The sequence below is a fragment of the Microbacterium sp. Z6_144 genome (genome assembly GCF_057197625.1).
In genome coordinates this window covers 2078942-2192314 of record NZ_JBXVPT010000001.1, presented here as the reverse complement: position 1 = coordinate 2192314, position 113373 = coordinate 2078942, and the positions used below count along the sequence as shown (strand labels likewise).

Here is a 113373-nt window from a genome sequence, read left to right as displayed (position 1 = left end):
CCTCGAGGCTGCGCAGTCCGGCACCGAGGCCTCCGGTCGCGACCGGGGCCTCATCAACTACCTCATGCGCGACCGGCACGGCTCGCCCTTCGAACACAACTCGATGACCTTCTACGTGCAGGCGCCGATCTTCGTCTTCCGCGAGTTCATGCGCCACCGCATCGCCTCGTACAACGAGGAATCCGGCCGCTACCGCGAGCTGCGACCGGTCTTCTACGTTCCCGCTCCCGAGCGCAATCTCGTTCAGGTCGGCAAGCCCGGCGCCTACGAGTTCCTCCCCGGCACCCCCGAGCAGCACGCGATCGTCGACACCGCGACGAAGGATGCCGCGGAATTCGCCTTCTCGGCGTACCAGCGGATGCTGGCCGCCGGCGTCGCCCGCGAGGTCGCGCGCATCGTGCTGCCGCTGAACATCTACTCGTCGATGTACGTGACGATGAACGCGCGCTCGCTGATGAACTTCCTGTCGCTGCGCACGAAAGTCGAGGGCACTCACTTCCCGTCCTTCCCGCAGCGGGAGATCGAGATGTGTGCAGAGAAGATGGAAACCCTGTGGACCGAGCTCATGCCGCTCACCCACTCCGCGTTCAACGCGAACGGCCGCGTGGCTCCCTGAGTGACGCCGGCGGCATGACGCGCTTCCTCCGATTGGGTCTTTAGTCTCTGGTCATTCGTTCCCGCCGCGGCGAGAGTGAGCAGCGGCGAGGCCCTCGCCCGGAGGGAGTGGACATGGCCGATTCATGCTCACTCCGCGCCCGAACCGTGACGGTGCTGAAGGTGGTGTGAGCCGTGCGCGTCCACCTGGACGGCGTCGGCAAGGACGAACGCGCTCATGCACTCCCGCCCATGACGGTGGAGTTCGAAACCGGGCGGACGACGTTCGGGCTGGCCGAGACGGAGCAGCGACCCACGGTCCTGGGACTGCTGGCGGCGGGCCGGATGCGACCGGACACCGGCGCGGTGCTCCTCGACGGCCGACCCGATGCGCGTGCGTTGCGCCGGATGGTGGCCCTCGTCGACGCCCCGGACGTCTCGGCGCCCGAACCCAACGTGGCCGTCGCGGCTGTCGTTGCGGAGGAGCTGATGTTCGCCGGTCAGCGTTCGGGGCCGGTCGCGGCGCGACGCTGGCTGCGCGAACAGGGGATGAGCGACGCCGCCCGCCGTCCGGTCAGCAACCTCGAACCGGTACGGCGTCTGCGCATACTGTGTGAGCTGGCGGTGCTGCGCAAGAACGTCAGCGGACTGGTGCTGGTGTCACCCGATCGCCACGGTGCAGATCCTCGCGACTGGTGGTCGCTCGTGGCCGAGTTGGCCGCCCGCCGGTTCGCCGTGCTCGTGATCGCCGGGGAGGCCTCGCGCCTCGTCCTGGGTGCGCGCATCGGCGTGCCCGACGACCCGGCGCCGCGGGCGATCGCGGCGGGCCAGACCGGTGCGTCATGAAGATCTCCCATATGGTGGCCGCCGAGTTGCGGCGGTTGGTGTCGAGACCGATGTCGGCCCTCGCCCTCGTCGCACTGCTGTGTGTGCCCATCCTCTACGGGGGCTTTTATCTGTGGGCGAACCAGGATCCGTACCAGCGGCTCGGGAGCATTCCCGCCGGAATCGTCGTCCTGGACGCGGGCGCTCAGATCCAGGGCGAGCAGCGCAATCTCGGCGACGAGATCTCCGAGGAACTGCGCAAGAGCAAGACGTTTCAGTGGAGCGTCGTCGGCGAGCGCGCCGGGGAGACTGGCCTTCGGGACGGCAGATACGAGTTTCTCATCGTCGTGCCCCGCGATTTCTCGGAGGCCGTCGCCTCGATCACAGGATCCGCGCCTGAGCGCGCGGCGATCGAACTGCGCACGAACGACGCCAACAATTACTTGGCCTCCTCGATCGGCACGCAGGCCGTCCAGCGGGTGCAGAACGTCATCGCCCGGAAGGTGATCGATGAGGCGGCGTTGGCTGTGCTGGGCGGCCTCGCCGAGATCCGCGCCAAACTGCTGGAGGCCGCGTCCGGAGCCGGGCAACTCTCTGAGGGACTGTCGACGGCCGGGGCCGGCGCCGAGCAGCTGCGCTCAGGATCGCAGCAACTCCTCGATGGGACCGCGCAGTTGCGCGAGGGAAGCGAGAGCCTGGCGGTGGGAGCGCAGGAGGTCGCCGCCGGCGTGCGAGAACTGGACGGCGTCGCCGACGACGCGGGCGCGCTGGCCGCGCGGGCCACTGCCGACCTTCCGCAGGTGCAGGCCGATCTCGTCCAGGTCCTGACCGACGCGGGTCTCCCTCCGGATCAGATCGACCAGGCCCTCGCCCGTCTCCAGCCGGTGGGTGACCGGCTCCGCAGCCTGAACGACCGCGTGCAGGGTGCGGTGTCGCGAATCGACCGCCTCTCGGCCGGGGCGGGGGAGGTCGCTGCCGGGGCGTCGAGCCTGGCCGGGGGACTGGGGTCAGCGGAATCGGGGGCGACCGAGCTGCGCGGCGGCATCGACCAGCTGGCCGCCGGAATCACCGAGTTGTCGGCCGGTGCGGGCGAGCTCACCACCGGGCTGCAGGACGGCGCCGGACAGGTGCCCGACGCCGATGAGGCGACGCGCGAAAAGCAGAGCGCCACGTTGGCCGAGCCGGTCCGCATCGAGACCACATCGCTCGCCACCGCGCAGAATTACGGCGCGGGGCTGGCGCCGTTCTTCGCCGCGCTGGCGGCGTGGATCGGGATCTACGCGCTGTTCCTCATCGTCAAGCCGGTCTCGCGTCGGGCGGTGAGCGCCATGGAGGTGCCGGTGCGCGTGACGATCGCCGGATGGGCCACCCCGGCCCTGCTCGGAGCGGTGCAGATGGTCGGGCTATTCGCCGTGCTTGCGCTGGCCCTGCAGTTCAGATTCGCCAACCCGGCGGCGGTGCTGGGCTTGCTCGTGTTCGCCTCGGCTTCGTACACCTGGATCATCCTCGCCCTGAACATCTGGTTGGGAGCGGTGGGTCAGTTCCTCGGGCTCGTCCTCATGGTCCTCCAGCTGGTGACGGCGGGGGGCACCTTCCCCTGGCAAACCCTGCCTGCGCCGTTGGCGGCGCTGCACCACGTGCTGCCGATGGGGTTCGTCGTGGACGCGCTGCGTCAGGTCATGTACGGCGGCGACCTCTCCCGCGTCTGGACCGACATAGGGGTGGTCCTGTGCTGGGCGTTGGTGGCGGCCATCGTGGCCACGGCGGGCGTCACGCGGATGACCCGCTTCTTCACCCTGGGCGACCTCCAACCCAGCATCATCCAGTAGCGGTTCGGCCCATCGATGGCCGAGAAGGACGGGGGATGGATGCGCGGCTTTTACCCCCTCGCAGCTCCCTCGCCACACCCACCGGCTGTTGCGAGCCAGCCGGGCATCGCCGTGGTATGCCGGCCCCCCTCAGCGTCGTCGTGCCCGGGGTGGCGGCCGCCTTCGCGGGCGTGCTGTCGTCGGTGTGGCGTTCGGAAGCCGGGCGCACCCAGCATGCCTCCGCTGAGGATCGAGAGCCACGGCGCCTCCAGCACCGACGAATCACCCTGCCCGCTGCTCTCAAGCGGTCCGCGTCGTGAACCGGGGCTCGTCACGCGGGCGTGCGCAGCGGGTAACCCTGGGGCGCCTTCGTGACGACCACGACGGGCTCGCTGGCTCTGGGTTTTCTAATCCGGCGTCCGGCTCGACTTGTTCGTACCCCGCGCGGATCCCGTCGTCGGGGGGCGCGCCGCCGAGGCGGTGGGTCCTGACTCCGAGTTGCCTTGGGCGTCATCCTCGTCGTGGGTGCCGTGCTTGGTCTTGTCGGCTTCGCTGCGGCGGTCCCATCCAGGTCGGCGGAGGGCGTAGAAGACGAGCGGCGGAGCGCCGAGCACCACGATGACCACACCCACGATCCACGGGTACACCGCGGGTGGGAACGCCGTGAATCCATCAGGGGGGATGAAGGCGAGCAGGAACGCGGCGAGGCACCCGACGAATCCGACACCGGCCACGAGGTTCATCGCCGGTACGCGGTAGGTGCGCTTCACGTCAGGTTCCTTGCGGCGCAGGACGATCGCGGCGGCGAACATCAGCATGTACATGATGAGGTAGATCGCCGCGGCCATGTCGACGAGAGCGACGAACGCGGCGCTGACGTTGGGCACGACGACGAAGATCGCCGCCAGGATCGTCACGATGGTGCCCTGCAGCATGAGGATGCCGGACTGGACCCCCGCCTTATTGCGCTTTTGCAGGGCCGGCGGGAGCAGCCCGGTCTCGGCCGCTGCGAGCAGACCCTTCGACGGACCGGCGATCCACGTGATGACAGATGCGAGCGCGCCGGCCGCGATGAGCGCGGAGACCACCGCGGTTCCCCATCCGAGATCCCACTTGTCGAAGTAGGCCTGGAAGGCGAGCATGATGCCGTTGGTGAGCCCCAGCTCCTTCTCCGGCACGGCGATCGAGATGGCGATCGTCGGCAGGATGAACACCAGAAGGATCAGGATCGAGGCCAGCAGCACCGACCGCGGGTACCCCTTGCCGGGATCCTTCATCTGGTTGACGTGGACGGCGTTCACCTCCATGCCCGCGTACGCCAGCACGTTGGAGACGATCAGCACGATGGAGGCGATGCCGGTGAACGGCGGGATGATCGCCGAGGCGTCCAGCGGCACCTCGCTCTTCTGGCCGGTGCCGAGCCAGATGAAGCCGAACACGATGAGCAGCACGGCCGGCAGGAGCGTGCCGAGGATGCCGCCCCACGAGCCGAGCTTGGCGAAGAGGTTGCCGCCGCGCAGCGTGATGAGCGTCGACCCCCAGTACAGCACCAGGATCACGATCGCGGTGAACAGCCCAGAGTTCGCCAGCGACGGGTCGACGAACACGAACGCCAGCGCCGCGGCGATGAACGCGATCTGCGTCGGGTACCAGACGACATTCTGGATCCACTGGAGCCAGACCGCCGTGAACCCCCAGCGGTTGCCGAAGGCCTCGCGAACCCAGACGTAGACACCGCCTTTCCACCCTGTGGCCAGCTCGGCGGCCACGAGCGCGGTCGGGATGAGGAAGAGGACGGCGGGGATGATGTAGAGGGTGACGCTCCCGAGCCCGTACACGGCCATCGCGGGGAGTGAACGCAGGCTCGCCACGACCACGAGCGTCAGCAGTGCGAGCTGGCCGACTCCCAGGAAGCTCGTGACGACTTTGCGGGACGTGAGCGGATGATTGGACGCGGCCTTCGCGGCAGCATCCGCTGTCTGATTCGATGCGTTGGTCGACATCTCCGCCGCCTAGTGGTGGAAACCGGAGTGTTGAGCTTCGACGGGCATGGGCGATTCGAGTGCATCGAGGTAGGCGGTCTCGGTCTCGATGCTCTCGAGCAGTTCGGCGGCCAAGTCCATGCTCAGACCATTGCGGACCACGATGCGCTGCACCGTCAGATCGCTCAGGTCATCGGGCATGGGATACGCCGGCACGAGCCAGCCCTTCATCCGCAGTCGATCCTGCAGATGGTAGAGATTCCAGTTCTTGGTGTGCCCGTCTTTCAGGTACCACGCGAAGACGGGGATGTCGCTGCCGTCGTTCCACAACTCGAAGGCGCCGATCTTGGCGATACCTTTGGCGAGGTACTTCGCGACGTCCTGCGACGCTTGCTGCACGGCGCGGTACCCCTCGAAGCCGAGGCGGAGGAACATGTAGTACTGCAGCAGCACCTGTGCGCCGGGGCGGGAGAAGTTCAGGGCGAACGTCGGCATCTGCCCGCCGAGGTAACTCACCTGGAACACCAGGTCCTCGGGCAGCCACTGCGTGTTGCGCCAGACCACCCAGCCCAGGCCCGGGTACACCAACCCGTACTTGTGGCCCGAGGTGCTGATCGAGTGCACGCGTTCGAGGCGGAAGTCCCAGACGAGGTCGGGCTGGAGGAACGGCGCGATCATCGCCCCGGATGCCCCGTCCACGTGGATCGGGATGTCGAGGCCGGTGGTGGCCTCGATGTCATCCAGCGCCTTGGCGATCTCGGCGACCGGCTCGTACATGCCGGTGTAGGTGACCCCCATGATCGCCACGACGCCGATCGTGTTCTCGTCCACGTACTTCTCGAGCCCGTACCCGTCGAGGGTCTTGTGGTCCATGCTGATCGGCACGAACCGGGGTTCGACGTCGAAGTAGTTGCAGAACTTCTCCCAGCACACCTGCACCGCGGATGACATCACCAGGTTCGGCTTGGACGTGTCCTTCCCGGCGACGCGGCGAGACTGCTGCCAGCGCCGCTTGAAGGCGAGGCCGCCGAGCATGCAGGCCTCCGACGAACCGATCGTCGACGTGCCGATGCTCTGGGAGGCGTCGGGCGCGTTCCAGAGGTTCGCCAGCATGTGCCAGCAGTTGTCCTCGATAGCCGCGGTCTGCGGGTATTCGTCCTTGTCGATCATGTTCTTGTCGAACGACGCCTCGTACACCTGCTTGGCGTCTTCGTCCATCCAGGTCCCCACGAAGGTGGCGAGGTTGAGGCGGGAGTTGCCGTCGAGCATCGTCTCGTCGTCGACGATCTGCTTTGCGGTGTCGGGGAGGGACTCCTCCTGGGGGATGACGTGGCGGGCGGCGATGGTCGCCTCACCGGGCCGCGCGAACCTCGGAGTCAGATCACCGCTGGCCTGGAATGCGTTCATGACATCTCCTGTCTAGCTCCCGAGCGGCCACAAGTAGGTGGTCGTCACAGGTGCGACGGCCGACGAGGAGTCCGCGGCCGTGCACCCGTGGCGAGCGTACGTCGGGGGCACGCGGCCGGACCAGGGTCGTTCGTCCCCCCGGACGGATGGCCCGTCGGAGCGGCGGCGCGCGTGGAGAATGCGGCGCAGAGCGGCGGAACCAGCGGCGGGTCGCGCCGAGCAGCAGCGATTGTTGTGGGTCGTTCGCCCCTGGCGATGCGGTCTGGGCCGGACGTACCGAGGCCTCCAACGTGAGACGAACGAGCACCCATCGGAGACGGTCCCATGTGCGCAGGCGCGAGGGACGCCACCCGCGACCACTACTCGGTCGAAACCTCGACCTGGAGTTCTCGTACAACGAGACGGTGACCGAAGGGATCGGGTGACGGTCGGCCGCTGCCCGGTCACGCGCGGTCAGCCTCGAGGTCGACGAGCCATCCGGCCGTCGATCGCAGACGGCGCTCCGGGGACGGGTCCGGCAGAGGGTCCCTGGTGGGTATGACGGCTCCGCCCTCTGGTTCGGCCAGACGCACCCCCTCGACCGGATGAAGGGTCGCGCTGTCCGGAACGGGTTCGCAGACGACCACGTACCGCGACGGGCGCGTACCGATGAAGATCCCGTCGCCGACCTGTCGCCGAGCTTCCGGCCACTCCTCGCCCGGTCGTGGAGCGACGGCATCCGGGGGCGCGCCGTGCCCCGGACGGCGCAGCTCGCGGCGTTCCACGTATCCGATCGCGACCGCGTGCACGGCCGTGACGACCCCGCGCACCCGGTCGGGGAACTCCTTCTCGTGGTGCGACTCGACCGCGTCGACGGTTGCGGCGAGGTCGGATCCGAGGAGCTCGTGAAGCCACGCATCGCCCGTGCGGGAGGCGATGCCGAAGTCGACGGCGTCGCCCACGCGGAAGGGCTCCCCGCAGCATCCCCATTCCCATCCGGTCAGCCACACGCGCGTCATGGCGCCAGGCTAACGGCGGTCCTAGGCTGGCCGTGATGGCACGCACGGCACTGATCACGGGAGCCAGCTCCGGCCTGGGCGCCGAGTACGCGCGACAGCTGGCCGCGCGGGGGATGGATCTCGTGCTGGTCGCCCGCGACCGCAACGCGCTGGAGGCACTCGCCACCTCCGTCCGCGACGCGCACGGGGTTTCGGCCCGGGTGCTGGTCGCCGACCTTCTCGACGCCGAGCAGCGCGACACGGTGGTCGCGCGCCTGTCCGATGGGCAGCATCCGATCGACCTGCTCGTGAACAACGCCGGCTACGGCCTGCCGCTGGCGTTCGAGCGGAACCCGATTGAGGACGAGGTGAGGCATCTTCAGTTGCACGTCGAGGTGCCGATGCGGCTCATGCACGCGGCGCTGCCCGGCATGCTCGCGCGGGGGAGCGGCAAGATCCTCAACGTCGCGTCCGTCGCGGGGCTGATCCCGCGGGGCACCTACGGCGCCGTGAAGCGGTGGCTCGTCAGCTTCAGCCGGTGGGCGAACGTGCAGTACCGCGACCGGGGTGTCACCGTGACGGCCATCTGCCCCGGCTTCGTGCACACCAACTTCCACGAGCGGCTCGGACTGCCGCCGGGCGAGGAGGGGATCGCGGCCTGGATGTGGCTGGACGCGCCGGACGTCGTCCGCGAGTCGCTCCGAGACCTCGGCCGGGGCAGGTCGGTCTCCATCCCGTCCCGCAGATACAAGGCGCTCGTCACCGCCTCCCGTCTCCTGCCCGACGCCGTGGTGGTCAAGGCCGCCGGTCGCGGCCGCTGACGCGGCCTCCCCCTCCGAACCTCCCGATACCTGTGCGCTGGCGGAGGAGATGTCGCTTGGGGAGGGGGTGAGTGCCGGATTCGGCCCTCCCGAGTGCACTTCTCCTCCCGACGTGCACGCCCACCCCCGCGCCGGCGCCCGCTGCGCCCGCCCGCCCCGCCCGCCAGCCTCGGGCGACAGAACCCCCTGCGAACGCCTGGGCGCCAGGATGCGGCGGCGACGCCGCGCCGACCGATACCCTGAGAACATGACGCATTCGGGCAATCCCTTCGGGCAGGTGCTCGTCGCGCTCGTCACCCCGATGACGGCCGACGGCGAGGTCGACTGGCCCGCCGTCGAGAAGCACATGGACGACGTGATCGTGGCGGGCGCCGACGGCATCGTCGTGACCGGCACCACCGGTGAGACCAGCACCCTGACCGACCCCGAGAAGCTCCGTCTGGTCGAGGTGGGCAAGGACGTCGCCGCCGGCCGCGCGAAGATCATCACCGGCGGCGGATCGAACGAGACCGCGCACGCCATCGAGCTGTACAAGGCCAGCGAGAAGGCCGGCGCCGACGGCATCATGATCGTCACGCCGTACTACAACAAGCCCACTCAGGCGGGCATCCTCACGCACTTCCGGCTCGTCGCCGACGCGACCGACCTGCCGGTGATCCTCTACGACATCCCCGGCCGCACGGGCGTTCCCATCCGCTACGAGACGATCCTCCGGATCGCGAAGCACCCGAACGTGCTGGCCATCAAGGATGCCAAGGGCGACTTCAGCGAGGTCAGCCGGGTGCTGAACCAGACCGATCTCATGTACTTCTCCGGCGACGACGCGAACGTCCTCCCGCACCTGTCGATCGGTGCCGTCGGACTCATCGGAGTGACCGCCAACGTCGCGGCAGCCCCCTACCGCGCGATCGTGGATGCGGTGAACCGCGGCGATCTCGCAGCGGCCACCGCCGAGCACAAGCGGCTGGAACCGCTCGTGCGCGCGGTCATGACGCACGTGCCGGGTACCGTCGCGGCGAAGTACATCCTTCATGGCCTGGGACGCATCACCAGTCCCCGGGTCCGGCTTCCCCTCGTCGGCCCCGAAGAGTGGGAGGCCGCGGTCATCGAGGACGAACTCGCTCTCGTCCGCGACGTCCCCGGCGCCGACTTCTCGAACTTCCGTCCCGATCGCAACGCGGCCGCCGGTGGCGCGCTGCCGAAGGTGCACGGCACCACACGATGACAACGGGCTCGCGTTGAGCGAGCCCCACGAAGGGATGCTTCGCCGTCCCGAGGAGGCTACAGATGCCCACGACCGTCTATGAACCGCCCGCGCTGGCCCCCCAGACGCTCCGAGTGACGCCCCTGGGCGGACTCGGCGAGGTCGGCCGCAACATGACCGTGTTCGAGTACGAGGGCAAGCTCCTCGTCGTCGACTGCGGTGTGCTGTTCCCCGAGGAGCACCAGCCCGGCGTCGACCTGATCCTGCCCGACTTCGAGCCGATCAAGAACCGGCTCGACGACATCGTGGGCGTCGTGCTCACCCACGGGCACGAAGACCACATCGGGGCGGTGCCCTACCTCCTCCGGCTCAAGAGCGACATCCCGCTCCTGGGGTCGGGGCTGACCCTCGCCCTCGTCGAGGCGAAGCTGAAAGAGCACCGGATCAAGCCGTACACGCTCACCGTCGCCGAGGGGCAGCGCGAGCGCCTCGGACCGTTCGATCTCGAGTTCGTCGCCGTCAACCACTCCATCCCCGATGCGCTGGCCGTCGCCATCCGCACGCCCGCCGGGATGGCATTGGCCACCGGCGACTTCAAGATGGACCAGCTGCCGCTGGACGGCCGCATCACCGACCTCCGCGCCTTCGCGCGCCTGGGCGAGGAGGGCGTCGACCTGTTCCTCGTCGACTCCACCAACGCCGACGTGCCCGGCTTCACGCCGACCGAGCGCAGCATCGGCCCGGTGCTCGAGCAGGTCATCGGCCAGGCGCCGCGCCGCGTGATCGTCGCGAGCTTCTCCAGCCACGTGCACCGCGTGCAGCAGGTTCTGGATGCCGCAGCCGCGCACGGACGGCGGGTCGCGCTGCTCGGCCGCAGCATGGTGCGCAATATGACGATCGCCGAAGAGCTCGGCTACCTGCATGTTCCCGCCGGCGTCCTCATCGACTACAAGAAGGCGCGCGACCTCCCCGAGAACCGCATCGTCTACATGTCGACCGGATCCCAGGGTGAGCCGATGGCGGTGCTCTCGCGCATGGCCAACAACGACCATGAGATCGAGCCCGGACCCGGCGACACGGTCATCCTCGCCTCGAGCCTCATTCCCGGCAACGAGAATGCGGTGTACCGCGTCATCGACGGGTTGACCAAGCTCGGCGCCACCGTCGTGCACAAGGGCAACGCGAAGGTGCACGTGTCCGGTCACGCCGCCGCGGGCGAGCTGATCTACTGCTACAACATCATCAAGCCGGCCAACGTCCTGCCCGTGCACGGCGAATACCGCCACCTGATGGCCAACGCCCGCCTCGCCCAGGACACCGGCATCCCGGCCGAGCGCACGATCCTCGGAGAGAACGGCACCGTCGTGGATCTGCGCAACGGTCTCGCGGAGGTCGTCGGCCAGCTCGACCTCGGGTTCGTCTACGTCGACGGCTCCTCCGTGGGAGAGATCACCGAGGCCGATCTGAAGGACCGCCGCATCCTGGGTGAAGAGGGCTTCATCTCCGTCATCGTCGTGATCGACTCGGCGACGGGGAAGATCATCAGCGGGCCGGAGATCCACGCCCGCGGCATCGCCGAGGACGCGGGCGTCTTCGAGAGCGTGAAGCCGAAGATCGCCGCTGCGCTGGCCGAGGCCGCGCAGTCCGGTACCCGCGACAGTCATGCGATGTCGCAGGTCGTCCGTCGCACGATCGGTCGCTGGGTGAACCAGACGCTGCGCCGGCGTCCGATGATCGTTCCCCTGGTGATCGAGGCGTAACCATGCCCGCCCCCCGTGTCCGCGCGGCCCGTCAGTCGGATGGGACCTTCCTCGCGGACATGGTGGTGGAGGCCGCCAATTGGCGGCCGGGGGCGGCGCGGCCGCGCCACGAGGTGCTCGCCGGCACGGACTATCAGCGCTACCTCGCCGGGTGGATGCGGCCGGGAGACGCCGGCGTCGTGGCCGAGTCGCCCGCCGGCGAGCCGGTGGGGGCGGCCTGGTACCGGATGTTGCCGCGGAGCGAGCCCGGATTCGCCTACGTGGGCACCGGGGTTCCCGAGCTCATCATCGGCGTGCGCCCCATCTGGCGCTCCCACGGGGTCGGCCGCCTGCTCCTGCAGGGCCTCTGCGAGCATGCGCGCGCTGAGGGGTTCGCTCGGATCAGTCTCAGTGTCGAGCGCGGCAACTTCGCCTCGACGCTGTACCGCTCGGAGGGATTCGCGATCACCCGTGCGGGCATCGGCCGCGACACGATGGTGAAGCGCCTCCGCTGAGCCGTCCGGGCGGCCCCGTCCACACGGTGTCCCGCCCCGGCGGGGCACGATGGTGAAGCGGCTCCGCTGAGCCGTCCGGGCGGCCCCGTCCAGCCCCTCAGGTCCCCGGTTGGTCGAGCGGCTCCGCTGAGACTCCCGCGTCAATCCGGCCAAACGTCGGCTCGGCGGCCTACCGTGGGAGTATGCCCCGCACCACCACGACGACCGGCGCCCGCGCGTCCGCAAAGGGTGGCGCGCGCAAACCGGCCCCCGCCCCCAAGCGCTACGTCGGAGAACCGGAGAAGCCGCCGGTCATCGTCCGCGCCTGGCTGGGCCTGGCCCACGCGGTGGGCGGAGCCTTCCGCGCGTTCGGGCCCGAGACCCTCGAGAAGGATCAGCGCCGCGACGGCTTCCCGTTGCTGCTGGTCCTGCTGGCCGCCGCCGGTGCCGTGGTGGAGTGGTTCCTCATCGGCACCGAGGTCGCCGCGATCATCAGCGCGTACAGCGTCGGAGGCCTGATCGGGCGCGAGGCGTTCGTGTTCCCCGTGCTGCTGCTCCTGCTGGCGGGATGGCTCTTCCGTCATCCGTCCTCCGTGCACGACAACGGCCGCATCGGCATCGGTTTCGCGCTCTTCCTGATCACCGTGGCCGGCTTCTGCCATGTCCTGGGCGGCCGCCCGCAGCCCAGCGCCGGCCTGCCTGTCCTCAGCACGGCGGGAGGGCTCTTCGGATGGATGGTGGGCGAGCCGCTGGCGTTGCTCCTCACTCCCGTCGGCGCATCCGTGGTGCTCGCACTCGTCGCGGTGCTGAGCATCCTGATCCTCACCAAGACGCCACCCAACCGCATCGGTCGCCGCCTCGGCGACCTGTACGACTGGCTGTTCGGCGCCGACCCCGACGAACGCGCCCAGCGCGCCGAGATGCGCGCCGAGACGAAGCAGCTGGATGCGGCGTCCCCCGACGAGGGCGAAGACGCCGACCCGTCCCTGCCATGGTGGCGCCGCAATCGCTCAGGGCGGGAGCAGGACGCCGACGGCGGCCTCGGCTCGCAGGATCTCACCGAGCTGCTCACGCCGGGCGTGCCCGAGGGCGGATTCGAACAGGTCTTCCCCACACCGACCCCGCCGCCTCCGCCGCTGCCTCCGACCCCCGACGCACTCACCGAGGTTCTCGACCACCGGGCCCTCGCGGGGGCGATCCCCGGAGACACGACGCTGCGCGACGACGCTCCCGCCCACACCGCCGAAGAGCTGCCGAGCATCTCCGGACTCGGCGGCGACAATCAGGGTCTCCCGCCTGCCGCGAACTACCGGCTGCCCTCCGTGGCGCACCTCTCGGCCGGCACGCCGCACAAGGAACGCTCGGCGGCCAACGACGCCGTGGTCGCGGCCATCGAGAGCGTCCTGTCGCAGTTCAACGTCGACGCACGCGTCACCGGGTTCTCCCGGGGGCCCACCGTGACGCAGTACGAGATCTCGCTCGGACCGGGCGTGAAGGTCGAGCGCATCACGGCGCTGACCAACAACATCGCCTACGCCGTCGCCTCCAATGAGGTGCGCATCCTCGCCCCCATCCCCGGCAAGAGCGCGATCGGCGTGGAGATCCCCAACACCGACCGTGAGATCGTGACCCTCGGAGACGTCCTGCGCTCGCAGAACGCGGCCGCCTCGACGCATCCCATGACCATCGGGGTGGGCAAGGACGTCGGTGGGGGCTACGTCGTGGCCAACCTCGCGAAGATGCCCCACCTGCTGGTGGCCGGCTCCACCGGTTCGGGTAAGTCGAGCTTCGTCAACTCCATGATCACGAGCCTGCTGATGCGCGCCAAGCCGTCCGAGGTGCGCATGGTGCTCGTCGACCCCAAGCGCGTCGAGCTCACCGCGTACGCCGGCGTGCCGCACCTGATCACGCCCATCATCACGAACCCGAAGAAGGCCGCCGAGGCCCTGCAGTGGGTCGTGAAAGAGATGGACATGCGGTACGACGACCTCGCGTCGTTCGGGTTCCGCCACATCGACGACTTCAACAAGGCCGTCGTCGCCGGCGAACTGAAGCTGCCGGCCGGGAGCGAACGGGTGCTCAAGCCCTACCCGTATCTGCTCGTGGTCGTCGACGAGCTCGCCGACCTCATGATGGTGGCCCCGCGCGATGTCGAGGATTCGATCGTGCGCATCACCCAGCTGGCCCGCGCGAGCGGCATCCACCTGGTGCTCGCCACCCAGCGGCCCTCGGTCGACGTGGTCACCGGACTCATCAAGGCCAACGTGCCGTCCCGCCTGGCGTTCGCCGTGACCAGCGTCACCGACTCCCGCGTCATCCTCGACCAGCCGGGTGCTGATCGTCTCATCGGACAGGGCGACGCCCTCTTCCTCCCCATGGGCACGTCGAAGTCGCTGCGTGTGCAGGGCGCGTGGGTGAGCGAGTCGGAGATCGAGAAGGTCGTCGCGCACGTCACGCAGCAGGCCCGCCCGGAGTACCGCTCCGATGTGGCGGCGACGGCCGAGAAGAAGGAGATCGACGCCGACATCGGCGACGATCTGGAGTTGTTGCTGGCGGCGGCCGAACTGGTCGTGTCGACGCAGTTCGGTTCGACCTCGATGCTGCAGCGGAAGCTCCGCGTCGGCTTCGCGAAGGCGGGGCGCCTCATGGATCTGCTCGAGTCGCGAGAGATCGTGGGGGCGTCCGAGGGCTCCAAGGCCCGTGATGTGCTGGTCACGGCCGAGCAACTGCCCTCGGTGCTGGCACGCCTTCGCGGGGATGACGCACCCCAGGCCGTCGCGTCCGACGGGTACGGCCCCGACCCGGTCGAGGCGCAGTTCGCCGGCCTCCCCGTCGTCGACGCGGACGACGACGACGGCGACGCCTGGCAGCTCACGGGCCGCGACTGATGGCTGTTCCCCGGCAGCTGCCGAACGTCATCACGGTCGTCCGCATCCTCTGCGCGCCCGTCTTCCTGTGGATGCTGCTGGCCGACGATGGCGCCGACGGTGCGCTGCGGTGGTGGGCGGCGGTGCTGTTCATCGTCGCGATCGCCTCAGACGGCATCGACGGGTACCTCGCGCGCCGCTATGAGATCGTCACCGATCTCGGGAAGCTCCTCGACCCGATCGCGGACAAGGTGCTCACCGGCGCCGCGTTCGTCGGCCTGTCGATCCTCGGCGAGCTGCCGTGGTGGGTCACGATCGTCGTGCTGGTGCGCGAGATCGGCATCACCGTGTACCGCTTCGTCGTGGTGAGCGACCACGTCCTCGCCGCGGCGTGGATGGGCAAACTCAAGACCGTCGCGCAGGCCGTGGCGCTCTCTCTCGCGCTCCTTCCCCTGGCCGCCCTCGTCGACCAGCCCGTCTGGGACGCCACGGTGTGGTGGGCCAATGTCCTCACGATGACCGTCGCCGTCGCCCTCACGATCGCCAGCGGCATCGACTATCTCGTCAGCGAGCTCCGCGCCGCCCGGTCGCGGAGGGCCGCGTCGTGATGGACGACCTCCCCGCGGAGCTCGAGGAGACCCTCGTCAGCAACCCCCGTGAGAGCGCCGCCGGCCTCGTCGCGCGTCTCGCCGAACTGGGGTGGACCGTCGCCGTGGCGGAATCCCTCACGGGCGGGCTCGTGGTCTCGTCGCTGGTCGCCGTGCCGGGGGCCTCGCGCGTCGTGCGCGGGGGAGTGGTGGCCTACGCCACCGACCTCAAGCGCAGCGTCCTCGGCGTGGATGCCTCCCTCCTGGAGGCGCACGGGGCGGTTCATCCCCGGGTGGCCCGCCAGATGGCTCGCGGCGTGCGCGACGTGCTCGGGCAGGACGGTGCTGCAGCGGAAGTGGGAATCGCCACGACGGGGATCGCCGGACCGGAGTCTCCCGACGGGCAGCCCGTCGGAACGGTCCACATCGCGGTGTCGACGCCCCTGGGCACCCGCGTGGACTCGCTGGTGCTCGGAGGAGACCGGAACGCCATCCGCGTGGAGGCGGCGCGCATCGCTGTCCGCCGGGCTCTCCTGGCCCTGTGAGCGCCGGTGCCGCACACGGGAATAGCGGCTGTTTCTGCCCCGTTACATTCGGCGATTCCCATCCATTCCCCAGCGCGAGGGATTAGATTGCCATCATGGGGTGTTGTACCGTTGTGCACCCGGCAGAATGCGGAGTCAACGTGAGGAGGGGCTTGAAATGATCCTGGTACGACAAGAGATCGGCGAAGTCCTGCGTGAGCTCCGTCAGCAGAAGGGCCGCACCCTTCGGCAGGTCGCCGGCCGCGCGAGCGTCGCCCTGGGCTACCTGAGCGAAGTGGAGCGCGGTCAGAAGGAGGCCTCGAGCGAGATCCTCGCCTCGGTGGCCGAAGCACTCGACGTGCCGATCTCCACCATCATGCGTGAGGTCGGTGACCGCATCTCGGTCCTCGAGGGCGTGCACAGCTTCCCCGACGTGGTTCCCGACGACCTGGTCGCCTCGGTCGAGCCCGAGCTTTCGCTGCGCTGAGACGTGCGCCGGTCGGAATTCGACCGCGCGGTATCGGATGAGTTCGGTGCGCGCGGATCCTCGCTGGTGACGGATCTCGTGCTGTCCGCCGTGGGCGGCCGCACGGCCGCCGCCGCGCTGGAGGCGGGGGTCGCGCCGCGCGACGTGTGGCTGGCGCTGTGCGAGGAGACGGATGTCCCGCCCTCGCGCCGGTACGGCGCCGGGCGGCTGGAACCCCGCCGGCGCTGACGCGCGTTCGCGGCGTGTCATCGAAGTTCTGTTCGACTGGCGCGTAGGCTCCTGCACAGCAGGTGTCGAGGTTTCGTTGTCCACGCCACGACGGGGATCCTCCGCGATGTCGGAGGCCCCGCCTAGCGTGAACAACGTCGAACGACACCACACGCCTTGTCGCAGCATCCCGTCCGCCGGATGGAAGCGCGACAGCCTACAGGCGACGGACACGCGCAGCAGAAGGAGCAGGCCATGCCATCACCCGCCGACCGCGAGAAGGCCCTGGAATCGGCCCTCGCACAGATCGACCGGCAGTTCGGGAAAGGCTCGGTCATGCGGCTGGGCAGCGACGAGCGCGCGCCCGTCGCGGTCATCCCGACCGGATCGATCGCCCTGGATGTGGCCCTCGGCGTGGGTGGCCTCCCGCGTGGCCGCATCATCGAGATCTACGGTCCGGAGTCCTCGGGTAAGACGACCCTGACCCTTCACGCGATCGCGAACGTCCAGCGTCAGGGCGGAATCGCCGCCTTCATCGACGCCGAGCACGCGCTCGACCCGGAGTACGCCAAGAAGCTCGGCGTCGACATCGATTCGCTGCTGGTGTCGCAGCCCGACACCGGCGAGCAGGCGCTGGAGATCGCCGACATGCTGATCCGCTCCGGCGCGATCGACCTGGTCGTGATCGACTCCGTTGCCGCGCTCGTGCCGCGCGCGGAGATCGAGGGCGAGATGGGCGACACCCACGTCGGTCTCCAGGCCCGTCTGATGTCGCAGGCGCTCCGCAAGCTCACCGGTGGGCTGAACACCACCAACACGACGATGATCTTCATCAACCAGCTGCGCGAGAAGATCGGCGTGTTCTTCGGTTCGCCCGAGACCACCGCGGGTGGAAAGGCGCTGAAGTTCTACGCCTCCGTGCGGCTGGACATCCGCCGCATCGAAACGCTGAAGGACGGGGCCGACGCGGTCGGAAACCGCACGCGCGTCAAGGTCGTGAAGAACAAGATGGCTCCGCCGTTCAAGCAGGCCGAGTTCGACATCCTGTACGGCACGGGTATCTCCCGCGAGGGCAGCCTGATCGACTTCGGTGTCGAGCACACCATCGTCAAGAAGTCCGGCGCCTGGTACACCTATGACGGGGAACAGCTCGGCCAGGGCAAGGAGAACGCGCGCAACTTCCTCCTCAAGAACCCTGACATCGCCGCGGACATCGAGACCAAGATCAAGGACAAGCTCGGTATCGGTGCGCCGCGCGCGACCTCGGTCGAGGACGAGCTCGCCGCTCGCCGTCCGGCCTGATGTCGACGTCGCTCGACAACCGTGTTTCGACGTCGCTCAACAACCGGGGTGAGCTATGAGTGACGGGGGCGAGGACGAGCGCCTCGCCCCCGTCATCCCTCTGTTCGGCTCCGAGCCGCAGGCAGGCGGGTGGCACCCCGCCTGGACGGGTGAGGCCGACCCCTCCGCGGAGGACGACGTCGCTCCACCGGAGATCTCTTCCTCCGACGCTGCCGCCGAAGCCGAACGCGCCCTCCTCCGCCGCCTGCGGACGCGGCAGCTGTCGATCTCGGAGGCGCGGTCCTTCCTGGTCGAGAGGCTTGCGGGTCCGGGTGAGGCGGAGGCTCTGCTCGCCGATTTCGTCCGACGGGGGTACCTCGACGACGCGATGCTGGCCGAGCAGCTCATCCACGCCGCCACGGAGCGAAAAGGACAGGGCCGGCGCGCGATCGCGCAGACGCTGGCCGCCCGGGGCATCCCGCGCGCCGTCACGGAGCAGGTGCTGGACGGGCTCCCCGACGATGACGCCGAGCGCGCGCTCGATTTCGCCCGCGGGAAGGCTCGCCAGCTGAGCCGCTACGACGACGACACGGCACTGCGGCGGCTGATGGGGCAACTGGCCCGGCGCGGTTACCCCGGGTCGGTGGCCGCCACGGCGGCGCGCACGGCCCTCGCCGAGAACCGATCCAGTGGAGGGGTCCGCTTCCGCTGACCGGCGCGGGCTCGCGTGGACGACGGATCGCGCCGGTCGCCTCCGTTCCGCACGCCGCCGAACCTAGAATGGGGCACCATGACCATCCTGTCCGCCGCCCCCACGCTCATCGCGCCGTCGACCGCCGCGTACAGCGCGGACGGGCGCCCCCGCACGTACGAAGTGCGCACCTTCGGCTGCCAGATGAACGTGCACGATTCCGAACGCCTGTCCGGCTCGCTGGAGAGCGCGGGATACATCCGCGCCGCGTCGGGCGAGGAGGCGGACGTCGTGGTCATCAACACGTGCGCGGTGCGCGACAACGCCGCGGGCAAGCTGTACGGCACGCTGGGCCACCTGAAGTCACGCAAAGACGTCCGCGCCGGCATGCAGATCGCCGTCGGCGGATGCATGGCGCAGATGGACAAGCAGGCGGTCCTGGACAGGGCGCCCTGGGTCGATGTCGTCTTCGGCACGCACAACATGGGATCCCTCCCGAGTCTTCTCGAGCGCGCCCGTCACAACGGCGAAGCGGAACTGGAGATCCTCGAGTCCCTCGAGGTGTTCCCCTCGACGCTGCCCACCAAGCGTGACTCCGCGGCCAGCGGCTGGGTCTCGATCTCCGTGGGATGCAACAACACGTGCACGTTCTGCATCGTGCCGAGCCTCCGCGGTAAGGAGAAAGACCGTCGCCCCGGCGACATCCTCAGCGAGATCCGGATGCTCGTGGACGACGGCGCGATCGAGGTCACCCTCCTCGGACAGAACGTGAACTCCTACGGCGTGGAATTCGGCGACCGGGGGGCGTTCGGCAAGCTCCTGCGGGCGGCCGGCGAGATCGATGGCCTGGAGCGCATCCGGTTCACCAGCCCCCACCCGGCCGCGTTCACCGACGACGTCATCGCCGCGATGGCCGAAACCCCCGCCGTCATGCCGTCCCTGCACATGCCGCTGCAATCCGGCAGCGACCGCGTTCTCAAGGCCATGCGCCGTTCGTACCGGAGCGAGCGATTCCTCGGCATCCTCGACCGCGTGCGCGACCGCATTCCCCACGCGGCCATCACGACCGACATCATCGTCGGATTCCCCGGTGAGACGGACGAGGACTTCGAGGACACCATGCGGGTCGTGGCGGCGTCGCGCTTCTCCAGCGCCTTCACCTTCCAGTACTCCATCCGCGAGGGTACTCCGGCGGCCACGATGCCCGACCAGGTGCCCAAGCAGGTCGTTCAGGAGCGGTATGTGCGGCTGCTCGCCCTCCAGGAGGGGATCGCGCTGGAGGAGAACCGCCGTCAGCTCGGTCGCGAAGCACATGTTCTCGTCTCCACCGGGGAGGGCAAGAAGGACGCCGCCACGCACCGCATCACCGGGCGCGCCGAAGACAACCGCCTGGTGCACGTCGAGGTGCCGGCCGGATCGGCCGGTGCGCGCCCCGGCGACGTCGTGACCGCCGTCATCACCCACGCCGCGCCGTTCCACCTGCTCGCAGACAGCCCCGACGGCGCCCCGCTGCGAATCCGACGCACGCGCGCCGGCGACGCCTGGGACCGCGGGGAGGCCGGCTCGTGCGCCGTGCCGGCGACCGCCGCGGCCCCCCGTCCCGTATCGCTGGGTCTTCCGGGCCTGCGCGTCGGGGTGTGAGCGGGCCACGGCTCTGGGTGGTCGTCGGGGCCACCGGCACCGGGAAGACCGCCCTGTCGCTCGCGCTCGCCCACGCGCTGACGGCGGCCGGCCGATCGGCGGAGATCGTCAACGCCGACGCCATGCAGGTGTACCGCGGGATGGACATCGGCACGGCGAAGGTGCCGAGCGCCGACCGCGGCGGCATCGCGCACCATCTGCTCGACGTCCTCGAGGTCACCGACGAGGCCGCGGTCGCGTGGTATCAGGACGCTGCCCGCACGGCGATCCGCAGCATCCATGAGCGCGGCGCCGACGCCATCCTCGTGGGCGGATCCGGGCTCTACGTCTCCGCGGTGATCTACGACTTCCGCTTCCCCCCGCACGACGACGTGCTGCGCGCGCGGCTGGAGGAGCAACTGAACGAGCTCGGCCCGGGGGTTCTGTACGCTCGCCTGCGTGAGGCCGACGCCGCCACCGCCGCCCGGATCGATCCGCACAACGGCCGCCGCATCGTCCGCGCGCTCGAGGTTCTCGCGCAGGGGGAGGCGACGCACGGCGCGGCCCTACCCGACCGCCCGGTCCTGTGGCATCCCGACACCCGCATCGTGGGCACGCGGGTGGAGCGGTCCGAGCTGGTCCCGCTGCTGGACCTCCGGGTCGAACGGATGTGGCGCGAGGGTCTCGTCGCCGAGGTCGACGGGCTGCGTGCTCGCGGTCTGGAGGAGGGCGTCACCGCGCGCCGTGCGATCGGGTACGCGCAGGCCCTCGCGCAGCTGCGTGGCGAGGTGAGTCAGGATCAGGCGATCGCCGAGACCCAGGCGCTCACCCGGCGCTACGCGCGGCGTCAGGTGTCATGGTTCCGCCGGTACGAGGCCGTGACGTGGCTGGACGCGCGGACGGCCGATGCCGCGGCCCTCGTGGCGGACGACGCATGAACACGGTGGTGCGCGCCTTCATCGCCGACGACACCGAGGCCGTCGTCGCGCTGTGGCGGGATGCGGGGCTGACCCGGCCCTGGAACGACCCGTACCGCGACATCCAGCGCAAGATGACGGTGCAGCCCGAGCTCTTCCTCGTCGCCGCGACCGAGCGCGTCCTCGTCGGTTCGGTGATGGCCGGGTACGACGGCCACCGGGGGTGGCTGTACTACCTGGCGGTGGACCCGGCCGCGCGCGGACACGGCGTCGGCCGGGCGCTGGTGGCCGAGGCGGAGCGCCTTCTGGAGCGCATGGGGTGCCCCAAGGTGCAGCTCATGGTGCGCCCCGACAACGCCGCCGCCCGCGGCTTCTACGACGCCCTCGGCTACGAGACGTTCGACACGTGGGCGACCGGGAAGCGCCTGATCGCCGACTGACCGCCGCGGTGCGGGCGCTGCGGCCCGGGATCGGCCCGCCCTCCGCACCGTAGAATGGCCTCATGCCGCAGACCGTCTCTTTCACGAAGGGGCACGGCACCGGAAACGACTTCGTCGTGATCCTCGACCCGGATGGTGAGCTGAACCTGACGGATGCCCAGGTCGCGGTGCTGTGCGATCGCCACTTCGGGATCGGCGCGGACGGGATGCTGCGGGTGGTCCGCTCCGCCGCCATCGACGATGGCTCGGACGCCGCTGCCGCGGGGGCGGAATGGTTCATGGACTACCGCAACGCCGACGGATCGAAGGCCGAGATGTGCGGCAACGGCACGCGGGTCTTCGCCAAGTACCTGCAGCAGGCGGGACTGGCCTCGGTGGACGGAGGACTCCGCATCGGCACCCGCGCCGGGGTGAAGACACTCACGCGCAGCGACGACGGATTCGAGGTCGATCTCGGGCGTTACCGGATCGACGCGGGCGAGAGCCTCGTGCGGGCACGCGGCCTGGATGTCGCGCGGCCGGGCGTCGCGGTGGACGTGGGCAATCCCCACGTCGTCGTGGCGCTGTCATCCGCCGCGGAGCTGGAGGGGCTCGACCTGGGGTACCAGCCGATCCTCGACCCGGTTCCCCGGCAGGGGGCCAACGTGGAGTTCGTGGTGCCCGCCGACCCCCTGGTGCACGAAGGCACCGGGCGGATCCGGATGCGGGTGTTCGAGCGGGGAGTGGGAGAGACCCTCAGCTGCGGAACCGGCGTCGCCGCAGCCGCGCTGGCCGTCCGGCACTGGGCAGGTCCTGCCGCACCGGACCGGTGGATCGTCGATGTTCCCGGCGGGCGCCTGGGCGTGCGGATGGAAGAGGGAAGCGTGCTGCTTTCCGGACCGGCGTCGCTGGTGTACTCCGGCGAGATCTCCCTCGCCTGACCCCGGCCCGCTCGCCGCCTCAGGGCAGCGCGATCGTTCCCGTCTCCGGCGACCCGTGCCGGCGTACCTTCAGTACGCGGTACCCACGGCCCGTCGCCGCGCGGTACACGCTGTAGCCGCTCGGGAAGGTGGCACCGAGCCAGCGCTGCAGGGAGTCCGAACCGAGGTTGCGCTGCACCACCAGCCAGGCGTCCGAGCGCTCGTCCAGCCGCGGAATCCACTGCTCCAGCATCCCGTGCAGCTCGTTCTTGCCCACGCGGATGGGGGGATTGGAACGGATCGTGCGGAAAACGACATCGGCAGGAACATCTTCGGGCCTCGAGGCGTTGACATTATCGAGTCCCAGTTCCTCGGCATTGCGCCGCACCAGGTCCAGGGCCCGTTCATTGACGTCGACCGCCCACACCGTGGCGCGCGGCGACTGCAGCGCCAGTGACAGCGCGATCGGGCCCCAGCCGCAGCCGAGATCGAGGAAATGACCGCCGGCAGGCGGCGGGGGCGTGTGGGACAGCAGCACCGCGGTACCGGCATCGAGCCGGTCGGGGCTGAAGACTCCGGCCGCCGTCGTCACCTCACGGTCACGTCCGGCCAAGGAGACGCGGATACGCCGCAACTGCGCGGGACTCGCCGGCGACGCGCTGAAATAGTGGTCGCTCCCCATGCCGGAAGCGTAGCGGAGACCATCCGCACAGGGGGAGAGTTAGAGTGCCAGGGATGCCCCGCCCGGCCGGAACCGGACGCCGGGGCACCGAGGAAGGACGATATGACGGACACCACCACACCCCGGCACGGGCAGGACACGCCCGTGCAGAGCGCCGAGGAGACGCCGGTGGATCCGGTGGATCGTGTGCTCGCGCGCAGCGCGGCTCGCTCCGGGGTCAGCGTGTTCGGAGCCGCACAGGCTCTGCAAGACCAGACCACCGTGAGCGACGGCGACACCGACGGTGAGCAGTGGGACCGCGAGGAGCGCGCTGCCCTGCGGCGCGTCGCGGGCCTGTCCACCGAGCTCGAAGACGTCACCGAGGTCGAGTACCGCCAGCTGCGTCTGGAGAACGTCGTCCTCGTGGGTGTGCACCCGCAGGGCGAGCAGGACGAGGCCGAGAACTCTCTTCGGGAGCTGGCCGCGCTCGCGGAGACCGCCGGCGCCGTCGTGCTCGACGCCGTCCTGCAGCGGCGTCCGCACCCCGACCCGGCGACCTACGTCGGACGGGGCAAGGCCCAGGAGCTGCGCGACATCGTCGCGGCCGTGGGTGCCGACACCGTGATCGCCGACACCGAACTCGCCCCGAGCCAGCGGCGTGCCCTCGAAGACGTCGTGAAGGTCAAGGTCATCGACCGGACGACCGTGATCCTCGATATCTTCAGCCAGCACGCCAAGAGCCGCGAGGGCAAGGCGCAGGTGGAACTGGCACAGCTGGAGTACCTGCTGCCGCGTCTGCGCGGATGGGGTGACTCCATGAGCCGCCAGGCCGGTGGCCAGGTGGGTGCCGGCGGTGCGGGCATGGGTTCGCGTGGACCGGGTGAGACCAAGATCGAGCTCGACCGGCGCCGCATCCGCACCCGGATGGCGCTGCTGCGCCGCCAGATCCGCGACTTCGGCCCCGCCCGCGACGCCAAGCGTGCCGAGCGTAAGCGCCACACCATTCCGGCCGTCGCCATCGCCGGTTACACCAACGCTGGCAAGTCGAGCCTGCTCAACCGGCTCACCAGCGCCGGAGTGCTGGTGGAGAACGCCCTGTTCGCCACGCTGGATGCCACCGTTCGCCGGTCGCAGACGGCCGACGGCCGCGTGTACACGCTCACCGACACCGTCGGGTTCGTGCGCAATCTGCCCCCTCAGCTGGTCGAGGCGTTCCGCTCGACGCTTGAGGAGGTCGCGGGTGCCGACGTCATCGTGCACGTCGTGGACGGATCGCACCCCGACCCGGCGGCCCAGTTGGCCACGGTGCGCAACGTCATGGGAGATGTCGGTGCGCGCTCGACGCACGAGATCGTGGTCTTCAACAAGGCCGACCTTCTCGACCCGGACGCACGGCTCGTCCTGCGCGGCTTCCAGCCGAACGCGCTGTTCGTCTCGTCGCGCACCGGTGAGGGCATCGGTGAACTCCGTGCCGCGATCGAGGATGCTCTGCCGCTTCCCGCTGTCGAGGTCCGTGCGGTCGTCCCGTACGACCGTGGCGAGCTCATCTCCGCGGCGCACGACTCCGGCCTCATCCTGGCGGAGGAGCACCGCGCCGAGGGGACCTTCCTGCATGCGCACGTGGGGGAACGGCTCGCCGCCGAGCTCGCGCCCTACTCCTCCTGACGTCGCCACCACCAGAATCGGCCGCCGAACCTGAGTTCGGCGGCCGATTCGTTCGTTCCGGTGCGGAGCGTCAGAAGGGCAGAGGCGAGTAGCCCTCCGGCACGATGAGGATGCCGACGACCAGCCCGTCCTCGTTCACGGCGACGCGACCGGTCATTTCTCCGGCCTCGCACACCAGGGTCGTCGCCCCCACGACGGTGCCGACCACCTCGTCGTCGTCGGAGAGCTCGGCACCTCCGGGCATCTCCACGCGGGTATCGCGCAGGCTCTGCAACGCCCCCACCTCCCCGAGCACCGTCCGCCACGTCTCCGCGATCCGTTCCCTCGGCAGTTCGCGCGCGGTGACGGGGTGCATGATGGCGGCGAGCCCGTCCTGGTCGCCGGTCGCGATGAGCGTGAAGACGTGCTCCGTGATCGTGCGCACATCGCTCACCCCGCGCTTGGTCAGCGGCTCGCCGCCCACCGGATCGACCGGCTTCCCGAATCGCTTGAATGCCGCCTGTCGTGTCATTCCCAATTCCTTCCCGATATCGGCCCAGGTCCGGCCGTCGGCGCGCGCCGCGTCGACCGCAGCCTCCAGGCGCCGGCGGGCTTCCTGCACCGCTCTCTGTGCTGCACGGATCTCGTCCATGCCGGAAGTCAACCATTGGTTGACGGCAAGTGTCAACTTTCGGTTGACAGCTCCGGACGTGGCGCCGCAGAGGCTCAGCGATCCAGCGTGATCGGCTCGACCCCCGGCGTATCGAACCCGAAGACCTGCCCGAGGAACGACAGTTCGCTCTCCAGGGCGTGCGCGACGGTTTCGGCACGGCGGAAGCCGTGCCCCTCGCCCTCGTAGAGCACGTACGCATGCGGGATCCCGTGGGCAGCCAGCGCGTCGCGGATGGCCTCGGACTGTGCCGGCGGTACGACGCGATCGTCGGCGCCCTGCAGGATCAGCACCGGCACGCGGAAGCGCTCCGGCCGGCTCAGCGGTGACCGCTGCCGGTAGAGGTCGTCGGCTTCGGGCAGCGGGCCGATGAGCCCGTCGAGGTAGCGCGCCTCGAAGTCGTGCGTGTCGGTCGCCAGCGACCGGGCGTCGCCGACCGCATATCGGGCGACGCCGGCGCCGAATGCGTCGGTGCCCACGAGAGCTGCCAGCACCGTCCATCCTCCGGCCGATCCGCCGTCGATCCCCAGGCGCGCGCCGTCGGCCTCGCCGCGGGCCACCAGGTCGGCTGCCGCTGCTGCCACGTCGTCCACGTCGACGATGCCCCACTGTCCGCGCAGGCGCTCACGGTAGGCGCGACCGTAGCCCGTGGAACCGCCGTAATTGACGTCCAGCACCCCGATGCCGCGGCTGGTGAGGTAGGCGATCTTCGCCGACGCGGCCGGGCCCACGTGGGAGGTCGGCCCCCCGTGGACGAAGACCACGTACGGCGGCCGCTCGCCGGCAGGCCCCGTGTGGTCCGGATGGGTCGGGGGATAGGCGAAGGCGTGCACGGGTCCGTGCGGCCCGTCCGCCGTGAGCGACTGCGGCGTCGGCATCCACTCGTCCGGCAGCACCGCTGCTCCGCCCGACACGAGGACCGCGTCTTCGGTGTCGACGTCGACGAGCCACAGTCCGCTCTGCCGGCGAGCGCCGGCTCCGGAGACGAGGACCTGGCGCCCACGCGCGTGCTCGATCACCGCGCCCGACGTGACGGGCACCGGCAGCCTCCGCTCCCCGGTGCCGTCCAGGTAGACGACCTCGTCGGCCCCCTGGGTGCGCACCGCGACCAGGCCGCCGTCGACCGGCGCGAACCAGCGCGAGCCGAGCACCCACAGCGCGCCGCCCGTGTCGGCGTCGGCGGGGGCGACCGGATGCGGCGCCTCGCCGAGCCGAGCGCGCCACAGGTTCCACCGTCCGGTCGTCTCGTCGATGTAGGTGAGCTCGTCCGGGCCGGTCCATTCCGGCTGCAGGGGCGCTCGACCGGCGCCACCGGCAACGGTGGTCCACGTGTCGGCCGCACCGTGGGTCAGCTCGGCGACGCGCACCTCGGTGCGATCCCACGGCATGTCCGGATGGTTCCATGCCACCCATGCGAGCCGCGTGCCGTCGGGGGAGAGCGCGGGCTGTGCCAGGAAGTCGCTTCCCCCGACGACTCGTCGGACGGCCGTCGCATCCGTGGCGCCGGAACCGTCCAGGGGGATGCGCACGATGTCGCGGGCCGGGGTCGCGCCGTCGCGGGCAACCTCCCGGATCGCCAGGAGCAGGCCGGATCGATGGTGCAGCCCGCCGAACCGGGTGCGATCGTCCGGCGGGGTCAGCGGGCGGGGCTCCGCGCCCGGTCCCAGCGCCCACACGCGCTGGTCGCTCTTGTCGACGTAGACGAGCTCGCCCTCATCCGTGGCCGTCCATGCGCCGCCGCCGTACTCGTGAACGCTCGAGCGCGCACTCGCGGGAGCCGGCAGGACGTCCGTCACGGACCCATCCGCCGAGCGGCGCCGGACCGTGGTGCGCCCGCCCTCTTCGGGCACGGTCTGCCCCCACCAGATCTCGTCGCCGACGAATCGCGCGCCGTCCAGACGGGGGGAGGCCGTCGCGACCTCCTGCGCCGACAGCGGGGAAGGCCACGAACCGTAGGGGAGCGGAGTCGGCATGCCGTCAGCCTAGGCGCGCGAAACAGTCCGACATACCGCTGCGGCCCGGATGCGGCGCCGGTACCGTCATACCTCACGACGCCGCCTGCGGGCATGCGTCGCAGCCGCCCCCGCCGCTCGTGATCGCGCGCGGCGGGCCCCCACCTCCGTTCGAGAGCCAGAGATGCCCGACGAATCGCGCACCCACGTGCCGTTCTCCTTCGAGTTGTATCCGCCGCGTTCGGCGACCTCGGAGCCGGCGCTGCACGAGACGATCGCGCGTCTGGCCGAGGTGGGGCCGCGGTTCATCTCGGTGACCTACGGCGCTGGCGGTTCCACGCGGGGGCGATCCCTCGATGTGCTCCGGCATATCCGCCGCACCACCGATGTCCGCCCGCTCGCGCACCTCACGTGCATCGGCAACACCTACGCGGGAGCGGCCGCTCTCATCCGCGAGTTCCTCGACGCCGGGATCACGAGCTTCCTCGCGTTGCGCGGCGACCCGCCCGAGGGCGTCGGCGAGGACGAGGTCGAGCTCGGCGATCTGGAGAGCTCGGCGCAACTCGTGCAGCTCATCGACCGCGTCCAGGCCGAGCGAGCGCCGTACACGGAGGCGGGCATCCCCGGGCTCCCCGGCGCCGCACGCGTGGACCGACGCCCGCACGTGCAGATCGCCGTGGCCGCCTTTCCCCGCGGACACCCGCGTTCGCGGCATCCCCGCGAGCACATCGACGCGCTGCTGGCCAAGGAGGCCGCCGGCGCGACGCTGGCGATCACCCAGCTGTTCTTCCACGCCGACGACTATCTCGGGTTCGTCTCGCGTGCCCGCGCAGCCGGGGTGACGATCCCGATCCTTCCCGGCATCATGCCGATCACCTCACCTTCACGCCTCCGGCGCGTGCTCGACCTCACCGGAGAGGAGCTGCCGGCGGAGCTGGCGATCGACCTCGAGGTCGAGCCGACGGTGGCGGGACGGCGTCTGGTGGGAATCGCCCACGCGGCCGCCCTCCTCGCCGACGTGGTCGACGGGGGCGCTCCCGGCGTCCACCTCTATGCCGTCAACAATCACGACACGGTGCTCGCGGTGCTCCGCGAGGCCGGTGTCCTCACCCCGCACAAGGAGACGACGAGATGACCGCATTCCCCACCGGTACGATCCTCGGTTACCCCCGGATCGGCCGCCGGCGCGAGCTCAAGCACGCCGTCGAGGCGTACTGGAGCGGCACCATCGACCAGGGCGAGCTGGAGGCGCGGGCCGCGGCGCTCCGCCGCGCCACCCGCGCGAGGCTCGCGGCGCTGGGGCTCGGACGCACCGACTCGGCGATCCCCGAGTCGTTCTCGTACTACGACCAGGTCCTCGACGCCGCCGTCACGGTCGGGGCGCTGCCGGAGCGTTTCGCGCAGCTGCGGGAGGCCGACGGCGCCGTTCCCCTCGCGGCCTCCTTCACCGCGGCACGGGGCGCGGGGGAGCGTCCGCCCCTGGAGATGACGAAGTGGTTCGACACCAACTATCACTACCTGGTGCCCGAGATCTCGCCCGGCACCGTGTTCGCGCTCTCCAGCGACCACTACGCCCGCCTCGTGGCCGAGGCCCGAGCCGACGGTTACACGACGCGGCCGGTGGTCGTCGGGCCGGTGACGCTGTTGGCACTGGCCAAGGCCGCGGAGGGCTCACCGCACGGCTTCCGTCCGCTCGACCGCCTCGAGGACCTCCTGCCGGTGTATGTCGAACTCCTCTCGTCGCTGCGTGCGGCGGGCGCCGAGTGGGTGCAGCTGGATGAGCCGGCCCTCGTGAGCGAGAGCCTGCCGGAGGATGCGGCGACCCTGGCGGCAGCGGCCGAACGCGCGTATGCGGTGCTGGGCGGGGCATCCGTACGCCCCGCGATCCTGGTGGCGGCGCCCTACGCTCAGCTGAGCGATGCTGCGTGGACGGCGCTGGCAGCCGCGCCGGTGGAGGCGATCGCCCTCGACCTCACGCGCGGCGCCGTGCCCCCTGTCGTCGACGGGCTGGCCGGCAAGACGCTCGTGGGGGGTGTCATCGACGGGCGGAACGTCTGGCGGGGCGACCTCGGCGTGGGATGGGCGCGCCTGGATGCGCTCGCGGAGCTCGGCCCGGCAGCCGTTGCCGCCGCAACATCCACGTCCCTGCAGCATGTTCCGCACGATGTCGAGGACGAGACAGACCTCGACCCCCGGCTGGTGCCGTGGCTCGCCTTCGCCGACCAGAAGATCGGCCAGGTCGCCATCCTCGCCCGCGGCATCGAGGAGGGTTCCGATGCGATCGCTGCCGACGTGGCGGCGGCATCCGCCGCACTGGATGACCGATCGCACGCGCCCGGCGTGGCCGACGGCTCGGTGCGCGCCCGCGCCGAGGCGCTCACGGCGGCCGACTTCGCCCGCGACGCCTACGCCGCGCGTGAGGCGGCGCAGCAGGAGGCGCTGCATCTGCCGGTCCTTCCCGCCACGACGATCGGGTCGTTCCCCCAGACCGGTGAGATCCGCCGCGCGCGGGCGCGGTTCACGCGGGGCGAAATCGATGAGGCCGCCTACGAGGGGTTCCTTCGCGAGGAGATCGCCCGCGTCATCGCGCTGCAGGAGGAGCTCGGGCTCGACGTGCTCGTCCACGGGGAACCCGAGCGCAACGACATGGTGCAGTACTTCGCGGAGAACCTCGACGGCTTCGCGGTCACCCGCAACGGCTGGGTGCAGTCGTACGGTTCGCGGGCCACGCGGCCGTCGATCCTGTGGGGCGACGTATCGCGGCCGGCACCGATCACGGTGCGGTGGGCGACGTATGCGCAGTCGCTCACGGCGCTGCCGGTGAAGGGCATGCTGACGGGTCCGGTCACGATCCTCGCGTGGTCGTTCGTCCGCGACGACCAGCCGCTGGGGGAGACGGCCAATCAGGTGGCCCTGGCCCTCCGGGACGAGATCCGCGACCTCGAGGAGGCCGGGATCGGAGTCATCCAGGTGGATGAGCCGGCGCTTCGCGAACTGCTCCCGCTGCGACGCGACGCTCAGCCGGCATACCTCGACTGGTCGGTCGGATCCTTCCGGCTCGCCACGGCGGGCGCCGGCACCGCCACACAGGTGCACACGCACCTGTGCTACTCGGAGTTCGCGGTGGTCATCGACGCGATCGCGGCTCTGGATGCGGATGTCACCTCGATCGAGGCCGCGCGCAGCCGCGGCGAGGTGATCGGCGACATCCGCACGTCCGGGTTCGCGCACGGCATCGGCCCGGGCGTCTACGACATCCACTCGCCGCGCGTGCCGTCGGTGGACGAGATCGCCGAGCTGCTTGACCGCGCGGTCGCCGAGCTTCCCGTGCGCCAGGTGTGGGTGAATCCCGACTGCGGGTTGAAGACGCGCGGGTACGACGAGACCGTCGCGTCGCTCCGCCACATCATCCAGGCGACCCGTCGGACGCGTGAGCGGGTGTCCGCGCCGGTCGCCTGACGCCGAGAAACGACATTCCGGCCCACAAACCACGCGGCGCGTGACTTCTGGGCCGGAATGTTGTTTGTCGCGGTGTGAGGGGAGGGTCAGACGGCGCGCAGCACCGCCACGACGCGACCGAGGACGACGGCGTGGTCGCCGAGGATCGGCTCGAACGCCGAGTTACGCGGGAGCAGCCACGTGTGACCATCACGTCGGCGGAACGTCTTCACGGTGGCTTCGCCCTCGAGCATCGCCGCGACGATCTCGCCGTTCTCGGCGGTGGACTGCGAGCGGATGACCACCCAGTCCCCGTCGCAGATCGCCGCGTCGATCATGGAGTCGCCCGACACCTTCAGCATGAACAGGTCGCCCTTGCCGACCAGCTGACGGGGCAGCGGGAAGATCTCCTCGACCTGCTGATCGGCGGTGATCGGCACCCCGGCGGCGATGCGGCCGACGAGGGGGACCATGGCCGCGTCACCGAGCGGCGGTGCCGTGTCGGCGGGGTTCTCGGCGGCGGTCCCGGGCAGATCGATCAGGACTTCCATGGCCCGGGTCTTCCCCGGGTCGCGGCGCAGATAACCACTCAGCTCGAGCTGGTTGAGCTGGTGCGTCACGCTGGACAGCGACTTCAGCCCCACCGCGTCGCCGATCTCGCGCATGCTCGGCGGATAACCGTGCCGCGCGATCGAACGCTGGATGACCTCGAGGATCGCGAGCTGCTTGTCGCTGAGGCTCTTGCGTCGCCGCGTCTGCGGCTTGTCCCGAGCGGTCGCGTCGGTCATTCTCGTGCTCCCTCCGTGCCCGCGATGGCACCGGTCTTCGAATGTCGGAGGTCCGTGATGGTCTTCCGTTGTCGAAACCGTATCCGGTATCGGGCCTCGCGTGCGGCTGCGCTGCGCGTGTCGCATCCGATCGATGTCCGATCCCGGGATGTTTGACACGCGCACTATATCGAAGATAGATTCGGAAAACAGATTCGCATCCGGCCCTCCCGGCCGAGAGCCGGATGCGAATCTTCCCCCAGAGGAGGAACCATGGCCACCATCGCGAGCGTCGCACCGACCACCCGTCTGCGCCTGACCGCGCGCGGCCGCCGAGTGCTCGCATCCGTCGCGGCGCTGCCGGCCGTGATCGCGATCACCCTCGCAGTCCTGGGGGGCGGGGCCGCCCTGGCATCCGGTGACGCCGGGACGCCTGCAGGGGGCTTCGCCGAGATCACCGTCATGTCGGGGGAGTCGCTGTGGTCGATCGCACAGGACGTCGCCCCCGGCGCCGATCCCCGCGACGTGGTCGACGCGATCTCCCGGCTCAACATGCTGGACTCCTCGGCGGTGTCCGCCGGGCAGCGCCTGGCCATCCCCGCGGAGTACGCCCCGACCTCGTAGGGGAGACCTCTCGCCGTAGCATGGGGAGAATGACGACCCGGTTGGACGACCTCCCCCTGCGCGACGATCTGCGGGGGATGGTGCCGTACGGGGCCCCGCAGGCCCCGCTTCCCATCGCCCTGAACGTCAACGAGAACACGCATCCGGTTCCGCAAGAGGTCGCCGACGACATCCTCGACTCCCTCGCCCGGGCGCTGCGGGACGTGAACAGGTATCCCGATCGGGAGTTCACGGCGCTGCGCGAGGCGTTCGCGGATTACCTCGGGCACGGGCTGACCCCCGACCAGATCTGGGCGGGCAACGGTTCGAACGAGGTGCTGCAGCATCTCCTGCAGGCCTTCGCCGGACCCGGGCGTACCGCCTTCAGCTTCGCCCCCACCTATTCGATGTATCCCCTCCTCACCCGGGGCACCGGAGCGCAGTGGGTCGCCGGCGAACGGGCGCACGACTTCAGCGTCTCGCCGGAATCGGCCGCAGAACAGGTGGCCCGCGCGCGGCCGGATGTGGTCTTCCTGTGTGCTCCGAACAATCCCACCGGCACGCCTCTCGGGCTCGATGTCGTCTCGGCCGTCTACGACGCCACCGACGGCATCGTCATCGTGGACGAGGCGTACCAGGAGTTCGCGGCTCGAGAAGGACGCTCCGCTGTGTCGTTGCTGCCGGGGCGCGAGCGGCTGGTGGTCTCGCGCACCATGAGCAAGGCCTTCGCCTTCGCGGGGGCGCGCGTGGGATATCTCGCGGCGGATCCGGCGCTCATCGACGCGCTGCGGCTCGTCCGCCTGCCGTACCACCTGAGCGCTCTCACGCAGGCGGCGGCCGTGGCGGCGCTCGGTCACGCGTCGACGATGCTCGGGATGGTCGATGACATCATCCTCCAGCGCGACCGGATCGGCGCGACCCTGTCCGCACTGGGCTACACGCCGTACGAGTCGGCGACGAACTTCGTCCTCTTCGGCGGGGTGGATGACCCGTCAGCGACCTGGAACGCGCTCTATGACCGAGGAGTCCTCATCCGCGACGTCGGCATTGCGCACACGCTGCGCGTGACGGCGGGCACGGAGGAGGAGACCACATCGTTCCTCGATGCGCTGGCCTCGGTAGGATCGAAGGTATGACCGGAACCGGCGCGCCGCGCACCGCTGCTCTGCGACGGGCCACGAGCGAGTCGAGCGTCGAGCTCGAGCTCGACCTCGACGGCACGGGTCGCAGTTCGATCTCCACCAGCGTGCCCTTCTACGACCATCTCCTCACCGCGTTCGCGAAGCACTCGCTGACCGACCTCTCAGTGCGCGCGACGGGGGATACGCACATCGACGCCCACCACACGGTGGAAGATGTTGCGATCGTGCTGGGCGACGCCATCGGCCAGGCCCTCGGGGACAAGGCCGGCATCACGCGGTTCGGTGACGCCCTCGTGCCGCTGGACGAGGCGCTCGTGCAGGCCGTCGTCGACATCAGCGGTCGCCCCTACCTCGTTCACAGCGGCGAGCCGGCCGGTTTCGAGTACCACCTCATCGGCGGCCACTTCACCGGCTCGCTCGTGCGGCACACGTTCGAGGCCCTCGCCTTCCACGCGGGACTCACCGTGCACGTCCGCGTGCTCGAGGGCCGCGATGCCCACCACATCGCGGAGGCCGAGTACAAGGCGTTCGCGCGCGCGTTCCGCCAGGCGAAGGCCGCCGATCCCCTCGTGGAGGGCATCCCGAGCACGAAGGGCGCGCTGTGACGGACCGACCTCTCGTCGCGGTCCTGGATTACGGCTCGGGCAATGTCCACTCGGCCGTCAAGGCCCTCGCCGCCGCGGGTGCCGACGCGCGTCTGACGGATGACCCCGGGCTCATCCGCGACGCCGATGGTCTGCTCGTTCCCGGCGTCGGCGCCTTCCACGCGGTCATGGAGGCGCTCCGGGAGAGTCGCGGAGACCACCTCATCGAACGACGCCTCGCCGGCGGACGCCCCGTCCTCGGGATCTGCGTGGGCATGCAGGTGCTCTTCGGTCGCGGGGTCGAACGCGGCATCGACACCGAGGGGCTGGGGGAGTGGCCCGGCGTCGTCAGCGAGCTGGATGCCCCGGTGCTCCCGCACATGGGGTGGAACACCGTCGATGCCGGCGCAGGCTCGCGGCTGTTCTCGGGAATCGAATCGGAGCGCTTCTACTTCGTCCACTCCTTCGCCGCCCAGCAGTGGCAGCTCGAGACCATGCCGCCCTTCCCCTCGCCCACGCTCACCTGGTCCACCTATGGCACGCCGTTCCTCGCTGCGGTGGAGAACGGGCCGCTGGCAGCCACGCAGTTCCACCCGGAGAAGTCGGGCGAGGCGGGCATCAAGCTGCTGTCCAATTGGATCGGCGGCCTCCGCGGGGCTACTCTCTGAGCTTGTGCCCAGCGCGGGCGCCCGCCGTCCGTACGCACGAGGAACCATGAACGATTTCGCGTCCAGCCCCGAGCTGATCCTGCTGCCCGCCGTCGACATCGCCGGAGGGAAGGCCGTGCGCCTGACCCAGGGCGAGGCAGGCACGGAGACCAGCTACGGCGACCCCGTGGATGCCGCCGCCGAGTGGGCGCGACAGGGTGCCCGATGGATTCACCTCGTCGACCTGGATGCGGCGTTCGGTCGGGGGAGCAACGCGGGGATCCTCCGCAAGGTGATCAGGCAGGTCCGGGGCGTCCAGGTCGAGCTGTCCGGCGGCATCCGCGACGACAAGTCGCTCCAGGCGGCGCTGGACAGCGGCGCCGCGCGCATCAACCTGGGCACGGCGGCTCTGGAGAACCCCGAATGGGCGGCCGATGTGATCGGCCGCTACGGAGATGTCATCGCCGTGGGGCTGGACGTGCGCGGCACGACCCTCGCCGCCCGCGGGTGGACGCGCGACGGCGGCGACCTGTGGACGGTGCTGGACCGGCTCGAGGACGCCGGATGCAGCCGATACGTCGTGACCGATGTGACCAAGGACGGCACGCTGAAGGGCCCCAATCTCGAGCTGCTGCGAGAGATGGCCTCCCGTACCCCGAAACCGATCGTCGCCTCCGGCGGCGTCTCGAGCCTGGATGACATCGTCGCCCTCCGCGAACTGGTGCCGCTCGGGGTCGAGGGCGCCATCGTCGGCAAAGCCCTGTACGCCGGTGCCTTCACGCTGGCCGAGGCGCTGGATGTCGCCGGAGCCTGACCCCGGCGCCGATTCGGCGGGCGTGCCATGGGAGGGACGCCGGTTCGAAGCGAACCCTCACTCCGGCGATGACGGGTCGGCCGACCCGTCGTTGCTCGCGGCGCTGACGGCGTTCCGCGCGGGCAGCGGGGATGCGGTCGCCGTCGTCGACGCCTACCGCCACGCGCGCCTGCTCATTCCGCTGATCGCCGACAAGGGCGACTCCGGTGTCGGCGCGCACGGGCTGACCGTCGACAAGACGCAGGAGCTGTCGATCGTGACCGTCGCCGCCCCCGACGGCCGCAAAGTGCTCCCGGTCTTCTCCTCCGTGGGGGCGATGGGGAGGTGGGATGCGTCGGCGCGACCGGTGCCGGCCGACGGAGTGCGCACGGCGCTGGCTGCCGCATCCGATGACACGGATCTGATCGTGATCGACCCAGGGTCCGAGACGGAGTTCGTGCTGCGGCGACCGGCGGTGTGGGCGATCGGGCAGGGTCTGGCGTGGGAGCCGAGTCATCTGTCGGCGGACGTGTTCACGGGGCTTCAGGAGAGCATCTCCGGAGAGCTCGCCGTCCTGGACCTCGCGGTCGAGCCCGGAGACCCGTCGTCCCGGCTGCGCGGCCCCGAACTCGTCGTCCATCTGCACCTGATGCAGGGCCTCGACCAGGAGGAGCTGGACGCCGTGCTCGCCCGCGTCGCCCGCCGCTGGGCCGCCGACGATCGCATCGCCGTGCTGGTGGACTCCCTCACGGTGAAACTCCACCGCTCGTCCTAGCCTTCACGGGGTCCGCTCTTGCAGCCGCTCCCGTGCCCGCAGCCGCGTACCCGGAAATCGAGGAGTTCTCGCGAATCGAGGTCCGGTTCGGCTCCAGCCATCCTCGATTTGCGTGATTTCCTCGTTATCCGGCGCGTGGAGCGGTGTTGGGAGCCGAGAGCTAGGAGCCCGGCCGAGTCACGTGACGGGTCCCGTCCACTTCTCGCCCGGCCCCTTGCCGATGGGGTCGGGGATGACCGAGGCCTCGCGGAAGGCCAGCTGCACCGAGCGCAGGCCGTCGCGGAGTGACCGGGCGTGCATGTCGCTGATCTCCGGCGCTCCGGCGGTGACCAGTCCGGCCAGCGCGTTGATGACCTTCCGCGCCTCGTCGAGGTCGGTCTGGTTCTCGGGGTCATCGGCCAGACCGACCTTGACCGCAGCGGCGCTCAGCAGGTGGACGGCCGTGGTGGTGATGACCTCGACCGCCGGTACGTCGGCGATGTCACGAGAAGCGGATGCGGCGATGCGCTCCTGCTCTTCCCAGCGGGCCAGACGCTCTGCATCCGGGTCAGGGGTGGGTTCGCTGTCGGGGATCGTGTGCACAGGGTTCTCTCTGGTAGACTTTGGCGGGCTCCGGAGCGTTCTGCTTCGGACGAAAGAGGATTCCATCCCACCCGTTCGCCGCTCCAGGCTACCGGGTCCACGCACTCCGTCCCGTTCTGCGGGGCTGTTCGGGTGCGAGAAGCCGGCGTTGAGAACGTCGTGCCGGGTGGCGTGTATTCCTCTTCCGCTCCCGCCGCACCTGCGGCGCGGTGGCTGACATCCGCAGAAGAGGAGTTCCATATCAGCGATCCCCGCACCAACGATCGCATCCGCGTCCCCGAGGTCCGCCTCGTCGGGCCCGCGGGTGAGCAGGTCGGCGTCGTCCGCATCGAGGTGGCGCTGCGCCTGGCCCAAGAGGCCGACCTCGATCTCGTCGAGGTGGCCCCGAACTCGAAACCCCCCGTGGTCAAGATCATGGATTACGGGAAGTTCAAGTACGAGGCTGCGCAGAAGGCCAAGGAAGCGCGTCGCAACCAGGCGAACACCGTCCTCAAGGAGGTGCGGTTCCGCCTGAAGATCGAGGCACACGACTACATAACCAAACTCAAGCGCGCCGAAGGCTTCCTGCAGGCCGGCGACAAGGTGAAGGCCATGATCCTGTTCCGCGGTCGCGAGCAGTCACGGCCCGAGCAGGGAGTGCGCCTCCTGCGCAAGTTCGCCGAAGACGTCGCAGAATTCGGCACCGTCGAATCCAACCCGACCATCGACGGACGCAACATGGTCATGGTCGTGGCCCCGCACAAGAACAAGTCCGAGGCCAAAGCCGAGCAGAACGCCCAGCGCACCGCCAACAGGGAAGCCGCTCGTGCGGCCGCCCGTGGCGACGGACACGCCGACGACGAGGACACGGCCGACCAGGCCCGGTCCACCGAGGCCGCGGCCGACTGAGGCCCCCCACTACGCCCGCCCGAGCGGGAAAGACAACGAAGGAAGACACATGCCGAAGCAGAAGACCCACTCGGGTGCCAAGAAGCGTTTCAAGGTCACCGGAAGCGGCAAGATCATGAAGCAGCAGGCGGGACTCCGTCACAACTTCGAAGGCAAGCCCACCAAGCGCACCCGTCGCCTGTCGCAGGACCAGGTCCTCGCCAAGGGCGACGCGAAGGTCGCCAAGAAGCTCCTCGGCATCTGAGCGCCGTCGCACGTTAGGAAATAGAAGAAATGGCTAGAGTCAAGCGGGCCGTCAACGCCCACAAGAAGCGTCGCGTCATCCTCGAGCGCGCGTCCGGCTACCGCGGACAGCGTTCGCGCCTGTACCGCAAGGCGAAGGAGCAGGTCACCCACTCCCTCGTCTACGCCTACCGCGACCGTCGCAAGCGCAAGGGCGACTTCCGCCGCCTGTGGATCCAGCGCATCAACGCCGCTGCCCGCGCGAACGGCATCACGTACAACCGCTTCATCCAGGGTCTCGGACTCGCCGGCGTGCAGGTCGACCGTCGCATGCTCGCCGAGCTCGCGGTGAACGAGCCGGCGACGTTCGCGTCGCTCGTCGCCACCGCGAAGAACGCGCTGCCCGGCGACGTGAACGCCGCGAAGACCGCGTAAATCTCGCATCCACGTCAAAGGGGCGTCCTCTTCGGAGGGCGCCCCTTTTTCACGTTCTCCCGGGCGTCGGTGGTCGGCGGGGAGCAGGCGTCCCCATACACTGAGGGTGTGCTGGAGAACCCCCGCTCGCCGCGCGTTCGCGCGGTCGCGAAACTGAGTAAGCGCAGCGCGCGCCAGGAGACGGGGCTCTTCCTCCTCGAAGGCCCCCAAGCCGCCCGCGAGGCCCTCGCCTATGTGCCGGCCACGGTGCTGGAACTGTTCGCGACACCGTCGGCGATGGAGCGGCACGGTGACGTCCGGGATGCCGCGCGCGCGGCCGGTCTGGACATCCAGTTCACGACCGAGGACGTGCTTGACGCGATGGCCGACACCGTGACCCCGCAGGGCATCGTGGCCGTCGCGCAGCAGTCACCGACGGCGTTGAAGGACGTCTTCGCGGACTCCCCTCGCCTGGTCGCGATCTGCGAGGAGGTCCGCGACCCGGGGAACCTGGGCACGATCATCCGCGCCGCCGACGCCGCCGGGGCCGACGCGATCGTCCTCACCGGTCGCACGGTCGACCCGTACAACCCGAAGGTCGTCCGCGCCACGACCGGATCGCTCTTCCACCTGCCGATCGTGGTCGGAGTGGAGCTGGAAACCGTCGTCGAGCGCGCGCACGGCGCCGGGATGCGGGTCGTCGCCGCCGATGTCGCCGGAACGGACTTCCTCGACTCGCGCGCGGTGCTGGCCGAGCCCACCGCGTGGCTGTTCGGCAACGAGGCGCGCGGACTCGAAGAGAGCGCGCTCGCCCAGGCCGACCTCACCCTGCGCCTGCCGATCTACGGTCGTGCGGAGTCGCTGAACCTTGCCACCGCGGCAAGCGTCTGCCTGTACGAGACGGCCTTCGCGCAGCGTGCCGGCCACTGACCGCCGGGCCCCTGCTGTTACAAGTCGATAAAGCCGCCGGTCAATCCTTGGTCAGTGTGCACTGCCCTCCTAGGGTGTCACTATGGTGACCCCCGACGCCCGTGCCCCAGGCGATCCTCTTGTCGTGCTCGAGGATGTGCAGAAGCACTATGGCGACTTCCAAGCGCTGAAGGACATCAACCTGACCATCGGTCGCGGTGAGGTGGTCGTGGTCATCGGCCCGTCCGGGTCGGGCAAGTCGACGCTCTGCCGCGCGATCAACCGGCTCGAGACGATCACCTCCGGAACCATCTCCATCGACGGTGCCGAGCTGCCCAAGGAGGGCAAGGCTCTCGCGCAGTTGCGCGCGGACGTGGGAATGGTCTTCCAGTCGTTCAACCTGTTCGCGCACCTCACCATCCTCGAGAACGTGACCCTCGGACCGATCAAGGTGCGGGGGATGAAGCGCGCCGACGCCGAACGCGAGGCCCACCGGCTGCTCGAGCGCGTCGGGATCGACGCGCAGGCCGGCAAGCTCCCCGCCCAGCTCTCGGGCGGACAGCAGCAGCGCGTGGCGATCGCCCGTGCGCTGGCGATGCAGCCCAAGCTGATGCTCTTCGACGAGCCCACCAGCGCCCTCGACCCCGAGATGATCAACGAGGTCCTCGACGTCATGGTCGGGCTTGCCCGGGACGGGATGACGATGGTCGTCGTCACCCACGAGATGGGGTTCGCCCGCAAGGCCGCGGATCGCGTGGTCTTCATGGCGGACGGGCTCATCGTCGAAGAGGCGACCCCCGAGGAGTTCTTCACCAACGCGCAGTCGGACCGTGCGAAGGACTTCCTCTCCAAGCTGATCACGCACTGACCGCACCATCCGCCGACAAGAGGCCGTTGCGCCCCGCGCACCGCCCCACCCCGCACCATCGCCCCGCAGTAGCCCGCATCAAGGAGATCTCACATGCGAACCTCACGAATCCTCAGCGGCATCGGCCTCGCGGCCGTCGCCATGCTCACCCTCAGCGCCTGCAACAGCGGCTCACCCACCGCCGGAACCGGCGGCGGGGGTGGGGAAACGCCCGGCACCGAAGCCCTGTGGGAAGTTGCCACCGATGTCGACCTGGCCGACAGCCCCACCTACGACCGCATGGTCGAGCGCGACGGCGTCATCGTCGGCGTCAAGAACGACCAGCCCGGCCTCGGCTACGAAGACGCCGCCACGGGCGAGCGCACCGGCTTCGACGTCGACACCGCGCGCTGGATCGCCGCATCCCTGGGCTTCGACGAAGACCAGATCGAGTACGTCACGATCCCCTCCGCGAACCGCGAGCAGGCCATCGTCAACGGCGACATCGACTACTACGTCGGCACCTATTCGATCACCGACGCGCGCAAGCAGCAGATCGACTTCGCCGGTCCCTACTTCATCACCGGTCAGGGCCTGCTGGTCGCCGCCGACAACGAGGACATCACCGGCCCGGACGACCTCGCCGGCAAGATCGTGTGCTCGGTGACGGGTTCGACCCCGCTGCAGCGCATCCGCGACGAGTACAACCCCGGCGACGCCGTCGAGTACGACACGTACTCCCAGTGCGTCGAGCAGCTGAAGGCCGGCTCGGTCGATGCGATCACCACGGATGAGGCGATCCTCGCCGGCTACGTGGCGCTCGAGCCCGACGTCCTGAAGATCGCCGGCGAGCCCTTCAGCGAGGAGCGCTACGGCGTCGGCCTGGAAAAGGGCGACACCGCGCTCAAGGGCCACATCAACGCCGTCTTCACCGACGGCGGCGACGTGTGGACGGCGCTGTTCGAGCAGCACCTGGCACCGGCCGGTATCGAGGCCGAGCAGCCCGCCGTCGAGGAGTGAGTGCGGGGGCGTGGGAGTGGCCTCTCGGCCGCTCCCACGCCCATCCCGACCATCCACCACCGTGTGGGACCGTCCATGAAGAGGAGTCGCCGTGAGCGTCATCACCGACAACCTTGATCTCTGGTGGCAGACGCTGCTCGGCACGCTGATCCTGTTCGCCGGCGGCGGCGTCCTGGCCCTGGTCCTCGGCACGATCGTGGGTGCCATGCGGGTCTCCCCGATACCGGTCGCGCGCGCGGTCGGGACGATCTACGTCGGCACGATCCGCAACACGCCGCTGACTCTGGTCTTCTTCGGCTTCGCCTTCGCGCTGCCGCCTCTTCTCGGTCTCCGGCTGACCGGCCAGGTCTCCCTCATCCTCGCCATCTGCGCCCTGGGCATCTACACGGCCACGTATGTGGCGGAGACCATCCGTTCGGGAATCAATACCGTCCCGGTGGGTCAAGCCGAAGCCGCCCGCGCCCTCGGGCTGACGTTCGGCCAGGTGATGTCGCTCGTCGTGATGCCCCAGGCGTTCCGCTCGGTCATCCCCCCGATGGTCAGCGTCTTCATCGCCCTCCTGAAGAACACCACCGTGGCAGCGGGCTTCTCCGTGGTGAACCTCGGCTCCGTCCGCAACTATCTGAGCGAGCGGGGTGAGAACCAGTTCGTCGTGATCCTGTGGGTCATGGTGATCTTCATCGCACTGGTGCTCCTCCTCTCGTGGCTTCAGCGGAGCCTCGAGAACCGATGGAGGGTAGCGCGATGAGCAGCGTTCTCTACGACGTACCCGGCCCCCGCGCCATCATCCGCAACCGCATCCTCGGGGTGCTCACGATCCTCGTCGTGCTCGCCGTGACCGGGTTCTTCCTGTGGCGCCTGGCCGCGACCGGACAGTTCACCGCGGAGAAGTGGTCGGCCTTCACGTACACCAACGTGTGGCTCCAGATCGGTCTGGCGACGCTACGCACGCTGTCGGCGTTCGCGGTCGCAGCCGTCGGTGCCCTCGTCCTCGGGTTCGTCCTCGCGATCGGGCGCCTGTCGGATCACGCCTGGATCCGCTGGCCGTTCACGGCCGTCATCGAAGTGCTCCGCGCCATCCCCGTGCTGGTGTTCATGTTCCTGCTCTACTACGGCTTCCCGGTGCTGGGTGTGCGGATGGATCCCTACTGGGCCGTCGTGATCGCGCTCATCGCGTACAACGGGTCGGTGCTCGCCGAGGTCATCCGGGCCGGGGTGGAGTCGCTTCCTCGCGGGCAGAGGGAGGCGGGCTACGCGATCGGGCTCCGCAAGAGCGGGGTCATGCGCCTGGTGCTGCTGCCGCAGGCGATCCGCGCCATGATGCCCGTGATCATCGCGCAGCTGGTCGTCACCCTGAAAGACACCGCGCTCGGCTTCATCATCACGTACCCGGAGCTGCTCTTCTACGCGCGCTTCATCGGTTCGCAGGCGTCCCTGGATTCTCCGATCGTCCCGGCAACGATCATCGTGGCGGCGATCTACATCGGGCTCTGCCTCATCCTCTCGGGAGTGGCCACCGCGGTCGAGCGACGCCTGCGCCGTTCGCCGAGGGTCGCGCGGGTGGCGGGGGCGAACCAGCCCACCCAGGAGGTCACCGACACCGAGTTGATCGTCGCCCAGCGGGCGCCGGGCAAGTACAACGGCGCCAGCTGACCACACGAACGGGGCGCCGCCCGCCCGTCGGTAGACTCGACTCTCGTGTCCGACGCCCCCGAGATCACCCCTGAAGCGGTCGACGCCGCCGTGGATGCGGCTCTCGCCGCCATCGACGCCGCCGCCAGCACCGCCGACCTGAAGTCCGCTCGTGCTGCACACTCCGGCGAGGGGTCGCCGCTCGCGCGGCTCAATGCCCGCCTGCGGGACGTGGCACCGGAGAACAAGGCGCAGTTCGGCAAGCTCGTCGGGCAGGCGCGCGGCCGCGTGAACCAGGCGCTCGCCGCTCGCGAGGCCTCGCTGGCCGAGGCGGAGACCGCGGCGAAGCTGGAGGCGGAGCGCCTGGACATCACGGCGCTCCCGCAGCGCGCCCGCGTCGGTGCGCGGCATCCGCTCACCCTCCTGCAGGACCAGGTCGCCGACATCTTCGTCGGGATGAGCTGGGAGATCGTGGAGGGCCCGGAGCTCGAGCACGAGTGGTACAACTTCGACGCCCTGAACCTCGACGCCGACCACCCCGCCCGCCAGATGCAGGACACCTTCTACGTCGATCCGGTCTCGCGCCACTTGCTGCTGCGCACGCAGACGAGCCCCGTGCAGATGCGCTCCCTGCTGACCCGCGAACTGCCGATCTACATCGTGTCGCCCGGCCGGGTGTACCGCACCGACGAGTTCGACGCGACGCACCTCCCGGTGTTCAGCCAGTTCGAGGGGCTCGTGGTCGACAAGGGCATCACCATGGCCCACCTCCGCGGCACCCTCGACCATGTCGCCCGGCAGCTGTTCGGAGCAGAGGCCAAGACGCGGATGCGCGCGAACTACTTCCCGTTCACCGAGCCCTCGGCCGAGTTCGACCTGTGGCACCCGACCTTCAAGGGCGGGGCGCGCTGGATCGAGTGGGGCGGATGCGGCATGGTCAACCCCAACGTGCTGCGCGCGGCCGGGGTCGACCCGGAGGTGTACTCCGGCTTCGCCTTCGGGATGGGTTTCGAGCGGACGCTGATGTTCCGCTCGGACGTCCAGGACATGCGCGACATGGCCGAGGGTGACATCCGCTTCAGCGAGCAGTTCGGAATGGTGGTCTGATGCGCGTTCCCATCGCGTGGCTGCGTGAGTACGTCGACGTTCCCGCCGACGCCACGCCCGAAGACATCCTCGCCTCCCTCGTCTCCGTCGGCTTCGAGGAGGAGGACGTCCACGGGTTCGGCCTGACCGGCCCGATCGTGGTCGGACAGGTGGTCGACTTCGTCGAGGAGCCGCAGTCCAACGGCAAGACCATCCGCTGGTGCCAGGTGGACGTCGGCCCTTCGACAGGCTCAGGGACCGACACCGCCGCTGGCGGCGGTGACCGGGATGTCCGCGGCATCGTGTGCGGGGCGGGCAACTTCTTCGTCGGTGACAAGGTCGTCGTGACCCTTCCGGGCGCCGTCCTCCCCGGTCCGTTCCCGATCGCCGCGCGCAAGACGTACGGCCATGTCTCGGACGGCATGATCGCCTCGGCCAAGGAGCTGGGGCTGGGGGAGGAGCACAGCGGAATCCTGCGACTCACCGAACTCGGCCTCGACCCCGAGGTCGGCACCGACGCGATTGCGCTGCTGGGGCTGGATGACGTCGCCGTCGAGATCAACGTCACGCCCGACCGCGGGTACGCCCTGAGTCTGCGCGGCGTGGCACGCGAGTACTCCCACGCCACGGGGGCGGCGTTCCGCGACCCGGGCGACCGCCCCTTCGAAGAGCTCGACCAGCCCACCGGCGGGTTCCCGGTCGCCGTCATCGACGAGTCGCCGATCCGGGGACGCGTCGGGGCGAGCGAGTTCGTCGCCCGGATCGTCCGCGGCGTGGATCCGACCAGGCCCACGCCGCCGTGGATGGTGGCACGGCTCACCCTCGCGGGCATCCGGTCTCTCGGCATCCTCATCGACATCACCAACTACGTGATGCTCGAGCTCGGCAACCCGATCCACGGCTACGACCTGGACACGCTGACCGGCGGCATCACGGTGCGCCGGGCGCACCACGGCGAGAAGCTCACGACGCTCGACGGCAAGGAGCGCACGCTCAGCGCAGAAGACCTGCTGATCACCGACGAGTCGGGCCCCATCGGTCTGGCGGGCGTGATGGGCGGCGGGAAGACCGAGATGACGGGGCAGACCCGCAACGTCCTCATCGAAGCGGCGATCTTCGACCCGGTCACCATCGCCCGCACCGCGCGCCGTCACAAGCTGCCGTCCGAGGCGTCGCGGCGCTTCGAGCGGGGCGTCGACCCCCTCATCCCGTTCGTCGCGGCGCGGCGCGTCGCCGACCTGATGGTCGAGCACGCCGGCGGCACCCTCGACACCGAGACGGGCGGAGCGATCTTCGCCGAGGTGTTCGTCGAGGCGGTCGAACTGCCCAAGGGGTTCGTCTCCGGACTCATCGGGGTGGATTACCGGGATGCCGAGATCACGGGCGCGCTCGAGACCATCGGGTGCGACGTGACCGAAGCAGACGCCGCCGCCGGCGCCTGGATCGTCATCCCGCCGTCGTGGCGCCCCGACCTCACCGACAAATGGACCCTTGCCGAAGAGGTCGCGCGCATCACCGGGTACGACCGCATCCCGTCGGAGCTCCCCGTCCCCCCGTCCGGCCGCGGCTACACCCCGCTGCAGCAGGGGCGGCGCCGTGTCGCGAACGCGCTGGCGGCCGCAGGATACGTCGAGACGCCGTCCTTCGGCTTCACCACCGCCGAGCAGAACGACCTGCACGGGTCGGCCGGGGGCGAGCACCTCCCGAGCGTCAAGCTCGCGAACCCGCTCGACGGACAGGCGCCGTTCCTGCGGCGCTCGCTCGTGCCCGGGCTCCTCCAGGTGGCCCACCGCAATGTCTCCCGCGGGCTGACCGACCTCGCCCTCTTCGAAACCGGCACGGTGTTCCTCCCCGAGCCCGGTGTCACCTACGGCACCGAGATCGTCCCGGAGCCGGCCGTGCGTCCGGATGCGGCGACGTTGGCAGAACTCGACGCGGCGATCCCCCCGCAGCCCCGCCACGTCGCGGTGCTGCTCACCGGCAACCGGGTGGCCAAGCAGCCCGGCGTCGACGCCGAGCCCTTCGGCGTCGCCGACGCGCTGGACGCGGTGCGCACGATCGGGGCCGCAGCCGGAGTCGAGATCGGCGTCGCCGAGGGCCGGCGCGCGGCCCTTCACCCCGGCCGCACCGGCGTGCTCACGGTGGGCGGCGCCGAGGTGGGCTACGTGGGCGAACTGCTTCCCTCCGTCGCCGCCGACGCCGACCTTCCGGGTCGTGTCGCGGTGGCCGAGCTGAACCTCGACCTGCTCCTGGAGCGGACCGGTGGGCCCGTGGTCGCCGCATCCCTGTCCGGATACCCGGCAGCGACGCAGGACGTGTCCCTCGTCGTGGGCGCCGATGTGCCGGCGGCCGAGGTGCGTTCCGCGCTGGTCGAGGGCGCCGGCGCGCTGCTGGAGTCCGCGCGGCTGGTGGACGACTACCGCGGGCAGGGCGTGGCGGAGGGGAGCAAGAGCCTCACGTACGCACTGCGGTTCCGCGCGCCCGACCGCACGCTCACGTCCGCGGAGGCCACCGAGGCCAAGCTCGCCGGCGTGGCGGTCGCCGCTGAGCGCTTCGGCGCCAGCATCCGCGACTGACGTTGCCGTTCAAAACTCAGGAGACACGCCGTGCGGGGTGGCCGTGGGGGCCCCGATGGGGCGGAATCTCCTGAGTTTTGAACAGACCGGGCCTCGCGGCGTGGCGCCGGGTGTCGGTACCCGGTGCGGCCTGTCGGCGTTCAAAACTCAGGAGACACGCCGTGCGGGGTGGCCGTGGGGGCCCGGATGGGGCGGAATCTCCTGAGTTTTGAACGCCGAACGCCGCCTCGCCGTCGGCCAGCTCGGTGACGATGCTGTCGGGACGGGATTTGCATACCGGTCTCGCACGGGGCTAGGGTCGGCGCATGCTTCCCGCCGGCTCCGCCTCGCTCGCGCTCCGCGGCACCGGCGTGCGCCCGCTTCGCCGCGGCCGCCGACTCTAGGCGACCCCGGGAGCGCGTCTGCGGCTCGGGTGTCGCCGTCTCCGGCCCCGTCCCAGACATAAGGTGGAAGTCATGCCCTATTCGGTCGCCGTCTCCGGTGCATCCGGCTACGCCGGCGGCGAGATGCTGCGCCTGCTCGCCGGACACCCGGACGTCCAGATCCGCACCGTCACCGCGCACTCCACCGCCGGCCAGCCGCTCATCGAGCACCAGCCGCACCTGCGCTCCCTCGCCGGTCTCACCCTGCAGGAGACGACGCCGGAGGTCCTCGCCGGGCATGACATCGTCATCCTGGCTCTTCCGCACGGACAGTCCGGTCAGTACACCGACGCGCTGGCGGACACGCCGCTCGTGATCGACGCCGGAGCGGACCACCGCCTCACCGATTCCGCCGATTGGGGCCGCTTCTACGGCGGCGACTTCGCCGAGGCGTGGACGTACGGAGTGCCGGAGCTGCCGGTCGGTTCCGGAAAGCAGCGCGACGCCCTCGTCGGTGCGACGCGGATCGCAGCCCCCGGATGCAACGCCTCCTCGGTGTCGCTCAGCATCGCGCCGGGGGTCGCGGCCGGCGTCGTGGCCGCGTCCGACATCGTCAGCGTGCTCGCGGTCGGCCCCAGCGGCGCGGGGAAGAGCCTCAAGACGAATCTCCTCGCCAGCGAGGTCCTCGGTTCGGCCAACCCGTACGCCGTCGGCGGCACCCACCGCCACATCCCCGAGATCCGCCAGGCACTGGTGGCGGCGGGCGCGGATGCGGCATCGGTGCGTGTCTCCTTCACCCCGGTGATCGTCCCGATGGCCCGCGGCATCCTCGCCACCACCTCCGCGCCGATCACCCCCGGGGCCACCGACGACCAGATCCGTGCCGCGTGGGAGCAGGCGTACGACGGCGAGCCGTTCGTCCACCTTCTGCCCGCCGGAGCCTTCCCGCGCACGGCGGACGTGATCGGTGCGAACACCGCTCTGCTGGGGCTCGCGATCGACCGGGACGCGAACCGCGTCGTCGTGGTCACGGCCGTGGACAACCTCGTCAAGGGCACCGCAGGTGCCGCTGTGCAGTCGATGAACATCGCGCTCGGGCTTCCCGAAACCCGCGCGCTGAGCGTGAACGGAGTGGCACCGTGAGCGTCACCGCCCCCGCCGGATTCGACGCCGCAGGCGTGGCCGTCGGACTCAAATCCACCGGCAAGCCCGATGTCGCCGTCGTGGTGAACCGCGGCCCGCTGAAGGTGGGAGCGGCCGTGTTCACATCCAACCGCGCCAAGGCCAACCCGATCCTGTGGTCGGAGCAGGCGATCAAGGACGGCGTCGTCGAGGCCATCGTGCTCAACTCCGGCGGGGCCAACTGCTTCACCGGCTCGTTCGGATTCCAGACGACGCATCAGACCGCCGAGAAGACCGGGGAGCTCCTCGGGGTCGGTGCCGGCGACGTGCTGGTGTGCTCGACCGGTCTCATCGGCACCGGCGACGAGGTGTTCCGCGGCAAGGTGCTCCGCGGTGTCGAGGAGGCCGTCGCGGCGCTCTCGGACGACGGGGGAGAGGACGCATCGCTCGCGATCATGACGACCGACTCGCGCCCCAAACGGGTCGTGCACAGCGAGGGCGGCTGGACGATCGGCGGGATGGCGAAGGGTGCCGGGATGCTGGCCCCCGGGCTTGCCACGATGCTCGTGGTGCTGACCACCGACGCGGTGCTCGACTCCGCCGAGGCGGATGCCGCGCTCCGGCACGCGACCCGCGTGAGCTTCGACCGGCTGGACTCCGACGGCTGCATGTCCACGAACGACCAGGTCAGCCTTCTCGTGAGCGGGGCCAGCGGCATCCGCCCCGAGGCCGGGTCGTTCCGTGCGGCGCTCGCCGCGGTGTGCCTCGATCTGGCCGAGCAGCTGCAGTCCGACGCGGAGGGCGCGAGCCACGACATCCGCATCGAGGTGGTGCACGCCGCCACCGAGGAAGAGGCCGTCGAAGTCGGCCGCTCGGTGGCCCGCAACAATCTCTTCAAAGCCGCGATCTTCGGCAACGACCCCAACTGGGGCCGGGTGCTCGCCGCGATCGGGACCACCACGGCGCAGTTCGACCCGTACGACGTGGACGTGTGGATGAACGGGGTGCGCGTGTGCACGGCCGGCGGGCCGGACCGCCCCCGCGAAGAGGTCGATCTCACTCCGCGTGCCACGCGGGTGGGGATCGACCTGAAAGCCGGCGACGCCGACGCGGTGATCCTCACCAACGACCTCACCCACGACTACGTTCACGAGAACAGCGCCTACTCCTCATGACCGGAATCGATCTTCAAGACACCGACCCCGCCGCCGTGAGCGAGCGCGCGGCCATCCTCGTGGAGTCCCTCCCGTGGCTGCGGCGGTACCGCGACTCGATCATCGTGATCAAGTACGGCGGCAACGCGATGGTCAGCGACGAGCTGCAGGAGGCATTCGCCGCCGACATCGCCTACCTCCGCTATGTCGGGGTGCTCCCGGTGGTCGTGCACGGCGGGGGGCCGCAGATCTCCTCGATGCTTGATCGCCTGGCCATCCCCAGCGAGTTCAAGGGGGGCTACCGGGTCACCTCGACGGAGGCGATCAGCGTCGTGCGGATGGTGCTCACCGGCCAGATCAACCCGCAACTGGTGGCGAAGGTCAACACCCACGGCCCGCTGGCCACCGGTCTCAGCGGTGAGGACGCGGGGCTGTTCGGCGGGCGGCGCCGCGGCGTCGTCGTCGACGGCATCGAGCACGACCTCGGCCGGGTGGGCGACGTCGAGTCGGTGGATCCGAAGGCCGTCCTCGACCACCTCGCCGCCGGTCGGATCCCGATCGTCTCGAGCATCGCGCCCGACCTGGATCGTCCCGGACACTCGCTCAACGTGAATGCCGACGCGGCCGCGGCCGCGCTCGCGGTCGCCTTGAAAGCGCAGAAGCTCGTGATCCTCACCGACGTGGCGGGGCTGTACGCCGACTGGCCCAACCGGGAATCCCTCGTCTCCCACCTGACATCGTCCGAGCTTCGAGCGATGATGCCGCGCCTGCAGTCGGGGATGATCCCGAAGATGCAGGCGTGCCTGGACGCCGTCGACGGTGACGTGCCGACGGCGGCGATCATCGATGGGCGGGTGCCGCACTCGGTGCTCGTGGAGCTGTTCACCAGCAAAGGGATCGGAACGGAGGTCGTCGCATGAGCGAGGCAACGACGTGGCAGGAGGACGCCGGGCGCGACCTCGTCCGCAGCTTCGGCGAACGGATGGCGCTGTTCGTCCGCGGTGAAGGCGCGTATCTGTGGGACGAGGACGGACGGCGCTACCTCGACTTCCTCGCCGGGATCGCCGTGGACGCGCTGGGCCACGCGCACCCGGTCTTCGTGGAGGCGGTCTCCCGTCAGGCGGCCACCCTCGTGCACGTGTCGAACTACTTCGCGACCCCGCCGCAACTCGAGCTCGCCGCCCGCCTCAAGCGGCTGGCCGGAACCGGCCCCGCAGGGCGCGTGTACTTCGGCAACTCCGGCGCCGAGGCCAACGAAGCAGCGTTCAAGCTGGCGCGCCTGCACGGCCGCGAGACCGGTCGCACCCGCATCCTCACCCTGAAGGGCGGCTTCCACGGCCGCACCATGGGCACCCTCGCTCTCACCGGGAAGCCGGCCCTCCAGGCCGACTTCCTGCCCATGGTGCCGGGCGTCGAGCACATCGACCCCACGATCGACGCCCTGGCGGCGGCGATGGATGACCGCGTCGCCGCCCTGATCGTCGAACCGATCCAGGGCGAGGCCGGCGTCGTGGACCTTCCGGAGGGGTATCTCGCCGCGGCCCGTGCTCTCACGGAGCGCTCCGGCGCGCTGCTGATCGTCGACGAGATCCAGACCGGTGCCGGGCGCACGGGGGAGTGGTTCGCCTTCCAGCACGAGGGCATCACCCCCGACGCGATCACCGTGGCCAAGGGCCTGGGCGGCGGCTTCCCGATCGGCGCGCTGATCACCTACGCCGCCGCGAGCGAGCTGTTCTACCCCGGCACCCACGGCTCCACCTTCGGCGGCAATGCGCTCGGCACCGCCGTGGCCGGCGCGGTCCTGGACGAGATCGAGCGGGCGGGGCTCGTGGACAACGCCCGCCGGCGCGGCGCTCAAGTGCGCACCGCGATCGAGGGAATCGGCTCGACGTTGGTGACCGGCATCCGCGGACGGGGACTGCTCCTCGGTGTGACGCTGAGCCACCCCGTCGCCAAGGCGATCGTCGCCGCCGCTCAGCAGCACGGCCTGATCGTGAACGCCCCGAACGATGACACCATCCGTCTCGCGCCGCCGCTGACGATCGGCGACACCGAGATCGAGGAGTTCACGCGGCTGTTCGCCGCGTCGCTCGCGACCGTTTCCGACTCGCTGCTGCTCGAGGATGCCGCCGAAGCGGCGAAGGGAGTTTCCGCGTGACCCGACACCTCCTGCGTGATGATGACCTCAGTCCCGCCGAACAATCCGAGATCCTCGACCTCGCGCTCGAACTGAAGAAGGATCGCTGGGGGACCAGGCCCCTCGCGGGCCCCCAGACCGTGGCGGTGATCTTCGACAAGTCGTCCACGCGCACGCGGGTGTCCTTCGCCGTCGGCATCGCCGACCTCGGGGGATCCCCGCTGATCATCTCCACCGCCAACAGCCAGCTGGGCGGCAAGGAGACCCCCTCGGACACCGCCCGCGTGCTCGAGAGGCAGGTCGCCGCGATCGTGTGGCGCACGTACGCGCAGTCGGGGCTCGAGGAGATGGCCCGCGGCACGCGCGTTCCCGTCGTCAACGCGCTCAGCGACGACTTCCACCCCTGCCAGCTGCTGGCCGACCTGCTGACCATCCGCGAGCACAAGGGCGAGCTGGCCGGCCTCACCCTCTCCTTCTTCGGTGACGGCCGGAGCAATATGGCGCACTCGTACGTCCTGGCGTGCGTCACCGCCGGAATGCACGTGCGCGTGGCCTCGCCGGAGAATTATGCGCCGCGCGAGGATGTCGTCGCCGATGCCGACGCCATCGCCGCCCGCACCGGCGGCTCGGTCACGCTGTACACCGACGCCAGCGAGGCGGCCGCGGGGGCGGATGTCGTCGTGACCGACACCTGGGTGTCGATGGGCAAGGAGGAGGAGAAACTCGCACGCCTGCGTGATCTCGGCGCCTACAAGGTGACGCACGACATCATGGGGCTCGCGCGGCAGGACGCGATCTTCATCCACTGTCTGCCCGCCGATCGCGGTTACGAGGTCGACGCGGAGATCATCGACGGCCCCCAGAGCGTCGTGTGGGATGAGGCCGAGAACAGGCTTCACGCGCAGAAGGCGCTCCTGGTGTGGCTGCTGCGGCAGGACTGACCGGCTGGCTCACCTCGCGGTGGCGGCGTTTCGACGGGCCGCCGCGCCTGGCCGGCATCGACCTGGCGCGAGGACTGGCCGTCGTCGGGATGCTCGCGGCGCACCTGCTCGTCATCGAGGCGTTCGTCCCGGCCGACCCGGCCACGTGGGTGGACGTCGTCAACGGCCGATCCTCGATCCTCTTCGCCGCGCTCGCGGGTGTGTCGATCGCGCTGGTCACCGGCGGTCCCAGGCCGCTGCAGGGCCCCGCGCGCGCCCGCGCCTCGGGGCGCATCGCGCTGCGGGGCGCGCTGCTGTGGGTCATCGGGGTGGCGTTGGTGAGCACGGGGGTGCCGGTCTACGTCATCCTGCCCGCCTACGCCATCCTGTTCCTCCTGTCGCTGCCGTTCCTCGGCCTCCGCGCCCGTACGCTGTTCGTGCTCGCCGCGGTCCTCGGCATCGTCATGCCTTTTCCGCAGGCGCTGTGGGATGCGTCGCCCTTCTGGTTCAGCCCTGATGGGGCCGCGATCTCCACGGTCATCGGGTGGCATTACCCCTTCCCGGTGTGGATCGCGTTCCTGCTCGCCGGGATGGCCATCGGCCGCACCGACCTGCGGTCGGTCCGGACGGCCGTGCTCCTCGTGGGCGCCGGCTCCGCCCTCGCCGTGCTCGGGTACGCCGTGGCGGCCGTATCGGGTTCGCAGTTCGCCGACGAGCCGCTGTCGCTCTTCAATGCCGTATGGACGGCCCGCGCGCACTCCAGCGGCGTGCTGGAGGTGGTCGGCTCAGGAGGTTTCGCGATCGCCGTGATCGGTCTGTCCCTGCTCGTCTGCCGCACGGTGCTCCGCTGGGTGGTCGTGCCGCTGCGCGCCGTGGGCTCGATGCCGTTGACCGCCTACACGGCGCAGCTGGTCGTGTGGGCCGTGATCGCGGCATCCGTGCTGGGCGACAGCGGTGACCTCCGCGGGTTCCGGGCGCTCGAACCGTTCTGGCCGATGACGCTCGCGCTGCTGGCGGCGTGCACGCTCTGGGCTCTGCTCATCGGACGCGGACCGCTGGAGGCCGGCATCGCCCGGGTGAGCGACTGGGTCGTGCGGGAGCCGGCCGCCCGCGAGCGGGTCGATAGGCTGGAGCAATGAGTCAGTCGGGGCACGGCACGAACGACGGGGCCCTGTGGGGTGCCCGGTTCTCGGGCGGCCCGTCAGCCGAACTGGCCGCGCTCAGCCGTTCGACGCACTTCGACTGGGACCTCGCGCTCTACGACATCGCCGGCTCGCATGCGCACGCGAAGGCGCTGGAGGCGGCGGGCTATCTGAGCGTGGATGAGGCGGCGGCGATGCACGCGGGGCTCGACGCGCTCGCCGCCCGGGTGGTGGAGGGAACTCTCGTAGCCGGCCCGGACGACGAGGACGTCCACGGCGCCCTCGAGGCCGCGCTGATCGCGCAGGTCGGCCCCGGGCTCGGGGGGAAGCTCCGCGCCGGCCGGAGCCGCAACGACCAGATCGCCACGCTCGTGCGGCTCTACCTCCTCGATCACGGTCGCACGATCGCGCGCGAGGTCCTGCGCCTCATCGACGCGATCGTCGCTCAGGCCGACGCGCACGCCGACGCGGTCATGCCGGGGCGGACGCACCTGCAGCATGCTCAGCCCGTGCTGCTCGCGCATCACCTGCAGGCGTACGGCTGGGCGCTGCTGCGCGGGCTCGAGCGTCTGCGCGACTGGTCGGGTCGCGCCGCGGTGTCACCGTACGGCGGGGGAGCGCTGGCCGGATCGAGCCTCGGGCTCGACCCGGAACTGGTCGCCCGGGAACTGGGTCTTGCCCGCCCGGCGGAGAACTCCCTCGATGGCACCGCCTCGCGCGACGTCGTGGCCGAATTCGCCTTCGTCACGGCCATGATCGCGGTGGATGTGTCGCGCTTCGCCGAAGACGTCATCCTGTGGAACACGCGCGAGTTCGGCTTCGTCACGCTCGACGACGCGTACTCGACCGGTTCGAGCATCATGCCGCAGAAGAAGAACCCCGACATCGCGGAGCTGGCCCGGGGCAAGGCGGGGCGCCTCATCGGCAACCTGGCGGGGCTCCTCGCCACGCTCAAGGGCCTGCCGTTGGCGTACAACCGCGATCTGCAGGAGGACAAGGAACCCGTCTTCGACAGCGTGCGCACGCTCGAACTCGTGCTTCCCGCGTTCGCGGGAATGATCGCGACGCTGCGCTTCGACACCGCCCGGATGGCCGCCCTGGCGCCGGAGGGGTTCTCGCTCGCGACCGACGTGGCCGACTGGCTGGTGCGGCAGGGAGTGCCCTTCCGCGATGCGCACGAGATCTCGGGCTCGCTCGTGCGGGCCTGCGAGGAGCGCGGGATCGGCCTCGAGGATGCTCCGGACGAGCTCCTCGCGGAGGTCTCCCCGGCGCTCACCCCCGCGGTGCGCGACGTCCTCACGGTCGAAGGCTCGGTCGCTAGTCGCTCGGGTGTGGGCGGGACCGCCCCGGAGCGCGTGAGCGAGCAGCGGCGTCAGCTCGTCACTCGCGCGCAGTCGGTGACGCGGGAACTCGGACTCTGAGATAAGTCTTTGGCTGATATTTCCTGAAGATCAGTTATATGCTTATCGGATGACCACGGTCGTGATCGCCGACATCGTCGGCTCCCGCCGCCTCGCCGACCGCGCGCACGCACAGCGCGTCCTCGAGGAGACCATCGCGCGCGTGGAGGCGGAGCATCCCCTCGCCGAACGCCGCTTGACACCCACCGTCGGCGACGAGTTGCAGGCGGTCTATCCGGGGTTGGAGGCGGCGCTGAGTTCGCTGCTCCTGCTGCAATTGGCACTGCCCGACGGCGTGGAGTGCCGCTTCGGCGTCGGCCTCGGCCGCGTCAACCCCGTGCCCTCGGGCGCGAGCGAGCTCACCGACGGCCCTGGGTGGTGGGCGGGGCGGGCGGCGATCGACCGCGTGCACGGCCTGCAGCAGCGCGCCGCGCCGAGCGCGCGGACATGGGTGAGCGTCGCAGAGGGGGAGGAGAATGCCGGCATGCGCTCCTCCGCCGCGTTCGCCAACGCGTATCTCCTCGCACGAGACCAGCTCGTGGGCTCGATGAGCGAGCGCACGCGGCGCCTCGTATACGGACGGTGCCTCGGTCGCACGCAACGGGCGCTGGCCGAGGCGGAGGGCATCACGCAGTCCGCCGTGTCACAGGCACTCGGCGGTGCCGGTGCCGGTGCGATCGTGGAGGGCTTCGCCTCGCTGACCCCGGCGGGGACGCCGTGATCTTCGCCGGCATGCTCCTGCTGATGATCGGGGCAGCCGATCTGCTGCGCCAGTTCGCCCCCGCGCGCCGCCGATGGCTCGCCTATTTCGCCGCCGCCGTCGTGCTGATCGCCGCGAGCGCGGCGGTGGACGCCGTCCCCGTGGCGATCGCGGCGGCGCTCCTGGCCGCCGGCTGGGTGGCGCTGGTCTCCCCGGACGGGGCGCGGCGCGCCGGTATCTGGGCGGCAGCCATCGTGGCGGCGATCTGCGCGACGGCCGTGCTCGCCGCGGGCCCGCGGGCGACGCCGGGACCGCTCGGCGAAAGCTGGCAGCCGGTGGCGCCCTTCGGCCCGGTCGCGATCGACGCGCTCGTCGTCGTCGTGGGCGCGGCGCTGTTCCTGCTCGAATCGGCGAACATCGTCGTCCGCTCGGCGCTACGCGGGGAGCGCGTCGCGCTCGCGCCGGCCGACTCCGCCCTGAAGGGCGGGCGTCTCATCGGCCCGCTCGAGCGCCTCCTCGTCTTCGCGCTCACGTTGGCCGGCGCCTACACGCTGCTGGCGGCCGTTCTCGCGGCGAAAGGGATCGTGCGCTTCCCCGAGATCTCCCGTGACGGCGACGCCGGAGACCGTGCCGAGTACTTCCTCGTGGGGAGCCTCGTCAGCTGGGCCTGCGCCCTGGGGGCCGCAGCGCTCGTGTGGTGGGGTGCTGCGGTCTGAGCAGATCGGCGAGATCCAGCCCTCACCGACACCTCCCGATGGGTCTACATCAGGGACTCGGAGGGCAACCTCATCGGGCTGTTCGATGAGGTCGCAGCGTCGTGAGGCCCCACGCCCGCTGGTAGCCTGGCGGATGTGTCCGCCCCACCCACCGACAGCGCTGTGAGCGCGCTCGCGCCCGAGAACGACCCGTCCTTCGACAACGTCTGGGACGAGCTGAACTGGCGGGGGCTCGTGCACGTGTCCACGGATGCCGGGGATCTGCGCACGCTCCTCGGCGGGCCTCCGATCGTGTTCTACTGCGGGTTCGACCCCACGGCGCCCAGCCTGCACCTGGGAAACCTCGTGCAGCTGCTGACGATGCGACGTCTGCAGCTGGCCGGCCACCGGCCGCTCGGACTCGTGGGCGGGTCGACCGGCCTGATCGGCGATCCGCGCCCGACGGCCGAGAGGACGTTGAACACTCCCGAGACCGTGCAGGAATGGGTCGGTTTCCTCCGCGCCCAGGTCGAGCGCTTCCTGAGCTTCGACGGCGACAACGCGGCGCGGATCGTGAATAACCTGGACTGGACGGCGCCGCTGAGCGCCATCGACTTCCTCCGCGACATCGGAAAGCACTACCGCGTGGGCGCGATGCTGAAGAAGGACGCGGTGGCGGCGCGGCTCAACTCCGACGCCGGCATCAGCTACACCGAGTTCAGCTACCAGATCCTGCAGGGGCTGGACTATCTCGAACTCTTCCGCTCGTACGACTGCGTTCTGCAGACCGGGGGGAGCGACCAGTGGGGGAACCTCGTCAGCGGCGTCGACCTCATCCACCGGGTGGAGGGGCGATCGGTGCACGCGGTCGGCACGCCGCTGATCACCAACGCCGACGGCACGAAGTTCGGCAAGAGCGAGGGCAACGCGATCTGGCTGGATCCGCAGATGTGCAGCCCGTACGCGTTCTACCAGTTCTTCCTCAACACCCTCGACGCGGACGTGATCGCGCGCCTGAAGGTGTTCACGTTCCTCACGAGGGCGGAGATCTCGGAGTACGAACGGCTGGTGGCCGAGGAGCCCTTCCGCCGTGGCGCGCAACGACGCCTCGCGCTGGAAGTGACGGCATTCGTGCACGGCATGGAGTCCGCGTCCGCAGTGGCTGCGGCATCCGAGGCTCTCTTCGGTCAGGGAGACCTCTCGTCGCTGGATGCGGCGACACTGCGCAGCGCGCTGGAAGAGCTTCCGCACGCCCGGGTGCCGGCGGGCACATCGGTGGTGGATGCGCTGGTGGCGACCGGGCTCGTGACGAGTCTGAGCGAGGCGCGGCGCGCGATCGCGCAGGGCGGGGTGACGCTGGATGGTGAGCGGGTGACCGCGGACGACGCCGTCGTCGACGCATCGCTTCCCGGCGGGGTCTCGGTGCTCCGCCGTGGCAAGAAGACTCTCGCCGGCGTCTTCCTCGACTGAGCCCGCGCCGTGCCGTTGACGCCGAGCCACGCGGTGGTGGCCCTGGCATTCACGCGCACGCCCCTGGTTCCGGCGGCACTCGCGATCGGGGCGATGGCACCCGATCTGCCGCTGTTCGTGCGGGGGGTGGTGCCGCCCTACGGTCGCACGCACGATCTGGCATGGCTGCCCCTGACCGTGGCGATGGCGGCCATGCTGCTGCTGGTGTGGCGATGCGTCCTGCGTCCTGCCGTCCGCGAACTCGTCCCGCGGCGGGTGGCCGAGCGGCTTCCCGCCGCGTGGGACGCCGGGGCGACCGAGGGCCTGCGCGAGACGGTCGCTCTTCCGGGTAGGCGGCTGTCGTGGCCACGCGTGGGCCTGGTCGTGCTCTCCCTCGCGCTCGGCGTGGTGACGCACATCGTGTGGGACCTGTTCACGCACGAAGGACGCGGGGGAGTGGAACTGCTCCCCGTGCTCGACGAACGGTGGGGCGCGCTCCGCGGGTACTCGTGGTTGCAGCACGGCTCGAGCGTCGTCGGTCTCACGATCCTCGCCGCGTGGGGCCTGATCCGGATGAGCCGCCGCACGCCCGAGCCGGTGGTGCGCCTGCTTCCGGCACCGGTACGCACCGCATGGTGGTGCTCGCTGCCCGTCGTCCTCGCCGGCGCGTGGCTGATCGGCCTCGCCGTGCACGGCCCCCTCGGCGCCGGCTTCACCCCCGCCCACCTCGCCTACCGCGTGCTGCCCCCCGCCGCGGCGGGGTGGGGCGCCGCGACGCTGCTCCTGTGCCTCGCCATCCTGCTGCGACGGCGGGCGGCGCGGTGACTTCTCGGCGGCACCGGCCACGCGCCACCGTCTGCCCCGAGGCCCGGAAACACGGGCGACACGCCCGGGATGCGCCGAGATTTGCCGAGTCCCCGGATCCCACGTAACTTATTACTTGTTCGCCCCACAGGGGAGAGCGGAGAGGCCGAAAGGCCCCGCTACCTCTCAAGCGGAGAACCACCCCCAACCTCACACTCACTTGAGTGTGACGACCTCCGGGTCTAGGATGGGGTTCCGGCCGCTCAGGCTGCGTCCCCGACGCTCGGTTCCGATTCGGAACGAACGAAACGTCGATTTGACAAGCTGAGCGAAACGGATAAGATAGAGAAGTTGCCCTGCGGGCAGAGCCGAGAGGCCGAGCAGCAGGAGCATCCGATCCTTGAGAACTCAACAGCGTGCACTTGTCAAATGCCAAAAAACCTCGCGGTCAGCTTGTCTGACCGATGAGATTCTTTTGAGATTAAACGGATAAATGTCAGTAATGACATCCGATCGTCAGATCAAACTCGCTCGGCCGAACCCATTCCGGTTCGATCGCAGCAAAATTCTTCTACGGAGAGTTTGATCCTGGCTCAGGATGAACGCTGGCGGCGTGCTTAACACATGCAAGTCGAACGGTGAAGGAGAGCTTGCTCTCCGGATCAGTGGCGAACGGGTGAGTAACACGTGAGCAACCTGCCCCGGACTCTGGGATAACAGTTGGAAACAGCTGCTAATACCGGATACGAGCTGCGACCGCATGGTCACAGCTGGAAAGAACTTCGGTCTGGGATGGGCTCGCGGCCTATCAGCTAGTTGGTGAGGTAATGGCTCACCAAGGCGTCGACGGGTAGCCGGCCTGAGAGGGTGACCGGCCACACTGGGACTGAGACACGGCCCAGACTCCTACGGGAGGCAGCAGTGGGGAATATTGCACAATGGGCGAAAGCCTGATGCAGCAACGCCGCGTGAGGGACGACGGCCTTCGGGTTGTAAACCTCTTTTAGCAGGGAAGAAGCGAAAGTGACGGTACCTGCAGAAAAAGCACCGGCTAACTACGTGCCAGCAGCCGCGGTAATACGTAGGGTGCAAGCGTTATCCGGAATTATTGGGCGTAAAGAGCTCGTAGGCGGTTTGTCGCGTCTGCTGTGAAAACTGGAGGCTCAACCTCCAGCCTGCAGTGGGTACGGGCAGACTAGAGTGCGGTAGGGGAGATTGGAATTCCTGGTGTAGCGGTGGAATGCGCAGATATCAGGAGGAACACCGATGGCGAAGGCAGATCTCTGGGCCGTAACTGACGCTGAGGAGCGAAAGGGTGGGGAGCAAACAGGCTTAGATACCCTGGTAGTCCACCCCGTAAACGTTGGGAACTAGTTGTGGGGTCCATTCCACGGATTCCGTGACGCAGCTAACGCATTAAGTTCCCCGCCTGGGGAGTACGGCCGCAAGGCTAAAACTCAAAGGAATTGACGGGGACCCGCACAAGCGGCGGAGCATGCGGATTAATTCGATGCAACGCGAAGAACCTTACCAAGGCTTGACATATAGAGGAAACGGCTGGAAACAGTCGCCCCGCAAGGTCTCTATACAGGTGGTGCATGGTTGTCGTCAGCTCGTGTCGTGAGATGTTGGGTTAAGTCCCGCAACGAGCGCAACCCTCGTTCTATGTTGCCAGCACGTAATGGTGGGAACTCATGGGATACTGCCGGGGTCAACTCGGAGGAAGGTGGGGATGACGTCAAATCATCATGCCCCTTATGTCTTGGGCTTCACGCATGCTACAATGGCCGGTACAAAGGGCTGCAATACCGTGAGGTGGAGCGAATCCCAAAAAGCCGGTCCCAGTTCGGATTGAGGTCTGCAACTCGACCTCATGAAGTCGGAGTCGCTAGTAATCGCAGATCAGCAACGCTGCGGTGAATACGTTCCCGGGTCTTGTACACACCGCCCGTCAAGTCATGAAAGTCGGTAACACCTGAAGCCGGTGGCCCAACCCTTGTGGAGGGAGCTGTCGAAGGTGGGATCGGTAATTAGGACTAAGTCGTAACAAGGTAGCCGTACCGGAAGGTGCGGCTGGATCACCTCCTTTCTAAGGAGCATCTGGCACTCCTCGGAGTGTCCAGGCGCCAGATCGAGACGAATGTTCTCGCTGGTAGCTCAAGGGTGGAACATTTGACGAGGTGCCGATCGGGTCTCCCGGTTCTCAGTACGCTGCTTGCAGCTGGAAACGAACTTGGCGAACTGGCCGGCACAAGCACGCTGTTGGGTCCTGAGGGACCGGATGCGGTTTCGACCGCAGCTGAACCTCTGGGCCTTTTTCGTTGTCGCAGTGCGACACACGAGAAGGGCACCGCCCGTACTTTGAGAACTACACAGTGGACGCGAGCATCTTTGAGCTGATCTTTTAGATCAGCTCATATAGATGATCTTAAAGATCATTAATCAATTTCGAGTCGGACTTTTAGTCCGAACCGATTCTTGATAAAACTCATGTGATTTCAAGTCTTTAAGAGCAAACGGTGAATGCCTTGGCATCTGGAGCCGAAGAAGGACGTAGCAATCTGCGATAAGCCTCGGGGAGTGGATAAGCACACTTTGATCCGAGGGTCTCCGAATGGGGAAACCCCGCTGGGCGGCGTGCCGACCCAGTGACTCCCGCCTGAATATATAGGGCGGGTAGAGGGAACGTGGGGAAGTGAAACATCTCAGTACCCACAGGAAGAGAAAGCAACCGCGATTCCGTTAGTAGTGGCGAGCGAAACCGGAACAGGCTAAACCGAGTACGTGTGATATCCGGCAGGAGTTGCGTATTCGGGGTTGTGGGACTTTTCAGGCTGTTCTGCCGAACAGCCGGCGTTACAAGCAGGTATAGACGAACGGCATTGAAAGGCCGGTCATAGAGGGTGCAAACCCCGTAGTCGAAATGCCTTCCTTGGCGCGAGAAGTATCCCAAGTAGCACGGGGCCCGAGAAATCCCGTGTGAATCCGTCAGGACCACCTGATAAGCCTAAATACTCCCAGATGACCGATAGCGGACAAGTACCGTGAGGGAAAGGTGAAAAGTACCCCGGGAGGGGAGTGAAATAGTACCTGAAACCGTTTGCTTACAAACCGTTGGAGCAGCCATAGCAGCTGTGACAGCGTGCCTTTTGAAGAATGAGCCTGCGAGTTAGCGATACGTGGCGAGGTTAACCCGAGTGGGGTAGCCGTAGCGAAAGCGAGTCTGAATAGGGCGATTCAGTCGCGTGTCCTAGACCCGAAGCGAAGTGATCTATCCATGGCCAGGTTGAAGCGACGGTAAGACGTCGTGGAGGACCGAACCCACTTAGGTTGAAAACTGAGGGGATGAGCTGTGGATAGGGGTGAAAGGCCAATCAAACTTCGTGATAGCTGGTTCTCTCCGAAATGCATTTAGGTGCAGCGTTGCGTGTTTCTTGCCGGAGGTAGAGCTACTGGATGGCCGATGGGGCCCAAAAGCTTACTGACGTCAGCCAAACTCCGAATGCCGGTAAGTGAGAGCGCAGCAGTGAGACTGTGGGGGATAAGCTTCATAGTCGAGAGGGAAACAACCCAGACCACCAACTAAGGTCCCTAAGCGCGTGCTAAGTGGGAAAGGATGTGGAGTTGCCTTGACAACCAGGAGGTTGGCTTAGAAGCAGCCACCCTTGAAAGAGTGCGTAATAGCTCACTGGTCAAGTGATTCCGCGCCGACAATGTAACGGGGCTCAAGCACGCCACCGAAGTTGTGGCATTGACATTATTGGTAGGCCTTCGTGGTCCAGCCGTGTTGATGGGTAGGAGAGCGTCGTGTGGCCAGCGAAGCGGCGGTGTGAACCAGCCGTGGAGGCTACACGAGTGAGAATGCAGGCATGAGTAGCGAAAGACATGTGAGAAACATGTCCTCCGAACGACCAAGGGTTCCAGGGTCAAGCTAATCTTCCCTGGGTAAGTCGGGACCTAAGGCGAGGCCGACAGGCGTAGTCGATGGACAACGGGTTGATATTCCCGTACCGGCGAAGAACCGCCCAAGCTAATCCAGTGGTGCTAAGAGTCCTAACCAGGAATGGACGGATCCCTTCGGGGTGAAGCCGTCTTGGCGAACGCTCGACCCCATGCTGGTGCGGTTAGCGTATTAACAGGTGTGACGCAGGAAGGTAGCCCAGCCAGGCGATGGTAGTCCTGGTGCAAGTGCGTAGGCCGAGTGATAGGCAAATCCGTCACTCATTAAGGCTGAGACACGATGCGGATGAAAAGTGGGTGATCCTATGCTGCCAAGAAAAGCATCGACGCGAGGTTCTAGCTGCCCGTACCCCAAACCGACTCAGGTGGTCAGGTAGAGAATACCAAGGAGATCGAGAGAATCGTGGTTAAGGAACTCGGCAAAATGCCCCCGTAACTTCGGGAGAAGGGGGGCCTTCGGCGTATTAGGACTTGCTCCGAAAGCGTTTGGAGGCCGCAGAGACTAGTGGGTAGCGACTGTTTACTAAAAACACAGGTCCGTGCCAAGTCGCAAGACGATGTATACGGACTGACGCCTGCCCGGTGCTGGAAGGTTAAGAGGACCGGTTAGCCGCAAGGCGAAGCTGAGAATTTAAGCCCCAGTAAACGGCGGTGGTAACTATAACCATCCTAAGGTAGCGAAATTCCTTGTCGGGTAAGTTCCGACCTGCACGAATGGCGTAACGACTTCCCAACTGTCTCAACCGCGAACTCGGCGAAATTGCATTACGAGTAAAGATGCTCGTTACGCGCAGCAGGACGGAAAGACCCCGTGACCTTTACTACAGCTTGGTATTGGTGTTCGGTGTGGCTTGTGTAGGATAGGTGGGAGACTTTGAAGCATGGACGCCAGTTCATGTGGAGTCATCGTTGAAATACCACTCTGGTCACTCTGGATATCTAACTTAGAACCGTAATCCGGTTCAGGGACAGTGCCTGGTGGGTAGTTTAACTGGGGCGGTTGCCTCCCAAAAAGTAACGGAGGCGCCCAAAGGTTCCCTCAACCTGGTTGGCAATCAGGTGTCGAGTGTAAGTGCACAAGGGAGCTTGACTGTGAGACTGACAGGTCGAGCAGGGACGAAAGTCGGGACTAGTGATCCGGCAGTGGCTTGTGGAAGCGCTGTCGCTCAACGGATAAAAGGTACCTCGGGGATAACAGGCTGATCTTGCCCAAGAGTCCATATCGACGGCATGGTTTGGCACCTCGATGTCGGCTCGTCGCATCCTGGGGCTGGAGTAGGTCCCAAGGGTTGGGCTGTTCGCCCATTAAAGCGGTACGCGAGCTGGGTTTAGAACGTCGTGAGACAGTTCGGTCCCTATCCGCTGCGCGCGTAGGAAGTTTGAGAGGATCTGACCCTAGTACGAGAGGACCGGGTTGGACGAACCTCTGGTGTGTCAGTTGTTCCGCCAGGAGCACCGCTGATTAGCTACGTTCGGGATGGATAACCGCTGAAAGCATCTAAGCGGGAAGCCGGCCTCAAGATGAGACTTCCATGCCTTCGGGCGAGAGGCTCCCAGCCAGACTACTGGGTTGATAGGCCGGATGTGGAAGCGCGGTAACGCGTGAAGCTGACCGGTACTAATAAGCCGATGACTTGATAACACACCGTTTTTGGTGCTTGCGTCCACTGAGTGGTTCCCGATGTACGGTCGGGAACAACAACACAATAATGATTTACGTTTGTGTACGACTGAAACATCAATAGTGTTTCGGCGGCCATAGCGTGAGGGAAACGCCCGGTTACATTCCGAACCCGGAAGCTAAGCCTCACAGCGCCGATGGTACTGCAGGGGGGACCCTGTGGGAGAGTAGGACACCGCCGGACTTCTTTCGAGAAATGGCCACCCAACGTTGGGTGGCCATTTCGCGTTTTACGGGCACTTTTATCCCAAGGGAGATCACCGTGGCAACGGACGACCGCGACGACCGCGAACCGCGCACGGCGCGCTCCGGCGGTGGGGACCGCGACCGCCGCGACGAGCGTCCTCCTCGGGCCTCCTCGGACGCGCCGCGGCGCGACGGCGGTGGGGCGCGTCGCTCGAACGGTGATGCTCCGCGCCGCCCGTCGGGCGACCGGCCCCGCGGCGAGTCGCCGCGCCGCCCGTCGGGCGATCGGCCGCAGCGGCCGGCCGGTGATGGCGAACGTCGTCCCCGCAGCGACGGCGAACGTCGACCGTGGGGTGACGGGCCTCGCCGTCCGGCGGGGGGCGGGGAGCGTCGGCCGTGGGGTGACGGCCCCCGTTCCGCAGCATCCGGCCGGCGCCCCGCGGACGATGGCGCGCGTCGCCCGGATCGACGACCCTCCGATCACCGGTCGCCGCGTCCGATTCCGACCAGTGATGACCGCCGTGCCCGCGTGGCCGAGCCGCTCATTCCCGACGAGGTCACGCCGTACGACCTGGCGTCGCCGGCCCGCAACGAGCTGAAGACGCTGAGCAAGGAGAACGCGGAGAACGTCGCCCGCCACCTGGCGATGGCGGCGCGCTTGATCGACGAGGATCCCGCGCTGGCGCATGAGCACGCGCTGGCGGCCACCCGCCGCGCAGGGCGTGTCGGGGTGGTCCGCGAGACGGCCGCCATCACTGCGTACGCGATCGGGGACTTCGCGCTGGCCCTGCGGGAACTGCGGACGTACCGCCGGATCTCCGGACGCGACGACCAGTTGCCGCTCATCGTCGACAGCGAGCGCGGCGTCGGGCGTCCCGATCGCGCTCTCGAGGTGGGCCGTTCGGTGGACCGCTCCACCCTGCCGGTCGGGGTGCGGGTCGAACTCGCGATCGCCATGTCGGGCGCGCGGCTCGACCTGGGGCAGCCGGAGGAGGCGTTGCGGGAACTCGATATCCCCGAACTCGACCCCGATCGCGCCTTCGAGTGGAGCCCCGGTCTGTTCGCCGCCCGCGCGGCGGTGCTGGAGGAGCTCGGCCGCGACGACGAGGCGGAACAGTGGTATCGCCGCGCCGAGGTAGCCGAAGACGCGCTCGATGCCGCGACAGGGGCGGCCGACCGCGAGGTGCTCGTCGTGGAGGAGGTCGACGAGGAGGATGATGACGCCCCGGCGACGCGGCGCGTCGAAGGCCCGGGGTCCCCGGAGTGATCCGTCGCCGTCCGGCGCCTCCCGGCCCTGCGCCGCTGGACGGGGTCGATGTCGTTCTCGCCGACCTCGACGGCGTCGTGTACGCCGGTCCCGGTGCGATCCCGCACGCCGTCGATAGCCTCAACCGTGCCGAACGGGACGGGCGCCGGCTCGGGTTCATCACCAACAACGCCTCCCGCACCGATGCATCCGTCGCTGCGCATCTGACCGAGCTCGGTCTCACCGTGAGAGCGGACGCGGTCGTCACCAGCCCGCAGGCGGCGATGCGGCTGCTCCGTGATCGCGTCGCCCCGCCCGCCACGATCCTCGTCGTCGGCGGGGAAGGACTGGTCGTCGAGGTGGAGAAGGCGGGCTACACCGTGACGCGGAGCGCCGAGGATGCCCCGGCCGCCGTGGTGCAGGGGTTCGCGCCCGAGGTCGGCTGGGCACAGCTTGCCGAGGCCGCCTACGCCCTGCAGCGGCCGGAGGAGGAGGGCGGCATCCCGTGGATCGCCACCAACACCGACTGGACGATCCCGCAGGCACGGGGAATCGCGCCGGGGAACGGGACACTCGTCTCGGCCGTGCACACGGCTGTCGGGCGGTTGGCGACCGTCGCCGGAAAGCCGGAGACGCCCATCTTCACCGAAGCGGTGGCCCGCTTCGGTGCCGCCTCACCCCTGTTCATCGGTGATCGCCTCGACACCGACATCCAGGGCGCCTCGCGGGCCGGGATCGCCTCGGCCCTCGTGCTCACCGGAATCGACCGTCCCAAGCACGTGCTCGCGGCCCCGCCGGACGCGCGACCGGACGTGATCCTGGGTGATCTGCGCGAGCTCTTCGAGCCGTACCCGCAGACCCTCGTCGACGGGGCGCGCACGACCGTGGGCCGGTCCACCGTCGAGATCGACGGCGCCGACCTCCGCATCGTGGCGGAAGGCGATCGCCCGGTCGACCTTCTCCGCGCCGGGGCGTCGGCCATCTGGTCATCGGGACGTGCCATCTACGGGTTCCGCGTGCCCGAACGCCTGTATGCCGACCCCTTCTGGCGGGTGTAGGTCGTTACGATAGCGGCATGCCCGACCGCGACGACTCCTCCGACGACGGCCACGAGTTGATCAGCCGCCTCCGGGTGATCGAATCGCAGCCGCTCGCCGATCGCGCGGGCGCCTACGCATCCCTGCACGACGAGCTCGCCCGGCGGCTCGAGTCGGGGCCGACCGCGGACGGCGGATCGCGCGGATGACGCAGCGCCTCGACGCGGCCGTTGCTGCGCGAGGACTCGCGCGCTCACGTACGCAGGCCGCGCAGCTCATCAGCGCGGGGTCCGTCAGCGTCGACGGGCGTCCCGTGGTGAAGCCCTCCACGCCGGTCGATGACGACGTGCTCATCGAGGTCGCCGCCGCGGACTCCTACGTCAGCCGTGCCGCGCACAAGCTGCTGGCGGGCCTCGACGCGTTCGGCATCGATGTCCGCGGGCGTCTGGCGCTGGACCTCGGAGCGTCCACGGGCGGGTTCACCCAGGTACTGCGCGAGCGCGGAGCCGCTCCCGTCCTGGCCGTGGACGTCGGCCACGGGCAGCTCGCACCCCAGGTGGCGGCGGATTCCGGGGTGATCGCCGTCGAGGGCTACAACGTCCGGTACATGGACGCGGCGAGTCTGGCCGAGGCCACCGGGATCGCCGCCGCGCCCACGGTGGTCACCGGCGACCTGTCCTTCATCTCCCTCACCCACGTCCTCCCCGCGGTGGTCGCGGTGGCGGCGCCCGATGCCGATGTCGTGCTCCTGGTCAAACCCCAGTTCGAAGTGGGCCGCACCGCCGTCAAAGGTGGCCTCGTGAGTGACCCGGCGCTGCGGGCGGACGCGGTGAGTACCGTGTTGTGGTCGGCGTGGGACGTGGGTCTTCGCACGGTGGGGATCATCCAGTCGCCGGTGCCCGGCACGCACGGCAATCGCGAGTTCGTGGTGCATCTGGCGACCGGTCGGGGAAGCGATCCGTCAGAATGGGGGAGCACCCTGAACGAAGTGGTCGGTACCCCATGAATTCGAGCGAACGCAGCATCCTGGTCGTCGTGCACTCCCGCCGGGAAGACACGGTGGATGCAGCGCGCCGCGTCCTGTCGGAGCTGCGGTCGGCCGGCGCCCGGCCCGTGCTCTCGGCGGACGACCGGGCGGAGCTCGACGATCTGCTGGACTTCACCGGCGTGGGCACGCTCGCCGTGGACGTGCCACTGGAAGACGTCGAGCTCGCCATCGTCCTGGGCGGCGACGGCACGATCCTGCGGGCCGCCGAACTGGTCCGCGGCGGCACGGCGCCCATCCTGGGCATCAACCTCGGTCACGTCGGCTTCCTGGCGGAGATCGAACGCGACGACATGGACGATGCGGTGCGACGCGTGATCGCCAAGGATTATCGCGTCGAGGAGCGCCTCGCGCTGGCGGTGCGGGTGAAGGACGCGGCCAACAACGTCATCTACGAGACGTGGGCGCTGAACGAAGCGACCGTGGAGAAGGCCAGCCGCGAACGCATGCTCGAGGTCGTGATGGAGGTCGACGGGAGGCCGCTGTCGTCGTTCGGATGCGACGGGGTCGTCGTCGCGTCACCCACCGGGTCGACCGCGTACAACTTCTCCGCCGGTGGCCCCGTGATCTGGCCGAACGTCGAGGCGATCGCGGTGGTGCCCCTCTCGGCGCACGCCCTGTTCGCGCGTCCGCTGGTCGTGGATCCCGGCGCGTCCGTGGCCATCGAGGTGCTCGAGCGGACCAGTGGCGTCGGCATCCTGTGGTGCGACGGCCGGCGCTCGCACGATCTGCCCCCCGGCGCCCGCGTGGTGGTCCGCCGCTCCAGTCGACCGGTACGCCTCGCGCGGCTGCATCCCGCCGTGTTCACCGACCGGCTCGTCCGCAAGTTCCGCCTTCCTGTGGAGGGGTGGCGCGGCCCCGACGGGGCGCCGGCGTGATCGAGCAGATGCGCCTGCGCGATCTGGGCGTGATCGCCGACGCGACGCTGCCCATCGGTGCCGGGTTCACGGCGATCACGGGGGAGACCGGAGCCGGGAAGACCATGGTCGTCACCGGGCTGGGACTGCTGCTGGGCCAGCGGGCCGACTCCGGCGCGGTGCGCTCGGGTGCCGGCCAGGCCTGGGTGGAAGGCGTCTGGGTCGTGCCCGAGCACGGCTCGGTGGCCGATCGCGTCCGGGAGGCCGGCGGCGACATCGAACCCATCGGCGACGGCCGCGCCGAGCTGTACCTCGGACGTACCGTCTCCAGCGAGGGCCGCGGGCGGGCGACCGTGGGAGGACGCACCGCCCCCGCGGGGGTGCTCGCCGACCTCGCCGACGATCTCGTCGTCGTCCACGGTCAATCCGACCAGCTGCGACTGCGCTCATCGGCCGCGCAACGGGATGCGCTCGATCGTTTCGGCGGCGCCCCGGTCGCAGGCGCGCTGGCCGCGTACCGGGACGCGTACGAGAGCTGGCGCGCGCTCGACGCGGAGCTGACGACGATCGAGAACGACCGGGATGTGCGTGCGCGTGAGGCGGACGACCTGCGCGCGCGCATCGCCGAGATCGAGGCCGCCGCGCCTGTCGCGGGGGAGGACGTGCAATTGGCAGCGCGCGCCGAACGCCTCGGGAACGCCGAGGAGCTCCGGCTCGCAGCCGTCACCGCGCACGAGGCGCTCTCCTCCGAGAGCGACGCGCCCGACGTGACGGCACTGCTCGCCGACGCGCGGCGGGCGCTCGAGCGCGGCGGGGATACGGTGCTGACCGAGCTGGCCGATCAGGTGGCCGAACTCGGCTACCGGGTCACCGACATCGCCGCGGCGCTGTCGGGCTACCTCGCCGATCTCGACGAGACCGGCCCGCACGAGCTCGCCGCCGTCGAGGAGCGCCGGGCAGTGCTCGCCGGGCTCGCCCGCACCCATGGCAGCCTGGACGCGGCCCTCGACCTGCTCGAGACGGGTTCGGCCCGTCTCGCGGAGCTGGATGACGACTCCGACCGCATCGCGCGTCTCTCCGCCGAGCGGTCGGAAGCGGCCGGGCGCCTCGACCGGGCAGCGGAAGCGCTGAGCGCGGCTCGCGTCGAAGCGGCAGGACGGCTGGCAACAGCGGTGACGGAGGAGCTCCACGCCCTCGCGCTGCCGGATGCGACGCTCACCGTCGCCGTCGCGCCCGGGGCCGCTTCCGCATCCGGACGTGACGACGTCACCATCCTGCTCGCCCCGCACCCCGGCGCGGAGCCTCGACCGGTGGCGCGGGGCGCTTCGGGTGGGGAACTCAGCCGGGTCATGCTCGCCATCGAGGTGGTGCTCGCCGGGGTCGACCCGGTGCCCACGTTCGTCTTCGACGAAGTGGATGCGGGAATCGGCGGGGCGGCGGCGATCGAAGTCGGCCGACGCCTGGCCCGTCTGGCGGAGACATCGCAGGTGATCGCCGTGACGCATCTCGCGCAGGTCGCCGCTTTCGCCGGCAACCACCTCTCCGTGGTGAAAGGCACCGACGGGTCCGTCACCGCCTCCAGCGTCCGGCGCCTGGACGGCGCCGAGCGCGAGGCCGAGATGGCACGGCTGCTGTCGGGGATGCCCGACTCCGACGCCGCGATCACGCACGCGCGTGAGCTGCTGGCCGCCGGCCGCGTGACCCGGTGACCCCGGAGGCGTCCGACCCGACGGGTAGTGACGGGCCGGTGGCCGCGGACGGACCGGCCCCCGACGGTGCCGTCCACATCCAGACGCGGCGCCCCACACCGCTCTACCGGGCGCTGTCCCGTTCTCTGGTCTGGCTGGAGGCGCGGACACGGGCGCGGGGACCACTCGGGCTCCGCCTCGCAAACCTCGGAGTGTGGTTGCTGATCGCCGGTTCTGGGCTGATCCTGTTGCTCGGCCCGGTGGTCAACGAGCCCCGCGACCTCGACGACATCACAGCGGCCGCATCGGAGGCCACCGACCGGTGGATCGCGCGATCGTTCGACGCGACCTTCGAGGTGGAGCGCACCGACGAGGGACGGATGCTGCTGCACGTGGAGGAGCGGATCGACGCGGTCTTCCCGGACGGGGTAGACGAGACCGGGATCAGCCGCACGATCGCGTCGCACTACGGCGGGCACGACCTGCACCCCGAGGTCACCGGGGCGCAGATCGACGGGACGCCTGCCGAGGTGACCGTCGACCCCGACGCCACGACGACCACGCTGCGCTGGGAGAGCGGCGCGGTCCTCCGTGGCGCGCACGAGTTCGTCGTGCGTTACACCCTCTCCGACGTCGCCTACCGCGCCCTCGACCGATCCACCGATCGGATGCAGGACCTGCTGGAGTGGGACCTGTTCGGTCCGGCCTCGCCACAGGGGGTGGCCGGCACGTCCGCCACCCTGGTCATTCCGCGCGAGCTCGACGATGCGCTCGAGCGTCCCCCGCGGGCCGCCGTCGCGTGGACCCTGCTGTCGGACGCCACCAGTCTCACGCCCGACACCGAGACTGCCGACACCGTGACCTACGTCGTGGAGAACGACCAGTCGCTGCCCCCGTACGCGCAGTTCTGGTTCACGGCCCGCTTCGCCGAGGGCACCTTCGCGATGCCCGACCCGCCGCCGCTGTACTGGGTGCTCATGGTCGGCCCCTTCGTGCCGCTCCTCCTCCTCGCCGTCGGGATGCTGTTCGTGCTCGCAGCCAGAGCGACGGTGTGGAACGACGACGCGGGCCGGGCCTGGTACGTCGCCCAATACGAACCGGACCCCGCCGTGCCGGCCCCCGTCGCCTCCCGGGTGATGCGTCAGGTCCTCACCGCGCCTCTCGTGCAGGCGCTGCATGAGAGGCGCCGCGACCGCGGGCCATGGGCCGGCGTCGGGCCGGTCGCATGGCGCACCGGCCGGCCGGGCGACATCGTTCCGGCGTGGCGCACCTACCTCACCGCCCCGGCGTGGGGGGAACAGTTCCGTTCCGGGCTGAGGCGCGTGCCCCGCGGCATCGTCCGCGACGTGTTCGTCGGTGCGGCCCTCGGGCTCCTGCTGCTCCAGCTGGGTCTCGTGCGCCAGCTGTCGCACCAGATCCCCCTGTCCGTCTACTGGTGGCCCCTCCTGATCGTGACGGCGAGCTTCCTCCTCGCCGCCGTCGTCCTGGCCGTGGCACTGTCGGCCCGCCCCCTCACTCGTGCCGGTGCACTCGCGAAGGAGCACCTGCTGGGTCTGCGGCTCTACCTGGAGCAGACGCAGTCGGCCGAGCGGATGACCCTGCGCGATGAGCGCCTCCCGTACGCGGTGATGTTCTCCCCGCCTCGGGGCGCCGGTGCGCTGGTGACGCGACTGCTCTCCGACCACGGCTCTCCGCACTCCCGCATGCCGGCCGGGTTCCTCTCCTTGCCGCGGCTGATCGTTCGTGCCGTCGCCGTTGTGAGCGTGGCCGCGGTCCTCCTGCTGGCATACCTCGTGCCTTCACCGTCCGAGCGCGAGAGGCCCGAGGATCTCGCATACTCGGGTGATCTGCCCGGTGGGCGCGGCTGGGTCGTGAGCGAGTTCACCGCCGATGCCGAGGTGGAGCGGACCGCCGCCGGCAAGGCCCGCGTCTCGGTGACGGAGACGCTCGCGGTGTTCATCGATGACGACCGCGATCTCCTGCCCCAGGTGATGCGGCAGTGGCGCGACGTGGTGTCCGGCCACGACATGGCATTGGAGGTCTCGGCGGTCGCCGTGGACGGCGAACCCGTGCCGTTCCAGGTGCGCCGCGAGCAGGGGATGGCCTTTCTGCAGACGGCCCTGACACGCCATTGGGGCGGCGAGCATGTCGTGACGATCGACTACATCCTCGCGAATGCGGCTGTGCCCGTGCAGCGGGGCGGCCAGTGGTCCGAGGAGGTGTTGTGGACCGCGCTGAACGAGGGGTGGGAGTGGGCGTGGTCGTGGCAGCCGGAGCACACGCTGGAAAGGGTCTCGCTGTCTGTGCGCATCCCCGCGGCGCTGGCCGGGGAAGCGTCCGATGCCAGCGGATGGCTGGCCGGACGCAGCGGCGGCGAGGCCGTCGTGCGTGCACTGGAGCGGGGCGGAGCGGGAGGCGATGTCGGTGACGGCTGGCAGATGGCGGTGGAGTCCGACGGATACTGGCCCACGGAGGCCAACGAGGACATCGGGGTCCACCTGGTGTTCCCTCCCGGGACCTTCGTCGATGTGGACCGCCGTTCCTGGTGGGTGGCGGAGACCGCGCGCGTCGCCCCGACGGTGATCGCCCTCGCGTTGTCGGCCCTGGCCGCGGGCACGGCGCTGTTCGGCCTCATCCTGCGGGGCGGGGGCTTGGAGCGCGTGAAGCGCCCCGGCCTGCTCCGAGACGTCGTGCGGTGGCTTCCGCCCTGGTTCGCCGCCGCGGCGGTCGTCATCTCCGTATGGCGCACAGCCGATGCGGTGGGGGAGGACCCCCTTCTGATCCTGCTCGGCATCCCCGCGGGCATCGCCGTCGTGCTGGCCGGCTGGAATGCGTTCGTCACTCGGCGGAGACCATGAGAACGCCCGGATGCTGGCAGACTGCAGGGAACCAGTTCCGCACGCGCCGCGGCGGAGTCTTACCGGTAGCCGGCTGATAGGATCGAAGCCCGTGATGCAGACTTCAGACGCGGGACATCCGAACGACACCACCAAGCACATTTTCGTGACGGGCGGTGTCGTTTCGTCTCTCGGGAAGGGCCTGACGGCGGCCAGCCTCGGCAACCTTCTCACCGCCCGCGGCCTGCGTGTCGTGATGCAGAAACTCGATCCGTATCTGAACGTCGATCCGGGCACGATGAACCCGTTCCAGCACGGCGAGGTCTTCGTCACCGACGACGGCGCGGAGACCGACCTCGATATCGGACACTACGAGCGCTTCCTCGACATCAACCTGAGCCAGGCCGCGAACGTGACCACGGGTCAGATCTACTCGCAGGTGATCGCGCGCGAGCGACGGGGCGAGTACCTCGGCGACACCGTGCAGGTGATCCCGCACATCACCGACGAGATCAAACGGCGGATGCGGCTGCAGGCCACCGAGGAGCCACGGCCCGACGTCATCATCACCGAGATCGGCGGCACGGTGGGCGACATCGAGTCCCAGCCCTTCATCGAATCCGCCCGCCAGATCCGCCATGAGCTCGGCCGGAACAATGTGTTCTTCGTGCACGTGTCGCTCGTGCCGTTCATGGGAGCCTCGGGCGAGCAGAAGACCAAGCCCACGCAGCACTCCGTCGCGACGCTGCGCTCCATCGGAATCCAGCCCGACGCCCTCGTGCTGCGCAGCGACCGCCCGGTCACCGAGTCGAACAAGCGAAAGATCGCCCTCATGTGCGACGTCGACGAGGCCGCGGTCGTCAACGCGGTGGACGTGCCGAGCATCTACGACATCCCCACGATGCTCCACGAGCAGGGACTCGACGACTACATCGTCCAGTCGCTGGGGATCGGTAAGGCCGACGAGGTGGACTGGTCGCGCTGGGAGCGCGTGCTGCAGGCCGTGCACAATCCCAAGCACGAGGTGACCATCGGACTCGTCGGCAAGTACATCGACCTCCCCGATGCGTATCTGTCGGTCACCGAGGCGCTCAAGGCCGGTGGATTCGGCGAGGAGACCCATGTGAACATCACGTGGATCCCCTCCGACCTGTGTGAGACGCCGGATGGCGCGGCCAAGGCGCTCGGCGCCCTGGACGGCATCGTCATCCCGGGCGGTTTCGGGATCCGGGGGATCGAGGGCAAGCTCGGCGCGCTGCGCTTCGCCCGGGAGCAGGGCATCCCGACCCTGGGCATCTGCCTCGGCCTGCAGTGCATCGTCATCGAGTACGCGCGTAACGTCGCCGGCATCGAGGACGCCTCGTCCAGCGAATTCGACCCCGACACCGCCAACCCGATCGTGGCGACGATGGCCGAGCAGATCGACATCCTCGACCGGGGCGATCTGGGCGGCACGATGCGACTGGGCCTCTATCCCGCGGACCTGCTCGCCGGGTCGATCGCCGAGGAGGTCTACGGGACGCCCCGGGTGTCCGAGCGCCACCGCCACCGCTACGAGGTCAACAACGCCTACCGGGATCAGCTCGCCGAAGCCGGCTTGGTCTTCTCCGGAGTGAACCCCGAGCTGGGCCTGGTGGAGTACGTCGAACTCCCGCGCGAGGTGCACCCGTACTACATCGCCACGCAGGCGCACCCCGAGCTGCGTTCCCGCCCGACGGAGCCGCATCCGCTGTTCCGCGGGCTCATCGGTGCGGCGCTGGAGCGCCACCGTGCCAGCGAACTGTTCGATGTGGAGCAGGCATGACCGCCGGCGAGGAGGCGCTGCGCGACGAGCCCCTCGAGCCCGAGGTCGTCTCGAGCGAGGTCGTCTACCGCGGGGCCGTGTGGAACGTGCGATCGGACACCGTGCGCTACGGCGACGGCGAGATCGTCCGCCAGTACGTCGAGCACCCCGGCGCGTCGGCGATCGTGGCGATCGACGACGACGAGAACGTGGTGCTGATCCAGCAGTACCGCCATCCGCTGCGCCTCCGCGACTGGGAGATCCCCGCGGGCCTGCTCGATGTCGCCGGTGAGCCGCCGCTGGAGACCGCGAAGCGCGAACTCGCCGAAGAGGTCGACCTCGTCGCCTCCCGGTGGCAGCCCCTCGCGTCTCTGCGTACGAGCCCCGGCGGCAACGACGAGACGGTGCACCTGTTCCTGGCGCGGGGACTGTCGGATGCTCCGCAGGCGTTCGCCCGCGCGGATGAGGAAGCCGACATGCGCGTGGCGCGTATTCCGCTGGCCGACGCGGTCAGCGGGGTGCTGGAGGGGCGCCTGACCAACGGCATCCTCGCCACAGGCGTACTCGCCGCGGCCGAGGTCTTGCGCCGCGAGGCGGGCGACCCGACGGGACGGTGACGTGCGCCTGTCGCGCGCGGTCGACGCGTACCTGCGGCACATCTCGCTCGAGCGCGGCCTGTCCGAGCACACCGTGGCCGCCTACCGCCGCGACCTCGCCGGCTACCTGGCGTGGCTCGGCGAGCACGGCGTGGACGACTCGGATGCGGTGAATCCGGGGCTGGTGGCCCGCTTCGCGGCGGAGCGGGCTTCCACTCAGCCGCCGCCGGCAGCATCCAGCATCGCGCGGCTGCAGTCGTCGGTGCGCGGGCTGCACCGCTTCCTCGCCCGTGAGGGGATCGCGGCGGAGGACCCGTCGGGCCGGCTGCGCCCACCGAAGGCGGCACAGCGCCTCCCGAAGGCGCTCACCATCGACCAGGTCACGCAGCTTCTGAACGCGTCGGGCCCCGAGCCGCAGGAGGCCGCCGCCGCCGACATCGCCGGCATCCGCGACCGGGCTCTCCTCGAACTGCTGTACGCCACCGGCGCACGCGTGTCGGAGATCGTGCAGCTGGATGTCGACGACCTCGCGCACGGCGATGTGCTGCGCGTGCGGGGCAAGGGCTCGAAGGAGCGCATCGTGCCGGTCGGCTCCTACGCCCGGGCCGCGGTCGACGCCTACCTGACCCGCGTGCGGCCCGAGCTCTCCCGTCGCGGGTCGTCGTCTCCGCGGCTGTTCCTCGGGGTGCGCGGCGCACCGCTGTCACGCCAGAGCGCGTGGCTCATCCTCCAGAGCGCCGCCGAGCGCGCGGGGCTGTCGGCGCACGTGTCCCCGCATACCCTCCGCCACTCGTTCGCGACGCATCTGCTGCAGGGGGGCGCCGACGTGCGGGTGGTTCAGGAGCTGCTCGGACATGCCTCGGTGGCGACCACCCAGATCTACACGCACGTGAGCGTCGACGCGCTGCGCGACGTGTACGCCACGTCGCACCCCCGCGCCCGCTGACGCGGCGTCACCGCGGTCGAGCGCCGGGATCATGCGGATGCGGCGCGCGTCCAGGGGACAGGGCCATCGGCCGGTTAGAATCGGGGGAGATTATGGCAAGGTCAGGAGAGTCTGTGGCGGGCAGCGCGACCAAGGGCAAGGCGAAAGCCGCAGCGGCCCGGGACGAGGTCATCCTCGGCCCGACGGGTCGTCCCTACCACGGCTTCCCGACGCCCCCGAAGCTGGACGGACATGGGCCGGCGCGCATCATCGCGCTGTGCAACCAGAAGGGCGGCGTGGGCAAGACCACGACGACCATCAACCTCGCCGCAGCCCTCGCCGGCTACGGCCGCAAGGTCCTGGCGATCGACTTCGACCCGCAGGGTGCGCTGTCCGCAGGTCTGGGCATCCAGACGCACGAGATCCCGACCATCTACGACCTGCTGCTGGACACCAAGCGCGACCCGCACGACACGATCGTGCACACCTCGGTCGAGGGCCTGGACGTCATCCCCGCCAACATCGATCTGTCCGCCGCCGAGGTGCACCTCGTCAACGAGGTGGCCCGGGAGACCATCCTCGCCCGGGTGCTGCGCCATGTCGCCCCCGAGTACGACGTGATCCTCATCGACTGCCAGCCGTCGCTCGGGCTCCTCACCGTCAACGCCCTCACGGCAAGCCACGGCGTGGTCATCCCGCTGGAATGCGAGTTCTTCGCGCTCCGCGGCGTCGCGCTCCTTGTGGAGACCATCGACAAGGTGCGCGACCGGCTGAACCCCGCGATCATGCTCGACGGCGTGCTCGCCACCATGTACGACCCGCGGACGCTGCATTCGCGCGAGGTTCTCGAGCGCGTCGTCGAGGCGTTCGGCGACGACGTTCTGGAAACGGTCATCGGCCGTACCGTGAAGTTCCCCGACGCGTCGGTCTCGGGTGTGCCGATCACCGAATTCGCGCCCGAGCACGCGGCCGCACAGGCGTACCTGCGCCTGGCGCGGGAGCTGGTCGCCCGTGGCGCCGTCGCCTGACGAGGCTCCGCCGACCGACGAGGGGACGGAAGGGCGGTCCCTGAGCGATGTCGAAGGGTTCCGCGTCTCGCTGCCGGTGTTCGACGGCCCGTTCGACCTGCTCCTCTCCCTCATCTCGCAGCGCGAGCTCGACATCACCGAGGTGGCGCTCAGCGCCGTCACCGACGAGTTCATCGGCTACCTGCGGGCACTGGGACCTGACGCGCAGCTGGACGAAGCCTCGGAGTTCCTCGTCGTGGCCGCCACGCTCCTGGACATGAAGGTCGCCGGGCTCCTGCCGCAGGGCGAGCTCGTGGACGCCGAATCCGTTGCCCTGCTCGAAGCCCGCGACCTGCTGTTCGCGCGGCTGCTGCAGTACCGCGCCTTCAAGGAGGTCTCGGCATGGTTCGCCCACCGCCTCCAGGCGGAAGACCGCCGGCACGTGCGCGCCGTGCGACTGGATGAGAAGTACCGCAACGCCGCCCCCGACCTGGTCTGGACGCTCAGCCCCGACGACTTCGCCGCGCTGGCCCTGCTCGCCTTCGCGCCCAAGGAGATCCCGCGTGTGGGCCTTGACCATCTGCATGCCCCGCTGGTGAGCATCCGGGAACAGGCCGCGGTCGTCGTCACCCTCCTCCGCAGCGCCGGCGTCCTGTCGTTTCGCGACCTCATCGCCGGGGTGACGCAGACCGGAGTCGTCGTGGCCCGCTTCCTCTCCGTGCTCGAGCTGTATCGCCACGCGGCGCTGACGTTCGAGCAGCTCGAACCGCTCGGGGAACTCACCCTCCGCTGGACCGCCGAACGGTGGTCGGAGGAGAACCTCGCGACCCTGGGAGCCGACTATGACCGATGACACGTCGACACGCACGGGGGAAGAAACCGACGTCGCCCGGCGGCTGGAGGCCATTCTGCTGATCGTCGAAGAGCCGCAGAGCCTCGTGAGTCTCGCCGCCGCGGTGGGCGCGCCGGTCGCGGCCGTGCGCCAAGCGGTGGAGTCCCTGGTCGATGATTACGACGGGAACGCCTCCGGCCCGCGTCGCGGCTTCGAGTTGCGGGAGGTCGGCGGGGGGTGGCGGATGTACGTGCGCGCCGAGTTCGATGACCTCGTGTCGGAGTTCGTCAACACGCAGGCTCCCTCGCGCCTGTCCCAGGCGGCGCTGGAGACTCTCGCGGTGATCGCGTACAAGCAGCCCGTCACGCGGGGACAGGTCGCATCGATCCGCGCCGTCAACGTCGACTCCGTCGTGCGCACGCTCTTGGCCCGCGGCCTCATCACGGAGGTGTTCACCGACCCGGAAACGGGGGCCATCCACTACGGCACGACCGAGGCGCTTCTGGGCAACCTCGGCATCAACTCGCTCGACGAGCTGCCGCACATCTCGCCGCTCCTGGATGACGGGTCCGAGGGTTTCGACCTGGAGGGGGTGCGATGAGCGAGCCGCGCGACACCGAGGGCGTTCGACTGCAGAAGGCGCTGGCCAACGCCGGCGTCGCATCCCGCCGCGTCTCCGAACAGCTCATCGTCGAGGGCCGGGTGCGCGTCAACGGCACGGTCGTCACCGAGCTCGGCAGCCGCGTCGACCCCGACGTGGACCTCATCGACGTCGACGGTGTCGCCGTGCAGCTGGACACCGACAAGCGCTACGTCATGCTCAACAAGCCGACCGGTGTGGTGAGCACCATGAAGGACGAGCACGGCCGCCCCGACCTCCGCCGGTTCACCGAGGAATGGAGCGAACGTCTGTACAACGTCGGCCGCCTCGACGCCGACACCAGCGGCCTGCTCGTCCTCACCAACGACGGCGACCTCGCCCACGTGCTCGCGCACCCCTCGTTCGGGGTCACGAAGGTGTACATCGCCAAGGTGGACGGGCGCGTCACCGCGCAGACCATCGCACGGTTGACCCGCGGTATCGAGTTGGAAGACGGCCCCATCGCTGCGGACAAGGCCCGGCTTCTGGACGCGTCCGGCGAGTCGAGTCTCGTCGAACTGACGCTGCACTCCGGGCGCAACCGGATCGTGCGCCGCATGATGGCCGAGGTGGGGCATCCCGTCGTCGAACTGGTGCGCCGCCAGTTCGGCCCGCTGCACCTGGGAAGCCTCCCGGTCGGGCGGGCGCGCGAGTTGACTAAGGTGGAACGTGGTGCGCTGCTGACCCTCTCGCGTCGCGAGGGCGCACCAGACGAAACCCCGTGAGCGATTCAGAGACTTCTTCCGCGCGCGCGGCCGCCCCGCTGGCCCCGCGTGTTCGAGGGACGGTGCGGATCGTCGGAGCAGGACTCCTGGGTGCGAGCATCGGGCACGCCCTCGCCGCACGCGGTGTCGATGTCGCGCTCGACGACGCGTCTCCCGCGCAGCTGCGCCTGGCCGTCGATTACGGCGCCGGCCGGCCCGCGCACCCCGACGACGCGCCGGCGCTGATCGTCGTGGCCGTGCCGCCGGACGTGACCGCCGACGTCATCGCCCGTGAGCTCGCCGACCACCCGGGGGTCGTGGTCACCGACGTCGCCAGCGTCAAGCTGCAGCCCCTGCACGAGCTGCGCGCGCGCGGTGTCGACCTCACCCACTACATCGGCTCGCACCCACTGGCCGGACGCGAACGCGGCGGCGCGATCTCCGCCCGTGCCGATCTGTTCGTCGGCCGGCCGTGGGTCGTGTGTCGCGACGGCGAGACGCCGCTCGAAGACCTCGCGCTCGTGGAGAGCCTGGCGCTGGAACTCGGCGCGGTACCCGTGGAGATGTCGCCGGACGAGCACGATCGCTCGGTCGCGCTCGTCTCCCACGTCCCGCAGCTGGTGGCGAGCCTCCTTGCCGGTCGCTTCGTCGATGCTCCCGATGCCGCACTGGGACTGGCCGGTCAGGGGGTGCGCGACACCACGCGCATCGCCGCATCCGCCCCCGAACTGTGGGTTCAGATCCTCGGCGCCAACGCCGCTCCCGTGGTCGATGTCCTCGACGCGCTCGCCGGCGACCTCACGGCCGTCGCCGGTGCGCTGCGGGCACCGGATGCCCCGGGGGCACGCCGCGCGGTGGCCGACCTCATCCGCCGCGGCAACGAGGGAGTCGAGCGTCTTCCCGGCAAGCACGGCCAGAACCGCCGCTTCGAGTCCTTCGTCGTGATGGTCGACGACAGCCCCGGGCAGCTCGGCCGTCTCTTCGGCGAACTGGGGGAGCTGGCCGTCAACGTCGAAGACCTTCGCCTCGAACACTCCCCGGGTGCGCAGTTCGGCCTGGCCGAGATCAGCGTCGTCCCCGACGCGGTGCGCCGCGCCACCGATGGCCTGACCGCCCGCGGTTGGCGGATTGCGAGCACCCATGACTGACCCCACGATCATCGCGATCGACGGCCCCGCGGGCAGCGGGAAATCGAGCGTCTCGAAAGAAGCCGCCCGTCGACTCGGCTTCGGCTACCTCGACACGGGCGCGGCCTACCGCGCCCTGGCATGGCACGCGCTGGACCACGGCGCCGACACGTCGGATGCCTCCGCCGTCCTCGACGTGTTCGGCGACTTCGACTTCGCCATCTCGCTCGCCCCCGACGACTACTGGGTGCGCGTGGGCGATCGCGATGTCACCAGCGCTATCCGTGAGCCGCGCGTGACCGACGCCGTGAGCGGCGTTGCGCGCATCGCCGCCGTGCGGCACGCCGTGAACGCGCTCTTCCGGCGACTCATCGCCGAGTCGGGCCGTCCCGGCGTGGTGGTCGAGGGACGCGACATCACCACCGTCGTCGCCCCGGACGCACCCGTGCGACTGCTGCTGACGGCGGCCCCCGAGATCCGCGCCGCGCGCCGCAGCGCCGAACTGACCACCCAGGACGCCGCCTCCGTCGCGGCGGCATTGCATCGCCGCGACGCCACCGACTCCGCTGTCGTCGACTTCCTCACCGCCGCCCCCGGCGTGGAGGTCGTCGATTCGAGCGACCTGGATTTCGCACAAACCGTCGACGCCGTTCTCACGGCGATCGAACGCACGAGGGGAGCCCTCGATGGGCGCTGAAGACGAATACGACGCCGGTCCCGACCAGCTCGCCGAGAAGATGGACGAGCTCGATGAGACGCTCGCCGAGCAGCGGGCTGCGGCTCTTCGGGCCAGCCTCGATGATTTCGAGCTGGATGACGAGGACGCCGCGCTCCTGGCGGGGCTCGCCGAGGGCGGTGACGGGATCGAATTCCTGCCCGCGCTGCCGGTGGTGGCGATCGTCGGACGCCCCAACGTGGGCAAGTCGGCCCTGGTGAACCGCATCCTCGGTCGCCGAGAGGCGGTCGTGGAGGACACCCCGGGCGTGACGCGTGACCGGGTGACCTACCGGGCCGAATGGATGGACCGCCGCTTCTCGCTGGTGGACACCGGAGGGTGGGAACCCGACGCGCGCGGCATCGACCGCTCCGTCGCGCTGCAGGCCGAAGTGGCCATCGACCTCGCCGACGTCGTGCTGTTCGTCGTGGATGCGCGCGTGGGCGCCACCTCCACCGACGAGCACGTCGTCAAACTCCTACGTCGCAGCGGCAAGCCGGTGTTCCTCGTGGCGAACAAGATCGACGACGCACGCCAGGAGCCCGAGGCCGCAGCGCTGTGGAACCTCGGCCTCGGTGAGCCGTACCCGGTCTCGGCGATCCACGGGCGCGGAGTGGCGGATCTGCTCGATGCGCTCATGAAGGTGCTGCCGGAGGTCTCCGCCATCGCCAAGCACGAGATCGGCGGACCGCGCCGGGTGGCGATCCTCGGTCGTCCGAACGTCGGCAAATCGTCGCTGCTGAACAAGGCGGCAGGCCAGGAGCGCGTCGTCGTCAACGAGCTCGCCGGAACCACCCGCGACCCCGTGGACGAGGTCGTCGAGCTCGGCGGACGGCTGTGGCGCTTCGTCGACACCGCCGGCATCCGCCGGCGCGTGCACCTGCAGCAGGGGGCCGACTTCTACGCGTCGCTGCGCACCGCGACCGCGCTGGAGAAGGCCGAAGTCGCCGTCGTCGTGCTGGACATCTCGCAGCCCCTCAGCGAGCAGGACGTGCGCATCATCGACCTCGTCCTCGAATCGGGGCGCGCCCTGGTGCTCGCGTTCAACAAGTGGGATCTGCTCAACACGCCGGAGCTCGAGAACCAGGACCGGCGCCGGTACCTCGAGCGCGAGATCGAACAGGATCTGGCCCACGTCGCCTGGGCGCCGCGGGTGAACATCTCCGCCCGCACCGGCCGGCACCTCGACCGGCTCGTGCCCGCCCTGGACACGGCCCTGAACTCGTGGGACCAGCGCATCCCCACCGGGAAGTTCAACGCGTTCCTCTCCGAACTCGTCGCCGAGCACCCGCACCCCCTGCGCGGCGGCAAGCAGCCCCGCATCCTCTTCGGCACGCAGGCCTCCACCCGTCCGCCCACGTTCGTCCTGTTCACGACCGGGTTCCTCGACCCGGGCTACCGCCGGTTCATCCAGCGGCGCCTGCGGGAGATCTACGGCTTCGAGGGCACGCCGATCGTCCTGAACATGCGGATCCGCGAGCGTCGCCAGCGCTGACCGGAACGGGGGTCCCGTCAGACCCCCGTGTCGAGAGGGCTCTGACTCGCCGGCGGCGCGTCGCTTAGCGTCTCAACGGGCGGTTCGATCGAACCGCCCGGGAGGACAGAGATGACCGTCATATTGATCACCGGCGCCAACCGAGGCATCGGATTCGAGACCGCCAAGCAGCTGCGTGAGATGGGCCACACCGTCTACATCGGCGCGCGCGACGCGGATCGCGGGGAGCAGGCCGCTGCGAGCGTCGGCGCGAAGTACGTGCACCTCGATGTGACCGACGACGAATCCGTGGACGCCGCGATGGCTGTCATCGAGGCAGCCGAAGGACGCCTCGATGTTCTCGTGCACAACGCCGGTGTTCAGGATCTGGAGCGTCACAGCGTTGCCGCGCAGCGCTCGTTCGACACGAACGCGGTGGGGATCGTCCGGGTCACCGAGGCGGCACTGCCGCTCCTGGAGCGCTCGTCGAACCCGAACGTCGTCGCCCTCTCGAGCAGCCTCGGCTCCTTCTGGGCCGTGAACAACCCCGACCGGGTGGAGTCGGGCTTCGCGATCGTGCTGTACTCGGCGTCGAAGGCCGCGGCGACGATGCTCATGGTGCAGTACGCCAAGGCTCACCCCGGCATCAAGTTCAATGCGATCGAGCCGGGCACGACGGCCACGGACATGACCGCGGCGTTCGGAGTCGGGCGGCCGGTCGAGGAGACGGCGCGGTTCATCGTCCAGTGGGCCACCCTCGGCGAGGACGGCCCGACCGGAACGTTCCACGACGAAGCCGGCGTCCTGCGCTGGTGAACGAGGGGTCGGGTCGCCAGCATCCGTCGGCTTTTTCGCCGCCGCCGCGCGGATGTCGGCGACTCGACCCGTCAGCGCTATGACAGGCTGGGAGCGTGAGCAATCAGCCGCCCCGCCCAGGGGAGCCGCGCCGCCCGTCGGGTCCGCGCGACCCCGGCGACGCGTGGGTGGTCGCCGCCTCCGGCGAGCGGTACTGGGGGCGCTTCGGCGCCGCGGGGCTCCTCGCCGTCGACCCGGAGCGCGGAGTGCTGCTGCAGCATCGGGTGGCGTGGAGCCATTTCGGTGACACGTGGGGCCTCCCAGGGGGTGCCCGGCACGAGGACGAGTCGGCCGGCGCGGCCGCGCTGCGTGAGGCGGCGGAAGAAGCCGGGGTCCCCGGCGGATCGGTGGTGCCGCGATTCGTGAGCGTGCTCGACCTGGACGTGTGGAGCTATACCACTCTCGTCGGCGATGTCATCGAACCGTTCGAGCCCGTCATCAGCGACCCGGAGAGCCGCGCGCTGGCGTGGGTGCCGATCGCTGACGTGGATCAGCTGCCGTTGCATCCGGGTTTCGCGGCGTCGTGGCCGGCTCTCCGCGGAGCGCTGGACATCCGCCCGACGATCGTCGTGGACGTCGCGAACGTCATGGGTTCGGTTCCCGACGGCTGGTGGCGTGACCGGGCGGGCGCGGCAGGGCGCCTGCTGGAACGGCTCGACGTCCTGGCCGCCACGGGCGTCGACGCCGAGGCGCTCGGTCTCAGCGCGACGCGATGGTTCCCGTCCCTGGTGGCGGTCGTGGAGGGGGCTGCACGGAGTGCGGCGTCGGAGTGGGCGGGGGTCAGGGTGGTTGCAGCGCCCGGCGAGGGCGATGACGAGATCGTCCGGCAGACCGCCGCGCTGCCGCATCCGGATCAGGCGATCGTCGTCACCAGTGACCGCGGACTGCGGGAGCGCGTGGAGGCTCTCGGGGCATCCACCCGCGGCGCGGGCTGGCTGCTCGAGCTGCTCGGCTGAGTCAGGATCCGCGCAGGCGATCGATCTCGCGCCGCTCGCGCTTGGTGGGCCTCCCCGCACCGCGGTCGCGCACCGCGAACGCGGGGATGCTCTCGCGTGGCGGCGGGGGAGGCGTCCGATCCTCCGCGGCGAGTGCTGCCTGCGCAGCGCTCACGCGCTTGGCGATCGGTTCACGAACGACCAGGATGCGGTCGAATCCGGCGACGCGCACCCGCAACTCGTCTCCGGGGCGCACCTGCACCGAGGCCTTGGCTCGCTCGCCGTTGACGCGCACGTGCCCTGCCCGGCAGGCGGTCGTGGCGATCGATCGTGTCTTGTAGACGCGCACGGCCCACAGCCACGCGTCGACGCGGGCCGAACCGCCCGTCATCGCGCGATCCTCGACGCCGGCCGCACATCACCGTCGTCGATGAGCGTCGTCACGCCTCGGCGCCGGGTGCGTCCTTCGAGCGCTCCCACACCCAGTTGTCGCGCTGATACAGCACCTCGAAGCCGGAACGCATCATGTTGTTGAGCGACGGGTTGCCTCCCTCGGTCTCGGGTACCCACGTTTCGGCGATCGCCAGCTCACAGCCTGCCTCCCGGGCCGCCACCGCGCGGGCAGCGATGAGCGCCGTCTGAGCGCCCCTCCTCTGATACTCGGGCAATGTGGCCGCGCCGTACATGTGCGCGGTGGGGCCGTCGACTGCGACAGCGGCAGCGGCGATCATCCGGTCGCCATCGAAGGCGCCGTAACCGAGAAGTGCCCCCGACCGGACCGGGGAGCTGTAGACCGCGTCGACGACCTCGTCGGACCAACCGAACGCGCCACCGAGGAGGCGTGCTCCCTCGTCGACTTCGTCGCCCCGGAACTGTCGAACCGGGGGACCCGATGGCGATGCATCGAACTGCGAGAGTTGCAGCCCGAGCTTGTACCACGCCCCCGATCGGCGAAGTCGATGGTGCGCGGCGATGTCGTCCCACTCGTCGGTGAGCAGTTCGGGTACCACTTGGACCCTGGCCACGTCTGCGGTGCTCTGCGCCAGAACCTGCATGGCAGCATCCGTCGCCTCCGGTGTGGCGGGCTCGAACAGGCCGAGACCGAGCACTCGATTCCAGAACCCGCCCGGGTCCTTCCCGAGCGCCGTGACAGCCACTCCGCTCGGGAGTTGGACGGCGGTCATGCCGAGCGCATCACGCGTCTGTTGTGTGCCGGAACTCAACAGGCTCAGAAGCGTGTTGATCTCGCGGGTCTCTGCGGCGGTGATGATTTCCAGGTCGCGCATTCGAACGAGTGTAGTTGCCCCCACGACGCCCGGGACCGGGGCGCTTCGCTTGCGGCCGCGGCGGTCGTGATGACCGGGGTGATGGTGGCCGTGGAGGCGGATGCGGCCCGCCGCGTCACTCGCGGAGGGTGAGCGACACGAGGGCGCGGTCGTCACTGGGCCGTGCCACGACGTCGAACCCGGCCGCGGTGAACACCGACAGCACGCCGCGGTAGAGGTCGTTGGACGGGCGCTTATTCACGGAGGGGTCGAACGGGTAAGCCTCTAGGACGCGAGCGCCGGCGCTTCGGGCGTGGGCGACGGCGGCATCCAGAAGCTTCCGCATGAGGCCGGCGCCGCGGTGCTCTTTGCGGATCGCAAAGCAGGAGACCGCCCACACCGACGGGTCATCCAACGGCTCGGGTGTGTTGGCAATGAGTATCCGAGTACGCAGGAGACGGGGTTGCGCTGTGCGCGGCCCGACGCGCACCCAGCCTGCGGGGCCCCCGTCGACGTAGGCGACCAGCCCCGGGGACCGGTCGCCCGCCGTCTCGATGCGCAGCATGTCGGTCTTCTGCTCGCGCGTGGCGGTGCGGAACTCGGCGGCCGGGATCATCCACCACTGGCACTGACACGACGGACCGTCGCCGCCGCCGGTCAGGGCGTGCTCGGCATCGTCGAACCGTTCGGCGGTTGCGGGGAGGATCTCGATGCTCATATCGGAAGGGTAATCGCGGGCGGGGACATCCCGATCGGCTCAGGCGGCGAGGATGAAGGCGAGGGGGTCGAAGCGTCTTCGCCCGCCCAAGCGTGGCGTGCGGTCGGGATCGATGTGCGCGGGTGGGATGAACCAGACGGCGCCGGCGGATGGCGGGGAACCCGGTGGCGTTTCGATCCGGATCTCCCATCCTTCTGCGTGCACCCGGTGGTGGCATGCCGTGCAGAGGAGGATCCCGTTGTCGAGGTCGGTGGGTCCGTCGTCTCGCAGCCACCAGAGGATGTGGTGCGCTTCGGCGTAGGCGGGGGGAAGGTGGCAGAAGGCGCATCCGCCGTCCCGTTCGACGAGTGCTCGGCGTTGCGCCTTCGTGAAGTGCCGCCGGCTTCGCCCGAAGTCGAGGACCTCGCTGTCGGTGCCGAGGACGCAGGGGATGATGTTCGCCGCGGCGGCGAGACGGCGGGCGGCGCCCGCGTCGATGGGCTGTTCGATCCCGTCGATGGTCGCGATGCCGGTACCGGTGGTGAGGTGATCGAGATCCATGCGCACGATGACCGATGCCGACGGCCCGGGCACGACGTGGGAGTCGCATCCGATCGCGTGGCGGCAGATCGCGGCCAGGGCGTCGGCGCGGAGCTGCGGCAGCGATCGGGACTCCGCCGCGACGGGTGCGGAACCGTCCTCGAGCACGACCCCGTCCGGGGTGTTGTGTCCCCGCGACGTTCGGAGCTGTGCCGTGACGATCGCATCGATCGCAGCGACCACGGGCGCCGCGCTCTCCGGGTCGAGCCGCGCGGTCAGCACGGTCATACCGGAGGCGTCGTGCCCGATCTTCAACGACCGTTCGCCGTGCATCTCGTCGGTGGCCGGCTCGAGCCCGTCGGGGTCGAGGTGTGCCTCGGCACGGCGCAGCACGGCTTGCAGTTCTTCGAGCGAGAGGAGCGGCGCCTGGCCGACCAGGGCTCGTTCGGCTTCGGTCCATGTGGCCATGTCGACGCGGAGCGCGATGCGATCCAGCATCCCGGTGATCGCGGAGGCCGCTGCGACGCTGATCGCGCCGGTGCTTACCGCACGTGCGACCTCGGGATGCCGCGGGGGAGCCGACTCGCCCGAAAGGAGGCTGCGTTCGCGTGTGGCCTCGCCGACCTGGATGAGCCGGACGGCGTCGCCGACGTGGCCACCGGTACTCGCGGCGATCAGCTTGGCGGGGGTGCGGAATCCGGCCTGCCGGGCGAGGCCGTCCTTGCCGAGCTCGGGGCGCGACCGGGCCGCCATCTCGGCTGCGACCTGTGTGTGCAGGCCGTCGAGCTGGCGTCGGATTGCGGCGATCCGCTCGTTCATGTCGAGCAGATCCGCCGCAGTCATCGCGCGCGCATCTCCGTGGGCGGAACTCGCCGCGCCCCACGCCGCCCGCAGAGCGGTCGTGGTCTCCAGGAGCGGGTCCACCGGGTTGTCCATGCCTCTATGGAATCACCAACCTCGGACATTCGTTCGAGTGTGCCGGGGCTCGTGGACAACGACGCTGAAGTGTCCGCGCCGCGTTCGCGGCGGCCGAATGGACGGGCTAAGATGGGGGAGTTGTCCGCTCGCGGGCACCGGGATGTGGCGCAGCTTGGTAGCGCACTTGACTGGGGGTCAAGGGGTCGCAGGTTCAAATCCTGTCATCCCGACCGGAAGAGGCCCGGAATCTCACAAGAGGTTCCGGGCCTTCTGCATGTCCGTGAAGAGCCGAGGGCTCCGAGAGGGACCCCGGCCCGGTTTCGCGTTCTGATCGCGCTCAGTAGCGGGTGGTGCTGAGCCTCATGACGGCCCAACCGAGCAGAGCGAAGACGAGACCCGCGCCCATCGCGAACAGGGCCACGCCGAACGACACGACGGAGGTGAAAAGCGATGCGCGCAGGAAGGAGGCGTTCATCACCGTGTCGCGGAGGGGGTCGTCCCGATCGAGCTCGGCGTACGTCTTCCCGTCGGCCATCTCCGTGGCATGCACGTTGATGATGTCTGCCTGAGCCAGCGCAGTGAGCGGGCCCCTGACCTCCGCGCCGGCGAGGAACGACGCGTCGTCGGCGACAGTGATGCGCTGGTCGGCGAGTTGGGAGCTCACCACACCCCACACCACCCCGCCGGTCACGATCATCACGATGCCGGCGACGATCGCGAGCAAGCCGACCCACCAGATCAAGGGGCGCTTTCTCGAAGTACGGACTTCGTGGTCGGTTGTCGACTGCGTCATGGTGACCTCCAGTGAGAGGACGAGGGGATCCTCGCCCTCTCTGCAGCGTGTCACTGGTGGCCTGACCCCAGTAGGGGCGCTCGACCCCAATGTGAGCCTGACTTCACCGGCGCCTGCTCAGCGGCGCCCCGGGTCGTGGATGCGGCGCCGCGAAGTCGTCCGGGAGACGCCTACGCGCCGAGGAGTTCGGTGATCCTCACGTAGAACGCGGCTTGGTCACCGGAGAGTGATCCCTTCACCATGGCGGTCCAGTCGTCGACGACAACCTCGATCGACCCCGCGGCCAGACCGTCGAGCGTCGCGCGAGCCACGTCCCGAGGGTGCATCAGCGGGCCCTCGTATCCGGCCATCATGTCGGTGTCCGCTGTGGCGAGGAGCACCCCCAGGACGTGCGTTTCCTGAGCGGCCAGTTCCAGGCGGACGGCGTTGGTCATATTCCACGCGGCGGCCTTCCCTGCCGCGTAGGCGCCTGCGCCGGGCGCGGCGAACCAGGACATTGCAGAGAGGACGTTCACGATCGCTCCTCCGCCGTTGTCCGCCAGGATCGGGCTGAACGCGCGGATCGTGGCGAGCGTGCCCCAGAAATGCGTGTCCATCTCGCGGTGGATCATGCTCAGATCGCCCGTGACGAGCGGGGTACCGGTGCTGATGCCGGCGTTGTTGATGAGAAGGGACACGTCCGGGGCGGCCTCCGCGGCAGCGACGATGGACTCGTGGTCCAACAGATCGAGGCGGAGCGGCACCACGCGGGCGTCGTCGAAGTCGAGGCTCTCGGGCCGGCGAGCCGTCGCGTAGACCTTGCTCGCCCCTCGCTCGAGCAGTTCGAGAACGAACTGCCGACCGATACCGCGGTTGGCGCCGGTGACGAGAGCGATCTGAGGGGTGACGTTCATGTGTGCGGTGCTCCTGTGTGCTTATTTTCGTTCAGCGGTCCGGGGTGGGCACGCCGGCGGCTACGCTAATCCTTCACGTTGGCGTCAAGGTCAAGTGGGCGGTCCGCCGAGGCGGGATGAGAGGGAGGACGCACGTGCGCATAGGAGAGGTCGCGCGAAGGGCAGGCGTGAGCACCAGAGCCCTCCGCTACTACGAAGAGCAAGGCCTGCTCGCCTCGGACCGCACCTTCAGCGGCCAGCGCACCTACCCCGACTCGGCCGTCGAACGCGTCCGCCTGATCCAGCAGCTCTTCACCGCAGGCCTGCCCAGCCGCACCATCCGCAAGCTCCTGCCCTGCATCGAAGCCGGGCACGCTTCTCCCGAAGCGCTCGAGCTGATGGCGGCCGAACGTGACCGCATCACCACCGCGATGGCAGACCTCGCCGCGGCGCGGGATGCTCTCGATCGAATGATCGACATCGCCAACCATCCGACTGCTGAACACTGTCCCCCCCTCCGAGAACCCGCCTGGACGCCGTACACCCCCGAACCCCGAGGAATGGCGGCGCCCGCCGACGCGGCCGCGTGAGCGCCTTGGACTACGCCAGGGAGCGCTCGTAGAACCGCCAGAGGTGCCGGAGGTCGGGTGGGATGTCGGTCTCGTCGTACGGTGCTCGCTCGACGAAGCCTCGGGATTCGTAGAGTCGGTGGGCGTCGCCCATGAAGCGGTTGCTATCCAGCCGGATGATCTGCGCCTGGAAGTGATCGCGGGAGCCATCGAGCAGCCAGTCCAGCATCCGAGATCCGAGGTGTACGCCGCGGTGCTCGGGACGCACGTACATCCGTTTGATCTCGACCACACCGGGATTCAGCGCCCGCACCGCTCCCACTCCGGCGGGCATCCCGTCGACCTCTGCCAGCGCGAGCAGCCCGCGGGGACGGCGGAAGCGGTGCAACGACGCGGGGGTGTGTTCCGCCTCGCCCTCCATGGAGAACCCGTACGTGCTCTCGAACGTCGCCAACGCCCACGTCATGTACTCCGTCATGAGCATCAGCACCGAGGTGTCGTCCGAGGGGAGCGCTTCCCGGATATGCCGTTCGGTCACCCCTTCATCCTGCCTCGATGTCCCCGGTGGCGAGAGACCGGGGACATCGGACGCTACTTCGACTCGAGGCGTCCGAGCGGAGTGGCGGCGCCGGAGAAGGACTCGCTCGCCACCGTCCACGCGTTCTCGTCGAGGCCCAGCTCGGTCCGAAGGAACGCCCACGTGAGCCACTCGACGGCGTCGACCAGTTCGGGGTTCTCATCCGCCGATTCGGCGGCGTCGTATCCCGGGACTCCACCCAGGCTGTGGCCGGCACCGAAGAGCTGGACCAGCGCCTTACGCCCGGGGGAGAGCGTGTAGGGGTCGGTGTACCAGTCGGGCCCGCGCACCGTCAGGTGCTCCGAGGCGTCGTCCGCGCCGGCGATCAGCAGAGCGGGCGTGCTCATGTGCGAGAACTCTGAGCCCGTGAAGACCGGGTAGTGCTCGCGCGCGTAATCGCTCAGCGAGTCGCCTCCGCGCCCTGGCGCCGACATCACGACCCCGGCCGCGAAACGCGGCTCGGTGAGATCGACCACGGAGCCATCGGCAGGATCGATCGTGCGGGCGCCCAGCAACAGGTTGGCCGTGAAACCGCCCATCGAGTGGCCGACGATCGCGGTCTTGTCCCGGTCGGTACGTCCGGCGAGCCCCGGCAACGCGGCCTCGATCGCGTCGAGGTGATCGAGGATGCGCGACATGTCCGTGGCGCGCGAGCGCCAGAACAGAGGAGCTTCCGGGTCGTCGGACTCGCGCAGACCGAGCGTGGCCGAGTCGAGGTGCGTGGGCTGGATGACCACGAACCCGTGCGCGGCGAGGAAGTTGGCGACGGGGCCGTACCCGTAGAGCGACGACAGGAAGTTCGCCGGCCCGTGTCCGTGCGACAGCAGGACGATGGGCAGGTCCGTGCCGTCGACGGGTGCGGACACGCGCACCTCCAGGTCTTTCACGCGATCCGGCGTGGAGATCGTCACCGGTGCGAGCGAGAGCACGGGGGATGCGGGGATCGGGGTTCGGGTGTAGCTGGTGTAGGTCATCGACGTGAGCCTCTCCGGGTAGTGAGTGATGAGCGAGGTGACAGAGAACGCCGCACGAGTAGAGTGGTAGCGGATCTGTGTTCCGGTAACGTTACGGAACAATGTTCCGCATTGTCAAGAGACAGGAAGAAGTTCGATGACTCAGCCGATGACGCCCACCTCGGCACCCCGCGCGCGTCGCACCGACGCGATGCGCAACGAGCAGCGGGTGCTCGTCGCCGCCGCCACCGTCTTCGCGACCTCCGGCGTCGATGCGCCGATCCGGGAGATCGCCGGCGCGGCGGGTGTCGGCCTGGGCACGATCTACCGGCACTTCCCGACCCGCACCGACCTCGTCATCGCGGTGTACGGCCATCAAGTCGAGGACTGCGCAGTCGCGGGCCCCCGGCTGCTGGCCTCGGAACGGTCACCCCTGGTCGCGCTGGAGGCGTGGGTGGACCAGTTCGTCGACTTCCTCGTCACCAAACACGGGCTGGCCGACGCGCTGGGGTCGGACGACGCCCGATTCCAGCGGCTGCACGAGCACTTCCTCGAGCGGCTCGTGCCCGTCTTCGCCGACATGCTGGCAGCGGCGGAGAAGGCGGGCCAGATCAGTGCGGACGCGGACGCGTACGAGGTGATGCGCGCGATCGGCAACCTGTGCGTGGGGAGCGACGCCGACGCGCGCTACGACCCGCGCCGCATGGTCGCTCTCCTGCTCCGAGGACTCCGCCGATCCGACTCCGAGGCGTGAGTGCGCTGCCCGCTCCCGCCACGGGGCGGGAACCGCATTCGTCACGCCGCGTGGCGTCGTAGCGCGACAGCCCGAAATAATCCGTCCGCCCGGCCGGTTGAGTATCCCATGCAGAGCGCGAACGAGACGAACAACCCGCTGGGTGCCTACCTGCGTGCGCGGCGGGAGCTCGTGACGCCGCGGCAGGCGGGGATCCCGGAGGTCGGCAGACGGCGGGTGCCGGGCCTGCGGCGGGAGGAAGTCGCCATGCTCGCCGGCATCAGCGCGGACTATTACCTGCGCCTGGAGCGAGGACGCGATCGCAACCCCTCGGCGCAGGTCCTCGAGTCGATCGCCCGGGTGCTCCGCCTCGATGACGAGCACGTCGCCCACCTCCTGGCGCTGGGCGCCGAGGCGCCGCGGCTCCATCGACGCCCTGCGCCCACGGAGACCGTGCCGCCCAGCGCGCTCAAGCTCCTCGATTCGCTGGTTCAGCCCGCCTTCATCGAGGGGCGGTATTTCGATGTCCTGGCCGCCAACCCACTCGCCACGGTGCTGAATCCGCGCCTCGCACCGGGCGGGAACCAGCTGAAGGATATGTTCCTCGACCCCTCCGAGCAGGCTCTGCAGCCCGACTGGGCAGACCTGGCGGAGTGCTTGATCGCGAATCTGCGGCAGTCCGCCGGCACGGCGGTCGATGATCCCCGTTTCATCGCTCTGGTGGGCGAGCTGTCCCGGGGCAGCGCGCTGTTCCGCGAGCTCTGGGCCCGGCACGAGGTGCGAGGACAGCGCGGGACTCTCATCCGGATCGTCCACCCTCAGGTCGGCGAGCTGGCCCTCAACCGCGAGCGCCTCAGCATCGGCGGGACCCAGGGCCTGATGCTCGTCGTCTATCACGCGGATGCGGGAACCGTCGCGGCCGAGAAGCTGGCGCTCCTCGCCTCCGCATCGGCGCCGGAGCGGACGCCGGGCGACCTGCTGGTCGACGCGGAGCGCTGACCGGAACCGCGGTACCGCGGTTCACCTCAAGGCCGAGACGGCGACCTCGGCGGCCTCCGCAACGAGCCGGTCGTCGTACTCGGCGTCCTGCGTGTCGCGTCCCGACAAGACGGCGATCACGATCGGTGCGCCCTCCGTGGGCCAGATGACCGCGATATCACCGCGGCTGGCGTAGCTGCCGGCGCCGGACTTGTCTCCGACGACCCAGTCGCGGGGCAGGTTGGCGCGCACGAGCGTGTCGCCGGTCTGCGTGCTGGTGAGCCACCCGGCCAGGAGTGCTTCTTCGTCGTCGGTCAGCGTGTCGCCGAGAACGTACTCGTGCAGGTTCTCGGCGAAGGCGCGCGGTGTGGTCGTGTCACGGTCGTCGCCGGGGGCGGCTTCGTTCAGTTCGGGCTCGTCGCGTGACACGGTCGTCACGTCGTCGCCGAGCTCGGCGAGCGCGGCGTCGAGTGCCTGGGGGCCGCCGAGGGCGTCGAAGAGGTAGTTTCCTGCGGCGTTGTCGCTGCGGGTCACGGCAGCCTCGGCGATCTCAGCGAGGGTCATCGTCTCACCGACCCGCTGCTCGGTGACCGGTGAGTGGGGGAGGAGGACGTCGGCGGTGATCCGCACGTCCTCCTCGAGGCCCTCGACGCCCCGCTGGTCGAGTACGGCTGCGGCTGCGATCGCCTTCACCGTCGACGCATAGGCGAAGCGCTCGTCATCGCGCCACGCCACTTCCGCGCCCGTTCCGGTGTCGAGGGCGTAGACGCCCACCCGCGCGTCGAATCGCGACTCGAGTTCGGTGAAGGCCGCAGAGGTATCGGGCGGTGCGATCGCGGTCGCCGCCGGGGCGGAGGCGGTCGGCTCCGTCGCCGGTCCGGATGCGGAGCATCCGGCGAGAGCCATCGCCCCCGACGCGGTGACGGCGACGGCGCAGGCCGCGAGACGACCGAGGACAGAGGAACGGGTCACGAGTACTCCATAGGGCGGGCGGCCCGGGATGGGCCGAGGGTGGCGGCGTCGGTGAGGTATTGGTGGTCGAGATGGAGGCACTGCGGGTCGTAGCCGGGGGCTGGTGAACCGTCCCCCGGTTCGCTGCCGCTCCTCTGGGGGTGCCCGCACCGGGTGGGGCGGACCAGGCGCCGGCGTCAGCCGCGCGGCACTGTCCCGCGGAGTTGCTCGGCGACAGGGCGGAGGATCTCGCCGAGCAACGCGATCATGTCCGGGGGGATGTGGTCGAGCACCTGCTCCCGGATTTGGTCCATATGTCCGGCTGCGGCGGCGAGGAAGGTGCGACGCCCGGTCTCGGTGAGAGCGACGTGCCGGTTCGTGCCGCGGCGTTCCCGAGTGACGAGCCCGCGCTCCGTCATTCGCGTGATGGTGTGGGAGAGGCGAGAGAGCGAGCCGGCCGTGATCGCGCTGAGCTCGTTCATCGGCGTGGAGTGGTCCGGTTGACGGTGCAGGGTCAGGAGCACGGCGTACTCGTAGTAGCCCAGACCCGCGTCGCGTCGCAGCTGTTGCTCCATGACGGTCGGGAGGCACTGCGCGATGATGTGCAGCTGGGTCCACGCGGATTCTTCGTCGTGGCTCAATGGCGGCCGGTGGCTCATGCTTCCCCCTCCACGCCAATGTCGCACAGTTGACTTGATTGTTCAAGTTGTACGACCTAGGTTCTACTTGAATCGTCAAGTTACGGGTAATCAAGGAGTGGCGTGAAGAAGATCGGATTCCTGTCGTTCGGGTATTGGAGTCAGGGGATGGGTTCGCGTGTGAGATCGGCCGGTGAGTCGCTCTCGCAGTCTGTCGATCTCGCCGTCGCCGCCGAGGAGATCGGCATTAGGGGTGCCTACTTCCGGGTGCACCACTTCGCGGAGCAGCAGTCCTCGCCCTTCCCGCTGCTGGCCACCATTGCCGCACGCACCAGGCAGCTCGACGTCGGCACCGGTGTCATCGACATGCGTTACGAGTCCCCGCTCTATTTCGCCGAGCAGGCAGCGTCGCTGGATCTGCTCTCCGGAGGGCGTGTGCAACTCGGCGTCGGACGCGGCTCGCCCGAGGCGGCCGACCGCGGCTACCGGCACTTCGGCCACGTTCCCGCAGCGGGTCAGGAGCCCGGGGAGATGGCGCGGGAGCACACGAAGCAGGCGCTGGCCGCCATCCGGGGAGCGGCGATCGCCGCCCCGAACCCGGAGCATGGCGCCGGCTTCGGCCGTCTGCCGGTGAGCCCACAGTCCTCGACCCTGCATGAGCGCGTTCAGTGGGGTGCCGGCAATCTCAACACCGCGCTCTGGGCGGCGGAGCAGGGGTTGGGGCTCATGAGCTCGACACTGATCATCGATGAGAAGGGCATCCCGTTCAGCGAGCTCCAACTCGAACAGATCGAAGGTTTTCGGAATGCGTGGCGGACGCACGGGTGGTCGTGGAGCCCCCGGGTCACCGTCGTTCGCAGCATCGTTCCGCTCGTCGACGAGGAGAGCCGGGCCTACTTCGGCACGAGCCTCGACCGGGACGAGGGGATCGGTGTCCTCAAGGGCACGGCCTACCGGTATGGCGCCTCATTCATCGGTGAGCCCGAAGATCTCGTCGAACGCCTCCGACACGATGTGGCACTGTCCGCTGCGGACACCGTTCTCGTCACTATCCCCAACCAGCTCGGCGTGGACTTCAACATTCGACAGCTCGCGGCAGTCCACGCCATCGGACGCGAGCTCGGATGGCACGACTGACCGGTTCGCGATGAGTCGGTCAGCAGCTGTCGGCGGTCCACGGCAGGACCAGAGGACCTACCTCCGTCATGACGCGCGGCCTCCCCTGAGGCCCCGACGACAGGTGCGTCCGGCGCGACGGGGCCTGCGAGGATGACATCCGTGACCGAGTTCCCCCGCGCGTTCCGCGCTCCGATGCGGTCGCGGAACGACGACGTGCCGGACGGTGCAGCGGTGGAGCGCGCGCTTTCGGAAGATCTGTGCGGCCTCGGTGGGATCCTGGCATCGCAGCCGGAGTCGCTCGGGGAGGCGACCGCCGGCCTGGCTGCCCACCACGATGAGCGGATGGCGCGCCGCCTCGAGCGATTCGCTGCTGTCCCCAATGGCGCCTTCGTGTGGACCCGGGACGTCGACGGCCTCTTCTGGCTCGGGCGCCTCGGAGGACCCTGGCGTTACGACGGCAGCGCCGAGGCAGCGCGCGTCGACCTCGTTCACGTGCGGCGCTGCTCCTGGCTGGACGATCCGGTTTCCGAGAACGACGTTCCCCGGCGCGTGCTTGTCGCGTTCGCCCGGGGAGGCCGCAACTGGCAGGAGATCCACGACCGCGCGGCGGCCGAGGCATCAGCGCGGCTGTGGCGGCGCTGACGCGACCAGATGCGGTGAGGTGCCCGGCCCCAGGTCGGGTCCCGTCGCGAAGAGATCCGTGGCATTGTCGTAGCGGCGGGCCGTGTGCCCGGCTCGGAGGGAACATCATGCAGCAGCGCGAACTCGGCCGCACCGGCCGCACCGTCTCGGCCATCGGCCTGGGCACCTGGCAACTCGGGGCCGACTGGGGTGAGGTCACCGATGATGCGGCCCGCGCCATCCTCACCACGGCGGCGGATCGCGGCGTGACCCTGTTCGATACCGCAGATGTGTACGGGGATGGACGCAGCGAGAGGTTCATCGGGGCCTACCTCGCGGAGCATCCCGGAGCGGACATCTTCGTCGCGACCAAGTTCGGACGCCGGGTGGAGCAGACGCCGGAGAACTACACGCCGGAGAACTTCCGCGCCTGGGCGGACCGTTCGCGCCGCAACCTCGGCACGGACACGCTCGATCTCGTGCAGTTGCACTGCCCGCCCACCGAGGTGATCGAGAGCGACGCGACGTACGACGCGCTGGACGCGCTCGTGGCCGACGGCACCATCGCCGCCTACGGCGTATCGGTGGAGACGACGGCGCAGGCCCTCGCCGCCATCGCACGGCCGAACGTGACGAACGTCCAGATCATCTTCAACCCGTTCCGGTTGAAGCCGCTGGATGAGGTGCTCCCCGCCGCGCGCGCGGCCGGAGTGGCGATCTTCGCTCGGGTGCCACTGGCGTCCGGTCTGCTGTCGGGCAAGTACACCGCCGACACGACGTTCGCCGCCGACGATCACCGCGCCTTCAACCGGCACGGTGAGTCCTTCGACCGCGGCGAGACCTTCTCGGGCGTCGATTTCGAGGTCGGCCTTGCCGCCGTTGCGGAATTGACCCAGGCGCTCCCGGAGGGGGTGTCCCTCCCGGCCGCCACCCTCGCGTGGATCGCCTCCCAGCCCGGCGTCACGAGCGTCATCCCGGGAGCCCGCAGCGTCGCACAGGCGGAGAAGAACGCGGATGCGGCGGCCGTCCTGTCCGACGTCGATCTCAGCGGCTTCGACGCGGCCGTACATCGCGTGTACGACGAGCGCCTGCGGGCGGACATCCACCCGCACTGGTGACATGCGGTTCACCCGCGCAGAACTGGAGTCGTTCCGGGGCGCCACCATCCCCGACCTCGTGCCGGAGCATCCGAAGCTCCTCTTCGTGGGCATCAACCCGAGTCTGTGGACCGCGGCGACCGGAACGCCGTTCGCCCATCCGGGCAATCGGTTCTACCCGGCGCTGGTGGCGGCGGGCATCCTGCCCCGCCTTCCCGCCTTCTCCGAGCCGTTGAGCGTCGAGGACCGGCGGATGATCCTCGACGCCGGGATCGGGATCTCGGCGCTCGTCCGCCGGGCCACCTCCCGCGCCGACGAGCTGACCCGGGACGAACTGCGGGACGGCGCGGAGCGCGTGGCCGTGGACGTGCAGCGCTGGCAGCCGCGCGTCATCGCCGTCCTAGGCGTGACGGCCTACCGGCAGGCGTTCGGATACCCCCGCGCGTCGGTGGGGCGGCAAAGCAACGAGATCGCGGGTGTCCCGACGTGGGTCGTCCCGCACCCGAGCGGACTGAACGCGCACGACACCGTCGCGTCGCTGGCGACGGCGTACGCCGAACCGGCCCGGGCCGCGGGCATCCTCTCCTGAAGTCCGGCCACCGCTCGCAGCGCCCGTCAACGCCGCGTCAGCCGATCGGGACCACGCCCGTGCGGATCCCCCACAGCACGGCCTGCAGGCGGTCGCGGGAGCCCGTCTTCTGCAGGATCTGCGCCAGGTGGTACTTCACGGTCGTGGTTTCGACGAACAGCCGCTCGCCGATCTCCGCGTTCGACAGCCCCTCGGCCAGCAGCCGCAGGACGTCGAGTTCGCGCTCGGTCAGCGCCACCGCGGTCGCTCCGCCGCTGCGGGATGCGACTCCGGGCCGCCGCTCGGTGAACTCCTTCAGGATGCGGCGGGTCAGTCGCTGATCGAGCGTCCCGTCGCCCGCGGCCACGGAGCGGATGGCTCCCAGCAGTGCCGCCTCGTCGGCCCCCTTGAGCAGGAACCCGGCAGCTCCCGCTTCCAGCGCGGCGAAGACGTCTTCGTCGATGTCGAAGGTCGTGAGCACCAGCACGTCGGTGGACAGTGCGGGGTCGCTGGTGATCGCCCGGGTCGCGGCGATCCCGTCCGTTCCCGGCATCCGGATGTCCATGCACACGACGTCGGGATGCAGCATCCGGGCCATCGCGATCGCCTCGGCCCCGTCGGCCGCTTCGCCGACGACCTCGAGGTCGTCCTCGGCCCCGATGATGACCGAAAGCCCGGCCCGCACGATGGACTGGTCGTCGGCGATGAGCACTCGGATCATCCGGCGTTCCTCTCTGGTGGTCGCGGGATGACGAGTTCGTTCCGCCACCCGCCGTCCGGTTGCGCGCCGGTGCTCAGTCGCGCCCCGATCAGTTCGGCACGCTCCCGCATGCCGGCCAGGCCGTACCCGTCCGAGCGTGCGGTGACATCGCGGGGTGGCGCCTGATCGCTCGGCTCGTTGCGCACGACGATGCGGACGGCATCCGCACCGGCCTCCACCCGCACCTCGGATGCGGCGCCGGGAGCGTGGCGCGCAGCGTTGGCCAGCGACTCCTGAACCATCCGGTAGGCCGCCGTCTCGGCGAGCGGCCCGAGCGGCGGCGACTCACCCTCGACGACCAGGTCCACGCTGCGGCCCGACTCCCGGGCCTGGGTGATCAGGGCGGGGATGCGGGAGAGCGACGGTGGTTCGGCGGGCGCCTGAGGCCCCGCCCCCGCCCCGTCGTCCTCGCGCAGCAGTCCGACGGTTCGGCGCAGGTCGGTCAGGGCGGTGCGGGCGTCGGCCTGGACGGCGGCGAGCATCTCGCGCGCGCGTTCCGGATCGGTCCGGGTCAGTGCCGACGCCGCCTGCGCCGAGACGATGATGCCGGAAAGGTGGTGGCCGGCCACGTCGTGGAGTTCGCGGGCCAGCGCGGTTCGTTCGCTGCGCAGTGCACGTTCGGCCCTCTCGCGGCGCTCGCGCTCGAGGAACAGGGCCCGCTCGCGATGCGCGAGAGCGAGCTGCTCCCTGTTGCCGACGTATTCGGCGGCGGCGACGGGTAACCCGTAGAGAACGACGATCCGCGACATGCTCGCAATGACGATGGCGGCTGCGGGCATGCCGGCCAGCGTCATCGCGACGGCACCGACGGCGACGGTCGCGGCCGCGGCGACCCCGACCGGGACGAGGGAGGCGGGCCACCGCAACCGCCGCCACACGGCGTAGGTCGCAAAGAGGACCGCGAGCGCCCCGATCCCCAGCTCTCCGCCGCTGGTGGCGAGGATCGCCGCATCCAAACCGACGACCGCGGCCAGGGCGGCAACCGGAAAGCGTGTGCGTGAGACCAGGGCGAGGGCCTGGAGCGCCACCATGGCGGCGTGGGCGACGGGCGGGACCGGCGAGATCACCGGGTCATCGAAGCTGCCGGCGAAGTCCACCCCGACGTACCCCACCGCGACGGCGAGGACCAGCACGGGCACAACCGCGACCCGCCACCCCGATGCGGGGGGAGGTGCCGCGGGCTCGGACATGGTCAGAGTCAACCACGACGGGTGCCGGCGCGCAGTCGCGCCGACACCCGTCGTCTGATCGGAGCGGATCACTGATCCGCCAGCGTCTCGTCCAGCACGTCGAAGATGACCTGGTACTTCTCCTCCAGCGGCTCTTCCGCCTCCGGGTCGGCGATCGCCCACGGGAGCGCGCTGACGGCGATGGTGACGGCGGTTCCGTCGGGGGCCACGGCGTTGCGCGTCTGCATCCCCTGGATGTCGCCCCCGTGTCCCCAGGCCAGGCCGCCGTCATCGAGCGAGAAGCTCTGCAGGCCGAGGCCGTACGCGTTGTCCGGGTGGAAGGGGTCGGGCGCCGGGACCGTCTGCTGCATGAGCGCCAGGCTCTCCTCGCTCACGAGGTCGCCGCGGAGCAGCGCCTGCATGAAGAGATTCACCTCGGTCGGGGTGGACACCAGCGCGCCGGCGGACCATGCCGTCGAGGTGTCGAGGTCGGTGATCTCCCGCAGCTCTCCGGGGAAATCGGCGTGGTACCCCTCGATGTGGTCGCCGCGCAGCTCGCGCTCGGCCGGTCCGGGGAGGTAGGTGTGCTCCAGCTCCAGCGGCTGCACGATCCGCTCGTCGATCTGCTCCCAGAGGGCGCGCTGTGTGACGCGCTCGATGAGGAGACCGAGGACGAAATAGTTCGTGTTGCTGTAGTCGAAGCGCTCGCCGGGGGCGAAGTTGGCCGGCTGGGAGAGACCGATGTCCACCATGTCACGCGCCGAGACGTAGAGCTCCTGCGACCCGAAGGCGTCCAGGGCGAACTCCTCGGCGTTCTCGGCGAGGCCGGCGGTGTGCTGCAGGAGGTTCCGCACGGTGATGGCCGTCCCGTCGATGCCTTCGCCGGCGATCACGCCGGGCAGGTAGGTGTCGATCGGTTCGTCGAGGGAGACCAGACCCTCCTCGACGAGCTGCATCACGACCGTCGCGACGAACATCTTGGTGTTGCTGCCGACGCGCACCTCGCCGTCCTGCGGGGTGTCGCGGTCCGAATCCAGGTCGCCGTCGCCGACCAGCACCTCGATGCTGGTGCCGTCGGGGTGGGTGATGGCGGCCTGCGCGGCGGGGTAACCGGCGTCCACGATGGATTGCAGACGCTGCTCGAGCCTCTCGCGCTCGGCATCGGCGGGGGTGCTGCGCGCCGCGGCGCCGAAGGCGAACGCGCCGACGACGAGGGCAGCGGCGGCCGCGCTGGCCAGCACGATCCGGCCGCGGCGCTGGGGGCGCCCCTCGGCGGGGGAGGAGGCGGGGGCGGGGGAGGTGGTGTTCTCGGTCATGACACCAGCATCTGCCTTCGCATCGGCCGGCACCCCGGCCGCGGGATCAGTCCGCCCTGTCCGGAAGAACAGGACGCTGCGCCGCGCCCCCCGGTCCGTCGACCCGAGCCCCGACGGTTGCCGCCGACCCCCGGGAGGGGGCACGCTGTGGTCAGCACCCCTCATCCGGAAGGATCTCCCATGGCAGACACCCCCGTACCCCCCGCGATCGCCGCGTTCGTCGACGCCACCAACGCCGGCGACGCGGAGGGGTTCCTCGCCGCGTTCACCGATGACGCCGTGCTGTCGGATTGGGGCCGGGTCTTCCGCGGACGCGACGGCGTCGCGCAGTGGAACCAGACCGACAACATCGGCAAGCGGGCGCACTTCTCCCTGGTGGACATCGCCCCCGGCACGGGCACCGGTTCCTTCGTGGTGACCCTCACCGTCAGCGGCGACGGCTACAACGGCACCGGGCCGATGACGTTCGAACTGACGGACGGCCGGATCTCGCGCCTGACGATCGCGCCGGAGTAGCTGGGGTAGCCGGAGTAGCCGGAGTAGTCAACGGCGCTTGCCCCGCGCGGCGCGGAGGCCGACCATGGGGGAGTGACCGATCTCCGCCGCCCCGCACCCCGCGCTGCCCGCGGCGTCGCGATGGCCGTCGCCGCCGTCCTCGTCGCCGGCGGTGGTGTCGCCGTGTGCGTCCTCGCCGACCGAGGTGGCACGTCGACTCCGGCGGCGACCGCGCCGCCGGCGCCGCCGGCTCCGAGCATCGCGCCGTCACCGCGTGCGACGACGACTCCGACGCCATCCGGATTCCCCGCCAACACCACGGCATACGCGCTGGATCCGTTGCCGCAGGTCGACGTGTACGCCGTCATCCCGGGCCTCCCGGTGGACGCCGATCCGTACGGGCCCCTCACCGGCGAGCTGGCGCGCGCGACCGCCGAGCGGGTCCCGGTCTTCGCCGATCCGACCGGGGAGCCGGTCGCCGCGCTTCCGCGGGACCACCACTACGACGGTACGACGGTTCCCGTGATCGAGCGGCAGGAGCATTGGGTGCATGTGCTGCTCACCGGTCGAGCCGCGTTGCCGTCGACGGGCAACCCGGCGCAGCTGACCGGGTGGGTGCGAGCCCAGGACGTCGAGTTCACCGCTGCGCAGGCGACGATCGAGGTCGACCTCGGCGCCCGCACCCTGGACATCGTCACGGCTGACGGAGCCCGCGAACGCGTGGCCGACGACTTCGCCTGGGGAACGGAGGCGACTCCCACGCCCCGTGGCCGCTCGTTCGTCATGATGGTCCGCACGGAAGCGGCGCTCGCCTACACGCGGGGTCATCCGCTGGTGTACCTCTCCGTCCAGTCGCCCACCCTCGACGGCTTCGGGGGCGTCCCGGTCGCCGTCACGGCGTTCCACTACCACGACGCCCGATCGGGCGCGATCTCCAACGGCTGCATCCGGCTCGCGCCGGAGGCCATCGACCGCCTCGGGCAGCTGCCCGTGGGAACCCCCGTCGTCATCCGCTGAGCAGGGACCGCCTGCCGGCAGCGGCGCACGGTCTCGGCCGATATCAGGCCTTCGCCTGCTCCTCTTCCCTGGGCGAGCGGACGGCCGCGTCGCTGGAGAGGTCGACTCCGCGGGTCTCCGGCGAGACCGCGACGCTCACGATGATCAAAACGCCGGCGACAACCGTCAGCACGACCGGCGTCAGACTCAGCGGCATGAGGGTCGACAGTCCCGCCTGGTAGGCGGCGAAGAAGCCGGGGATCACGACGGCGAGGGAGTATCCGATGCCCCAGCCGGAGGAGCGGATACGGGTGGGGAAACGCTCGTTGATGTACGAGGGCAGGGTGCCGATCGTGAAGCCGTTGACGCACTGCACGAAGAACACGATCGCGACCAGCCCGAAGAAGGGGATCTGGATGTCGCTGCCGAGGACGAGGAACAGCCCCGACATCACGACCAGGACGAGGCTCCCCGCGAACAGCAGGACGGGCTTGCGCCCGAAGGTGTCGCTGAGGCGCCCGGAGAGCATGTACGCGAACGGGACGATGATGTTGGCGAAGATGATGCTCAGGGTCAGATCGGTCGCGGTGAACCCCTCGCGGGCCAGCAGCAGCTGGGGGATGACCGAGCCCACCATGTTCACCATGAAGAACACCCCGGTCATCAGGACGAACACCTGGATGAACGCGGTGATGTGCGTGCGTCCGAGCATCTCGCGGATCGGGTTCTTGGCCTTCTCTGCCTCGATCCAGATGACCGACTCCTCCACGTCGTTGCGGAGGTACCGCGCGACGACCCACGCGAAGATCGCGCCGATGACGAACGGGATCCGCCAGCCCCACTGCACGTAGGGCGAGTCGATGTCGCCGGCGGGGGAGATCTGCAGGGCGAGGAAGGTGAACACCGCGATCGCGAGGTAGCCGATCGTCGAGGCGCTCTGGACGAAACCGCCGATGAAACCGCGCCGTGACACCTTCGCGTACTCGATCGCCATGGGCGTGGCCGCGGTGTACTCGCCGCCGAGGAAGATCCCGTCGACGAAGCGGAGGAGGAGGAGAAGGGTGATCGCCGCGACGCTGCCGATCTGCTCGGCGCCGGGAAGGCACGCGATCAGGAGCGTGATGAGACCGAACCCGTACATCGAGATCGCCCCGACGCGCTTACGCCCGAGCTTGTCGGCGAGGTGACCGAAGAGGAACGCACCGATCGGACGACCGAAAAGCGTGGTGGCGAGCGTGAAGCCGGTGACCACCGCCGTCTGCCCCGCGTCCATGCCCTGGGTGAAGTAGATCATCGCCGGCAGCAGAGCGATCGAGGGGAGGTAGATGTCGAAGGAGTCGACGAGGAACCCCCAGAAGGCTCCTCGGATCGCCCGGCGGCGGCGGACGGTGGGATCGGTCGTCGACGTGTCGACCCCTGCGGCAGTGCTCATGGTCATCCCTTCGGACGAAAGCCCTCGTCGGCTCTCGACGCACGCCACCGTATGACCGCGGACGATCGCCGCGCCCCGCCGGGTGGCGGGCAGTTCGTGCCCGCCGGCGCGCCAGATGGCGGTGCGGAGGGGTCGGCGATACCGGCAGGATGGTGGCGGTCGCACCGACGAGACCCGGGTGAGAGAGCGCAATGGAACACATCGGCACCACGGACAGGACCGGGAGCGGTCCGCGGATCGCCCGGCCCCCGTTCGACCCCGAACTCGAGGCGGCCCTCACCGCGCTCGCCGACGGCGTGCCGCAGACGGTCACCCCGGACATGATCGAGACGATGCGCCGCAACCCGCGGGTGCGCGTGACGGCCGAGATGGCCCATGCCGCAGGACTGGTCACGCGGGATGTGCGCGTGCCCGGCCTCGACGGCGCATCGCTGGTCGCCACCGTCCTCGAGGCGCGCGGCCGGCGCCGCGGCGGCCCGGCGATCGCGTACCTGCACGGGGGCGGCATGATCGTGGGTGACCGCTGGTCGGGGGTCGCGGCGCTCTTCGACTGGCTGCACCGCTACGACGCGGTGGCCGTCTCGTTCGAGTACCGCCTCGCGCCGGAGTTCCCCGACCCGTATCCGGTCGAGGACTCCTACGCCGGCGTTCGCTGGCTCCGTGACAACGCCAGCGAGCTGGGCGCCGATCCCGAGCGAATCCTCCTCGTCGGCGCCAGCGCGGGGGGCGGGCTCGCGGCGGGAGTGACGCTCCTCATGCGCGACCGCGGCGACCGGCCGCTCCTCGGCCAGCTTCTGATGTACCCCATGCTCGACGATCGCGATCGCAGTTCCTCCACGCTGCAGATCGACGGGGTGGGCGTCTGGGATCGTGGCAGCAACCGCACCGGGTGGACCGCCCTCCTGGGCGACCGGCGGGGCACCGCGGATGTCTCCATCTACGCCGCCCCCGCGCGGGCCACCGACCTCTCGGGCCTCCCCCCGGCTTTCATCGACTGCGGAAGTGCCGAGGTGTTCCGCGACGAGGATGTGGCCTACGCCAGTGCCATCTGGGCGGCGGGCGGGGAAGCCGAGCTCCACGTGTGGCCCGGGGGGTACCACGGCTTCGAGGGGTACGCGCCGCAGGCCGCTCTGTCACAGCAGATGCGCGACGCACGCGACCGCTGGGTGCACCGGCTCCTGGAGTATTGACCTGCCCCGTTCGGCCGGCGTGGCAGGATGAACGCGGGCGCGCGCGAGGGAGCCGAGCATGCAGGAGCTGATGGGCCGGGTCACGTCACTCGATCCCACCGTGAGCGAGAGCTTCAGGGTGATCTCCTACTTCGACGCCCTCGTGGCGGGCGGGGTCAACCTCGAGACCCTCGTGCGGGGGGCGGCGGCACTGTCCGGCGCGGTCGCCGGGCTTCAGGCCTCCGGCAGGGTCATCCGCGTCGATGCGTCCGGGAGGCGCCTGGCAGACCCTGTCGACGCCGATCCGGCCAGCGGCTGGCTGACGCTCTGGGTGGACGAGTCGGCCCGGATCTGGCTGGAGCGGGACGGCGAGCGGCACATCAACGACCAGCTGGTCCTGGAACGGTGGGGGCTGGGCGTCGCGTCGGTGCGCGCCCGCCGAGTGGCAGCACCCGACGATGCCGTCGAGGCGGTGCTCGATGCCGCGCGCGCCCCGGCCGACCGCGAGGCCGCCGCGACGCGGCTCCGATTGGACCCGGGCGCCCTGTGCGTGCTCGCGACATCCCCGGAGGTCACTCCCACCGGGCCGTCCCGGCTGGTCGCGACCCGGTACGGCGTCGTGCGTGCCACCGTCTCCCGCGGCACGGCTGCGCTCCCCCGCGGGGGAAGGGGAGCTCCGGGAGCGGTCCTGGACCTGCCCCGATCATGGGAGTCGGCGCTGGTGGCGTACCGGCTCTCCGACGACGCGACGCCCGTGATCGACGCCGCCGAGTACGGAGTGCTGCTGGACGCCGTCCTCGCCGCCCACGCCGCCGGCCGAACGCACCCGGATGTCGCCGTCCTGGCCGGCCTCGACCCCCACAGTCGATCGATGCTCGACACGCTCGCCCACGCCGAGAGCGTGCGGGCGGCCGCGGTGGCGATGGGCATGCACCACTCCACCCTGCAGGCGCGCCACGACGCCCTCACCCGCGTGCTCGGGTACGACCCGCGCACGCCGGTGGGCCGCACGCGATACGAGGTCGCCCGCATCCTGTTCCGCCTGTCGGTGCGGGCGGAGTGAGCCGCTCTCCCCAGCCGCCGGTGCCCGGGCCGCGGGGCCGGGGAACCCGCGAGTAGCGTAGGCCGCGTGTCCCTGGTCCCGCGTATCGCCGTGGTCATCCCGTGCCGTAACGACGCGTCGTTCCTGGACGCGTGCCTCCGGGCCCTGGCTGCCCAGACCCGTCGGCCCGACGAGGTCATCGTCGTCGACAACGCCAGCACCGACGGCTCCGGCGACGTCGGCCGGCGCCACGGCGCGCGCGTCGTGTCGGAACCGCTCGTGGGTATCTGGCCCGCCGCCGCGCGCGGCTACGACGAAGCGCTCGGGTTCGATCTCATCGCACGCGTGGACGCCGACTCGCGGCCGCATCCCGACTGGGTCTCGCGCATCGTGCAGTCCTTCGTCGCCGACCCCCACCTGGGCGTTCTCACCGGCGGCGCGGAGTTCTACGGCTCCACACCGCTCGTGAACTACCTCGGCGCCCACTGGTACATCGGGGGCGGAACCTACTGGGTGCGGCAGTGGCTGGGAATCCCGCTGGTCTTCGGATCGAACTTCGCGATGCGCTCGAGCGTGTGGGCGCGGGTGCGCGACGAGGTCGACCGCACCAACCCCCGCATCCACGACGACCTCGACCTGACCATCCACCTCCGCCCGGCCGACGGCGTCCGATACGACCCGCACCTGCGCATGCCGGTCTCCGCCCGCCCGTTCGCGCGCCCCTCCGCGCTCCTGAGGCGCGTGTGGCGGGTCGTCCCCACCTTCGCCGCCAGCTGGCCGACCGGTGCGCCGTGGCACCGCGCACGGGAATCCCACGAAGCGCACCCGCTGGATGCCGCCCGCATCTCCTGGCCCGCGGACGGCGCGCCCACCGAGGACCGGAAGAGGTGACGATGCAGATCGAGTTCGACTCCGAGGTGTATCGCTGGAACGCGCGTGAGGACTCGGCATGGTATTTCGCGGAGGTCCCGGAGGAGCTGAGTGCCGACATCCGGGAGATCATGGAGCCCTTCGCGCGGGGCTTCGGCGCGGTGCGCGTGGAGGCCACGGTCGGGACGACGACGTGGCGCACCTCGATCTTCCCGGGTTCCTCGGGCATCTACTCGCTCCCGCTCAAGCGCGCCGTCCGCGTGGCGGAGGGCCTCGTGGACGGCGGCCCCCTGACCGTACGGCTCGACATCCTCGACGGCTGAGATGACGCCTGCCACCGGGATCGCCGTGGGATGCGCGCTCGCCGCGTACGGCTTCTTCGCCGTGCAGTCGGTCGTCCTCGCGGTCCTGGACGCGCGCACCCACCGGCTGCCCGATCGGTATGTCCTTCCGGGATACCCGGTCGCCACCGTGCTGCTGACCGGTTCCGCTCTCACCTCCGGCGCTGCGGACCGCCTTCTCGTCGCCGCCGGGGGTGCGCTGGCCCTGTTCGCCTTCTACCTGGTGCTGCGGATGCTCCGCTCCGCCGCCATGGGCGGGGGAGACGTCAAGCTGGCCGGAGTGGTGGGCGCCTACCTGGGGTTCATCGGGTGGGACGCCGTGCTCACCGGCGCGCTGGCGGGGTTCCTCCTCGCCGGGTTCTACGCGCTCTTCCTGATGGTCGCGCGGAGGGCGCGGGCGGCGACGGCGATCCCCTTCGGGCCGTGGATGCTGGGCGGGGCCTGGTTCGCGATCATCGCGGCCCTTCTGCCCTCGCTCGGCGCGGACTGACGGCCGGCCGGTCGGGCGTCAACCCCCGGATCCCGGACGGGCCAGCCGATAGCCTGACGATATGTCGAGCACGGTGCTGTCCCGCGTCACGGCCTGGGCGCTCGCGCGTCGCCCGGTGCGCGCTGCTTTGCTGTACACCAGGGCGCGCGGACCCATGCTCGCCGACTCGGTCACCTACCGAACCCTCTTCGCGTTGTTCGCCGGGGTGCTCCTCGGGTTCTCGGTCGCGGCGCTATGGCTCGCGGGCAACCGCGAGGCGTGGCGCGCCCTCGTCGGCGCGCTGGACGCGGCCATCCCGGGGCTCCTGGAGCTGGTCGACCTCGACAAGCTCCCGGAGCCTGCCGGTCTCAGCATCGCCGGCGCCATCTCGGTCGTCGCGCTCGTCGGCGCGGCCATCGGCGCGGTGGGATCGCTGCGCTCGGCGCTGCGCTCGATCGCCGGCATCGCCACCGACGACATCCTGTTCGTCTGGGTCATCCTCCGCAATCTCCTCCTGGCCATCGGCATCGGTGCCGGCCTGGCCGCGGCGGCGGCGACCACGTTCCTCGCCACCGCCGGACTCACGCTGCTGACCGGCTGGCTGGGCATCCCGGGGGGCTCTCCCGCGCTCGGGTTCGTCGCGTGGCTCGTGTCGGCGCTGGTGGTCTTCGCGCTGGACACGGTCGTGGTCGCGGCATCCTTCCGTCTGCTGTCCGGCGTACGTCCTCGGGCGCGGACGCTGTGGACCGGCGCGATGCTGGGCGGGTTCGGCCTGACCGTGCTTCAGCAGCTGTCGGGCTTCTTCGTCGGCGGAGCGTCCAACAATCCGCTGCTGGCCTCGTTCGCCTCCCTCATCGCCCTCCTGTTGTGGCTCAATCTGTCGAGCCAGGTCATCCTGATCGCTTCGGCGTACATCGTCATCGGCACGGAGGAGGACGAGGACCGCGTGGGCGCGCGCCACGGCGCCAGCACTCTCGCGCAGTTCCGGGTGCGCCGCGCCGAGCGCTCGGTGCAAGCCATGTCCGACGAGTTGCGCGCCGCACGCGAGGCGGAGGCGAAAGAACGCGAGAATGCCTGAGCGCGCGCTCGTCCCCGCCTACACCGCCGCTGCGGTCCGTGCTGCCGAGGCGCCGCTGCTCGCCGCCGGCGAGCCTCTCATGCGGGAGGCCGCCTCCGCCCTCGCCGAGGTCGTGCGCGAGCGGCTGGCGCAGGCGCCGGGCCGGGTGCTGGTGCTGGCGGGAAGCGGTGACAACGGGGGCGACGCCCTGTACGCCGCCGCGGAGGTCGCGTCACCGGGCCAACCCGTGGACGTGGTCCTCACCTCCGACCGGGTCCACCGGGAGGCACTGGCCGCCGCGATGAGCGCCGGCGCCGAACTGCGAGCGGCGGGGGAGGTGTGCCGGGAACCGGCGACCTATGCCCTCGTGCTCGACGGCATCCTCGGCATCGGCGCCTCCGCCGACCCGCGCCTGCGCGGTGTGGCCCGCGCCGTGGTCGAGTCGCTCCTCCCGGTGATCCGCGCGGGCGGCACGACGGTGATCGCTGTCGACCTGCCCAGCGGCCTGCATCCCGACGACGGTGACGCCGACGACACGGTGCTCCCCGCGGATACGACCGTCACCTTCGGCGCCGTCAAGGCCGGCCTCGTCCGCGGCCGCGGTCCGCGGCTGGCCGGCGACCTGCGGCTGGTCGAGCTTGGCCTTGAGCCCGCTCTGGCGCGCACCAGACCGGCCGTGACCGGACCGGTTCCGGTCGTGCGCGTACCCCGCACTCAGCGGGCGTAACGCTCCACGAACCGGCGCAGAATGCGGCCGGGCTCGGTGACGCGCACACGCCGGACAGCCGCCAGGGTGGCATCCATCTCGTCCGGGGGGAAGTAGCCGTACCCGGCGTACGCGCGGATGCGTGTCGTGATGCCGTCGACATCCAGCTCGGGGTGGAACTGGGTGGCGTAGACGTTCTCTCCCACCCGGAACATCTGCACGGGGCATCCCGGCGACGACGCCAGCAGCACGGCCTCAGGCGGCAGCGAGCTGATCGATTCCTTGTGTCCGACGAACGCGTCGAACGTGCGCGGCATCCCGGACAGCAGGGGGTCGTCCGCCCCGGCGTCGGTGAGCGAGACCGGCACGATGCTGATGGGCTCGGCGTACCGGCCGTCGATCGCCGCGCCCAGGTGCGTCCCCAGCGTGCCGACGCCGTAGCAGGCGCCGAGGAAGGGGATATCACGCGCCACGACCTCCGGCAGCAGGGCGGCGAATTCGGCTTCCACGCGCTGCTGGACGGCGGACTTCCGCGCGACGGGGTCGGACGCGTTGAAGGGGCTGCCGCCGACGAAGATCCCCGAGATCGCGTCCAGGTCCAGGGGAGGGAGCGGTCCCGCCTCCAGCCGCACACGCTGCAGCTGGTCGGCACGCAGTCCGCTGTAGCGCAGGAACAGCGCGTACTCCTCGTCGGCGGGGTCGTCCTCCGCGCGCGTGGCGAGAAGGACGAAGGGGCGTTGCGTCACCACGGTCACGACGCGAAGGTCACCAGGCCCGGCTCGACGGCCGAGACGAGGTGCGGATGGTGCGCCACGGCGCGGACGGTGTAGCCGAAGGGGCCGGTCACGTCGAGGTCGAGGACCCCTTCGAAGACGGTCGGACCGCCGTTCCCCCTCTCGCCGGGCGTGAGCGCGAGGATCGCGCGCTCACCGGTCAGCTCGCCGTCCGGGTCGGCGCGGCCCGACACGAGTTGCACCGCCACATCCTCCGGAGCCAGCGCGCCCAGCTCCACCTCGGCGCGCACCCCCAGTCGGTTGCCGGCGTGCGCCTGCTGGGAGATTCCCGTGGCATCCACGCTCAGCACCCGGACGGCAGACCAGCCCGCGCGCACGCGGGTGAGGTACGCGGCGAGCTCGGCGGCTGCGGCGTACCCGTCGGCCGTCAGGGCGCGGGCGTGGACGGAGGCGGGCGCGTAGAGGTCGGTGACGTACTCCCGCACCATCCGGTCGCTCGTCGCCTTCGCCCCGAGGTCCGTCATCGTGTGGCGCACGCGATCCAGCCACGCCCGCGGGATCCCGCCCTCGCGCTCGTAGTACGCCGGGATGAGCTGATGCTCGATGAGGTCGTAAAGGGCCGCGGACTCCAGGTCGTCGCGCTCCTCGTCGCTCGTGGCGCTGTCGGCGGTGGGGATCGCCCAGCCGTTGCGGCCGTCGTACCACTCGTCCCACCAGCCATCGAGCACCGACAGGTTCAGCGCACCGTTGAGCGCGGCTTTCATGCCCGAGGTGCCGCACGCCTCCAGCGGGCGGAGCGGGTTGTTCAGCCACACGTCGCATCCCGGGTACAGCGTCTTGGCCAGGGTGATGTCGTAGTCGGGCAGGAACACGATGCGCCCGCGCACCCGGGGGTCGCGGCTGAAGCGCACGAGCTGCTGGATGAGCTGCTTGCCCGAGTCATCGGCCGGATGCGACTTGCCGCCGATCACGATCTGCACCGGTCGCTCGGGGTCGGTGAGAAGCCGCGTGAGCCGCTCGGGGTCGCGCAGCATGAGGGTGAGCCGCTTGTAGGTGGGCACCCGCCGGGCGAATCCGATCGTGAGGACCCCGGGGTCCAGGACCTCCCCGGCCCAGGCTCCGGCCGTCGACCCCGCCGCCTCGGACAGGCGTCGCCGCGCCTCGGCGATGAGTTCGTGCTTCATCTCGGCGCGCACCGCCCACAGCTCCCCGTCCGAGACCAGCGCGCCGTCGCGCCAGTCGTGCTCGGTCGTCAGCGCGTCGCCGAACGCCCGCTCGCTGAGGCCCTTCAGAGCCGGGTGCACCCACGTGGGGCCGTGGACGCCGTTGGTGATCGACCCGATGGGCACTTCGTCGGTGTCCACTCCCGGCCAGAGCGCCCCGAACATCGATCGGCTGACCTTGCCGTGGAGCGCCGACACGCCATTGGCGTGTTGCCCGAGGTGCAGTCCGAGGACGGCCATGTTGAAGACGTCGCCGTCGCCGCCGGCGTACCCCTCGCCCGCGAGCGCGAGTGCGCGTTCCGTGTCGAGCCCGGGCAGGAGGCCCGTCGCGAGGTACTCGGCGACGAGCCCGCGGGGGAAGCGGTCGATACCGGCGGGGACGGGGGTGTGCGTGGTGAAGACGGTGGATGCGCGGACCTGCGCCAGCGCGGCGTCGAAGGACAGGCCCGCCCCGCTGATGAGCTCCGACATGCGCTCGAGCCCCTGGAAGCCCGCGTGGCCCTCGTTGGTGTGGTAGACCTCCGGCTCGTCGCGGCCGGTGACCCGGGTCCACGCCCGGACGGCCCGGACGCCGCCCACCCCGAGCAGCAGCTCCTGCAGGAGACGGTGCTCCCCGCTTCCGCCGTACAGGCGGTCGGTGACGCGGCGGAGGTCTTCCGGGTTGGAGGGGGTCTCCGAATCCATGAGCAGGAGCGGCACGCGCCCGATGTCGGCGACCCAGATGCGTGCGAACAGGGTGCGGCCGCCGGTGACAGTCAAGGAGACCTCGACCGGCGAGTCGTCGGATTCCCGCAGGAGCGTCAGGCCCAGGCCGTAGGGATCGAGCACCGGATAGCTCTCCCGCTGCCAGCCGTCTTCGCCGATGGACTGGCGGAAGTATCCCGCGCGGTAGAACAGCCCCACGCCGGTGAGCGGAACGCCGAGGTCGGACGCGCTCTTGAGGTGATCGCCGGCGAGGATGCCGAGGCCGCCGGAGTACTGCGGGAGAGAGCCGTCGACCCCGAACTCGGGGGAGAAGTACGCGATCGAGCGGGGTCTGGGCTCGGGCAGGCTCTGGAACCAGCGGTCGCCGGTCAGGTACGCCTGCAGGCGCTCGTCCTCCTCGCGGACACGCGAGGTGAAGTTCTCGTCGCCGGCGAGCTCGTCCAACCTCGACTGGCCGAGAGCCCCCAGCATCCGGGACGGGTTCTCGCCCACCTGCTGCCACAGCTGCCCGTCCATCGACGCGAACAGCGCATGCGTGCCACGGCTCCAGGACCATCGCCAGTTGGATGCGAGGCGGTCCAGCGGAGCGAGCGGCTCGGCGAGCACGGGCCGGACGGTGAACGTACGCAGGGCCTTCACCCCAGCGAGTCTAAGTGACCCGGAGGCCGGCCCGCGGTGGTCGACGGGTGGGGGCTACGCTGTCGGAATGGCTATCGCACGATTGACCGGAGGGCCGCTGGACGGCCAGGTTCTTCCCCTCGA

108 protein-coding genes, 1 tRNA gene, 3 rRNA genes and 1 pseudogene (2 of these 113 only partly in view) are annotated in these 113373 nt (G+C 69.7%); 89 read left to right on the top strand and 24 right to left on the bottom strand.

Annotated features, from left to right (window positions below; all coding sequences use genetic code 11):
- From thyX to AC2DGY_RS10710, 4 genes and pseudogenes are all read left to right on the top strand, one after another.
- Positions 1-616: the 3' portion of an FAD-dependent thymidylate synthase gene (thyX, locus tag AC2DGY_RS10725; RefSeq protein ID WP_484509675.1), read on the top strand. 128 nt of this gene lie to the left of the window's left edge; 616 of the gene's 744 nt are visible here — the last part of the coding sequence; the start codon falls outside the window, past its left edge; its stop codon occupies positions 614-616.
- A 230-nt stretch (positions 617-846) separates the two neighbouring features.
- Positions 847-1440 (top strand): hypothetical protein, encoded by a 594-nt coding sequence (locus AC2DGY_RS10720; protein ID WP_484509674.1) that lies wholly within the window; start codon positions 847-849, stop codon positions 1438-1440.
- Positions 1437-2513: pseudogene (locus AC2DGY_RS10715) on the top strand (YhgE/Pip domain-containing protein); the annotation flags it as partial. The gene AC2DGY_RS10720 and the pseudogene AC2DGY_RS10715, both read left to right, overlap by 4 nt.
- 96 nt (positions 2514-2609) lie before the next feature.
- Positions 2610-3248 (top strand): YhgE/Pip family protein, encoded by a 639-nt coding sequence (locus AC2DGY_RS10710; protein WP_484510005.1) that lies wholly within the window; start codon positions 2610-2612, stop codon positions 3246-3248.
- A 386-nt stretch (positions 3249-3634) separates the two neighbouring features.
- On the opposite strand, the gene gadC is transcribed toward AC2DGY_RS10710, so the two are convergent.
- From gadC to AC2DGY_RS10695, 3 genes are all read right to left on the bottom strand, one after another.
- Positions 3635-5230 carry a glutamate/gamma-aminobutyrate antiporter GadC gene (gene gadC / locus AC2DGY_RS10705; protein ID WP_484509673.1) on the bottom strand — a complete coding sequence of 532 codons (1596 nt, stop codon included), beginning with the start codon at positions 5228-5230 and terminating at the stop codon, positions 3635-3637.
- Between the two features lie 9 nt (positions 5231-5239).
- Positions 5240-6616: a glutamate decarboxylase gene (gene gad, locus AC2DGY_RS10700; protein ID WP_484509672.1), complete on the bottom strand. Its 1377-nt coding sequence runs from the start codon at positions 6614-6616 to the stop codon at positions 5240-5242.
- 443 nt (positions 6617-7059) lie between these two features.
- Entirely contained in the window at positions 7060-7614 is a 555-nt protein-coding gene (locus tag AC2DGY_RS10695; RefSeq protein ID WP_484509671.1) for a DUF6578 domain-containing protein, read from the bottom strand.
- Between the two features lie 35 nt (positions 7615-7649).
- Between AC2DGY_RS10695 and AC2DGY_RS10690 the strand changes: the two genes are divergently transcribed.
- From AC2DGY_RS10690 to dapF, 15 genes are all read left to right on the top strand, one after another.
- Complete coding sequence (locus AC2DGY_RS10690; protein WP_484509670.1) at positions 7650-8414, top strand: SDR family NAD(P)-dependent oxidoreductase; 765 nt, start codon at positions 7650-7652, stop codon at positions 8412-8414.
- Between the two features lie 247 nt (positions 8415-8661).
- Positions 8662-9639 carry a 4-hydroxy-tetrahydrodipicolinate synthase gene (gene dapA, locus AC2DGY_RS10685; protein ID WP_484509669.1) on the top strand — a complete coding sequence of 326 codons (978 nt, stop codon included), beginning with the start codon at positions 8662-8664 and terminating at the stop codon, positions 9637-9639.
- Positions 9640-9701: 62 nt separating this feature from the next.
- Complete coding sequence (locus AC2DGY_RS10680) at positions 9702-11378, top strand: ribonuclease J (protein ID WP_484509668.1); 1677 nt, start codon at positions 9702-9704, stop codon at positions 11376-11378.
- A gap of 2 nt (positions 11379-11380) precedes the next feature.
- On the top strand, positions 11381-11872 hold the full coding sequence (locus AC2DGY_RS10675) for a GNAT family N-acetyltransferase (protein ID WP_484509667.1): 492 nt from the start codon (positions 11381-11383) through the stop codon (positions 11870-11872).
- A gap of 182 nt (positions 11873-12054) precedes the next feature.
- Positions 12055-14739 carry an FtsK/SpoIIIE family DNA translocase gene (locus tag AC2DGY_RS10670; protein ID WP_484509666.1) on the top strand — a complete coding sequence of 895 codons (2685 nt, stop codon included), beginning with the start codon at positions 12055-12057 and terminating at the stop codon, positions 14737-14739.
- On the top strand, positions 14739-15326 hold the full coding sequence (pgsA, locus tag AC2DGY_RS10665; RefSeq protein ID WP_484509665.1) for a CDP-diacylglycerol--glycerol-3-phosphate 3-phosphatidyltransferase: 588 nt from the start codon (positions 14739-14741) through the stop codon (positions 15324-15326). Before AC2DGY_RS10670 ends, pgsA begins: the two co-directional genes overlap by 1 nt.
- A complete protein-coding gene (locus tag AC2DGY_RS10660; protein WP_484510004.1) occupies positions 15326-15850 on the top strand; it encodes a CinA family protein in 525 nt (174 codons plus the stop codon). Before pgsA ends, AC2DGY_RS10660 begins: the two co-directional genes overlap by 1 nt.
- A gap of 157 nt (positions 15851-16007) precedes the next feature.
- The gene (locus AC2DGY_RS10655; protein WP_484509664.1) at positions 16008-16316 is read left to right on the top strand and encodes a helix-turn-helix domain-containing protein; all 309 of its coding nucleotides are present in this window, start codon (positions 16008-16010) and stop codon (positions 16314-16316) included.
- 3 nt (positions 16317-16319) lie between these two features.
- Positions 16320-16544, top strand: a complete 225-nt coding sequence (locus AC2DGY_RS10650; RefSeq protein ID WP_484509663.1) for a DUF3046 domain-containing protein — start codon at positions 16320-16322, stop codon at positions 16542-16544.
- 234 nt (positions 16545-16778) lie between these two features.
- Positions 16779-17825, top strand: coding sequence for a recombinase RecA (recA, locus tag AC2DGY_RS10645; protein WP_484509662.1), 1047 nt, complete (start codon positions 16779-16781; stop codon positions 17823-17825).
- Positions 17826-17880: 55 nt separating this feature from the next.
- Positions 17881-18516 carry a regulatory protein RecX gene (locus AC2DGY_RS10640; protein WP_484509661.1) on the top strand — a complete coding sequence of 212 codons (636 nt, stop codon included), beginning with the start codon at positions 17881-17883 and terminating at the stop codon, positions 18514-18516.
- Between the two features lie 78 nt (positions 18517-18594).
- The gene (gene miaB / locus AC2DGY_RS10635) at positions 18595-20136 is read left to right on the top strand and encodes a tRNA (N6-isopentenyl adenosine(37)-C2)-methylthiotransferase MiaB (RefSeq protein ID WP_484509660.1); all 1542 of its coding nucleotides are present in this window, start codon (positions 18595-18597) and stop codon (positions 20134-20136) included.
- Positions 20133-21053, top strand: coding sequence for a tRNA (adenosine(37)-N6)-dimethylallyltransferase MiaA (gene miaA / locus AC2DGY_RS10630; RefSeq protein WP_484509659.1), 921 nt, complete (start codon positions 20133-20135; stop codon positions 21051-21053). Before miaB ends, miaA begins: the two co-directional genes overlap by 4 nt.
- Positions 21050-21472 carry a GNAT family acetyltransferase gene (locus AC2DGY_RS10625; RefSeq protein ID WP_484509658.1) on the top strand — a complete coding sequence of 141 codons (423 nt, stop codon included), beginning with the start codon at positions 21050-21052 and terminating at the stop codon, positions 21470-21472. Before miaA ends, AC2DGY_RS10625 begins: the two co-directional genes overlap by 4 nt.
- 62 nt (positions 21473-21534) lie before the next feature.
- Positions 21535-22392: a diaminopimelate epimerase gene (gene dapF / locus AC2DGY_RS10620; RefSeq protein ID WP_484509657.1), complete on the top strand. Its 858-nt coding sequence runs from the start codon at positions 21535-21537 to the stop codon at positions 22390-22392.
- Between the two features lie 19 nt (positions 22393-22411).
- Here the strand turns inward: dapF and AC2DGY_RS10615 are convergent, their stop codons facing one another.
- The gene (locus AC2DGY_RS10615) at positions 22412-23053 is read right to left on the bottom strand and encodes a class I SAM-dependent methyltransferase (RefSeq protein WP_484509656.1); all 642 of its coding nucleotides are present in this window, start codon (positions 23051-23053) and stop codon (positions 22412-22414) included.
- A 102-nt stretch (positions 23054-23155) separates the two neighbouring features.
- Between AC2DGY_RS10615 and hflX the strand changes: the two genes are divergently transcribed.
- Positions 23156-24697 (top strand): GTPase HflX, encoded by a 1542-nt coding sequence (gene hflX / locus AC2DGY_RS10610; protein WP_484509655.1) that lies wholly within the window; start codon positions 23156-23158, stop codon positions 24695-24697.
- Between the two features lie 70 nt (positions 24698-24767).
- On the opposite strand, the gene AC2DGY_RS10605 is transcribed toward hflX, so the two are convergent.
- Positions 24768-25328 (bottom strand): hypothetical protein, encoded by a 561-nt coding sequence (locus tag AC2DGY_RS10605; protein ID WP_484509654.1) that lies wholly within the window; start codon positions 25326-25328, stop codon positions 24768-24770.
- A 74-nt stretch (positions 25329-25402) separates the two neighbouring features.
- Complete coding sequence (locus AC2DGY_RS10600) at positions 25403-27319, bottom strand: S9 family peptidase (protein ID WP_484509653.1); 1917 nt, start codon at positions 27317-27319, stop codon at positions 25403-25405.
- 163 nt (positions 27320-27482) lie between these two features.
- On the opposite strand from AC2DGY_RS10600, the gene AC2DGY_RS10595 reads away from it, so the two are divergent.
- Together AC2DGY_RS10595 and metE are read left to right on the top strand one after the other, a co-directional pair.
- Complete coding sequence (locus AC2DGY_RS10595; protein WP_484509652.1) at positions 27483-28433, top strand: methylenetetrahydrofolate reductase; 951 nt, start codon at positions 27483-27485, stop codon at positions 28431-28433.
- The gene (metE, locus tag AC2DGY_RS10590; RefSeq protein WP_484509651.1) at positions 28430-30757 is read left to right on the top strand and encodes a 5-methyltetrahydropteroyltriglutamate--homocysteine S-methyltransferase; all 2328 of its coding nucleotides are present in this window, start codon (positions 28430-28432) and stop codon (positions 30755-30757) included. Before AC2DGY_RS10595 ends, metE begins: the two co-directional genes overlap by 4 nt.
- Positions 30758-30843: 86 nt before the next feature.
- Here the strand turns inward: metE and lexA are convergent, their stop codons facing one another.
- On the bottom strand, positions 30844-31524 hold the full coding sequence (gene lexA, locus AC2DGY_RS10585) for a transcriptional repressor LexA (protein ID WP_484509650.1): 681 nt from the start codon (positions 31522-31524) through the stop codon (positions 30844-30846).
- A gap of 252 nt (positions 31525-31776) precedes the next feature.
- On the opposite strand from lexA, the gene AC2DGY_RS10580 reads away from it, so the two are divergent.
- From AC2DGY_RS10580 to AC2DGY_RS10555, 6 genes are read left to right on the top strand one after another with little or no spacing between them, the layout of a single operon-like run.
- Positions 31777-32127, top strand: coding sequence for a LysM peptidoglycan-binding domain-containing protein (locus tag AC2DGY_RS10580; protein ID WP_484509649.1), 351 nt, complete (start codon positions 31777-31779; stop codon positions 32125-32127).
- Positions 32128-32156: 29 nt separating this feature from the next.
- A complete protein-coding gene (locus AC2DGY_RS10575) occupies positions 32157-33242 on the top strand; it encodes a histidinol-phosphate transaminase (protein ID WP_484509648.1) in 1086 nt (361 codons plus the stop codon).
- Positions 33239-33853: an imidazoleglycerol-phosphate dehydratase HisB gene (hisB, locus tag AC2DGY_RS10570; protein WP_484509647.1), complete on the top strand. Its 615-nt coding sequence runs from the start codon at positions 33239-33241 to the stop codon at positions 33851-33853. The genes AC2DGY_RS10575 and hisB overlap by 4 nt, the downstream gene beginning before the upstream one ends.
- Complete coding sequence (hisH, locus tag AC2DGY_RS10565) at positions 33850-34500, top strand: imidazole glycerol phosphate synthase subunit HisH (RefSeq protein WP_484509646.1); 651 nt, start codon at positions 33850-33852, stop codon at positions 34498-34500. The genes hisB and hisH overlap by 4 nt, the downstream gene beginning before the upstream one ends.
- A gap of 46 nt (positions 34501-34546) precedes the next feature.
- Positions 34547-35293, top strand: coding sequence for a bifunctional 1-(5-phosphoribosyl)-5-((5-phosphoribosylamino)methylideneamino)imidazole-4-carboxamide isomerase/phosphoribosylanthranilate isomerase PriA (priA, locus tag AC2DGY_RS10560; protein ID WP_484509645.1), 747 nt, complete (start codon positions 34547-34549; stop codon positions 35291-35293).
- Positions 35277-36047: an SseB family protein gene (locus AC2DGY_RS10555; protein WP_484509644.1), complete on the top strand. Its 771-nt coding sequence runs from the start codon at positions 35277-35279 to the stop codon at positions 36045-36047. Before priA ends, AC2DGY_RS10555 begins: the two co-directional genes overlap by 17 nt.
- Before the next feature lie 177 nt (positions 36048-36224).
- Here AC2DGY_RS10555 and AC2DGY_RS10550 read toward each other — a convergent pair whose 3' ends face one another.
- Complete coding sequence (locus AC2DGY_RS10550) at positions 36225-36629, bottom strand: DUF1844 domain-containing protein (RefSeq protein ID WP_484509643.1); 405 nt, start codon at positions 36627-36629, stop codon at positions 36225-36227.
- A 213-nt stretch (positions 36630-36842) separates the two neighbouring features.
- On the opposite strand from AC2DGY_RS10550, the gene infC reads away from it, so the two are divergent.
- From infC to AC2DGY_RS10335, 43 genes are all read left to right on the top strand, one after another.
- The gene (gene infC, locus AC2DGY_RS10545) at positions 36843-37517 is read left to right on the top strand and encodes a translation initiation factor IF-3 (protein WP_484510003.1); all 675 of its coding nucleotides are present in this window, start codon (positions 36843-36845) and stop codon (positions 37515-37517) included.
- Positions 37518-37566: 49 nt separating this feature from the next.
- Positions 37567-37761 (top strand): 50S ribosomal protein L35, encoded by a 195-nt coding sequence (rpmI, locus tag AC2DGY_RS10540; RefSeq protein WP_484509642.1) that lies wholly within the window; start codon positions 37567-37569, stop codon positions 37759-37761.
- 29 nt (positions 37762-37790) lie between these two features.
- Complete coding sequence (gene rplT / locus AC2DGY_RS10535; RefSeq protein WP_484509641.1) at positions 37791-38174, top strand: 50S ribosomal protein L20; 384 nt, start codon at positions 37791-37793, stop codon at positions 38172-38174.
- 108 nt (positions 38175-38282) lie between these two features.
- Positions 38283-39083 carry a TrmH family RNA methyltransferase gene (locus AC2DGY_RS10530; protein ID WP_484509640.1) on the top strand — a complete coding sequence of 267 codons (801 nt, stop codon included), beginning with the start codon at positions 38283-38285 and terminating at the stop codon, positions 39081-39083.
- An 82-nt stretch (positions 39084-39165) separates the two neighbouring features.
- Positions 39166-39930: an amino acid ABC transporter ATP-binding protein gene (locus AC2DGY_RS10525; protein ID WP_484509639.1), complete on the top strand. Its 765-nt coding sequence runs from the start codon at positions 39166-39168 to the stop codon at positions 39928-39930.
- A 93-nt stretch (positions 39931-40023) separates the two neighbouring features.
- Positions 40024-40929 (top strand): glutamate ABC transporter substrate-binding protein, encoded by a 906-nt coding sequence (locus AC2DGY_RS10520; protein ID WP_484509638.1) that lies wholly within the window; start codon positions 40024-40026, stop codon positions 40927-40929.
- Between the two features lie 91 nt (positions 40930-41020).
- Positions 41021-41677, top strand: coding sequence for an amino acid ABC transporter permease (locus AC2DGY_RS10515; protein ID WP_484509637.1), 657 nt, complete (start codon positions 41021-41023; stop codon positions 41675-41677).
- Positions 41674-42582, top strand: a complete 909-nt coding sequence (locus tag AC2DGY_RS10510) for an amino acid ABC transporter permease (protein WP_484509636.1) — start codon at positions 41674-41676, stop codon at positions 42580-42582. The genes AC2DGY_RS10515 and AC2DGY_RS10510 overlap by 4 nt, the downstream gene beginning before the upstream one ends.
- Positions 42583-42627: 45 nt before the next feature.
- Positions 42628-43668, top strand: coding sequence for a phenylalanine--tRNA ligase subunit alpha (pheS, locus tag AC2DGY_RS10505; protein WP_484509635.1), 1041 nt, complete (start codon positions 42628-42630; stop codon positions 43666-43668).
- The gene (pheT, locus tag AC2DGY_RS10500) at positions 43668-46223 is read left to right on the top strand and encodes a phenylalanine--tRNA ligase subunit beta (RefSeq protein WP_484509634.1); all 2556 of its coding nucleotides are present in this window, start codon (positions 43668-43670) and stop codon (positions 46221-46223) included. Before pheS ends, pheT begins: the two co-directional genes overlap by 1 nt.
- A gap of 455 nt (positions 46224-46678) precedes the next feature.
- Entirely contained in the window at positions 46679-47728 is a 1050-nt protein-coding gene (gene argC, locus AC2DGY_RS10495) for an N-acetyl-gamma-glutamyl-phosphate reductase (RefSeq protein WP_484509633.1), read from the top strand.
- Entirely contained in the window at positions 47725-48882 is a 1158-nt protein-coding gene (gene argJ / locus AC2DGY_RS10490) for a bifunctional glutamate N-acetyltransferase/amino-acid acetyltransferase ArgJ (protein ID WP_484509632.1), read from the top strand. The genes argC and argJ overlap by 4 nt, the downstream gene beginning before the upstream one ends.
- Positions 48879-49781 carry an acetylglutamate kinase gene (argB, locus tag AC2DGY_RS10485; protein ID WP_484509631.1) on the top strand — a complete coding sequence of 301 codons (903 nt, stop codon included), beginning with the start codon at positions 48879-48881 and terminating at the stop codon, positions 49779-49781. The genes argJ and argB overlap by 4 nt, the downstream gene beginning before the upstream one ends.
- Entirely contained in the window at positions 49778-51019 is a 1242-nt protein-coding gene (locus AC2DGY_RS10480) for an acetylornithine transaminase (protein WP_484509630.1), read from the top strand. The genes argB and AC2DGY_RS10480 overlap by 4 nt, the downstream gene beginning before the upstream one ends.
- Positions 51016-51939 (top strand): ornithine carbamoyltransferase, encoded by a 924-nt coding sequence (gene argF, locus AC2DGY_RS10475; protein WP_484509629.1) that lies wholly within the window; start codon positions 51016-51018, stop codon positions 51937-51939. The genes AC2DGY_RS10480 and argF overlap by 4 nt, the downstream gene beginning before the upstream one ends.
- Complete coding sequence (locus AC2DGY_RS10470; protein ID WP_484509628.1) at positions 51918-53057, top strand: heparan-alpha-glucosaminide N-acetyltransferase domain-containing protein; 1140 nt, start codon at positions 51918-51920, stop codon at positions 53055-53057. The genes argF and AC2DGY_RS10470 overlap by 22 nt, the downstream gene beginning before the upstream one ends.
- Entirely contained in the window at positions 53054-54481 is a 1428-nt protein-coding gene (gene argH / locus AC2DGY_RS10465; protein WP_484509627.1) for an argininosuccinate lyase, read from the top strand. The genes AC2DGY_RS10470 and argH overlap by 4 nt, the downstream gene beginning before the upstream one ends.
- A gap of 49 nt (positions 54482-54530) precedes the next feature.
- A complete protein-coding gene (locus tag AC2DGY_RS10460) occupies positions 54531-55181 on the top strand; it encodes a SatD family protein (protein WP_484509626.1) in 651 nt (216 codons plus the stop codon).
- Positions 55178-55876, top strand: coding sequence for a hypothetical protein (locus AC2DGY_RS10455; protein ID WP_484509625.1), 699 nt, complete (start codon positions 55178-55180; stop codon positions 55874-55876). The genes AC2DGY_RS10460 and AC2DGY_RS10455 overlap by 4 nt, the downstream gene beginning before the upstream one ends.
- 135 nt (positions 55877-56011) lie before the next feature.
- Positions 56012-57325 carry a tyrosine--tRNA ligase gene (gene tyrS / locus AC2DGY_RS10450; RefSeq protein ID WP_484509624.1) on the top strand — a complete coding sequence of 438 codons (1314 nt, stop codon included), beginning with the start codon at positions 56012-56014 and terminating at the stop codon, positions 57323-57325.
- 9 nt (positions 57326-57334) lie between these two features.
- Positions 57335-58129, top strand: a complete 795-nt coding sequence (locus AC2DGY_RS10445) for a DUF4184 family protein (protein WP_484509623.1) — start codon at positions 57335-57337, stop codon at positions 58127-58129.
- 549 nt (positions 58130-58678) lie between these two features.
- A 16S ribosomal RNA gene (locus tag AC2DGY_RS10440) occupies positions 58679-60197 on the top strand.
- A 407-nt stretch (positions 60198-60604) separates the two neighbouring features.
- Positions 60605-63710 (top strand): 23S ribosomal RNA (locus AC2DGY_RS10435).
- A 106-nt stretch (positions 63711-63816) separates the two neighbouring features.
- Positions 63817-63933, top strand: a 5S ribosomal RNA gene (rrf, locus tag AC2DGY_RS10430).
- Together the 16S, 23S and 5S rRNA genes form the textbook arrangement of a ribosomal RNA operon.
- Before the next feature lie 531 nt (positions 63934-64464).
- Complete coding sequence (locus AC2DGY_RS10425; protein ID WP_484509622.1) at positions 64465-65202, top strand: hypothetical protein; 738 nt, start codon at positions 64465-64467, stop codon at positions 65200-65202.
- Positions 65202-66239, top strand: coding sequence for an HAD-IIA family hydrolase (locus AC2DGY_RS10420; RefSeq protein ID WP_484510002.1), 1038 nt, complete (start codon positions 65202-65204; stop codon positions 66237-66239). Before AC2DGY_RS10425 ends, AC2DGY_RS10420 begins: the two co-directional genes overlap by 1 nt.
- Before the next feature lie 17 nt (positions 66240-66256).
- Positions 66257-66427, top strand: a complete 171-nt coding sequence (locus tag AC2DGY_RS10415) for a hypothetical protein (RefSeq protein WP_484509621.1) — start codon at positions 66257-66259, stop codon at positions 66425-66427.
- Positions 66424-67224, top strand: coding sequence for a TlyA family RNA methyltransferase (locus AC2DGY_RS10410; protein ID WP_484509620.1), 801 nt, complete (start codon positions 66424-66426; stop codon positions 67222-67224). Before AC2DGY_RS10415 ends, AC2DGY_RS10410 begins: the two co-directional genes overlap by 4 nt.
- Positions 67221-68141 (top strand): NAD kinase, encoded by a 921-nt coding sequence (locus AC2DGY_RS10405; protein WP_484509619.1) that lies wholly within the window; start codon positions 67221-67223, stop codon positions 68139-68141. The genes AC2DGY_RS10410 and AC2DGY_RS10405 overlap by 4 nt, the downstream gene beginning before the upstream one ends.
- On the top strand, positions 68138-69829 hold the full coding sequence (gene recN / locus AC2DGY_RS10400) for a DNA repair protein RecN (protein WP_484510001.1): 1692 nt from the start codon (positions 68138-68140) through the stop codon (positions 69827-69829). The genes AC2DGY_RS10405 and recN overlap by 4 nt, the downstream gene beginning before the upstream one ends.
- Before the next feature lie 38 nt (positions 69830-69867).
- Positions 69868-72666 (top strand): hypothetical protein, encoded by a 2799-nt coding sequence (locus AC2DGY_RS10395; protein WP_484509618.1) that lies wholly within the window; start codon positions 69868-69870, stop codon positions 72664-72666.
- A gap of 94 nt (positions 72667-72760) precedes the next feature.
- A complete protein-coding gene (pyrG, locus tag AC2DGY_RS10390; protein ID WP_484509617.1) occupies positions 72761-74449 on the top strand; it encodes a CTP synthase in 1689 nt (562 codons plus the stop codon).
- Positions 74446-75045 carry an NUDIX domain-containing protein gene (locus AC2DGY_RS10385; protein ID WP_484509616.1) on the top strand — a complete coding sequence of 200 codons (600 nt, stop codon included), beginning with the start codon at positions 74446-74448 and terminating at the stop codon, positions 75043-75045. Before pyrG ends, AC2DGY_RS10385 begins: the two co-directional genes overlap by 4 nt.
- A 1-nt stretch (position 75046) precedes the next feature.
- Positions 75047-75970 (top strand): site-specific tyrosine recombinase XerD, encoded by a 924-nt coding sequence (xerD, locus tag AC2DGY_RS10380; RefSeq protein WP_484509615.1) that lies wholly within the window; start codon positions 75047-75049, stop codon positions 75968-75970.
- Positions 75971-76062: 92 nt separating this feature from the next.
- Positions 76063-76977 carry a ParA family protein gene (locus AC2DGY_RS10375; RefSeq protein ID WP_484509614.1) on the top strand — a complete coding sequence of 305 codons (915 nt, stop codon included), beginning with the start codon at positions 76063-76065 and terminating at the stop codon, positions 76975-76977.
- On the top strand, positions 76961-77809 hold the full coding sequence (locus tag AC2DGY_RS10370) for a segregation and condensation protein A (protein WP_484509613.1): 849 nt from the start codon (positions 76961-76963) through the stop codon (positions 77807-77809). The genes AC2DGY_RS10375 and AC2DGY_RS10370 overlap by 17 nt, the downstream gene beginning before the upstream one ends.
- Positions 77799-78389 carry an SMC-Scp complex subunit ScpB gene (gene scpB / locus AC2DGY_RS10365; RefSeq protein ID WP_484509612.1) on the top strand — a complete coding sequence of 197 codons (591 nt, stop codon included), beginning with the start codon at positions 77799-77801 and terminating at the stop codon, positions 78387-78389. Before AC2DGY_RS10370 ends, scpB begins: the two co-directional genes overlap by 11 nt.
- Positions 78386-79153: a pseudouridine synthase gene (locus AC2DGY_RS10360; protein ID WP_484509611.1), complete on the top strand. Its 768-nt coding sequence runs from the start codon at positions 78386-78388 to the stop codon at positions 79151-79153. Before scpB ends, AC2DGY_RS10360 begins: the two co-directional genes overlap by 4 nt.
- Positions 79150-80280: a prephenate dehydrogenase gene (locus AC2DGY_RS10355; RefSeq protein WP_484509610.1), complete on the top strand. Its 1131-nt coding sequence runs from the start codon at positions 79150-79152 to the stop codon at positions 80278-80280. Before AC2DGY_RS10360 ends, AC2DGY_RS10355 begins: the two co-directional genes overlap by 4 nt.
- Positions 80273-80956, top strand: a complete 684-nt coding sequence (cmk, locus tag AC2DGY_RS10350; RefSeq protein WP_484509609.1) for a (d)CMP kinase — start codon at positions 80273-80275, stop codon at positions 80954-80956. Before AC2DGY_RS10355 ends, cmk begins: the two co-directional genes overlap by 8 nt.
- A complete protein-coding gene (der, locus tag AC2DGY_RS10345; protein WP_484509608.1) occupies positions 80946-82469 on the top strand; it encodes a ribosome biogenesis GTPase Der in 1524 nt (507 codons plus the stop codon). The genes cmk and der overlap by 11 nt, the downstream gene beginning before the upstream one ends.
- Before the next feature lie 111 nt (positions 82470-82580).
- Positions 82581-83264, top strand: coding sequence for an SDR family NAD(P)-dependent oxidoreductase (locus tag AC2DGY_RS10340; protein WP_484509607.1), 684 nt, complete (start codon positions 82581-82583; stop codon positions 83262-83264).
- A 95-nt stretch (positions 83265-83359) separates the two neighbouring features.
- A complete protein-coding gene (locus AC2DGY_RS10335; protein WP_484509606.1) occupies positions 83360-84259 on the top strand; it encodes an NUDIX domain-containing protein in 900 nt (299 codons plus the stop codon).
- Position 84260: 1 nt separating this feature from the next.
- Here the strand turns inward: AC2DGY_RS10335 and AC2DGY_RS10330 are convergent, their stop codons facing one another.
- The 4 genes from AC2DGY_RS10330 to AC2DGY_RS10315 all read right to left on the bottom strand — a co-directional run bounded on the left by AC2DGY_RS10330 (position 84261) and on the right by AC2DGY_RS10315 (position 87676).
- Positions 84261-84629, bottom strand: a complete 369-nt coding sequence (locus AC2DGY_RS10330; protein ID WP_484509605.1) for an RNA-binding S4 domain-containing protein — start codon at positions 84627-84629, stop codon at positions 84261-84263.
- A 49-nt stretch (positions 84630-84678) separates the two neighbouring features.
- Positions 84679-85524, bottom strand: coding sequence for a GNAT family N-acetyltransferase (locus tag AC2DGY_RS10325; RefSeq protein ID WP_484509604.1), 846 nt, complete (start codon positions 85522-85524; stop codon positions 84679-84681).
- A gap of 115 nt (positions 85525-85639) precedes the next feature.
- Complete coding sequence (locus AC2DGY_RS10320; protein ID WP_484509603.1) at positions 85640-86221, bottom strand: GNAT family N-acetyltransferase; 582 nt, start codon at positions 86219-86221, stop codon at positions 85640-85642.
- 39 nt (positions 86222-86260) lie between these two features.
- Positions 86261-87676 (bottom strand): HNH endonuclease, encoded by a 1416-nt coding sequence (locus AC2DGY_RS10315; RefSeq protein ID WP_484509602.1) that lies wholly within the window; start codon positions 87674-87676, stop codon positions 86261-86263.
- A gap of 138 nt (positions 87677-87814) precedes the next feature.
- Here AC2DGY_RS10315 and AC2DGY_RS10310 point away from each other — a divergent pair.
- Positions 87815-87888, top strand: a tRNA-Pro gene (locus AC2DGY_RS10310).
- A 107-nt stretch (positions 87889-87995) separates the two neighbouring features.
- On the opposite strand, the gene AC2DGY_RS10305 is transcribed toward AC2DGY_RS10310, so the two are convergent.
- Positions 87996-88400 (bottom strand): aromatic ring-opening dioxygenase LigA, encoded by a 405-nt coding sequence (locus AC2DGY_RS10305; protein WP_484509601.1) that lies wholly within the window; start codon positions 88398-88400, stop codon positions 87996-87998.
- A 221-nt stretch (positions 88401-88621) separates the two neighbouring features.
- Positions 88622-89344 (bottom strand): SDR family oxidoreductase, encoded by a 723-nt coding sequence (locus tag AC2DGY_RS10300; protein WP_484509600.1) that lies wholly within the window; start codon positions 89342-89344, stop codon positions 88622-88624.
- 116 nt (positions 89345-89460) lie between these two features.
- Here AC2DGY_RS10300 and AC2DGY_RS10295 point away from each other — a divergent pair, with 116 nt between their 5' ends.
- Positions 89461-89913 (top strand): MerR family transcriptional regulator, encoded by a 453-nt coding sequence (locus AC2DGY_RS10295; RefSeq protein ID WP_484509599.1) that lies wholly within the window; start codon positions 89461-89463, stop codon positions 89911-89913.
- 10 nt (positions 89914-89923) lie between these two features.
- Here AC2DGY_RS10295 and AC2DGY_RS10290 read toward each other — a convergent pair whose 3' ends face one another.
- Positions 89924-90430, bottom strand: a complete 507-nt coding sequence (locus AC2DGY_RS10290; protein WP_484509598.1) for a GNAT family N-acetyltransferase — start codon at positions 90428-90430, stop codon at positions 89924-89926.
- A 53-nt stretch (positions 90431-90483) separates the two neighbouring features.
- Positions 90484-91443: an alpha/beta hydrolase family protein gene (locus AC2DGY_RS10285; RefSeq protein WP_484509597.1), complete on the bottom strand. Its 960-nt coding sequence runs from the start codon at positions 91441-91443 to the stop codon at positions 90484-90486.
- A 136-nt stretch (positions 91444-91579) separates the two neighbouring features.
- Between AC2DGY_RS10285 and AC2DGY_RS10280 the strand changes: the two genes are divergently transcribed.
- Together AC2DGY_RS10280 and AC2DGY_RS10275 are read left to right on the top strand one after the other, a co-directional pair.
- Positions 91580-92176 (top strand): TetR/AcrR family transcriptional regulator, encoded by a 597-nt coding sequence (locus AC2DGY_RS10280; protein ID WP_484509596.1) that lies wholly within the window; start codon positions 91580-91582, stop codon positions 92174-92176.
- Between the two features lie 108 nt (positions 92177-92284).
- The gene (locus AC2DGY_RS10275) at positions 92285-93154 is read left to right on the top strand and encodes a helix-turn-helix transcriptional regulator (RefSeq protein ID WP_484509595.1); all 870 of its coding nucleotides are present in this window, start codon (positions 92285-92287) and stop codon (positions 93152-93154) included.
- 21 nt (positions 93155-93175) lie between these two features.
- Here AC2DGY_RS10275 and bla read toward each other — a convergent pair whose 3' ends face one another.
- Positions 93176-94105 carry a class A beta-lactamase gene (gene bla / locus AC2DGY_RS10270; protein ID WP_484509594.1) on the bottom strand — a complete coding sequence of 310 codons (930 nt, stop codon included), beginning with the start codon at positions 94103-94105 and terminating at the stop codon, positions 93176-93178.
- Positions 94106-94281: 176 nt separating this feature from the next.
- The gene (locus tag AC2DGY_RS10265) at positions 94282-94743 is read right to left on the bottom strand and encodes a MarR family winged helix-turn-helix transcriptional regulator (RefSeq protein ID WP_484509593.1); all 462 of its coding nucleotides are present in this window, start codon (positions 94741-94743) and stop codon (positions 94282-94284) included.
- A gap of 102 nt (positions 94744-94845) precedes the next feature.
- On the opposite strand from AC2DGY_RS10265, the gene AC2DGY_RS10260 reads away from it, so the two are divergent.
- The 4 genes from AC2DGY_RS10260 to AC2DGY_RS10245 all read left to right on the top strand — a co-directional run bounded on the left by AC2DGY_RS10260 (position 94846) and on the right by AC2DGY_RS10245 (position 98148).
- Entirely contained in the window at positions 94846-95859 is a 1014-nt protein-coding gene (locus AC2DGY_RS10260) for an LLM class flavin-dependent oxidoreductase (RefSeq protein WP_484509592.1), read from the top strand.
- Positions 95860-96000: 141 nt separating this feature from the next.
- Positions 96001-96483: a GAF domain-containing protein gene (locus AC2DGY_RS10255; protein WP_484509591.1), complete on the top strand. Its 483-nt coding sequence runs from the start codon at positions 96001-96003 to the stop codon at positions 96481-96483.
- A gap of 107 nt (positions 96484-96590) precedes the next feature.
- The gene (locus AC2DGY_RS10250; protein ID WP_484509590.1) at positions 96591-97580 is read left to right on the top strand and encodes an aldo/keto reductase; all 990 of its coding nucleotides are present in this window, start codon (positions 96591-96593) and stop codon (positions 97578-97580) included.
- A 1-nt stretch (position 97581) separates the two neighbouring features.
- Positions 97582-98148 carry a mismatch-specific DNA-glycosylase gene (locus AC2DGY_RS10245; RefSeq protein WP_484509589.1) on the top strand — a complete coding sequence of 189 codons (567 nt, stop codon included), beginning with the start codon at positions 97582-97584 and terminating at the stop codon, positions 98146-98148.
- A 37-nt stretch (positions 98149-98185) separates the two neighbouring features.
- On the opposite strand, the gene AC2DGY_RS10240 is transcribed toward AC2DGY_RS10245, so the two are convergent.
- The 3 genes from AC2DGY_RS10240 to AC2DGY_RS10230 form a co-directional block, all read right to left on the bottom strand.
- Positions 98186-98848 carry a response regulator gene (locus tag AC2DGY_RS10240; RefSeq protein ID WP_484509588.1) on the bottom strand — a complete coding sequence of 221 codons (663 nt, stop codon included), beginning with the start codon at positions 98846-98848 and terminating at the stop codon, positions 98186-98188.
- Complete coding sequence (locus AC2DGY_RS10235; protein ID WP_484509587.1) at positions 98845-100077, bottom strand: sensor histidine kinase; 1233 nt, start codon at positions 100075-100077, stop codon at positions 98845-98847. The genes AC2DGY_RS10240 and AC2DGY_RS10235 overlap by 4 nt, the downstream gene beginning before the upstream one ends.
- Positions 100078-100145: 68 nt before the next feature.
- On the bottom strand, positions 100146-101372 hold the full coding sequence (locus AC2DGY_RS10230) for a serine hydrolase domain-containing protein (RefSeq protein ID WP_484509586.1): 1227 nt from the start codon (positions 101370-101372) through the stop codon (positions 100146-100148).
- 180 nt (positions 101373-101552) lie between these two features.
- Here AC2DGY_RS10230 and AC2DGY_RS10225 point away from each other — a divergent pair, with 180 nt between their 5' ends.
- Both AC2DGY_RS10225 and AC2DGY_RS10220 read left to right on the top strand, forming a co-directional pair.
- On the top strand, positions 101553-101888 hold the full coding sequence (locus AC2DGY_RS10225; protein WP_484509585.1) for a nuclear transport factor 2 family protein: 336 nt from the start codon (positions 101553-101555) through the stop codon (positions 101886-101888).
- 72 nt (positions 101889-101960) lie between these two features.
- Positions 101961-102884 carry a L,D-transpeptidase gene (locus AC2DGY_RS10220; protein WP_484509584.1) on the top strand — a complete coding sequence of 308 codons (924 nt, stop codon included), beginning with the start codon at positions 101961-101963 and terminating at the stop codon, positions 102882-102884.
- Positions 102885-102927: 43 nt separating this feature from the next.
- Here the strand turns inward: AC2DGY_RS10220 and AC2DGY_RS10215 are convergent, their stop codons facing one another.
- Positions 102928-104295, bottom strand: coding sequence for an MFS transporter (locus AC2DGY_RS10215; RefSeq protein ID WP_484509583.1), 1368 nt, complete (start codon positions 104293-104295; stop codon positions 102928-102930).
- A 191-nt stretch (positions 104296-104486) separates the two neighbouring features.
- Here AC2DGY_RS10215 and AC2DGY_RS10210 point away from each other — a divergent pair, with 191 nt between their 5' ends.
- From AC2DGY_RS10210 to AC2DGY_RS10180, 7 genes are all read left to right on the top strand, one after another.
- Positions 104487-105485, top strand: a complete 999-nt coding sequence (locus AC2DGY_RS10210; RefSeq protein ID WP_484509582.1) for an alpha/beta hydrolase — start codon at positions 104487-104489, stop codon at positions 105483-105485.
- Positions 105486-105543: 58 nt separating this feature from the next.
- On the top strand, positions 105544-106527 hold the full coding sequence (locus AC2DGY_RS10205) for a helix-turn-helix domain-containing protein (RefSeq protein ID WP_484509581.1): 984 nt from the start codon (positions 105544-105546) through the stop codon (positions 106525-106527).
- Positions 106528-106593: 66 nt separating this feature from the next.
- On the top strand, positions 106594-107397 hold the full coding sequence (locus AC2DGY_RS10200) for a glycosyltransferase family A protein (RefSeq protein WP_484509580.1): 804 nt from the start codon (positions 106594-106596) through the stop codon (positions 107395-107397).
- Between the two features lie 2 nt (positions 107398-107399).
- Complete coding sequence (locus tag AC2DGY_RS10195) at positions 107400-107699, top strand: DUF1905 domain-containing protein (RefSeq protein ID WP_484509579.1); 300 nt, start codon at positions 107400-107402, stop codon at positions 107697-107699.
- Position 107700: 1 nt separating this feature from the next.
- Positions 107701-108207 carry a prepilin peptidase gene (locus AC2DGY_RS10190; protein WP_484509578.1) on the top strand — a complete coding sequence of 169 codons (507 nt, stop codon included), beginning with the start codon at positions 107701-107703 and terminating at the stop codon, positions 108205-108207.
- A gap of 61 nt (positions 108208-108268) precedes the next feature.
- Positions 108269-109264, top strand: coding sequence for a YhjD/YihY/BrkB family envelope integrity protein (locus AC2DGY_RS10185; RefSeq protein WP_484509577.1), 996 nt, complete (start codon positions 108269-108271; stop codon positions 109262-109264).
- Positions 109257-109970, top strand: a complete 714-nt coding sequence (locus tag AC2DGY_RS10180) for an NAD(P)H-hydrate epimerase (protein ID WP_484509576.1) — start codon at positions 109257-109259, stop codon at positions 109968-109970. The genes AC2DGY_RS10185 and AC2DGY_RS10180 overlap by 8 nt, the downstream gene beginning before the upstream one ends.
- Here the strand turns inward: AC2DGY_RS10180 and AC2DGY_RS10175 are convergent.
- Both AC2DGY_RS10175 and glgP read right to left on the bottom strand, forming a co-directional pair.
- The gene (locus AC2DGY_RS10175) at positions 109958-110704 is read right to left on the bottom strand and encodes a glutamine amidotransferase (RefSeq protein ID WP_484509575.1); all 747 of its coding nucleotides are present in this window, start codon (positions 110702-110704) and stop codon (positions 109958-109960) included. The genes AC2DGY_RS10180 and AC2DGY_RS10175 overlap by 13 nt on opposite strands.
- On the bottom strand, positions 110701-113250 hold the full coding sequence (glgP, locus tag AC2DGY_RS10170) for an alpha-glucan family phosphorylase (protein WP_484509574.1): 2550 nt from the start codon (positions 113248-113250) through the stop codon (positions 110701-110703). The genes AC2DGY_RS10175 and glgP overlap by 4 nt, the downstream gene beginning before the upstream one ends.
- Before the next feature lie 67 nt (positions 113251-113317).
- On the opposite strand from glgP, the gene AC2DGY_RS10165 reads away from it, so the two are divergent.
- Positions 113318-113373, top strand: partial view of a response regulator gene (locus AC2DGY_RS10165; RefSeq protein ID WP_484509573.1) — the beginning only. 175 nt of this gene lie beyond the right edge of the window; 56 of the gene's 231 nt are visible here — the first part of the coding sequence; its start codon is at positions 113318-113320; its stop codon lies beyond the right edge, outside the window.

Excerpts from the sequence above, each read along its gene's own strand:
- AC2DGY_RS10720 (WP_484509674.1), top strand. The coding sequence starts at position 847 with ATGACGGTGGAGTTCGAAACCGGGCGGACGACGTTCGGGCTGGCCGAG.
- gadC (WP_484509673.1), bottom strand. The coding sequence starts at position 5,230 with ATGTCGACCAACGCATCGAATCAGACAGCGGATGCTGCCGCGAAGGCC.
- gad (WP_484509672.1), bottom strand. The coding sequence starts at position 6,616 with ATGAACGCATTCCAGGCCAGCGGTGATCTGACTCCGAGGTTCGCGCGG.
- AC2DGY_RS10695 (WP_484509671.1), bottom strand. The coding sequence starts at position 7,614 with ATGACGCGCGTGTGGCTGACCGGATGGGAATGGGGATGCTGCGGGGAG.
- AC2DGY_RS10690 (WP_484509670.1), top strand. The coding sequence starts at position 7,650 with ATGGCACGCACGGCACTGATCACGGGAGCCAGCTCCGGCCTGGGCGCC.
- dapA (WP_484509669.1), top strand. The coding sequence starts at position 8,662 with ATGACGCATTCGGGCAATCCCTTCGGGCAGGTGCTCGTCGCGCTCGTC.
- AC2DGY_RS10680 (WP_484509668.1), top strand. The coding sequence starts at position 9,702 with ATGCCCACGACCGTCTATGAACCGCCCGCGCTGGCCCCCCAGACGCTC.
- AC2DGY_RS10675 (WP_484509667.1), top strand. The coding sequence starts at position 11,381 with ATGCCCGCCCCCCGTGTCCGCGCGGCCCGTCAGTCGGATGGGACCTTC.
- AC2DGY_RS10670 (WP_484509666.1), top strand. The coding sequence starts at position 12,055 with ATGCCCCGCACCACCACGACGACCGGCGCCCGCGCGTCCGCAAAGGGT.
- pgsA (WP_484509665.1), top strand. The coding sequence starts at position 14,739 with ATGGCTGTTCCCCGGCAGCTGCCGAACGTCATCACGGTCGTCCGCATC.
- AC2DGY_RS10660 (WP_484510004.1), top strand. The coding sequence starts at position 15,326 with ATGGACGACCTCCCCGCGGAGCTCGAGGAGACCCTCGTCAGCAACCCC.
- AC2DGY_RS10655 (WP_484509664.1), top strand. The coding sequence starts at position 16,008 with ATGATCCTGGTACGACAAGAGATCGGCGAAGTCCTGCGTGAGCTCCGT.
- recA (WP_484509662.1), top strand. The coding sequence starts at position 16,779 with ATGCCATCACCCGCCGACCGCGAGAAGGCCCTGGAATCGGCCCTCGCA.
- AC2DGY_RS10640 (WP_484509661.1), top strand. The coding sequence starts at position 17,881 with ATGAGTGACGGGGGCGAGGACGAGCGCCTCGCCCCCGTCATCCCTCTG.
- miaB (WP_484509660.1), top strand. The coding sequence starts at position 18,595 with ATGACCATCCTGTCCGCCGCCCCCACGCTCATCGCGCCGTCGACCGCC.
- AC2DGY_RS10625 (WP_484509658.1), top strand. The coding sequence starts at position 21,050 with ATGAACACGGTGGTGCGCGCCTTCATCGCCGACGACACCGAGGCCGTC.
- dapF (WP_484509657.1), top strand. The coding sequence starts at position 21,535 with ATGCCGCAGACCGTCTCTTTCACGAAGGGGCACGGCACCGGAAACGAC.
- AC2DGY_RS10615 (WP_484509656.1), bottom strand. The coding sequence starts at position 23,053 with ATGGGGAGCGACCACTATTTCAGCGCGTCGCCGGCGAGTCCCGCGCAG.
- hflX (WP_484509655.1), top strand. The coding sequence starts at position 23,156 with ATGACGGACACCACCACACCCCGGCACGGGCAGGACACGCCCGTGCAG.
- AC2DGY_RS10605 (WP_484509654.1), bottom strand. The coding sequence starts at position 25,328 with ATGGACGAGATCCGTGCAGCACAGAGAGCGGTGCAGGAAGCCCGCCGG.
- AC2DGY_RS10600 (WP_484509653.1), bottom strand. The coding sequence starts at position 27,319 with ATGCCGACTCCGCTCCCCTACGGTTCGTGGCCTTCCCCGCTGTCGGCG.
- AC2DGY_RS10595 (WP_484509652.1), top strand. The coding sequence starts at position 27,483 with ATGCCCGACGAATCGCGCACCCACGTGCCGTTCTCCTTCGAGTTGTAT.
- metE (WP_484509651.1), top strand. The coding sequence starts at position 28,430 with ATGACCGCATTCCCCACCGGTACGATCCTCGGTTACCCCCGGATCGGC.
- lexA (WP_484509650.1), bottom strand. The coding sequence starts at position 31,524 with ATGACCGACGCGACCGCTCGGGACAAGCCGCAGACGCGGCGACGCAAG.
- AC2DGY_RS10580 (WP_484509649.1), top strand. The coding sequence starts at position 31,777 with ATGGCCACCATCGCGAGCGTCGCACCGACCACCCGTCTGCGCCTGACC.
- AC2DGY_RS10575 (WP_484509648.1), top strand. The coding sequence starts at position 32,157 with ATGACGACCCGGTTGGACGACCTCCCCCTGCGCGACGATCTGCGGGGG.
- hisB (WP_484509647.1), top strand. The coding sequence starts at position 33,239 with ATGACCGGAACCGGCGCGCCGCGCACCGCTGCTCTGCGACGGGCCACG.
- priA (WP_484509645.1), top strand. The coding sequence starts at position 34,547 with ATGAACGATTTCGCGTCCAGCCCCGAGCTGATCCTGCTGCCCGCCGTC.
- AC2DGY_RS10555 (WP_484509644.1), top strand. The coding sequence starts at position 35,277 with ATGTCGCCGGAGCCTGACCCCGGCGCCGATTCGGCGGGCGTGCCATGG.
- rpmI (WP_484509642.1), top strand. The coding sequence starts at position 37,567 with ATGCCGAAGCAGAAGACCCACTCGGGTGCCAAGAAGCGTTTCAAGGTC.
- rplT (WP_484509641.1), top strand. The coding sequence starts at position 37,791 with ATGGCTAGAGTCAAGCGGGCCGTCAACGCCCACAAGAAGCGTCGCGTC.
- AC2DGY_RS10525 (WP_484509639.1), top strand. The coding sequence starts at position 39,166 with ATGGTGACCCCCGACGCCCGTGCCCCAGGCGATCCTCTTGTCGTGCTC.
- AC2DGY_RS10520 (WP_484509638.1), top strand. The coding sequence starts at position 40,024 with ATGCGAACCTCACGAATCCTCAGCGGCATCGGCCTCGCGGCCGTCGCC.
- AC2DGY_RS10510 (WP_484509636.1), top strand. The coding sequence starts at position 41,674 with ATGAGCAGCGTTCTCTACGACGTACCCGGCCCCCGCGCCATCATCCGC.
- pheT (WP_484509634.1), top strand. The coding sequence starts at position 43,668 with ATGCGCGTTCCCATCGCGTGGCTGCGTGAGTACGTCGACGTTCCCGCC.
- argC (WP_484509633.1), top strand. The coding sequence starts at position 46,679 with ATGCCCTATTCGGTCGCCGTCTCCGGTGCATCCGGCTACGCCGGCGGC.
- argB (WP_484509631.1), top strand. The coding sequence starts at position 48,879 with ATGACCGGAATCGATCTTCAAGACACCGACCCCGCCGCCGTGAGCGAG.
- AC2DGY_RS10480 (WP_484509630.1), top strand. The coding sequence starts at position 49,778 with ATGAGCGAGGCAACGACGTGGCAGGAGGACGCCGGGCGCGACCTCGTC.
- argH (WP_484509627.1), top strand. The coding sequence starts at position 53,054 with ATGAGTCAGTCGGGGCACGGCACGAACGACGGGGCCCTGTGGGGTGCC.
- AC2DGY_RS10460 (WP_484509626.1), top strand. The coding sequence starts at position 54,531 with ATGACCACGGTCGTGATCGCCGACATCGTCGGCTCCCGCCGCCTCGCC.
- AC2DGY_RS10415 (WP_484509621.1), top strand. The coding sequence starts at position 66,257 with ATGCCCGACCGCGACGACTCCTCCGACGACGGCCACGAGTTGATCAGC.
- AC2DGY_RS10410 (WP_484509620.1), top strand. The coding sequence starts at position 66,424 with ATGACGCAGCGCCTCGACGCGGCCGTTGCTGCGCGAGGACTCGCGCGC.
- AC2DGY_RS10405 (WP_484509619.1), top strand. The coding sequence starts at position 67,221 with ATGAATTCGAGCGAACGCAGCATCCTGGTCGTCGTGCACTCCCGCCGG.
- pyrG (WP_484509617.1), top strand. The coding sequence starts at position 72,761 with ATGCAGACTTCAGACGCGGGACATCCGAACGACACCACCAAGCACATT.
- AC2DGY_RS10385 (WP_484509616.1), top strand. The coding sequence starts at position 74,446 with ATGACCGCCGGCGAGGAGGCGCTGCGCGACGAGCCCCTCGAGCCCGAG.
- AC2DGY_RS10375 (WP_484509614.1), top strand. The coding sequence starts at position 76,063 with ATGGCAAGGTCAGGAGAGTCTGTGGCGGGCAGCGCGACCAAGGGCAAG.
- scpB (WP_484509612.1), top strand. The coding sequence starts at position 77,799 with ATGACCGATGACACGTCGACACGCACGGGGGAAGAAACCGACGTCGCC.
- AC2DGY_RS10360 (WP_484509611.1), top strand. The coding sequence starts at position 78,386 with ATGAGCGAGCCGCGCGACACCGAGGGCGTTCGACTGCAGAAGGCGCTG.
- cmk (WP_484509609.1), top strand. The coding sequence starts at position 80,273 with ATGACTGACCCCACGATCATCGCGATCGACGGCCCCGCGGGCAGCGGG.
- der (WP_484509608.1), top strand. The coding sequence starts at position 80,946 with ATGGGCGCTGAAGACGAATACGACGCCGGTCCCGACCAGCTCGCCGAG.
- AC2DGY_RS10340 (WP_484509607.1), top strand. The coding sequence starts at position 82,581 with ATGACCGTCATATTGATCACCGGCGCCAACCGAGGCATCGGATTCGAG.
- AC2DGY_RS10330 (WP_484509605.1), bottom strand. The coding sequence starts at position 84,629 with ATGACGGGCGGTTCGGCCCGCGTCGACGCGTGGCTGTGGGCCGTGCGC.
- AC2DGY_RS10325 (WP_484509604.1), bottom strand. The coding sequence starts at position 85,524 with ATGCGCGACCTGGAAATCATCACCGCCGCAGAGACCCGCGAGATCAAC.
- AC2DGY_RS10320 (WP_484509603.1), bottom strand. The coding sequence starts at position 86,221 with ATGAGCATCGAGATCCTCCCCGCAACCGCCGAACGGTTCGACGATGCC.
- AC2DGY_RS10315 (WP_484509602.1), bottom strand. The coding sequence starts at position 87,676 with ATGGACAACCCGGTGGACCCGCTCCTGGAGACCACGACCGCTCTGCGG.
- AC2DGY_RS10300 (WP_484509600.1), bottom strand. The coding sequence starts at position 89,344 with ATGAACGTCACCCCTCAGATCGCTCTCGTCACCGGCGCCAACCGCGGT.
- AC2DGY_RS10295 (WP_484509599.1), top strand. The coding sequence starts at position 89,461 with ATGAGAGGGAGGACGCACGTGCGCATAGGAGAGGTCGCGCGAAGGGCA.
- AC2DGY_RS10285 (WP_484509597.1), bottom strand. The coding sequence starts at position 91,443 with ATGACCTACACCAGCTACACCCGAACCCCGATCCCCGCATCCCCCGTG.
- AC2DGY_RS10280 (WP_484509596.1), top strand. The coding sequence starts at position 91,580 with ATGACTCAGCCGATGACGCCCACCTCGGCACCCCGCGCGCGTCGCACC.
- AC2DGY_RS10275 (WP_484509595.1), top strand. The coding sequence starts at position 92,285 with ATGCAGAGCGCGAACGAGACGAACAACCCGCTGGGTGCCTACCTGCGT.
- AC2DGY_RS10265 (WP_484509593.1), bottom strand. The coding sequence starts at position 94,743 with ATGAGCCACCGGCCGCCATTGAGCCACGACGAAGAATCCGCGTGGACC.
- AC2DGY_RS10250 (WP_484509590.1), top strand. The coding sequence starts at position 96,591 with ATGCAGCAGCGCGAACTCGGCCGCACCGGCCGCACCGTCTCGGCCATC.
- AC2DGY_RS10245 (WP_484509589.1), top strand. The coding sequence starts at position 97,582 with ATGCGGTTCACCCGCGCAGAACTGGAGTCGTTCCGGGGCGCCACCATC.
- AC2DGY_RS10240 (WP_484509588.1), bottom strand. The coding sequence starts at position 98,848 with ATGATCCGAGTGCTCATCGCCGACGACCAGTCCATCGTGCGGGCCGGG.
- AC2DGY_RS10235 (WP_484509587.1), bottom strand. The coding sequence starts at position 100,077 with ATGTCCGAGCCCGCGGCACCTCCCCCCGCATCGGGGTGGCGGGTCGCG.
- AC2DGY_RS10230 (WP_484509586.1), bottom strand. The coding sequence starts at position 101,372 with ATGACCGAGAACACCACCTCCCCCGCCCCCGCCTCCTCCCCCGCCGAG.
- AC2DGY_RS10225 (WP_484509585.1), top strand. The coding sequence starts at position 101,553 with ATGGCAGACACCCCCGTACCCCCCGCGATCGCCGCGTTCGTCGACGCC.
- AC2DGY_RS10215 (WP_484509583.1), bottom strand. The coding sequence starts at position 104,295 with ATGAGCACTGCCGCAGGGGTCGACACGTCGACGACCGATCCCACCGTC.
- AC2DGY_RS10210 (WP_484509582.1), top strand. The coding sequence starts at position 104,487 with ATGGAACACATCGGCACCACGGACAGGACCGGGAGCGGTCCGCGGATC.
- AC2DGY_RS10205 (WP_484509581.1), top strand. The coding sequence starts at position 105,544 with ATGCAGGAGCTGATGGGCCGGGTCACGTCACTCGATCCCACCGTGAGC.
- AC2DGY_RS10195 (WP_484509579.1), top strand. The coding sequence starts at position 107,400 with ATGCAGATCGAGTTCGACTCCGAGGTGTATCGCTGGAACGCGCGTGAG.
- AC2DGY_RS10190 (WP_484509578.1), top strand. The coding sequence starts at position 107,701 with ATGACGCCTGCCACCGGGATCGCCGTGGGATGCGCGCTCGCCGCGTAC.
- AC2DGY_RS10185 (WP_484509577.1), top strand. The coding sequence starts at position 108,269 with ATGTCGAGCACGGTGCTGTCCCGCGTCACGGCCTGGGCGCTCGCGCGT.
- AC2DGY_RS10180 (WP_484509576.1), top strand. The coding sequence starts at position 109,257 with ATGCCTGAGCGCGCGCTCGTCCCCGCCTACACCGCCGCTGCGGTCCGT.